The sequence below is a fragment of the Mesorhizobium sp. WSM4829 genome (assembly GCF_055811475.1).
The window spans coordinates 356591-468856 of the sequence record NZ_JBVVQJ010000001.1 but is presented as its reverse complement, the minus strand read 5'-3'; the positions used below and the strand labels follow the sequence as shown (position 1 = coordinate 468856).

General features: G+C 63.2%; 110 protein-coding genes, 1 tRNA gene and 1 pseudogene (1 of these 112 running past the window's edge). 53 read left to right on the top strand and 59 right to left on the bottom strand.

Going from position 1 to position 112266, the window contains the following annotated elements; translation table 11 throughout:
• The 7 genes from AC0L17_RS02140 to infC form a co-directional block, all read right to left on the bottom strand.
• Window positions 1-108: the 5' end (the start) of a GFA family protein gene (locus AC0L17_RS02140; RefSeq protein ID WP_473514564.1), read on the bottom strand. 315 nt of this gene lie to the left of the window's left edge; the window shows 108 of its 423 coding nt (coding positions 1-108); it begins with the start codon at window positions 106-108; the stop codon falls past the left edge of the window.
• A complete protein-coding gene (gene pheS, locus AC0L17_RS02135) occupies window positions 105-1190 on the bottom strand; it encodes a phenylalanine--tRNA ligase subunit alpha (RefSeq protein ID WP_473514563.1) in 1086 nt (361 codons plus the stop codon). Before pheS ends, AC0L17_RS02140 begins: the two co-directional genes overlap by 4 nt.
• Window positions 1191-1285: 95 nt before the next feature.
• Window positions 1286-1687, bottom strand: coding sequence for a 50S ribosomal protein L20 (gene rplT / locus AC0L17_RS02130; RefSeq protein ID WP_023796882.1), 402 nt, complete (start codon window positions 1685-1687; stop codon window positions 1286-1288).
• Window positions 1688-1724: 37 nt separating this feature from the next.
• Window positions 1725-1928, bottom strand: a complete 204-nt coding sequence (rpmI, locus tag AC0L17_RS02125) for a 50S ribosomal protein L35 (RefSeq protein WP_006201248.1) — start codon at window positions 1926-1928, stop codon at window positions 1725-1727.
• Window positions 1929-2099: 171 nt separating this feature from the next.
• Window positions 2100-2756: a methyltransferase family protein gene (locus tag AC0L17_RS02120; RefSeq protein WP_128244572.1), complete on the bottom strand. Its 657-nt coding sequence runs from the start codon at window positions 2754-2756 to the stop codon at window positions 2100-2102.
• A gap of 51 nt (window positions 2757-2807) precedes the next feature.
• Window positions 2808-3452, bottom strand: a complete 645-nt coding sequence (locus tag AC0L17_RS02115; RefSeq protein ID WP_023796884.1) for a methyltransferase family protein — start codon at window positions 3450-3452, stop codon at window positions 2808-2810.
• 139 nt (window positions 3453-3591) lie between these two features.
• A complete protein-coding gene (infC, locus tag AC0L17_RS02110; RefSeq protein WP_077374810.1) occupies window positions 3592-4128 on the bottom strand; it encodes a translation initiation factor IF-3 in 537 nt (178 codons plus the stop codon).
• 211 nt (window positions 4129-4339) lie between these two features.
• On the opposite strand from infC, the gene AC0L17_RS02105 reads away from it, so the two are divergent.
• From AC0L17_RS02105 to AC0L17_RS02090, 4 genes are all read left to right on the top strand, one after another.
• Entirely contained in the window at window positions 4340-5116 is a 777-nt protein-coding gene (locus tag AC0L17_RS02105) for an alpha/beta hydrolase (protein WP_287220518.1), read from the top strand.
• Window positions 5117-5119: 3 nt separating this feature from the next.
• Window positions 5120-6262 (top strand): benzoate/H(+) symporter BenE family transporter, encoded by a 1143-nt coding sequence (locus AC0L17_RS02100; RefSeq protein WP_473514562.1) that lies wholly within the window; start codon window positions 5120-5122, stop codon window positions 6260-6262.
• A 117-nt stretch (window positions 6263-6379) separates the two neighbouring features.
• Window positions 6380-6850: a DUF2852 domain-containing protein gene (locus AC0L17_RS02095; protein ID WP_473514561.1), complete on the top strand. Its 471-nt coding sequence runs from the start codon at window positions 6380-6382 to the stop codon at window positions 6848-6850.
• A 104-nt stretch (window positions 6851-6954) separates the two neighbouring features.
• Window positions 6955-7713 (top strand): M48 family metallopeptidase, encoded by a 759-nt coding sequence (locus AC0L17_RS02090; RefSeq protein WP_027152023.1) that lies wholly within the window; start codon window positions 6955-6957, stop codon window positions 7711-7713.
• Between the two features lie 172 nt (window positions 7714-7885).
• On the opposite strand, the gene AC0L17_RS02085 is transcribed toward AC0L17_RS02090, so the two are convergent.
• Window positions 7886-8104, bottom strand: a complete 219-nt coding sequence (locus tag AC0L17_RS02085) for a hypothetical protein (RefSeq protein WP_023796889.1) — start codon at window positions 8102-8104, stop codon at window positions 7886-7888.
• A 140-nt stretch (window positions 8105-8244) separates the two neighbouring features.
• Between AC0L17_RS02085 and AC0L17_RS02080 the strand changes: the two genes are divergently transcribed.
• The 6 genes from AC0L17_RS02080 to AC0L17_RS02055 all read left to right on the top strand — a co-directional run bounded on the left by AC0L17_RS02080 (window position 8245) and on the right by AC0L17_RS02055 (window position 14091).
• Window positions 8245-8904, top strand: a complete 660-nt coding sequence (locus tag AC0L17_RS02080; protein WP_473514611.1) for a phosphoribosylanthranilate isomerase — start codon at window positions 8245-8247, stop codon at window positions 8902-8904.
• Window positions 8905-8937: 33 nt separating this feature from the next.
• Complete coding sequence (gene trpB / locus AC0L17_RS02075) at window positions 8938-10188, top strand: tryptophan synthase subunit beta (RefSeq protein WP_473514560.1); 1251 nt, start codon at window positions 8938-8940, stop codon at window positions 10186-10188.
• A 2-nt stretch (window positions 10189-10190) separates the two neighbouring features.
• Entirely contained in the window at window positions 10191-11030 is an 840-nt protein-coding gene (trpA, locus tag AC0L17_RS02070) for a tryptophan synthase subunit alpha (RefSeq protein WP_128172852.1), read from the top strand.
• 95 nt (window positions 11031-11125) lie between these two features.
• Window positions 11126-12052, top strand: a complete 927-nt coding sequence (accD, locus tag AC0L17_RS02065) for an acetyl-CoA carboxylase, carboxyltransferase subunit beta (RefSeq protein ID WP_023796893.1) — start codon at window positions 11126-11128, stop codon at window positions 12050-12052.
• A 231-nt stretch (window positions 12053-12283) separates the two neighbouring features.
• Window positions 12284-13609: a bifunctional folylpolyglutamate synthase/dihydrofolate synthase gene (locus AC0L17_RS02060; RefSeq protein ID WP_473514559.1), complete on the top strand. Its 1326-nt coding sequence runs from the start codon at window positions 12284-12286 to the stop codon at window positions 13607-13609.
• A 62-nt stretch (window positions 13610-13671) separates the two neighbouring features.
• Complete coding sequence (locus AC0L17_RS02055) at window positions 13672-14091, top strand: VOC family protein (protein ID WP_128172849.1); 420 nt, start codon at window positions 13672-13674, stop codon at window positions 14089-14091.
• Window positions 14092-14162: 71 nt separating this feature from the next.
• On the opposite strand, the gene AC0L17_RS02050 is transcribed toward AC0L17_RS02055, so the two are convergent.
• The 15 genes from AC0L17_RS02050 to AC0L17_RS01980 all read right to left on the bottom strand — a co-directional run bounded on the left by AC0L17_RS02050 (window position 14163) and on the right by AC0L17_RS01980 (window position 33377).
• Window positions 14163-14657, bottom strand: coding sequence for an RES family NAD+ phosphorylase (locus tag AC0L17_RS02050; protein ID WP_473514558.1), 495 nt, complete (start codon window positions 14655-14657; stop codon window positions 14163-14165).
• Window positions 14658-14665: 8 nt separating this feature from the next.
• Window positions 14666-15016 (bottom strand): MbcA/ParS/Xre antitoxin family protein, encoded by a 351-nt coding sequence (locus tag AC0L17_RS02045; protein ID WP_473514557.1) that lies wholly within the window; start codon window positions 15014-15016, stop codon window positions 14666-14668.
• 124 nt (window positions 15017-15140) lie between these two features.
• On the bottom strand, window positions 15141-15422 hold the full coding sequence (locus AC0L17_RS02040) for a cupin domain-containing protein (RefSeq protein ID WP_473514556.1): 282 nt from the start codon (window positions 15420-15422) through the stop codon (window positions 15141-15143).
• A 216-nt stretch (window positions 15423-15638) separates the two neighbouring features.
• Window positions 15639-15962, bottom strand: coding sequence for a thioredoxin (gene trxA, locus AC0L17_RS02035; protein ID WP_091592579.1), 324 nt, complete (start codon window positions 15960-15962; stop codon window positions 15639-15641).
• A gap of 74 nt (window positions 15963-16036) precedes the next feature.
• Window positions 16037-19546, bottom strand: coding sequence for a double-strand break repair helicase AddA (gene addA / locus AC0L17_RS02030; RefSeq protein WP_473514555.1), 3510 nt, complete (start codon window positions 19544-19546; stop codon window positions 16037-16039).
• Window positions 19543-22671: a double-strand break repair protein AddB gene (gene addB, locus AC0L17_RS02025; protein ID WP_473514554.1), complete on the bottom strand. Its 3129-nt coding sequence runs from the start codon at window positions 22669-22671 to the stop codon at window positions 19543-19545. The genes addA and addB overlap by 4 nt, the downstream gene beginning before the upstream one ends.
• A complete protein-coding gene (locus tag AC0L17_RS02020; protein ID WP_473514553.1) occupies window positions 22668-23438 on the bottom strand; it encodes a nucleotidyltransferase family protein in 771 nt (256 codons plus the stop codon). The genes addB and AC0L17_RS02020 overlap by 4 nt, the downstream gene beginning before the upstream one ends.
• Entirely contained in the window at window positions 23435-24946 is a 1512-nt protein-coding gene (gene tsaE, locus AC0L17_RS02015) for a tRNA (adenosine(37)-N6)-threonylcarbamoyltransferase complex ATPase subunit type 1 TsaE (protein ID WP_473514552.1), read from the bottom strand. The genes AC0L17_RS02020 and tsaE overlap by 4 nt, the downstream gene beginning before the upstream one ends.
• 8 nt (window positions 24947-24954) lie before the next feature.
• The gene (locus tag AC0L17_RS02010; protein ID WP_473514551.1) at window positions 24955-27534 is read right to left on the bottom strand and encodes a sensor histidine kinase; all 2580 of its coding nucleotides are present in this window, start codon (window positions 27532-27534) and stop codon (window positions 24955-24957) included.
• Window positions 27535-27721: 187 nt separating this feature from the next.
• Window positions 27722-29122, bottom strand: a complete 1401-nt coding sequence (gene ahcY / locus AC0L17_RS02005) for an adenosylhomocysteinase (RefSeq protein WP_128168861.1) — start codon at window positions 29120-29122, stop codon at window positions 27722-27724.
• 191 nt (window positions 29123-29313) lie between these two features.
• Window positions 29314-29610 carry an HPr family phosphocarrier protein gene (locus tag AC0L17_RS02000; protein ID WP_473514550.1) on the bottom strand — a complete coding sequence of 99 codons (297 nt, stop codon included), beginning with the start codon at window positions 29608-29610 and terminating at the stop codon, window positions 29314-29316.
• On the bottom strand, window positions 29607-30008 hold the full coding sequence (locus AC0L17_RS01995; protein ID WP_027152037.1) for a PTS sugar transporter subunit IIA: 402 nt from the start codon (window positions 30006-30008) through the stop codon (window positions 29607-29609). Before AC0L17_RS01995 ends, AC0L17_RS02000 begins: the two co-directional genes overlap by 4 nt.
• Before the next feature lie 162 nt (window positions 30009-30170).
• Complete coding sequence (locus AC0L17_RS01990) at window positions 30171-30632, bottom strand: HPr kinase/phosphorylase (protein WP_473514549.1); 462 nt, start codon at window positions 30630-30632, stop codon at window positions 30171-30173.
• A 120-nt stretch (window positions 30633-30752) separates the two neighbouring features.
• The gene (locus AC0L17_RS01985) at window positions 30753-32534 is read right to left on the bottom strand and encodes a stimulus-sensing domain-containing protein (RefSeq protein ID WP_473514548.1); all 1782 of its coding nucleotides are present in this window, start codon (window positions 32532-32534) and stop codon (window positions 30753-30755) included.
• Window positions 32535-32675: 141 nt separating this feature from the next.
• A complete protein-coding gene (locus AC0L17_RS01980) occupies window positions 32676-33377 on the bottom strand; it encodes a response regulator transcription factor (protein WP_023796909.1) in 702 nt (233 codons plus the stop codon).
• Window positions 33378-33721: 344 nt separating this feature from the next.
• Here AC0L17_RS01980 and AC0L17_RS01975 point away from each other — a divergent pair, with 344 nt between their 5' ends.
• The 4 genes from AC0L17_RS01975 (at window position 33722) to AC0L17_RS01960 (ending at window position 37552) form a co-directional block, all read left to right on the top strand.
• Complete coding sequence (locus tag AC0L17_RS01975; protein WP_473514547.1) at window positions 33722-35332, top strand: phosphoenolpyruvate carboxykinase; 1611 nt, start codon at window positions 33722-33724, stop codon at window positions 35330-35332.
• Window positions 35333-35474: 142 nt separating this feature from the next.
• Window positions 35475-35912: an alternative ribosome rescue aminoacyl-tRNA hydrolase ArfB gene (arfB, locus tag AC0L17_RS01970; protein WP_023796911.1), complete on the top strand. Its 438-nt coding sequence runs from the start codon at window positions 35475-35477 to the stop codon at window positions 35910-35912.
• Window positions 35913-36092: 180 nt separating this feature from the next.
• Window positions 36093-36566, top strand: a complete 474-nt coding sequence (gene lysM, locus AC0L17_RS01965; RefSeq protein ID WP_236377976.1) for a peptidoglycan-binding protein LysM — start codon at window positions 36093-36095, stop codon at window positions 36564-36566.
• A gap of 368 nt (window positions 36567-36934) precedes the next feature.
• Entirely contained in the window at window positions 36935-37552 is a 618-nt protein-coding gene (locus tag AC0L17_RS01960; RefSeq protein ID WP_473514546.1) for an alpha-ketoglutarate-dependent dioxygenase AlkB family protein, read from the top strand.
• A gap of 238 nt (window positions 37553-37790) precedes the next feature.
• Here AC0L17_RS01960 and coaA read toward each other — a convergent pair whose 3' ends face one another.
• From coaA to hisB, 9 genes are all read right to left on the bottom strand, one after another.
• Window positions 37791-38750 (bottom strand): type I pantothenate kinase, encoded by a 960-nt coding sequence (gene coaA / locus AC0L17_RS01955; RefSeq protein ID WP_473514545.1) that lies wholly within the window; start codon window positions 38748-38750, stop codon window positions 37791-37793.
• A gap of 24 nt (window positions 38751-38774) precedes the next feature.
• The gene (locus tag AC0L17_RS01950) at window positions 38775-39101 is read right to left on the bottom strand and encodes a phosphoribosyl-ATP diphosphatase (RefSeq protein WP_023796915.1); all 327 of its coding nucleotides are present in this window, start codon (window positions 39099-39101) and stop codon (window positions 38775-38777) included.
• Window positions 39102-39192: 91 nt separating this feature from the next.
• A complete protein-coding gene (hisF, locus tag AC0L17_RS01945) occupies window positions 39193-39987 on the bottom strand; it encodes an imidazole glycerol phosphate synthase subunit HisF (RefSeq protein WP_473514610.1) in 795 nt (264 codons plus the stop codon).
• Window positions 39984-40820: an arginase family protein gene (locus tag AC0L17_RS01940; protein WP_473514544.1), complete on the bottom strand. Its 837-nt coding sequence runs from the start codon at window positions 40818-40820 to the stop codon at window positions 39984-39986. The genes hisF and AC0L17_RS01940 overlap by 4 nt, the downstream gene beginning before the upstream one ends.
• Window positions 40817-41566 (bottom strand): 1-(5-phosphoribosyl)-5-[(5-phosphoribosylamino)methylideneamino]imidazole-4-carboxamide isomerase, encoded by a 750-nt coding sequence (hisA, locus tag AC0L17_RS01935; protein ID WP_473514543.1) that lies wholly within the window; start codon window positions 41564-41566, stop codon window positions 40817-40819. The genes AC0L17_RS01940 and hisA overlap by 4 nt, the downstream gene beginning before the upstream one ends.
• Window positions 41567-41569: 3 nt before the next feature.
• The gene (locus AC0L17_RS01930) at window positions 41570-41860 is read right to left on the bottom strand and encodes a DUF1330 domain-containing protein (RefSeq protein WP_023796919.1); all 291 of its coding nucleotides are present in this window, start codon (window positions 41858-41860) and stop codon (window positions 41570-41572) included.
• A 4-nt stretch (window positions 41861-41864) separates the two neighbouring features.
• The gene (hisH, locus tag AC0L17_RS01925) at window positions 41865-42515 is read right to left on the bottom strand and encodes an imidazole glycerol phosphate synthase subunit HisH (RefSeq protein ID WP_287319187.1); all 651 of its coding nucleotides are present in this window, start codon (window positions 42513-42515) and stop codon (window positions 41865-41867) included.
• A gap of 1 nt (window position 42516) precedes the next feature.
• A complete protein-coding gene (locus tag AC0L17_RS01920) occupies window positions 42517-42993 on the bottom strand; it encodes a DUF2628 domain-containing protein (protein WP_287213982.1) in 477 nt (158 codons plus the stop codon).
• Window positions 42994-42996: 3 nt separating this feature from the next.
• Window positions 42997-43596: an imidazoleglycerol-phosphate dehydratase HisB gene (gene hisB / locus AC0L17_RS01915; RefSeq protein WP_091592962.1), complete on the bottom strand. Its 600-nt coding sequence runs from the start codon at window positions 43594-43596 to the stop codon at window positions 42997-42999.
• 235 nt (window positions 43597-43831) lie between these two features.
• On the opposite strand from hisB, the gene hslV reads away from it, so the two are divergent.
• From hslV to AC0L17_RS01890, 5 genes are all read left to right on the top strand, one after another.
• Window positions 43832-44383 carry an ATP-dependent protease subunit HslV gene (gene hslV, locus AC0L17_RS01910; protein WP_123146230.1) on the top strand — a complete coding sequence of 184 codons (552 nt, stop codon included), beginning with the start codon at window positions 43832-43834 and terminating at the stop codon, window positions 44381-44383.
• A 73-nt stretch (window positions 44384-44456) separates the two neighbouring features.
• Complete coding sequence (locus tag AC0L17_RS01905) at window positions 44457-45002, top strand: GNAT family N-acetyltransferase (protein WP_473514609.1); 546 nt, start codon at window positions 44457-44459, stop codon at window positions 45000-45002.
• 40 nt (window positions 45003-45042) lie between these two features.
• Window positions 45043-45642: a DUF2585 domain-containing protein gene (locus AC0L17_RS01900; RefSeq protein ID WP_473514542.1), complete on the top strand. Its 600-nt coding sequence runs from the start codon at window positions 45043-45045 to the stop codon at window positions 45640-45642.
• A 4-nt stretch (window positions 45643-45646) separates the two neighbouring features.
• Complete coding sequence (gene hslU, locus AC0L17_RS01895; protein WP_473514541.1) at window positions 45647-46960, top strand: ATP-dependent protease ATPase subunit HslU; 1314 nt, start codon at window positions 45647-45649, stop codon at window positions 46958-46960.
• A 245-nt stretch (window positions 46961-47205) separates the two neighbouring features.
• Window positions 47206-48165, top strand: coding sequence for a DUF1402 family protein (locus AC0L17_RS01890; RefSeq protein ID WP_473514540.1), 960 nt, complete (start codon window positions 47206-47208; stop codon window positions 48163-48165).
• A 100-nt stretch (window positions 48166-48265) separates the two neighbouring features.
• On the opposite strand, the gene AC0L17_RS01885 is transcribed toward AC0L17_RS01890, so the two are convergent.
• The 3 genes from AC0L17_RS01885 to AC0L17_RS01875 are packed head-to-tail and all read right to left on the bottom strand — an operon-like array spanning window position 48266 to window position 50980.
• Window positions 48266-49495 (bottom strand): NAD(P)/FAD-dependent oxidoreductase, encoded by a 1230-nt coding sequence (locus AC0L17_RS01885; RefSeq protein ID WP_473514539.1) that lies wholly within the window; start codon window positions 49493-49495, stop codon window positions 48266-48268.
• A gap of 5 nt (window positions 49496-49500) precedes the next feature.
• Window positions 49501-49815 carry a Rieske (2Fe-2S) protein gene (locus AC0L17_RS01880; RefSeq protein WP_128244598.1) on the bottom strand — a complete coding sequence of 105 codons (315 nt, stop codon included), beginning with the start codon at window positions 49813-49815 and terminating at the stop codon, window positions 49501-49503.
• Window positions 49816-49870: 55 nt separating this feature from the next.
• A complete protein-coding gene (locus AC0L17_RS01875; RefSeq protein WP_473514538.1) occupies window positions 49871-50980 on the bottom strand; it encodes a fatty acid desaturase family protein in 1110 nt (369 codons plus the stop codon).
• 165 nt (window positions 50981-51145) lie between these two features.
• Between AC0L17_RS01875 and AC0L17_RS01870 the strand changes: the two genes are divergently transcribed.
• The 10 genes from AC0L17_RS01870 to AC0L17_RS01825 all read left to right on the top strand — a co-directional run bounded on the left by AC0L17_RS01870 (window position 51146) and on the right by AC0L17_RS01825 (window position 59744).
• Window positions 51146-52177 (top strand): LacI family DNA-binding transcriptional regulator, encoded by a 1032-nt coding sequence (locus AC0L17_RS01870; RefSeq protein ID WP_023796930.1) that lies wholly within the window; start codon window positions 51146-51148, stop codon window positions 52175-52177.
• 371 nt (window positions 52178-52548) lie between these two features.
• On the top strand, window positions 52549-53490 hold the full coding sequence (locus tag AC0L17_RS01865; protein ID WP_077374705.1) for a sugar ABC transporter substrate-binding protein: 942 nt from the start codon (window positions 52549-52551) through the stop codon (window positions 53488-53490).
• Window positions 53491-53753: 263 nt separating this feature from the next.
• Window positions 53754-54830, top strand: a complete 1077-nt coding sequence (locus tag AC0L17_RS01860) for an ABC transporter permease (protein ID WP_473514537.1) — start codon at window positions 53754-53756, stop codon at window positions 54828-54830.
• A 2-nt stretch (window positions 54831-54832) separates the two neighbouring features.
• Window positions 54833-55600, top strand: a complete 768-nt coding sequence (locus tag AC0L17_RS01855; protein WP_128182594.1) for an ATP-binding cassette domain-containing protein — start codon at window positions 54833-54835, stop codon at window positions 55598-55600.
• A gap of 129 nt (window positions 55601-55729) precedes the next feature.
• Window positions 55730-56731 carry an inositol 2-dehydrogenase gene (gene iolG / locus AC0L17_RS01850; protein ID WP_473514536.1) on the top strand — a complete coding sequence of 334 codons (1002 nt, stop codon included), beginning with the start codon at window positions 55730-55732 and terminating at the stop codon, window positions 56729-56731.
• Between the two features lie 23 nt (window positions 56732-56754).
• Entirely contained in the window at window positions 56755-57549 is a 795-nt protein-coding gene (locus AC0L17_RS01845; RefSeq protein ID WP_473514535.1) for an SDR family oxidoreductase, read from the top strand.
• Between the two features lie 119 nt (window positions 57550-57668).
• Window positions 57669-57935, top strand: a complete 267-nt coding sequence (locus AC0L17_RS01840; RefSeq protein WP_473514534.1) for a type II toxin-antitoxin system prevent-host-death family antitoxin — start codon at window positions 57669-57671, stop codon at window positions 57933-57935.
• Window positions 57932-58354: a PIN domain-containing protein gene (locus tag AC0L17_RS01835; RefSeq protein WP_473514533.1), complete on the top strand. Its 423-nt coding sequence runs from the start codon at window positions 57932-57934 to the stop codon at window positions 58352-58354. Before AC0L17_RS01840 ends, AC0L17_RS01835 begins: the two co-directional genes overlap by 4 nt.
• Before the next feature lie 18 nt (window positions 58355-58372).
• Complete coding sequence (locus tag AC0L17_RS01830; RefSeq protein WP_473514532.1) at window positions 58373-58564, top strand: hypothetical protein; 192 nt, start codon at window positions 58373-58375, stop codon at window positions 58562-58564.
• An 88-nt stretch (window positions 58565-58652) separates the two neighbouring features.
• Window positions 58653-59744 (top strand): 3-deoxy-7-phosphoheptulonate synthase, encoded by a 1092-nt coding sequence (locus AC0L17_RS01825; RefSeq protein WP_473514531.1) that lies wholly within the window; start codon window positions 58653-58655, stop codon window positions 59742-59744.
• A gap of 215 nt (window positions 59745-59959) precedes the next feature.
• Here the strand turns inward: AC0L17_RS01825 and AC0L17_RS01820 are convergent, their stop codons facing one another.
• Window positions 59960-61069: a Gfo/Idh/MocA family protein gene (locus AC0L17_RS01820; protein ID WP_473514530.1), complete on the bottom strand. Its 1110-nt coding sequence runs from the start codon at window positions 61067-61069 to the stop codon at window positions 59960-59962.
• A 154-nt stretch (window positions 61070-61223) separates the two neighbouring features.
• On the opposite strand from AC0L17_RS01820, the gene AC0L17_RS01815 reads away from it, so the two are divergent.
• From AC0L17_RS01815 to phnN, 9 genes are all read left to right on the top strand, one after another.
• Window positions 61224-62069: a MurR/RpiR family transcriptional regulator gene (locus AC0L17_RS01815; protein ID WP_473514608.1), complete on the top strand. Its 846-nt coding sequence runs from the start codon at window positions 61224-61226 to the stop codon at window positions 62067-62069.
• 130 nt (window positions 62070-62199) lie between these two features.
• Window positions 62200-64134: a bifunctional 5-dehydro-2-deoxygluconokinase/5-dehydro-2-deoxyphosphogluconate aldolase gene (locus tag AC0L17_RS01810; protein WP_473514529.1), complete on the top strand. Its 1935-nt coding sequence runs from the start codon at window positions 62200-62202 to the stop codon at window positions 64132-64134.
• 35 nt (window positions 64135-64169) lie between these two features.
• Entirely contained in the window at window positions 64170-66020 is a 1851-nt protein-coding gene (gene iolD, locus AC0L17_RS01805; RefSeq protein WP_473514528.1) for a 3D-(3,5/4)-trihydroxycyclohexane-1,2-dione acylhydrolase (decyclizing), read from the top strand.
• A 44-nt stretch (window positions 66021-66064) separates the two neighbouring features.
• Window positions 66065-66982 (top strand): myo-inosose-2 dehydratase, encoded by a 918-nt coding sequence (iolE, locus tag AC0L17_RS01800; protein WP_473514527.1) that lies wholly within the window; start codon window positions 66065-66067, stop codon window positions 66980-66982.
• Between the two features lie 48 nt (window positions 66983-67030).
• Window positions 67031-67249, top strand: coding sequence for a DUF3329 domain-containing protein (locus tag AC0L17_RS01795; RefSeq protein WP_077374676.1), 219 nt, complete (start codon window positions 67031-67033; stop codon window positions 67247-67249).
• Window positions 67250-67255: 6 nt separating this feature from the next.
• A complete protein-coding gene (gene iolB, locus AC0L17_RS01790; protein WP_473514526.1) occupies window positions 67256-68068 on the top strand; it encodes a 5-deoxy-glucuronate isomerase in 813 nt (270 codons plus the stop codon).
• Between the two features lie 153 nt (window positions 68069-68221).
• Complete coding sequence (locus AC0L17_RS01785; RefSeq protein ID WP_473514525.1) at window positions 68222-68929, top strand: DUF1045 domain-containing protein; 708 nt, start codon at window positions 68222-68224, stop codon at window positions 68927-68929.
• An 89-nt stretch (window positions 68930-69018) separates the two neighbouring features.
• Window positions 69019-70158, top strand: coding sequence for an alpha-D-ribose 1-methylphosphonate 5-triphosphate diphosphatase (locus AC0L17_RS01780; RefSeq protein WP_473514524.1), 1140 nt, complete (start codon window positions 69019-69021; stop codon window positions 70156-70158).
• Window positions 70155-70847 (top strand): phosphonate metabolism protein/1,5-bisphosphokinase (PRPP-forming) PhnN, encoded by a 693-nt coding sequence (phnN, locus tag AC0L17_RS01775; RefSeq protein ID WP_473514523.1) that lies wholly within the window; start codon window positions 70155-70157, stop codon window positions 70845-70847. The genes AC0L17_RS01780 and phnN overlap by 4 nt, the downstream gene beginning before the upstream one ends.
• Window positions 70848-70932: 85 nt before the next feature.
• Here phnN and AC0L17_RS01770 read toward each other — a convergent pair whose 3' ends face one another.
• From AC0L17_RS01770 to AC0L17_RS01760, 3 genes are all read right to left on the bottom strand, one after another.
• Window positions 70933-71928, bottom strand: coding sequence for an ABC transporter permease (locus tag AC0L17_RS01770; protein WP_077374661.1), 996 nt, complete (start codon window positions 71926-71928; stop codon window positions 70933-70935).
• Window positions 71929-72010: 82 nt separating this feature from the next.
• Complete coding sequence (locus AC0L17_RS01765) at window positions 72011-73555, bottom strand: sugar ABC transporter ATP-binding protein (RefSeq protein ID WP_287051666.1); 1545 nt, start codon at window positions 73553-73555, stop codon at window positions 72011-72013.
• Window positions 73556-73774: 219 nt separating this feature from the next.
• Entirely contained in the window at window positions 73775-74737 is a 963-nt protein-coding gene (locus AC0L17_RS01760; protein WP_023796948.1) for a sugar-binding protein, read from the bottom strand.
• Between the two features lie 591 nt (window positions 74738-75328).
• Here AC0L17_RS01760 and AC0L17_RS01755 point away from each other — a divergent pair.
• Window positions 75329-76468 (top strand): LacI family DNA-binding transcriptional regulator, encoded by a 1140-nt coding sequence (locus AC0L17_RS01755; RefSeq protein WP_023796950.1) that lies wholly within the window; start codon window positions 75329-75331, stop codon window positions 76466-76468.
• A gap of 260 nt (window positions 76469-76728) precedes the next feature.
• Here the strand turns inward: AC0L17_RS01755 and AC0L17_RS01750 are convergent, their stop codons facing one another.
• Window positions 76729-76938: a winged helix-turn-helix transcriptional regulator gene (locus AC0L17_RS01750; RefSeq protein ID WP_473514522.1), complete on the bottom strand. Its 210-nt coding sequence runs from the start codon at window positions 76936-76938 to the stop codon at window positions 76729-76731.
• Window positions 76939-77189: 251 nt separating this feature from the next.
• Here AC0L17_RS01750 and AC0L17_RS01745 point away from each other — a divergent pair, with 251 nt between their 5' ends.
• On the top strand, window positions 77190-78122 hold the full coding sequence (locus AC0L17_RS01745) for an NAD(P)-dependent oxidoreductase (RefSeq protein ID WP_473514521.1): 933 nt from the start codon (window positions 77190-77192) through the stop codon (window positions 78120-78122).
• A 428-nt stretch (window positions 78123-78550) separates the two neighbouring features.
• Here the strand turns inward: AC0L17_RS01745 and AC0L17_RS01740 are convergent, their stop codons facing one another.
• Window positions 78551-78697 carry a hypothetical protein gene (locus AC0L17_RS01740; protein WP_473514520.1) on the bottom strand — a complete coding sequence of 49 codons (147 nt, stop codon included), beginning with the start codon at window positions 78695-78697 and terminating at the stop codon, window positions 78551-78553.
• On the opposite strand from AC0L17_RS01740, the gene AC0L17_RS01735 reads away from it, so the two are divergent.
• The 3 genes from AC0L17_RS01735 to AC0L17_RS01725 all read left to right on the top strand — a co-directional run bounded on the left by AC0L17_RS01735 (window position 78692) and on the right by AC0L17_RS01725 (window position 83418).
• Window positions 78692-79078, top strand: coding sequence for an SRPBCC domain-containing protein (locus AC0L17_RS01735; protein ID WP_473514607.1), 387 nt, complete (start codon window positions 78692-78694; stop codon window positions 79076-79078). The two genes, AC0L17_RS01740 and AC0L17_RS01735, sit on opposite strands and share 6 nt — an antisense overlap.
• 627 nt (window positions 79079-79705) lie before the next feature.
• Window positions 79706-82261 (top strand): protein translocase subunit SecDF, encoded by a 2556-nt coding sequence (gene secDF, locus AC0L17_RS01730; protein WP_473514519.1) that lies wholly within the window; start codon window positions 79706-79708, stop codon window positions 82259-82261.
• A gap of 188 nt (window positions 82262-82449) precedes the next feature.
• Complete coding sequence (locus AC0L17_RS01725) at window positions 82450-83418, top strand: LysR family transcriptional regulator (protein ID WP_473514518.1); 969 nt, start codon at window positions 82450-82452, stop codon at window positions 83416-83418.
• Window positions 83419-83592: 174 nt separating this feature from the next.
• On the opposite strand, the gene AC0L17_RS01720 is transcribed toward AC0L17_RS01725, so the two are convergent.
• Window positions 83593-84195 carry an ArsR/SmtB family transcription factor gene (locus AC0L17_RS01720; protein WP_473514517.1) on the bottom strand — a complete coding sequence of 201 codons (603 nt, stop codon included), beginning with the start codon at window positions 84193-84195 and terminating at the stop codon, window positions 83593-83595.
• Between the two features lie 235 nt (window positions 84196-84430).
• Here AC0L17_RS01720 and AC0L17_RS01715 point away from each other — a divergent pair, with 235 nt between their 5' ends.
• On the top strand, window positions 84431-84823 hold the full coding sequence (locus AC0L17_RS01715; protein WP_123146189.1) for a GFA family protein: 393 nt from the start codon (window positions 84431-84433) through the stop codon (window positions 84821-84823).
• Window positions 84824-84868: 45 nt separating this feature from the next.
• Here AC0L17_RS01715 and AC0L17_RS01710 read toward each other — a convergent pair whose 3' ends face one another.
• Entirely contained in the window at window positions 84869-86374 is a 1506-nt protein-coding gene (locus AC0L17_RS01710; RefSeq protein ID WP_473514516.1) for a winged helix-turn-helix domain-containing tetratricopeptide repeat protein, read from the bottom strand.
• Between the two features lie 134 nt (window positions 86375-86508).
• Between AC0L17_RS01710 and AC0L17_RS01705 the strand changes: the two genes are divergently transcribed.
• On the top strand, window positions 86509-86748 hold the full coding sequence (locus AC0L17_RS01705; protein ID WP_473514515.1) for a DUF1127 domain-containing protein: 240 nt from the start codon (window positions 86509-86511) through the stop codon (window positions 86746-86748).
• A 240-nt stretch (window positions 86749-86988) separates the two neighbouring features.
• Here the strand turns inward: AC0L17_RS01705 and AC0L17_RS01700 are convergent, their stop codons facing one another.
• From AC0L17_RS01700 to AC0L17_RS01690, 3 genes are all read right to left on the bottom strand, one after another.
• Window positions 86989-87261: a hypothetical protein gene (locus AC0L17_RS01700; RefSeq protein WP_473514514.1), complete on the bottom strand. Its 273-nt coding sequence runs from the start codon at window positions 87259-87261 to the stop codon at window positions 86989-86991.
• 333 nt (window positions 87262-87594) lie between these two features.
• Entirely contained in the window at window positions 87595-88485 is an 891-nt protein-coding gene (locus tag AC0L17_RS01695) for an ankyrin repeat domain-containing protein (RefSeq protein WP_473514513.1), read from the bottom strand.
• 151 nt (window positions 88486-88636) lie between these two features.
• The gene (locus AC0L17_RS01690) at window positions 88637-88960 is read right to left on the bottom strand and encodes a winged helix-turn-helix transcriptional regulator (protein WP_473514512.1); all 324 of its coding nucleotides are present in this window, start codon (window positions 88958-88960) and stop codon (window positions 88637-88639) included.
• A 410-nt stretch (window positions 88961-89370) separates the two neighbouring features.
• Here AC0L17_RS01690 and AC0L17_RS01685 point away from each other — a divergent pair, with 410 nt between their 5' ends.
• The 3 genes from AC0L17_RS01685 (at window position 89371) to AC0L17_RS01675 (ending at window position 92746) form a co-directional block, all read left to right on the top strand.
• Window positions 89371-90342, top strand: a complete 972-nt coding sequence (locus tag AC0L17_RS01685; protein WP_473514511.1) for a quinone oxidoreductase family protein — start codon at window positions 89371-89373, stop codon at window positions 90340-90342.
• Complete coding sequence (locus AC0L17_RS01680) at window positions 90339-90524, top strand: hypothetical protein (RefSeq protein ID WP_473514510.1); 186 nt, start codon at window positions 90339-90341, stop codon at window positions 90522-90524. Before AC0L17_RS01685 ends, AC0L17_RS01680 begins: the two co-directional genes overlap by 4 nt.
• A 389-nt stretch (window positions 90525-90913) precedes the next feature.
• Complete coding sequence (locus AC0L17_RS01675) at window positions 90914-92746, top strand: adenylate/guanylate cyclase domain-containing protein (protein WP_473514509.1); 1833 nt, start codon at window positions 90914-90916, stop codon at window positions 92744-92746.
• Between the two features lie 396 nt (window positions 92747-93142).
• Here AC0L17_RS01675 and AC0L17_RS01670 read toward each other — a convergent pair whose 3' ends face one another.
• The 6 genes from AC0L17_RS01670 to AC0L17_RS01645 form a co-directional block, all read right to left on the bottom strand.
• A complete protein-coding gene (locus AC0L17_RS01670) occupies window positions 93143-94153 on the bottom strand; it encodes an S-adenosylmethionine:tRNA ribosyltransferase-isomerase (RefSeq protein ID WP_473514508.1) in 1011 nt (336 codons plus the stop codon).
• Window positions 94150-94938, bottom strand: a complete 789-nt coding sequence (locus AC0L17_RS01665) for an SDR family NAD(P)-dependent oxidoreductase (RefSeq protein ID WP_473514507.1) — start codon at window positions 94936-94938, stop codon at window positions 94150-94152. Before AC0L17_RS01665 ends, AC0L17_RS01670 begins: the two co-directional genes overlap by 4 nt.
• A 298-nt stretch (window positions 94939-95236) precedes the next feature.
• Entirely contained in the window at window positions 95237-95632 is a 396-nt protein-coding gene (locus AC0L17_RS01660; protein WP_473514506.1) for a (R)-mandelonitrile lyase, read from the bottom strand.
• A 137-nt stretch (window positions 95633-95769) separates the two neighbouring features.
• A complete protein-coding gene (locus AC0L17_RS01655; protein ID WP_473514505.1) occupies window positions 95770-97887 on the bottom strand; it encodes a xanthine dehydrogenase family protein molybdopterin-binding subunit in 2118 nt (705 codons plus the stop codon).
• Entirely contained in the window at window positions 97884-98882 is a 999-nt protein-coding gene (locus AC0L17_RS01650) for an FAD binding domain-containing protein (protein ID WP_473514504.1), read from the bottom strand. Before AC0L17_RS01650 ends, AC0L17_RS01655 begins: the two co-directional genes overlap by 4 nt.
• A 3-nt stretch (window positions 98883-98885) precedes the next feature.
• Window positions 98886-99524, bottom strand: a complete 639-nt coding sequence (locus AC0L17_RS01645; RefSeq protein WP_473514503.1) for a (2Fe-2S)-binding protein — start codon at window positions 99522-99524, stop codon at window positions 98886-98888.
• 342 nt (window positions 99525-99866) lie between these two features.
• Between AC0L17_RS01645 and AC0L17_RS01640 the strand changes: the two genes are divergently transcribed.
• Window positions 99867-100760 (top strand): LysR family transcriptional regulator, encoded by an 894-nt coding sequence (locus AC0L17_RS01640; protein ID WP_473514502.1) that lies wholly within the window; start codon window positions 99867-99869, stop codon window positions 100758-100760.
• A gap of 500 nt (window positions 100761-101260) precedes the next feature.
• Here AC0L17_RS01640 and AC0L17_RS01635 read toward each other — a convergent pair whose 3' ends face one another.
• The gene (locus AC0L17_RS01635; RefSeq protein WP_473514501.1) at window positions 101261-101911 is read right to left on the bottom strand and encodes a hydrolase; all 651 of its coding nucleotides are present in this window, start codon (window positions 101909-101911) and stop codon (window positions 101261-101263) included.
• A 154-nt stretch (window positions 101912-102065) separates the two neighbouring features.
• Between AC0L17_RS01635 and AC0L17_RS01630 the strand changes: the two genes are divergently transcribed.
• The 3 genes and pseudogenes from AC0L17_RS01630 (at window position 102066) to AC0L17_RS01620 (ending at window position 104794) form a co-directional block, all read left to right on the top strand.
• Window positions 102066-102959 carry a LysR family transcriptional regulator gene (locus tag AC0L17_RS01630; RefSeq protein ID WP_473514500.1) on the top strand — a complete coding sequence of 298 codons (894 nt, stop codon included), beginning with the start codon at window positions 102066-102068 and terminating at the stop codon, window positions 102957-102959.
• A gap of 300 nt (window positions 102960-103259) precedes the next feature.
• Window positions 103260-103436: pseudogene (locus AC0L17_RS01625) on the top strand (pirin-like C-terminal cupin domain-containing protein); the annotation flags it as partial.
• Between the two features lie 104 nt (window positions 103437-103540).
• Window positions 103541-104794 (top strand): DUF5996 family protein, encoded by a 1254-nt coding sequence (locus tag AC0L17_RS01620; RefSeq protein WP_473514499.1) that lies wholly within the window; start codon window positions 103541-103543, stop codon window positions 104792-104794.
• Window positions 104795-104985: 191 nt separating this feature from the next.
• On the opposite strand, the gene AC0L17_RS01615 is transcribed toward AC0L17_RS01620, so the two are convergent.
• The 4 genes from AC0L17_RS01615 to AC0L17_RS01600 all read right to left on the bottom strand — a co-directional run bounded on the left by AC0L17_RS01615 (window position 104986) and on the right by AC0L17_RS01600 (window position 108784).
• Window positions 104986-106857, bottom strand: a complete 1872-nt coding sequence (locus AC0L17_RS01615) for an adenylate/guanylate cyclase domain-containing protein (RefSeq protein ID WP_473514498.1) — start codon at window positions 106855-106857, stop codon at window positions 104986-104988.
• A 364-nt stretch (window positions 106858-107221) separates the two neighbouring features.
• Window positions 107222-107707 (bottom strand): SRPBCC family protein, encoded by a 486-nt coding sequence (locus AC0L17_RS01610; protein ID WP_473514497.1) that lies wholly within the window; start codon window positions 107705-107707, stop codon window positions 107222-107224.
• Between the two features lie 3 nt (window positions 107708-107710).
• The gene (locus AC0L17_RS01605; RefSeq protein ID WP_473514496.1) at window positions 107711-108022 is read right to left on the bottom strand and encodes an ArsR/SmtB family transcription factor; all 312 of its coding nucleotides are present in this window, start codon (window positions 108020-108022) and stop codon (window positions 107711-107713) included.
• Window positions 108023-108124: 102 nt separating this feature from the next.
• Window positions 108125-108784, bottom strand: coding sequence for an ArsR/SmtB family transcription factor (locus tag AC0L17_RS01600; RefSeq protein WP_473514495.1), 660 nt, complete (start codon window positions 108782-108784; stop codon window positions 108125-108127).
• A 193-nt stretch (window positions 108785-108977) separates the two neighbouring features.
• Here AC0L17_RS01600 and AC0L17_RS01595 point away from each other — a divergent pair, with 193 nt between their 5' ends.
• Window positions 108978-110225, top strand: coding sequence for an MFS transporter (locus AC0L17_RS01595; protein ID WP_473514494.1), 1248 nt, complete (start codon window positions 108978-108980; stop codon window positions 110223-110225).
• A gap of 151 nt (window positions 110226-110376) precedes the next feature.
• Here AC0L17_RS01595 and AC0L17_RS01590 read toward each other — a convergent pair.
• Window positions 110377-110453 (bottom strand) — tRNA-Arg (locus AC0L17_RS01590).
• A 151-nt stretch (window positions 110454-110604) separates the two neighbouring features.
• Window positions 110605-112092 carry an ATP-binding protein gene (locus tag AC0L17_RS01585; protein WP_091596434.1) on the bottom strand — a complete coding sequence of 496 codons (1488 nt, stop codon included), beginning with the start codon at window positions 112090-112092 and terminating at the stop codon, window positions 110605-110607.
• Between the last annotated feature and the right edge of the window lie 174 nt (window positions 112093-112266).

Genomic DNA, 112266 nt, shown 5'->3' with positions numbered 1-112266 from the left:
GGCCCGCCGGCAATCGCCGCAATGGCAATAGCTGACATGGTGCGGTTCGGCCGAAGCCTCGAACCGCACGGCGCCGCAGCGGCAGCCGCCGGTGTGGGCCGCTGTCATGTGCTCAAGCCTGCGAACAGCGTCGGCATGTCGAGCGGCCGGAAGCCGTAATGCGACAGCCAGCGCACATCGGCGTCGAAGAAGGCGCGCAGGTCCGGCATGCCGTATTTCAGCATGGCGATGCGATCGATGCCCATGCCCCAGGCAAAGCCCTGATATTCGTCGGGATCGAGCCCGCCATATCTCAGCACATTGGGGTGGACCATGCCGCAGCCGAGGATCTCCATCCAGTCGGAGCCTTCGCCAAAGCGCACCTCGCCCGGCCGCGAACGGTCGCACTGGATGTCGACCTCCATGCTGGGTTCGGTGAACGGGAAGAAGCTCGGCCGGAAGCGCATCTTGACCTGGCGTACCTCAAAGAATGCCTTGCAGAACTCCTCCAGCACCCATTTCATGTTGGCGACGTTGGCTGATCTGTCGATCACCAGCCCTTCGACCTGATGGAACATCGGCGAGTGCGTGGCATCGGAATCCTGGCGGTAGGTTTTTCCGGGAATGACGATGCGGATCGGCGGCTTCTGCATCTCCATGGTGCGGATCTGCACCGGCGAGGTGTGGGTGCGCAAAAGCTTGCGCTCGCCCTTCTCGTCCGGCTGGAAAAAGAAGGTGTCATGCATCTCGCGCGCCGGATGGCCTTCCGGGAAGTTCAGCGCGGTGAAATTGTAGTAATCGGTCTCGATATCGGGACCTTCGGCGATGGCAAAGCCGAGGTCGCCGAAGATCGCGGCAATCTCGTCGCTGACCTGGCTGATCGGATGGATGCGGCCGCGCTCGGCCGGCGATTGCCGCACCGGCAGTGTGACGTCGACCTTTTCCGCCGCGAGCCGTGCCGCGATCGCTGCGTCCTTGAGTTCGGCGCGGCGCGCGGTAAGCGCCTCGGTGACGCGGTTCTTGAGACCGTTGATCGCCGGGCCTTTTATCTGGCGCTCTTCTGCGCTCATCGAGCCGAGCGTCTTCAGCATTTCGGAGACCGAGCCCTTTTTGCCGAGCGCTGAAACACGCACGGCTTCGATCGCCTGCTCGTCGGCGGCCGACGAAATGTCGCTCATCAGGGAATTTTCGAGAGTTTCCATGTCACTCATGTTTCAGACTCGATTGAAGGCAAAGAAAAACCCGCGCCAGCCCTGCCAGCGCGGGTTTCCCAAATCAAGTGTCGATGTGCTTGGGAAGGCGCTGGTTAGGCTACAGCGCTTTCAAAAGCGTTCGGCGTGGTGTTCTTGAGGTACTCGAGCGCGACCTTGGCCTTGGCCACAAGGGCGGCAAATGCCTGCGGCTCGTGGATGGCCATGTCCGACAGGACCTTGCGATCGATCTCGATACCGGCCTTGTTGAGACCGTCGATGAACCGGCCATAGGTCAGGCCATGCTCGTGGGTCGCGGCATTGATGCGCTGGATCCACAGAGCGCGGAACGAACGCTTACGGTTCTTGCGGTCGCGGTAGGCATACTGCAGCGACTTTTCCACCGCCTGCTTGGCGATGCGAATGGTGTTCTTGCGGCGGCCGTAGAAACCCTTGGCGGCTTTCAGGACCTTTTTGTGTTTGGCGTGCGAGGTGACGCCTCTTTTTACGCGTGCCATGTCATGATCTCCTTAAAACTTGTCCAGACCGAATGCCTTAGAGGCCGTTCGGCAGAAAATTCTTGATGACCTTCTTGCCATCCGGTTCAGCCAGAACCATCGTGCCGCGGGCATTTCGAATGAACTTGTTGGAACGCTTGATCATGCCGTGACGCTTGCCGGCCGCAGCCGACAGGACTTTACCCGTACCTGTGATCTTGAACCGCTTCTTGGCGGCTGACTTGGTCTTCATCTTGGGCATTTTGCTACTCCGTTTATGTGCGCATCATCGCGCTTTTTGTTCGCTTCAGGCCGACCAAAGCCCGAAAAGCAAATGAAACCGCCACGGCATGCCCTGCCGGGCGGTTTTTGGGAACGGCGGTGCTATACGTCAAAGCGGGCCGGCGTGCAACACCTTGTGCCGCACCTTGGCCTAAGGAAAACGGAACAGCACCGGCAGTATGCCCGATTGCTGGGCGGCGTCGATCGATTCGAAAAACGGCATGGCAACGAGGAACACCAGTCCGTCCAGCAGCGTCGTCCGCAGCAGGCGCGGCTTGAAGCCGCCGGTGTCGCCTTCCTGATACAGCGAAAGCTTCGGGAAAAAGCGCGGCACTCGCGCCATATAGGCCTGGAATGGCGTTCCGAAGGCCTCCTTCAGGAACGTCTCTTCGCGCAGGATGACGACATGAAAGGCGGCGGCGCAAATCACCGCGAAACCGATCGCCGCAGTGATCGAGCCCATCTGTGCGCCGACGCCGGCGGCAGCTATCGAGGAGAAGACATAGAGCGGATTGCGGGTGATCGAATAGGGTCCGCCGGTAACCACCTCGGAGGATTTGCGTCCGCCGATATAGAGCGTCGACCACAAGCGCCCGACAATGCCAAGAAAGATCAGCAGGACGCCGACCATTTCGATCGTTTCGTGCGGCACGCTTTCGGGAGGAAAAGCAGACTGGCCAAACAGCAGCGCTGCGAACATGACGACCACGAGGGCGGCAAGCACCATCCTGCGCGCGTGCTGATACCTGCCCAGCGCACGCCTGGCCTGCGCTTGTTCGGCCTGCGCCGATTTAACTTCATTGAGCATGTAGGGAATCCAATCGTCGAGGAACTTGCCGGCGATCGCGGCATCCGCAGTTCAATACAGCCAGAAGAGGACGGGAATTACACCGCTTTCCTGTCCGGACTCGATGAGTTCGAAAAACGGTACGGAAGCCACGAACATCAAGCCGTCGCGCAGCGTGTGATTGAAAATGCGCGGTGTAAAGGTGACCTCGGCCTGATCGCGATAAAGCCGGGGATTGGGAAAAAACCGCGGCACCCGTGCGATGTAGTCCTTGTACGGCGCCCCGAGCACGGTCGTCAAATGCCGTTCCTCGCGCAGCGTGACGATGTAGAACGCGGCCGCGCACAAAACCGCCGACGCCACCGAGACGATCACGCTGCCGGTCTGGGCGCCGATGCCGGCGGCCCCTATGGTGGAGAAAAAATACAGCGGGTTGCGCATCACCGAATAGGGGCCGGTAGCAACCAGTTCGGCCGACTTGCGGCCGCCGATATAGAGGATCGACCAGAGCCGGCCGCCAATCCCGATCAGTATCAGGGCGATGCCGTACTGCCCCTCTATGCGTTCGTGGCCTAGTTCATCGTGGGTGGAGCCGCCGAAGATCAGCAAAGCGCAAAAAGCACCGATCAGCAGCGCCAGCAGGACGCGCCGGCGCCGCTGATAGCGACCCATTTCGTCGAACGATCTTTCAATCGGAGAACGTGCCGCAGCGGCCATGGACAATCCTTTCGCCGCGAGGACCGGCAACCGGAATCCTTGTCGATGCAACTTGCGGAGAAATCATGGCGAAGACAAAAACAAACAAAAGGCCGCCGAAGCGGCCTTTGCCTTGACGGGACCGCTTTAGCGGAATCGCTTAGCGGGGCGCCAGCACCATCATCATCTGGCGGCCTTCGAGCTTCGGTTCGGCTTCGACTTTGGCGATGGGTGCAACTTCCTCGCGAACCTTGTTCAAAAGCTGCATGCCGAGTTCCATATGCGCCATCTCGCGGCCGCGAAAGCGCAATGTCAGCTTGACCTTGTCACCTTCCTCGAAAAACCGCCGGACCGCTTTCATCTTGGTCTCGTAGTCATGGCTGTCGATGTTCGGGCGCATCTTGATCTCTTTGATCTCGATGACCTTCTGGTTCTTGCGCGCCTCGGCCGCCTTCTTCTGGTTGGCGTATTTCAGCTTGCCGAGATCGAGAATTTTTACGACGGGCGGCACTGCGTTGGGCGATATCTCGACCAGATCGAGCCCAGCCTCTTCGGCGAGCAGCAATGCGTCGTTGATGGAGACATCGCCATGGTTGTGGCCTTCGGCGTCGATAAGCTGGACCCGGGGAACCCGGATGTCACGGTTGGAGCGCGGGCCCTCCTTGGTGGGCGCCGTTGCTTTGAAAGGTCTGCGAATGGTCGTGGTCTCCTTGAGCCGTTTCGTTCGGGGTTTTCAATTCAGAATTGCGAACGCGCCAATGTGGTGAGCGCGCGGCCGGAGTCAATAGCACAGCGCTCACAGGAAATCACCTGTTCCCTGACTTCTGCCTGCACCAAACGAAGAAAGTTGCCGAGCACTTTTCGTTGAACCGTCCGCTGTGTCAAAAGACCTGCGTGAGGAGTGAGCCATGACCGCACCGGTTTTTCTCGACGTCGACGGAACCAGCATCGCTGTCAGGCGCGCTGCGGGTGCCGAGCCAGGCATTGTCTGGCTCGGCGGCTACAAGTCGGACATGCTGGGCACCAAGGCCGAGAAGCTGGCGGAATGGGCGAGCGGGCAAGGCCGGGCTTTCCTGCGCCACGACTATTCCGGTCACGGCGAATCGGGCGGCGCCTTTGCCGACGGCACCGTCTCGAACTGGCTTTCGCAAAGTCTCGCCGTCTTCAATCATTTCACGCAAGGCAGGCAAATCCTGGTCGGCTCCTCGATGGGCGCATGGATCGCGCTGCGCATGGTCCAGGAATTGCGCCAGGAATTGCACACGCCAGGCGAGAACCGCATCGCCGGTCTGGTGCTTCTAGCGCCGGCGCCGGATTTCACCGCCGAGTTGGTCGAGCCGGCGCTGACCAAAGCGCAGAAGCGCGATCTTGCCAAAAAAGGTTTTTTCGAGGAGCCGTCGGACTATTCGGCCGAGCCTTACATCTACACCCGAGCGCTGATCGAGGACGGCCGCAACAACCGGGTGCTGACCGGGCCGATCGACACCCACTGCCCCGTCCACATATTGCAAGGGCTGGCCGATGCCGACGTGCCGCCGAGCCATGCGCTGAAACTGGTCGGCCTGCTGCCGGCCGACGACGTCACGCTGTCGCTGATCCCCGACGGCGACCATCGCCTGTCGCGGCCTCAGGATCTCGACATGCTGGTGCGGGCGGTCGATGCCATCGTGCGGCAGGCAGGCTAGGACATGCGCATTTCCATTCCGGTATCCGCCTTCGTTGCAGCGATTGTCGGCTTCGGCGGCACGTTGGCCATCGTCATTGCCGCCGCCAAGGCAGTCGGCGCGACGCAAGTCGAAACCGCGAGCTGGGTGACGGCGATCTGCCTCGCGATGGCGATCGAGAGCCTGTGGCTGTCGTGGCGCACCAGGATGCCGGTCATCGCCGCATGGTCGACGCCGGGGGTGGCGCTGATCGCGGCATCGAGCGGCTTTTCGATCAACGAGGCCGTCGGCGCCTTCATCGTCACCGGGATTTTGCTGATTGCCACCGGCCTGTTCAGGCCGTTGACCAAGCTGATCGCCAGGATACCGGCCTCGGTCGCGTCGGGGATGCTCGCCGGCATCGTCGTCACCTTCGCCATCAATGCGGTGAAGGCGATTCCCGTCGACCCGTGGCTGATCCTGCCGCTGATCGCCGCCTTCTTTGTCATCCGCCTGTTCAATCCGGCGCTCTCGGTGCTGACGGTGCTGATCGGCGGCGGCGCTGCCGCGTTCCTCACCGGCCGGGTCGGTGGTCTGCCGACCCCGGAACTTTCGACATTGACGCTGATTGCGCCGCAGTTCACCGTCACGGCGATCATCGGCCTGGCGCTGCCGCTTTATCTCGTCACCATGGCCTCGCAGAACCTGTCCGGCCTCGCCGTGCTGAGGGCGGCGGGCTACCACCCGGAACCCGGCCCGCTGATCGGCGTCACCGGCCTGCTTTCGCTGCTGTCGGCACCATTCGGGGCCTCGACCACCAACCTGGCGGCGATCTCGGCGGCGATCTGCACCGGCCCCGACGTGCATCCCGATCCGGGCGAGCGCTGGAAGACCGGTCCCTTCTACGCGCTTGCCTACCTCGTCTTCGCCATTTTCGGCGCCTCGCTGGTGGCGATCTTCGCCGTGCTGCCGCAGAGCCTGATCGTGCTTGTCGCCGGACTGGCGCTGATGGCGCCGCTCGCCAACGCGCTGTCGATCGCCTTGAAGGAAGACGGCGAACGCATGGCCGCTACCGTCACCTTTGCCGTCACCGCCTCGGGGCTGACGCTGTTCGGCGTCGGTGCGGCGTTCTGGGGCCTGATTGCGGGCCTGGTCGTCCTTTTCCTTGAAACGCTCAAAAAGCGATAATCATTTCAAACGCTTGTCCGGTTTTGGCCGACACTGTCTTGAATCGCCGTTTTTCTCATCCCATTTCGATTCCACGCAGCCGGGATTGGCTGTCTCCAACTGAAGGATTGGGAGAAAATGAACACATCTGCATTGATCCGTCCGGCCTGGACGCCGGCGACCATCGCTCTGATGGTGATCGGTTTTATGGTGTTCTGGCCGCTCGGCCTCGCCATGCTCGCCTACATCATCTGGGGCGACCGGCTTGACGGCTTCAAGCGCGACGTCAACCGCGCGACCGACGGCATCTTCGCCGGCTGCCGCCGCGGTTCCGACAAAGCGGCGCGCTGGGGCCACGGCTCCGCCCGCACCGGCAACGTCGCTTTCGACGACTGGCGCGAAAAAGAACTCGAGCGGCTCAATGAAGAGCGCCGCAAGCTCGACGAGATGCTGAGCGAGTTCGACGAATACGCCAGGGAATTGCGTCGCGCCAAGGACCAGGAAGAGTTCGACCGCTTCATGGCAAACCGCAACAAGTCGACGTCGCCCACAACCAGCGGCCCCACAACCGGAGGTGGCAAGTCCACGCCAGGCCTGCTTGACGAGTAAGTCACTTGCCTCGACATAAATAATAATCAAAAACGGCGTCGCGTCAGCGGCGCCGTTTCTTTTTTGTTCTATTCGTTTTCCTCGAATCGCGTATCGTCCCGGCCATGTCATTCGGCTTCTTCCGCAACCTGACCAAACCCAGGCCCGCCCCCGTCGTGGAGCGGGAGCATTGTGTTGCCGGCCGCACACTGCCGCTCAAGATCGTCGAGAGCGACCGGGCGCGGCGATTGACGCTGCGCATCGATTCCGGTGGCCGGGGCCTGCGCATCACCGTGCCACCGGGCCTGCGGCGAGGCGAGGTGGAAAAATTCCTTGACCGCCATCAGGACTGGCTGGAGCAGCGGCTGGCCAAGGTGCCCAACCGGCCGCAGGTGCGGCCCGGTATCAAAATACCGGTGCGCGGCGTGCCGCATCGCATCGTTCATGAGCCCTCGAAACGCGGTACCGTCACGCTGTCGTGCGACGAACGCGGTCCGCTGATGATCGTGCATGGCGAGCGCGTGCACCTGCCGCGCCGCATCGCCGATTTCCTCAAGCGCGAGGCCAAGCGCGAGATCGAGCGGTTGGTGGTCAGGCACACCGGGACGATCGGCAAGCGCGCCAAGGCAATCCGCTTCAAGGACACGTCGAGCCGCTGGGGGTCATGCACGTCGGACGGCAACCTGTCGTTCTCCTGGCGGATCATGATGGCGCCGCGACCGGTCATAAACTACCTCGTCGCGCATGAGGTGGCGCATCTCAAGGAGATGAACCACGGCCCGAAATTCTGGAAATTGTGCGAGCAGCTCTGCCCCGACACCGAGCGCTGCAAGGACTGGCTCAAGCGCAATGGTGGCGCGCTGCAAGCGATCATGTTCGAGTAGGATGCCGAATAAAACTGTAGCGATCCATCGCCCCGCCCCCGTCTGTGAGTAGTGATTGGTGAATAGTGAATGGTGAATGGTAGTGAGTAGTGAGTAGTGAGTAGTGAGTAGTGATAGCCTCCTTCACTATTCACTATTCACTATTCACTATTCACTATTCCTGCACTGCCGCTCAGTCGTCATTCGCCGCGTTCAACTCCTCTGGGCGCAGCCCCTCGTCGGTATGGCGCGGCCATGGCAGGAAGTCCTTCTTGAAGGCGTTGCTGCCGAAATAGTCGAGCGCGCGGTGGGCCTCGGCGCCGTTGAAGGCGGCCTTGTCCATCAGATGAGCGATGACCTCGCGAGCCTGGGCGACTTTTTGCCTGAGTTGGGCGACGGTATCGTCTGCCATGCTTGTTTGCTCCCGCCTGTATTATCTGAAGTAAGTAGCCCGTTCCGCTCTCTTGTCTTAGGAAGGTAGCGCGTTCCGCGCCGGTGGCAAACATGCGCTTTTTCTCGACTCTTTTGCCGTTTCGTGCCAATCCCCGCGTCATGGCGCTCGACATCAAGATATGCGGACTGAAGACCGACAGGGCATTGGCCGCGGCATTGGCCGGCGGCGCCAGCCATGTCGGCTTTATTTTCTTTGCCAAAAGCCCGCGCTATGTCGAGCCGGCGGAAGCCGGCCGCTTGCGCGAAGCGGCAATCGGCAAGGCCAGGGCGGTTGCCGTGACAGTCGACGCCGGCGATGCGTTTCTGGATGAAATCGTCGAAAAAATGCAGCCCGACATGCTGCAGCTGCATGGCTCGGAAACGCCGGAGCGGGTGGCCGAGATCAAGGCCCGCTATGGCCTGCCGGTGATGAAGGCGCTGCCGGTCAGCGAGGCTGCCGACCTGGAGCGGACAAGACCCTTCGTCGGCATTGCCGACCGTTTCCTGTTCGACGCCAAGCCGCCGAAGGGTTCGCAACTGCCGGGCGGCAACGGCATTGCTTTCGACTGGCGCATTCTGGCCGGCCTTGACGCAGGCGTCGATTACATGCTTTCCGGTGGGCTCAACGCCGCCAACATCGGCGATGCCTTTCGGCTTGCCAACCCGCCCGGACTAGACGTTTCCTCAGGCGTGGAAAGCGCGCCGGGCGTCAAGGATCCGGCGCTGATCGAACAGTTTTTCCGGGCCCTCAAGGCAGCACGCGACAGCCGCGCCGCCTGACCGTGCTTCAAACCACAAGCTAGGAGATCGGCGATGAATAAGCCGGCGATACCCAATTCCTTCCGCACCGGACCCGACGAGCAGGGCATGTTCGGCATCTTCGGCGGTCGTTTCGTTGCCGAAACATTGATGCCGCTGATCCTCGACCTCGAGCGGCACTGGAACGAGGTCAAGGACGATGCGGATTTCAAGGCCGAACTGACTGACCTTTCGACCCACTATGCCGGGCGGCCGTCGAAGCTTTATTTCGCCGAAGGCCTGACCAGGCATCTTCGCGAAATTTCCGCGGCTAAGGGCCTCGGGGGCGGCGCAAAGGTCTATTTCAAGCGCGAGGATCTGAACCACACCGGCTCGCACAAGATCAACAACTGCCTCGGCCAGATCCTGCTGGCCAAGCGCATGGGCAAGAAACGCATCATCGCCGAGACCGGCGCCGGCCAGCACGGCGTGGCGTCGGCCACCGTGGCGGCGCGTTTCGGCTTTCCGTGCGTCGTCTATATGGGCGCCACCGACGTCGCCCGGCAAAGCCCGAACGTCTTCCGCATGAAGCTGCTCGGCGCCGAGGTGCGGCCGGTGACTGCCGGCCACGGCACGTTGAAGGACGCCATGAACGAAGCTCTTCGAGATTGGGTAACCAATGTCGAGGATACCTACTACCTGATCGGCACCGCCGCCGGCCCGCACCCCTATCCGGAGCTGGTGCGCGACTTCCAGTCGGTGATCGGCATCGAGGCGCGCGCCCAGATCCTCGAGCAGGAAGGCCGGCTGCCGGACACCATCATCGCCGCCGTCGGCGGCGGCTCCAACGCCATCGGCCTTTTTCACCCGTTCCTCGACGACCGCAGCGTAAAGATCATCGGCATCGAGGCCGGTGGCCGCGGCCTCGACGGCATCGAGCATTGCGCCTCAATGAACGCCGGCGCGCCCGGCGTGCTGCACGGCAACCGCACCTATCTCCTGCAGAACGCCGACGGGCAGATCATGGACGGGCATTCGATTTCGGCCGGCCTCGACTATCCCGGCGTCGGGCCGGAGCATTCCTGGCTGCGCGACAGTGGCCGCGTCGACTATGTGCCTGTTCTCGACGACGAGGCGCTGGAGGCGTTTCAGTTGACGACACGCGTCGAAGGCATCATTCCGGCGCTCGAATCCGCCCATGCCATCGCGCATGCGGTGAAGATCGTGCCCGCCATGGACAAGGACCAGATCGTCATCGTCAACCTGTCCGGCCGCGGCGACAAGGACGTGCATACGGTGGCCAATATGCTGGGCATGGAGATCTGATCATGACCACCCGCATCGACCGCCGTATGGCCAAGCTGAAGGCCGAAGGGCGCCCGGCACTCGTCACCTATTTCATGGGCGGCGACCCCGACTACGACACCTCGCTGTCGATCATGAAGGCATTGCCCGGCGCCGGCAGCGACATCATCGAGCTCGGCATGCCGTTTTCCGATCCGATGGCCGACGGCCCGGCGATCCAGGCGGCCGGCCTGCGCGCGCTGAAAGGCGGGCAGACGCTGGTCAAGACGCTGAAGATGGCGTCGGAATTCCGTGCCGCCGACAATGAAACGCCGATCGTTTTGATGGGCTACTACAATCCGATCTACATCCACGGCGTCGACCGCTTCCTCGGCGATGCGCTGGCCAGCGGCATAGACGGGCTGATTGTCGTCGACCTGCCGCCGGAAATGGATGAGGAGCTGTGCATTCCGGCGCTGAAGGCCGGCATCAATTTCATCCGGCTGGCGACGCCGACCACCGACGACAAGCGCCTGCCCAAGGTGCTGCAGAACACCTCCGGCTTCGTCTATTACGTGTCGATGACCGGCATCACCGGCTCGGCGCTTGCCGACACCGGCAAGGTGGCGGCGGCGGTTGGGCGCATCAAGGGCCATACCGACCTGCCGGTCTGCGTCGGCTTCGGCGTCAAGACCGCCGAGCAGGCACGCATCATCGGGGCGTCGGCCGACGGCGTCGTCGTCGGCACTGCGATCGTCAATGCGGTCGCCAATGTTCTGGGGCCGAAGGGCGAAAAGACCGCCGACCCGGCCGAGGCGGTCGCCACGCTGGTCAGCGGGCTTTCGCAAGGCGTGCGCGCGGCCCGCCTTGCTGCCGCCGAATAGTCTTGATCTTCTGGTTGACCATGATCTCCACCGAAAACCGGTTTCCACTTTTCGGGATCATGGTCTAACTCTTCGTCAGGACAGGAGCCGAAGCGATGAACTGGATCACCAACTACGTTCGACCGAAGATCAATTCGATGCTCGGCCGGCGCACCGACATGCCTGAAAACCTCTGGATCAAGGATCCGGAGACCGGCGAGATGGTCTTCCACAAGGATCTGGAGCAGAACCAGTTCGTCATCCCGTCCTCCGGCCATCACATGAAGATCTCGGCCAGGGAGCGGCTGAGATTCTTCATGGACGACGGCAAGTACGAGATGCTCGAAAACCCCAAGGTGGTGCAGGATCCGCTGAAATTCCGCGACGAGAAGCGCTACACCGACCGGCTGAAGGACGCCAAGGCCAAGACCGGGCTGGAGGACGCGATCATCAATGCGCTGGGCACCGTCGAAGGCCTGCCGGTGGTGGTGACCGTGCAGGACTTCGCATTCATGGGCGGCTCGCTCGGCATGGCCGCCGGCGACGCCATCGTTCGTGGCTTCGAGGTTGCAGTGCAACGCAAGCGGCCGCTGATCCTGTTCGCGGCCTCCGGCGGCGCCCGCATGCAGGAGGGCATCCTGTCGCTCATGCAATTGCCGAGAACCACGATCGGCGTCGATCGGCTGAAGGAAGCCGGTCTTCCCTATATCGTCGTTCTGACCAATCCGACTACCGGCGGCGTCACTGCCTCCTACGCCATGCTGGGCGACGTGCACATCGCCGAGCCCGGCGCGCTGATCGGCTTTGCCGGGCCGCGCGTCATCGAGCAGACGATCAGGGAAAAGCTGCCCGACGGCTTCCAGCGCTCCGAGTATCTGATGGAGCACGGCATGGTCGACATGGTGGTGTCGCGGCTGGAGATGCGCCAGACGATCGCACGGCTCCTGAAAATGCTGCTCAAGCTGCCGGAAGAAGAAAAGCCGCTGGAACCGGAAATCCTGCCGCCGGTGGCGGTCCCGGCGGAAGCACGCCCGCAAGCCTGACGCGACATCCGTCGTCGCGAACCGCGATTGCGCGCCATCTGTGGCGCTGTAGCATCTTGATTTCACGCATGATTCCTTTCCGAAAATCGATTTCGATTTTTCGGGGTCATGCACCTAAAGCGCGTAGTATTTGAACGGATTCATGCAACGCGCTTTAGGTTCTTGTTTTTACGCATGTCGTTGTCGCAAAACCGCTGCGCACTTTTGCGCGACATGCATTAGGATTCTCCCATGAGCACGCTTGCCGCCGACCGCGAAATCGAAAGCCTGATGTCGCTTCATCCGAAGGGCTTCGATCTTTCGCTCGACCGCATTTCGCGGCTGCTGGAGCGGCTTGGCAATCCGCAGGACCATCTGCCGCCGGTCATCCACATCGCCGGCACCAACGGCAAGGGCTCCTGCGCCGCGTTTTCGCGGGCGCTACTCGAAGCCGCCGGCCACCGCGTCCATGTCCACACATCGCCACATCTGGTGAACTGGCATGAGCGCTATCGGCTGGCCGCCGATGGCGGCGGCAGGCTGGTCGAGGACGAGGTCTTCGCCGATGCCATCGCCCGCGTCGCCAAGGCCAATGAAGGCCAGAAGATCACCGTCTTCGAGATCCTCACCGCCGTCACCTTCCTGCTGTTTTCCGAACATCCGGCAGATGCCGTCATCATCGAGGTCGGCCTTGGCGGCCGCTTTGATGCCACCAATGTCGTCACCGAGCCGGCGGTGTCGGTGATCATGCCGGTCTCGCTCGACCACGAATCCTTTCTTGGCGACCGTGTCGAACTGATCGCAGCCGAAAAGGCCGGCATCATCAAGAGCGGTTGCCCGGTGGTCATCGGCGCGCAGGAAAGCGAAACGGCGCTTCAGGTGCTTATCGAAACCGCCGAGCGGCTCGACTGTCCCGCCTTCGTCTATGGCCAGGATTTCCTCGCCTTCGAGGAAAACGGCCGGATGGTCTATCAGGACGAAGACGGGCTGATGGACCTGTCGCCACCGCGCCTGCCAGGGCGCCACCAGTTCGCCAATGCGGCGGCGGCGATTGCGGCGGTCAAGGCGGCAGGCTTCGAGATCAGCCATCGCGTCGCCGACAAGGCGATGGCCAATGTCACCTGGCCGGGGCGGATGCAGAAATTGCCGCAAGGCAGGCTGACGGAACTGGCGCCAAAGGGCGCCGACATCTGGCTCGACGGCGGCCACAATCCCGGCGCCGGCGTGGTCGTCGCCGAGGCATTGGCCGAGCAGGAGGAAAAAAACCCGCGGCCGCTGTTCTTGATTTGCGGCATGATCAACACCAAGGACCAGAGCGGCTATTTCCGCGCCTTCAAGGGCCTGGTGCGGCATGTCTACACGGTGCCGGTGAGCCTCAGCGAGGCCAGTGTGCCGAATGACGAACTGGCGATCCGCGCCGTCGAAGCCGGCCTGTCGGCCGAACCGGTGAGCTCCGTCGCCAATGCGCTGATGCTGCTGCGCGACACGTGGGACGGACCGCCGCCGCGCATCCTGATCAGCGGCTCGCTCTATCTGGCCGGCGCGGTGCTGGCCGAAAACGGCACGCCGCCGGTTTGAGGCGCGTGTTCACCAGGGCACGATGACGCAGGACTTCGTCAGATCATCGCGAGGAGCCAGTCATGATCAAGGTAAAACAGCTCGCTCACGTTTGCATCTTCGCAGATGATCTCGAAGTGACGCGAAGCTTCTATCGGGACGTCCTCGGCATGGACACCCAGTTCAACTTCCTGCGCGACGGCAAGATTTTCGGTTTTTACCTCAATTGCGGCAGCCGCAGCCACGTCGAGGTGTTCCAGAAAGACGGGGCCAGCTATAGCGACTTGAATCAGATCAACCACTTCTGCCTTGAAGTGGAAAACCTTGACGCCGCGATCGCCCACGCAAGAGCGAAAGGCGTTGAAGTCACGTCAAAGAAACACGCATGCGATGATACCTACCAGGCGTGGATTCGCGATCCTAACAACGTGAAGATAGAACTGTTTGAGTACACAGAGAAAAGTGCGCAGTTCGTCGGAGGCGATCGTATCGCGGATTGGTGATCGCCTCACGCCTATGGCGGGCCTGAGTCGCTTTAGGTTTAGAACGCGGGAGCGATTGTCAAGTCCGCTTCTCACGACAGCCTGCCTTCGTCATCGATCAACGCGAGCCGCCAGCGAGGATCGTTGCCCCATTTCCATAGAACCAGGTTGAGATCCGTCTCGACAGCGCCGGCCGCAAAGCTGCGAACAAGCATGGCTGGATAGCCCTTCGCGATCAATCGGCGCGCCAAAGCTTGCGTTCTTGATTCTCCGCTTGCCTGCATCTGATCCCGCCATGCGCTGTCAGCAAGAGCTGTTGCATCCAACCCTTCTTCCTTGAGCGCGGCCTCGTCCCGGCTGTCGAAAACCCTTGCGATGTCGGCGTCATAGGAAACGAGCGTCGTCGGTTGGAGATTGCCGATCTGGTTGGCCTCGCGCAGAGCGGTTATGACGGTCAGCGACGTGTAGAGCGCCGGCGTGCCCTTCGGGTTGAACCGCCCGCCAAACAATGCGGCGCCGCGCCCAGAGAGCGGTTCACGTGCATAGATTGGGTTAATCGCCCGAAACAGTTTGCCGCGGTAGTGCATCAACTGTGTCAGGCGTGAACGCCGGCATCGATCGCATCGACATATTCAAGCACCTCAGCGGCCCGCCCGCCGCGCACAAGCTGCATAGCTGTCTGTCCCGAAAAGCCGGGAAGAGGCTCGGATCGGTACCAGGCATACGCCATCAGCGCGGAGCCAAAGCGCGGTTCGACCTTGTTGATGATTTCAACCATCTCGCGCAGGCGGCGTTGCGTCCTGTCGGAACGGATGCGTTCCTTGCGCTGAACGGCGTCGCGACCGAGCCCGGCAGTCCGGGCCACTTCCTCGCTGGTGGTGCGCAGCGCCTCGGCAATTTTTCGTGGGGCGAAGAACCCATCGTCCGCGTACTGGACCAGAGCCATATCAGCCTTCCTTAATTTTCACATTTTCTGACGTAATTTAGCGTCAATGTGAATGGCATTCAAGCGGACTCTTCCCAATACGGTCCTGCCTCAACCGGCGATGTCAGGCGGGTCTGCTCCCGCGTTACTTCAGTTCGATCTCGATGAAGGCATACTCGCCCTCGTTGGCATTGATGACGTCATGCTCAACGCCCTCCTTGCGGAAATAGGGCGCCCCCTTCTTCATTTCGACGAAGGATTCGCCGTCCTTGGTCAGGAGCTTGAGCTTGCCGTCCATCAGCGGCACGACGACATAATCATGGCCATGGCGGTGCCAGCCGGTATTGTCGCCCGGCGCGAAGCGGTATTCGGTGACGATGACGCGCTCATTGTCGATGAAGACGGTGGCCTTGGCGGATCCGGTCATGTCGTTCTCCTGCTTTAAGCCAGACAAGAACATGGGCCGGCAAGTGGCGAGTGCCACGGCGGACCAGCCGCATGACCCAGAAAATCCGAATTCGATCTTCGGTCAGATCAAGCGCTGCAACGTCCTTCGCGCGTCCAGAGGGGAGGCGCGGCACATTAGATGACGCAGCAAAAAGCCCGGCGCGAGGGCCGGGCTTGTCTGCGGATTTCCGCCGGATCAGGCGAGATTGCCGTTGATCCAGTGCGACAGCGCCGTCTTCGGCGCGGCGCCGACCTTCATGTCGGCCATTTCGCCGCCCTTGAAGATCATCAGCGTCGGGATCGAGCGCACGCCGAACTGCGCGGCCAGCTCGGGATTCTCGTCGATGTTGAGCTTGGCGATCTTGACCTTGCCGCCGAGTTCGATGGCGATGTCTTCCAGCGCCGGCGCGATCATCTTGCACGGGCCGCACCATTCCGCCCAGAAATCGACGACGACCGGTTCCTTGGCGTCAAGCACATCGGTCTGGAAATTGCTCTTGTCGACCTTGACGGTGGCCATGCGAAAATCCTTTCGAGAGTTATTGTCGCACCAAATGTGGTGGTGATCGCGCCCTTCTTCAAGCAGCTGTTGTGTCACGCTCCCGTGAGTCGGGCAAGGGCGTCGTCCATCGCCGCCGGCGGCAGCTCGATCAATCGCGGCGCTTCAGTGAACAGCAGCGCCGCCGAGACCTCATGCCCGGGATAAAGCGGCTGGAGCAGTGCGCGATAGAGCGCGAGCTGCAGGACATAGGCCGGTGGAACGTCCGCCAGCGCTGCAGGCGCCGGCCGGTTGGTCTTGTAGTCGACGATCGACACCTTGCCTGATGTGATCGCCAACCGGTCGATCTTGCCGGAGATCGAGCGCAGCTTGCCCTTGACCTCCAGGCTGCCCATGACCGCGACCTCAGCGCGTGAGTTCGGCGCAAACAGCTGATCGAAGCGGCTGTCGGCAAGGATCGCCGCCACTGAAGCCAAGGCCTTGTCGCGCTCGGTTTCAGGCCATTGCGCGCCAGCGCGCTTGAGGTAGCGCTCCGCGGCATCGCGGCGTTCGGTGTCGGCAATGCCGGGCAGCATCTGCAGCAATTTGTGCAGCGCCAGCCCCCGCATCACCGCAAAGCCAGGTTCTGCCTCGGTGTCCAGCACCGGCGAGCCGGTGTCGACTACGGCTTGCCTGGCCTCATCGATCAGCGCCGAGGCGCCGGACGGCGACAGCGGCCGCGGCAGATCCTCGAAGGGCGGCAAGGGCTGGAACAGGCTCTTCGGCAACGGCTCGAACTGTTGCGCCTGCCGCGCCGCTTCGGCGGCCGCCTGTGCGACCGGCGGCAATTTTGTCACGTGAAAGCGATGCACGGTCTCGCCGGTGGCGGGATGCTGCCGCTCGATGCTTTCGGGCGCGCCGACCAGCGCGCGGCTGACGATCGAGTGCCAGGTGCCGGCATTCGGCACCCGCTTGCCGTGATAGCCGCAGACGATCAGCCGGTCCTCGGCGCGGGTCATGCCGACATAGAGCAGCCGGCGGTATTCGTCGTCGGCCAGTCCGCGCGCGCGGACCGAAGCGGCCCGCGAAAAGCCATTGGCGACATCGCCGGCCGAACGCCAGAGATAGCCCTTGCCGTCCCAGTGTTGGCCCGAGCCATCGAACGGCATCAGTCGCGGCAGATGCTGATCGCTGAACGGCGCCGAGCCACCATCGACCAGGAACACGACAGGCGCCTCGAGGCCCTTGGCGGCATGAACGGTCATGACCCGAACCTCGTCGCGGGTCTGGTCCATTTCGCGCTTGATCTCGGGGCCGGCATTCTCCAGCGTCGCCAGGAAGGATTCCAGTCCCGGCAGGCCGGTCCGCTCCTCGGCCAGGCAGAAGCTCAGGAATTCGTCGAGGATGTCGCCGGCTTCCGGCCCGAGCCGCGCGATCATTTTCTTGCGCAAGCCGTCGCGGGCGAGAGCCCCGGCATAGAATTCGAACACCGGCCTGAATGCGGCTTCATCGGACCATGTGTCGAGCTGGGCAGCGATTGCGGCCAAGGCAGCGCTTTCGCCTGCCTGCTGCCTGAGCGATGCGATCAGCGAGAGGCCGGACGGCCGGACGCCGGCGAGCGCGAAAAGCATCTCTTCCGAAACGTCGAAAATCGGGCTGCGCAGCACGGCGGCGAGCGACAGATCGTCCTCGGGCTGGACAAGAAAGTGGCCGAGCGCGATCAGATCCTTGACCGCGATATGACCGGGCAGGCTGAGGCGGTCGGCGCCGGCGACCGGGATGTCGCGGCGCTTCAGTGCGCGCGTCAGCGCGTGGACGAAACGATCGCGCTTGCGCACCAGCACCAGCACGTCGCCGGGCCGAAGCTTCTTGCCGCGGCCCTCGATGATCTCGCCGGCGCCGATCCAGCCGGCAATGGTTGCCGCGACGTTTTCGGCAACACGCACCGCCGGTGCATGGGCGTGGTCGACGGCTTGCGTCCAGTCGTCGGGTTCGTCGACGACGTCGGCGCCGATCGACGGCCAGACCTCGACATAGCCCGGCGCATCGCTGCGGATCGCCTTGTGGGTCAGCGGGTCGGGATCGTGGCTGATGCCGCGCCGCACGAGCGGGTCGGCAAAGACACGGTCCACCGCCGCAAGCACGTCTTCGGTCGAGCGGAACGACCAGGTCAGCTTGAGATCGGCGAAGGCGGCTTTGGCGTCGCGCACTTTTGCGGAAAACAGCAGCCTTGAGTCGGCGAAGGAGTCGGGCGCCGCTCCTTGAAAGGAATAGATCGACTGTTTTTCGTCGCCGACGGCGAACACCGTGCGGTGGACATTGTCGCGTGCGCCGAGCCCGGCAAAGAATTCCTCGGCCAGTCGCTTCACCACCTCCCACTGGTCGGGACTAGTGTCCTGCGCCTCGTCGAGCAGGATATGGTCGATGCCCTGATCGAGCTTGTACTGCACCCAGGGGCCGGCGTCGGGCCGCGCCAGGAGATTGACCGTTCGGGTGATGAGGTCGTTGAAATCGAGGAAGCCGCGGGCGCGCTTCAGGTGCTCGTAGCGGGCGATCAGCCAGTCGGCGATGGTCAGCGCGGCACGTGTGCCCTCCAGCATCCTGAACAAGGCCAATCGGTCGGAGATTTCGAGAATGGCATCGACCGCTGACAGATAGCGCTCGGCAAGATCCGGCAACCGGTCGAGCAACGCCTTCTTGAACATTGCCGGCTCATAAGGCTCGCCATCGCCTCGCAGGAAGGCTTTTGCCAGCAGATGCAGCCGGCGAACCGGATCATCCTCGGCGAAGGCAAGGCGCGCATAGGGCAGAAGGTTGTTGAGTACGGTGCGGGCATCGGCGGCTTCAGCAGCACGGGCGAAGGTGATGAAATAGTCCGGCAGGAAGCGCGGCAGCGGCCAGACGGACGCCGCCAGGCCTTCGGCGGTCTGGCCGGCGCGAAACCTGAACTCGTCGAACAGCGCCTGAGAACCATCGCCGCCGGCCGCGCTGATGAAAGCGCGCAGACCGTCGCGCTTGCGCACGATCTCGGCCAGCAAGGCGTCAAGCCCATGTTCGCCGCCGCGTTCCAGAATGGTGGCGAAAGCCTCGGCCAGCTCCGCATCGCCGGCCGCCGTGCCCGAGATCATGTCGCGGCGGGCGGCGGCGAAGAGCGACGCCTCCATCTGCGGATCGAGCATTTCGAAATGGGCCGGTATGTTGGCTTCCAGCGGGAACTGGTGCAGCACCGATTCGCAGAAGGCGTGGATGGTCTGGATCTTCAGCCCGCCGGGCGTCTCCAGCGCCTCGGCGAACAGGCGGCGGGCGCGGCGCATGGCTTCGCGATCGGGCTGGCGACCGTCCAGCGCCTCTATCCTTGTCGCCAGTTCTGCGTCGCCAAGCGCCGTCCATTCCGACAATGTCGAAAACACCCGGTTCGACATGTTGGCGGCGGCGGCGCGGGTGTAGGTCAGGCACAGGATCTTCGACGGATCGGTGCCACGCAGCAGAAGACGAATGACACGCTGGGCCAGCACATGGGTCTTGCCCGATCCGGCATTGGCCGACACCCAGGCGGAATTTTGCGGGTCTGAGGCGCTTGCCTGGCTGACGGCGGTATCGGTCGGGATGGGATAGGCCTTCTTCATGCCTCCCCTCCCTCGTCGTCGGCGTCGCCGCCGGCAGACCATTCGAGTACGCGGGCGAGATGGTCGTAGTCGCCGTCGGTCTCGCCCTCGCGGAACGGCAACGCCCGCGACAGGTATCCGGTAGCGGGGTTGGCATAGTGGATCAGCAGTTTTTCGAGCCGCGCCCAGGCCTCCTCGGCGAGGTCTGCGGCGGTTCGCGACTTGCGGTTGTATTCGAGGATGGATTCCTCGAACACCTCGCCGTTCGGCTTCAGCCTGATGAAGGCCAACTGCGACGGCTCGCGCGCGCCTAGCCCCTTGAAGCCGCCTCGCCTGAGCAGCGCGCCCTCGAGCGCCAGTTGCGGCGAAAGCAGCGTATGGGCCTGCACCTTCGACGGCGAAGAGCCGGTCTTGTAATCCAGGATGTCGGCCATGCCGCCGGCCAGGAGATCGACACGATCGGCATAGCCGGACAGCGTCACGCCGGATTGGCCGACGCCGGTTTTCTCGGCGTGCTCCTCGGCATGCCGCATTGTCACGGCGAAGGCGCGGCCGCGCTCCCATTCGATGATGCCGGCGGCGAGCTTTTCGAAGCGCGGCCACCACACCGCCTCGACATCGGGGGGAAGGGCCGCCTCGGCAAAGCATGCGCGGCCGGCGGCAATGAGACCGTCCAGCGCCTCCGGCACAAGCGGATCGGCCACGGTCCGCGAAAAGAGATGCAGGATGGCGTGAAACAGCGTGCCGCGTTCGGCAGCACCCGGGTCGCGGATGACCGGGTCGAGCGGCATCAGGCGGAGGATCCTCCTGGCATAGATCGCGTAAGGGTCGCGGCGCAGCGTTTCGATCTCGGTGACCGAGAAATGTTGCGGCCGCACATCCAGCGGTGGCGTCGGCTGCGGCCGCGGCGCGAAGTCTCTTCGTTCGCCGGCATCGAGCGCACGGGCCCAGGACAGGAATTCATCACCACGCCGGCGAAGCACCGCCGCATGGTCCTTGCCTATGAAGGTCAGCAGGCGCTGCAGCCAGCGCGACGGCACCGCCGGTGCGTCGCCGGAGCGGGCGGAGCGCGCCAGCACCACTTTCTTCGCCCCCATCGCCATCTGGAAATCATGGGCGGCCAGGCCGATGCGCCGTTCGGGCGGCTCGAGGTCGATGCCGGTCTTCATCAGCCGGGACATGAAGCGGTCGCTTTCCGGCTTGCGCGGCCACACGCCTTCGTTGAGCCCGCCGACGACCAGCGTGTCGACGTTCTGCAACCGGGCTTCCAGCGCACCCCAGATGGCGATGTTCCTGTCGGTGCCTTGTGCCGGCTTGACCGTCTCGGGTGCGATCAGCGCCTCCATCACGTCGGGCCATTCGTCGGCTCCGAAGGAGAACGACGCTGAGGCAGCGACCAGCCCGCGCAAGAGCTCGGTGAGCTTTTCGCCGGCGTCGTCGGCATAGAGTTCGCTCAGACAGCCACCCGCGGAGCGGCCGAGACCTTCGAGCGCGACGACGCTGGCCCGCACAAGCGTGGCAAGATCGGCATTCTCCTCGTCGCGATAGGCAACCAGCGGCGCAAGCGCGGCGGTTAACCGGATCAGTAGGTCTCGGGCTTCTTCGATGCGCCTGACCGAAAGCCGCGATCGCCAGAAGGGCGGGCGGCGATTGCCGCGATCGTCGAATTCGAGGAGCCGGGCATCGAAGAGCTCCGGCAGCGAGGCGACGTCGGGGCGGCCGGTGCCGCCGCGCAGCGCCACCAGTTCGACGATCTCCACCGCGCGACGGACGCTTGTGCGTTCCAGACCGAGGCCAAGCAGCGGGTGCTTGAGCAGCGACAGCAGGGCCACGGGATCGCCGGGGCGGAACGCCGCCTGAAGCGCCAGTCTGAGCAGGCCGGCGGCTGGCGTGTTGATGAGCGGTGTGCCGCCCGAATCGTCGGCGACGACACCAAAGCGCAACAGCTCGACCGAGACGCGCCGCGCCAGGGCGCGGTCGCCGGTGACGAGCGCGGCGCGCTGGCCGGGCTGTTCGACGGCGCGTTTCAGCGCGACGGCGATCGCCACCGCTTCGTCGCGCTCGCCGGCGGCTTCGAGCAGCGTCACGTCGGCGAAGGCCTCGGTGATATCGCCGGCCGTAAAGCGGGCGCGCGTCTCGACCCACAGCTCGGTGGTCTCCGCCGGCCGCAGCGCCTCGCCGACAAGTGCGGCGCGCAGCGCGAGCGGCCTTTCGGCAACGGCGATCTCCTCGACATCGCCGCGCAGCACGCCGATCTTGCCGATCAGTTTTGCCAGGCCGTATTGCGGGTGGCCAAGCAAGGCCGGCCGCGCGCCGGGCACCGCAATTGCCTGGAATGACGGCTCATCCAGCATCAGGTCGAGGCCGGGCAGCACGACCGCGCCGCTGGGCAGGCCGGCGATCACCGCAAGCAATTCAGCGGTGGCGGGAATGGACCCGGTGGAGCCGGCGGCGATCACCGGCCCGGTCGGCGGATTGCGCTTCAGCCGCGCTGCTTCCAGCCTTATCAGCGCATTGCGATGCGCAGCCGGGTTGGAGCGATTGCGTTCTTCGAGGAGATTCGGCCAGTTTTCGGTGACGATGCTCAGGAAGTCGAGCGTCACTTGCCACCAGCCGGCGAGGTTGCCGGTCACCAGATCGGCGAGCCTGGTCCAGTCCGTGCCTTCCGTCTCGATCTCGTCCATCAGCCGGGCCAGGTCGCGCGCCAGCCAGATGGCATCGGCGGCCGACGCCGGCACAACGATCTCCTCGTCGAAAAGTGCCGCGACATGCGCCGGCAGGCGGCGTTTCCAGGCGCGCACCAGCGGCGCCAGCAGCAGCAGGCGCTCGATCGCGGCGATCGGCGGCGCGAGGTCGATGGCGGCCGATGCGTCGGCCTCGAACGCGGCCTCGTCCTCATCGAACTCGCCGAGCGGGCGGATGACCGGCAGTATCGCCGAGCGGCCACCCAGACAGTCGACGAAGACGCCGCGCAGCGCCCGCGCGGCGCGGCGCGTCGGCACGTAGATGGTGGCGTCGGCCAGCGCCAGCGGGTCGCCGTCGAAGCGGAAACCGGAAACGAGGCGCCCTGACAGCAGGGCCTCGGCCAGCGTCGGCAGAAACGGCGCTCCGGGCGGGATCGAGAAAACGCGGCGGGAGCCGCTCATTTCAGCTCGGTGAGAGCGCTGGTCAACTCGGTAAGAGTGCCGGGCGACTCAGCAAGAGCGGTGGCAACGACCGCTTCCGCAAGCGGAATGGCGTCGGGCGTGCCAACGGTGATCCAATGGCCGTGCATCACCATGCCGTACAGGCGGCCGGCTGCGATGGCCGCATCGAAATAGGCGTTGAGCGAGTGTGGGCCGGCCGGCGCATCCCTAAAAAGCCTGGGATGGACGATCGCCGCGCCGGCATAGATCAGGCCTGTCGGGTCGCCTTTCGAACGCCGCAAGGCGCCGTCCGGCGCCATCAGGAAATCGGTGCCGCCGCTGTGTCCGGTTGCTGACTGGGAATCCGCGAGCATCAGCAGAATATCCATTTTCGCCGCGTCCCATGCAAGGGCGAGGCGGGCAAGGTTGGGCACGCCGCTGTCGATCCAGAAGGTGTCGGCGTTGACGATGTAAAAGGGAGCCCCTCCCAGTTCCGGCAAAGCATGGACGATACCGCCGGCGGAATCGAGCAGTCTTTGGCTTTCGTCGGAAATGACGACGCGCGGCGCGCGGCGCGCGGCGACGTGGCCGACGATCTGCTCGGGAAAGTAATGGACGTTGACGATGGCCTTGTCGACGCCGGCACGGGTCAGGCTGTCCAGGCTCCAGTCGAGTAACGTCTTGCCTGATATCCTGACCAGCGGTTTCGGCATTGAGTCGGTGATTGGCCGCATGCGCTTTCCCAGCCCGGCGGCAAGCACCATTGCGGTTTTGGGGCGTGTCGTCACAGCGGCCGCTCCTCCAGCAGCCGGTGGGCGGTGTAGAAATCCCGCAGGCCGGCCAGTGCCGGATGCGCCAGCGCCCGCCGAAGATAATCGCGGATGCGCGGCAGGTGTTTCAGATAATAGGGCTTGCCGTCGCGCTTTTCGAGCCGGACGAAAATGCCGAGGATCTTCGAATTGCGCTGCGCCGCCATGATCGCATAGGCCTCGACGAATTCGTCTTCGTTAAAAGCGCCAGCCTTATGGCGCGCGGCGATATAGGCATCGACCGTCCGTCGCTCGATCTCAGGCGAGATCGTAACCCGGGCGTCCATGGCGAGCGAGGCGAGATCGTAGGCGGAAGGGCCGATCAGCGCGTCCTGGACATCGACGATGCCAAGGCGATCGTGACCGGTACGTTCGCCGCGCCAGATGATGTTCGGCGAATGAAAGTCGCGCAGCATGAGCGTGTATTCGCACCCCTCCAGCCGGTCGAGGGCCGCGTTCCATTGCTTGGTATAGCCGGCGCGCAAGGCATCGCTTGCCGGGCCGCCTGAAATCGCCGGCACATACCAGTCGAGCAGCAATTCGGCTTCGATCATCATGGCGTCGCGGTCGAAAGGCGGCACATCGTGAAAGACGCCGGGCGCGGCCTCGATGCGATCGGGCCACGTCTTGCCGTGCATCATGGCAAGCAGTTCGGCCGCCGCCGCGTAGCGCTCCGCCAGCGGCTGACCGTGCTGGCAGAGAAATTCCTCCGAGCCGAGATGCTCCATGAGAAGAAAGCCCTGGTCCAGGTCCTGCGCGTGGATTTCCGGGGCGCTGACGCCGCCGGTCCGCAATGCCCGATCGATGGCGACGAAGGCGGCGACGGATTGTGCGGTGTGGGCGATCACCGCATAGGGCTTGCCGTCGCGGACCGGCGGCCCGAGCACCAGCCGCGGCGAGTTCATCAACACGCGCGGCGGCAGGCCGGCCAGCGAGACGACCTCATAGGAGCGGGCCGAGGCGTCGCCGATAAAATAGCGTCTCTGCGCTTCACCCCAGCCGGCTCTTTCGAGAAAATTGCGCATGGCCAGCGAGCGCGCCGCGCGCTCGAAGGCAGCGCCTTGTCCCGACAATCTCGCCAGGCGCCCGTCGTCCTGATGGACGAGTTCGATCAGCACCGAAGTCTTTGGCAAATAGGCCTCTGCCCGCTCCGGCCATTCGACCAGGGCAGCGCCTTGCGCCAGCGCCTCGTCGAAACCCAGTTCGTCCAGTTCGGACGCCGCGGACAGGCGATAGAGGTCGAAATGATGGACGGGGACGCGCGCCTCATAGCTCTGGACGAGCGTGAAGGTCGGGCTCGGCACGTCGAGACCGGCATCGTCGGTCATTGCCCTGATCAACGCCCGCGCCAAACTCGACTTGCCGGCGCCGAGATCGCCTCTGAGAGCCAGCACGTCGCCGGGGCGCAGCGACATGGCCAGATCCTCGCCCAGCCTTGCGGTCGCAGCCTCGTCGGCGAGAAAACGCTCCAGCACCATGCCTGCCATCGAGCGCGCTACTCGGCCGCCGCGCGGATGCCGGACGGCGTGTCGGGAAAGGCACAAATGACGGTGGTGCCCATGTCCTTGCCGGTTTCGATGCGGACACTGCCGCCATGCAGTTCGACAAAGCTCTTGACGATCGACAGGCCGAGGCCGGGGCCGCGCCGGCGGCCGCCATTGGTGCGCGGTTCGAAACGGCGGAACACGGAATCGAGCAGGTCCGGCGGCATGCCGGGACCGTCGTCGTGAACGGAGAATTCCACGCCTTCGGCAAGCGAGCGGCAGGCGAGCGTGATGGTGCTCGCCTCCGGTGCGTAGTTCGCGGCATTGCTCAGCAGATTGTAGAGGATCTGGCGGATTCGGATTTCGTCGCCGTGGAACGTCTTTGGCGCAGTGGTCGCATCGATCTTGAGCCTGATCGCATGCTCCTCCAGCCGGTCGGCAACAAGCTCGGCAGCGGCAGCGATGGTCCGGTCGACGTGAACTTCGGAGATATCGAGCTCCATGATGCCGGCATCCACGGTCGCCAGATCGAGGATGTCGTTGACGATGGTGAGCAGGACCGAGGAAGACGAACTGACATGCTCGACATATTCGCTCTGCTTCTGGTTCAATGGCCCGGTCGAGGGCAGCGAAAGCAGCTCGGTGAAGCCGATGATGTTGGTCAGCGGCGAGCGCAGCTCGTAGGAGACGTGCTGCACAAACTCGTTCTTGAGCTGGTCGGATTTTTCCAGCGCCTCATTCTTGTCCTTCAGCGCCCGCTCGACATTGACGCTGTCGGTGACGTCGACGAAGGTCATCATCACCTGCCCGTTGGGCAGCGGGATCATCGCGTAGCGCAGCACGGTGCCGTTGTTCAGCTCGGTCTGGCCGTGGCGGTCGCGGCGCTCGTCGTCGAAACCGGTGACGGCGGCAACGAACCCGCGCCAGGGGCTGTCGGCGGCGCGCCGGTCGCACAGATCGCGGATCGTGGAGACGTGAACGTTGGACTTGGCGGCGTCGGCGTCGAGCCCCCAAAGTGCTGCGAATGCCGGGTTCGACAATCTGAGCCTGCCGTCGGGGCCGAACACGGCTACGCCTTCGGCAAGATTGTCGAGCGTTTCGCCCTGGACCCGCACCGCGGTCTGGTAGCGGCTTTCAAGGTCCATCTTCTCGGTCAGGTTCTCGAACACCCAGGTGACGCCACCTTTGGGCTGCGGATTGGCGACGACGCGGATGGTCTTGCCGTCCGGCAAATGCCACCAATGTTCCTGCGACTCGACCGCGCGATAGGCGCCAAGCAGGCTTTCCTTCCAGCGCCGCCATTCGGGCTGCTCGGCGATCTTGCCTTCGCTGCGCAGCCGGTCGAGCAACAAGGCGTTGTCCGGAGCGCTGTGCAGGAAGCCGGCGTCGAGACCCCATAGTTTCTGAAACGCCTGGTTGAAAAACTGCAGTTTTTCGTCGGTATCGAAAATCGCCACGGCGGTGTTGAGCTGGTCGAGCGTGTCGGCATGGCTGCGCACGGTCCGCTCATATTCGCTACGGATCGTTTCGATGGCGCTGGTGTCGCAGGCGAGACCCGCCGAGCCGTCCGCGCCGGCGAAGTCGGTCACGGCGAACATGCGGCGGTCGCCTTCGATCACGGTGGAAAGCGCCTGCTCGAAGACGGGATGCGACTTGTGCTGCGCAGCGATCGCATCGCGCGCCTGGCCGCCCAGGAACTCCTTCGCGTCGCGAACCGCAGCTTCGGCGTTTTCCGCCTCGACCGCCCTGGCATAGGCGCGGTTGACCCATTTCAGCCGCCCGTCCGCCGAGCGCAGCCAGGCTGGCATGCTGAGTGCGTTGAAAAGACCGAGCATGGTGTCATAGTCGGCGGCAAGGCGCTGGTTCTCAATTCTTAGCCTGGCCTCGCTTCGCTGCGTTTCAGAAAGCGAGACGAAGCGGACGAGCATGTGTGCTGCGCTCTTGCGGCCGTGCACTTCGAGCGGCGCCCCGGCCTGCGATTCGATGACGAGATCGAACGGCTTCGCCTTTTCCCGCAGTCCCGCCACGGCATTCTCGAGCGCCGCCGCCGAGCGCGGCATCAGCCAACGGCCAAAGGCGAGGAAGGCGGCACGGTCTTCCGGAGCCCCGCTTTCAACCGGCAATGTCCCGACGAGCTCGGGCTTTTTGTTTTCCGATGCCCACACGACGACACGCTGGCCGCGCAGGTTGAGCAGCGCCTCGGAGCGCTGCAGCGCAGCGTTGACGTCGGCCAGGCGGGCTCTGAGTTCGCCATTCTGGGCCGAGGTGCGCGCCCGTTCGCGGATCAGGAAAATGGCCGAGACAAGTGCCGCGCCCATGACGCCGACAAACATGGCGAGTTGCATGACCTCGACCGTGCTGACCGACAGCCCGGTTTTGGGCCCAGCCGCGTGGGATGCAGCAGCCGGTCCAGCGTGTGCCGAAAGGCCAAGCAGCGGGCCGGCGAGCGCGGAACAAGCAAGCAATTTTCCGACGCGGGCGCCAGCGCGCCATAAGAGGCTTCCGCCTCTGGCAGCGGAACCCGTGGTCGCCATATCGTTGTGGCCGCCGGAAACGGCCTGTCCCGCGCAAGGCGGGTAATCCCCCGGCATGTCCTGGTCCTCTTCGCCGCCTGAATGCAAGACCGCCCTGATGCGGGCCTCGGCCCTCGTCCCCGGGCCCGCGAATCAGCACCATAGCGCTTGCGCGAATCGGCGTGAAGAATCAATCCGCGCAAAAATAAAGCCGGGCGAAAGTCAATCGCCCGGCCTCAATATCTAGTGGTAATTTCCGCTGTGGTTAATAGCGGTAGTGTTCCGGCTTGAACGGTCCCTGCGGGGTCACGCCGATATAGGCGGCCTGTTCGCCGGACAGTTCGGTAAGCCGGGCGCCGAGCTTGTCGAGATGCAGGCGCGCGACCTTTTCATCGAGATGCTTCGGCAGGACATAGACCTGGTTCTGATACTGGCCGGGCTTGCTGTACAGCTCGATCTGGGCCAGCACCTGGTTGGTGAAGGACGCCGACATGACGAAGCTCGGGTGGCCGGTGGCGTTGCCGAGATTGAGCAGGCGGCCTTCCGACAAAAGGATCATCCGCTTGCCGTCCGGGAAGGTGATCATGTCGACCTGCGGCTTGATGTTGGTCCACTTCAGATTGCGCAGCGACGCCACCTGGATCTCGTTGTCGAAGTGGCCGATATTGCCGACGATCACCATGTCCTTCATCGCCCGCATATGGTCGATGGTGACGACATCCTTGTTGCCGGTGGTGGTGATGATGATGTCGGCGGTCGGGGCGGCATCTTCGAGGGTGACGACTTCGAAGCCGTCCATTGCCGCCTGCAATGCGCAGATCGGATCGACCTCGGTGACCTTGACGCGGGCGCCGGCGCCCTTGAGCGACGCCGAAGAGCCCTTGCCGACGTCGCCATAGCCGCAGACGACCGCAACCTTGCCGGCCATCATCGTGTCGGTGCCGCGGCGAATGCCGTCGACCAGCGATTCCTTGCAGCCATATTTATTGTCGAATTTCGACTTGGTCACGCTGTCGTTGACGTTGATCGCCGGGAACGGCAGCAGGCCCTTCTTCTGCAACTGATAGAGCCGGTTGACGCCGGTCGTCGTCTCTTCGGTGACGCCGCGGATCGCCTCCTTCTGCTTGGCGAAGAAGCCGGGCGATGCCGCCATCCGCTTCTTGATCTGGGCAAACAGGATTTCTTCCTCCTCGCTGCCTGGATTGGAGAGCACATCCTCGCCGGCTTCGGCACGCGCGCCGATCAGGATGTACATGGTGGCATCGCCGCCATCGTCGAGGATCATGTTGGAGGTGCCGCCATCGGCCCACTGGAATATCTTGTCGGTGTAGACCCAGTAGTCCTCGAGCGACTCGCCCTTGACCGCGAAGACCGGAATGCCGGCCTCGGCGATGGCCGCGGCCGCATGGTCCTGGGTCGAGAAGATGTTGCAGGAGGCCCAGCGGATCTCGGCGCCGAGCGCCTTCAGCGTTTCGATCAGCACCGCCGTCTGGATGGTCATGTGCAGCGAGCCGGTGATGCGCGCGCCCTTGAGCGGCTGCGCCTTGCCAAATTCTTCGCGGCAGGCCATCAGGCCCGGCATTTCGGTTTCGGCGATCTCGATCTCCTTGCGGCCCCAGCCGGCAAGCGAGATGTCGGCGACCACATAGTCATTGCTACCCGTCATGGCAGTGCTCCGATCAAGAATTGTCTTCGGGATGCGCCCGCGCCGGAAGGCGTGTCGAAGGGCGCGAGTTGCCGGCCTGACTAGCAGATCGTCGGTCGGACGACAATGGGATATAAAGAAATCTTTATCCGTGCATGTCCTCAGAGGCGCGCCGGCGCGAAATCGGGTTCAGCCGCGACGCGCTCCAGGCGTCAGGACTCTTCGCCGAAGCGGGAGGCGACCAGTTGCTCCAGCGCGTCGATCACCTGCTCGGCCTCCGGGCCGCTGGCGGAGACGCGGATCGAATAGCCGGGGCTTGCCGCCAGCATCATGAGGCCCATGATCGAGGTGCCACCAACCGTGACGCCGTCCTTCTCGACCTGGACGGAGGCGTCGAAGCCGCTGGCAACCTGAACGAATTTTGCCGAGGCGCGGGCATGCAGGCCACGCTGGTTGACGATTGGAAATTCCCGGACGATGTCACCCTTGTTGGCCGACAGCGCGCTCATTTGCTGCTCAGAAGCTGGCTGGCGACATTGATGTATTTGCGGCCTGCCGCCTGCGCCTCGTCCAGCGCTGCGCTCATATTGTCGCCCTTGCGAATGCTGGACAGCTTGATCAGCATCGGCAGGTTCATGCCGGCAATGACCTCGGTACGACCGGATTCCATCACCGAAATTGCAAGATTGGAAGGCGTGCCGCCGAACATGTCTGTCAAGACGATGACGCCCGCTCCCGTGTCGACACGGGCAACGGCATCGATGATGTCGCTGCGGCGCTGCTCCATATCGTCATCGGCGCCGATCGCGACGGTCTCGAAACTGTCTTGTGGCCCGACGACATGTTCCACGGCATGGCGGAATTCGGCGGCCAGTTGACCGTGCGTTACAAGCACGAGTCCGATCATTCTTTGGTGGCTCCCGTCATCGCCGATTCACAGGCGTTTCATGCTCGCCGGCCTTTTCAGGCGGCGGGAGCGCTATCTTGTCGACGCGAGGCGCGTTGACAAGCCCAAAATTGCACAGGCGCAGGCCATTTTGACGCATTGCAGCAACAATTCGAAATCGCATCATACGAAAGGCGTAATTGGCAGCCGCGCCATCACGGCCGGCAGGGCCGCCGGAACATTGCGTTCGGCAAGATCAATACGCGGCACCGGACAGCCCGCGATGAACTCGCTGGCATCTTCCTGGAAGCGGTCCATTTCGCTTGTCGGGACCAGCCGGACGCAAAGGTCGATGACGCCGCCGGGCTCGAACGACAATGGCCGCGGGCCGAATCCGGGCACCTCGGCGAGGCCGGCGATGGGAGCGGGCACCCGGCAGACCAGCCGCCCCGCGTGATCGGCCGCGAGGAGCCTGTCGTCACCGATCAGCCGCGAAAACAATCCACGTTGGCGGCAATGATCGATGAGGGCGAACGCCAGCGTCGTCTTGCCCGACCCGGACGGTCCCGTGATGAGGACACCACGCTCGCCGATCAGGATCGCCGTGCCGTGAATGTTCTCAGCCTTCACAGTCGGCTCAGGCATGATTCTTGTCCGGAAACCGGTCGCCACTTTTCGGGATCATGCTTTTTGGTTCACGCATGATCTTGTCCGAAAACCGGTTCCCACTTTTCGCTGCGCGGACCTTCGGTTCGGGATCATGCGTCAGCCTTCCGCCGGCAGTGTCACGACGAAACGCGCGCCCTTGATCTCGCCGGGTTTGGTGCCCGGGATGTTCTCGGCGGTCAGCGTGCCGCCATGGGCTTCGACGATCTGCCTGCTGATCGACAGGCCAAGACCCGAGTTCTGGCCGAACGCCTCGCCGGCCGGCCGGTCGGTGTAGAAGCGCTCGAAGATGCGGTCGATGTTGTCGGCCCTTATACCGGGACCATTGTCGTCGACGGTGATGATGTTGACCTTGCCGGCGCGCGCCAGCGATATGGCGATGTGGCCGCGCTCCTCAGGAACGAAGGAGCGGGCATTCTCGATCAGGTTGGTGATGACTTGGCCGATCCTCAGATCATGGCCGGCGACGAAATAGCCTTTGACGCCCTGCGGCAGTTTGGCGACCTTGAACTCGATGTCGACCGTCTTCTTGTTGCGCGTGGCCGTGCGCGAAACGTCGACCAGATCGGTGATGAATTTCTTGAGATCCACGGTTCCTGCGTCTTCGCGCGCGAGCTCGGCGTCAAGACGGGAGGCATCGGAAATGTCGGTGATGAGACGGTCCAGCCGCCGGACGTCGTGCTGGATGACCTCCATCAGCCGGGCGCGCGACGCCTCGTTCTTGGCCAGAGGCAGGGTCTCTACCGCGCTGCGCAGCGAGGTCAGCGGGTTCTTCAATTCGTGCGATACGTCGGCCGCGAAACTTTCGATCGCCTCGATGCGGGCGTAGAGCGCATTGGTCATGTCGCGCACGGCGATCGACAGATTGCCGATCTCGTCCTGCCGATCGGAGAAGTCCGGGATTTCCTCGCGATTCTTGACGCCGCGCCGCACCCTGACCGCCGCCGCCGACAGCCGGCGCAGCGGGTTGGCGATGGTCGAAGCAAGCAGCATCGACAGGATGGCGGTGACAAGGGCGGCGATGCCGAAGACGCGCAGGATCGCCTTGCGCTCGGCCGCGACGATCTTGTCGATGTCGCCGCCTTCCGTCGACAGCATCAGCACGCCGAGGACGGCGCGGAAGCGCTGGATTGGCACGGCGACCGAAACAATCTGCTCGCCCTGTTCGGAGATCCGCACGATGGTCGACGGGCTGCCGGTAAGCGCTTTGACCACCTCCGGAAATGCAGCGCCGTTGCCGCCCGGCTGCTCATGGTAGACCGGCAGCGCGGTGTTGCGGAAAAAGTCGAAGACGAATTTCTGGATTCGCTCGAGAAGATCGGGCTCTTCCTTGTCGGTCGGCGGCAGATCGTAGCGAAGGATCTGGCCGCGCGAATAGAGGTGGCGCGAATCGAGCAGCAGATTGGCGTCGCGGTCATAGATCCGGGCGCGCGTCCGCGTCGGCGAAATCAAGCGCCTGAGCACCGGCGCGACGCGCTCCGGATTGATCGGAAAGTCCAGATTGTCGAGTTGATCGGAGCCGGGGCCCAGGCTTTCGCCGGCCTGCAGTTCAAGCAGCTTTTCCGGATCGATGCTGATCGAATCGGTCTCGACCGTCGCCGATGCGGCGATCGCGCCGGCGATGATCTCGCCCTGGGTCATCAGGCTCTCGACGCGGGCATCGATCAGCCCGTCGCGAAACGTGTTGAGGTAGAGAATGCCGGTGACCAGGACGGCCAGGCCGGCGAGGTTGAGGAAGAGAATGCGCCGCGTCAGGCTGGAAAAGATATGGTGGCCGAGGAAGCGGCGCATCGGCACCGTGATCCTCGACAGGAATGCGGGCAGAATCCGCGACGGGCGCCGGGCGCCCGTCCGTCTCACTCGCTCTACGTCCACTGCCATCGAATAGCAGCCCCCGCTTAGTAATTAGTGAGTAGGCAGTAGGGAATAGAGAAATGGTTGGCTGAGGTCGCGGCGATGCTGAGTGGCCGTTCGCACCATTCAAAACTGACTACCGACTATTCCCTACTGCCTATTGCCTATTTACGCTTCGCGAAACCGATATCCGACTCCGTAAAGGGTTTCGATCATCTCGAAGTCATCATCGACGGCCTTGAACTTCTTGCGAAGGCGCTTGATGTGACTGTCGATGGTGCGGTCATCGACATAGACCTGCTCATCATAGGCCGAATCCATCAGCGCATCACGGCTTTTTACCACACCGGGGCGTTGGGCCAGAGAATGCAGGATCAGGAATTCGGTGACGGTAAGCGTCACCGGCTCGCCTTTCCAGGTGCAGGTGTGGCGCTCCTGGTCCATGACAAGCTGGCCGCGCTCAAGCGAACGGGCCTGCTGGTTGGGCGTCTTGGCCGACGCCTCGCGGGCGCTGGCACGGCGCAGCACGGCGCGAACCCGCTCGACCAGAAGACGCTGCGAGAAGGGTTTGCGGATAAAGTCGTCGGCGCCCATCTTGAGGCCGAAAAGCTCATCGATCTCGTCGTCCTTGGAGGTCAGGAAGATCACCGGCAGGTCGGATTTCTGGCGCATCCGGCGCAGAAGCTCCATGCCGTCCATGCGCGGCATCTTGATGTCGAGGATGGCGAGATTCGGCGGGCGCGCCGCCAGACCTTCCAGCGCCGACGCCCCATCCGTATAGGTTTCGACGCGATACCCCTCCGATTCGAGGGCGATCGACACCGAAGTCAGAATGTTGCGGTCGTCGTCGACAAGCGCGATTGTTGCCATTTCAAGTGGCTCCCTCATGAGCTGTCCCTTCTTTGGTCGAGAAGGGGCTTTTGCAGGACAAATTAGGTACAAAATGTGGCACAGGCTTCGTCCGCTGTCACGAGCGGCATGCCGGCGGCCACAATTTAACCTCAACATGGATTGGACCGATACAGACCGCCAATCCTTTGGGCACCCGCCTGATTTTTCGCACATATAAACGATTTAAACAACTTTCAAAATATTTAAATCGATTAAATATTTGATATCATTTGGCTTTTCTGGTTCTGACCGTTACAGTCTCCATCGTTGGGGGCTCCGGAAGTTCGCCGGCCATGATGCTGCAATCGAAGAAGGAACCCCTCATGTCGGAAGCCGGCAAACGCAATCCCGCATGGGCGATCGACCGGATCGGCCTGAAAACCACCGGCGTGGTGCGCTATAATTTCGGCGAGGCCGTCCTTTACGAGGAGGCGATCCGCCGCGGCGAGGCCCGGCTTACCGCGCATGGCGCACTGGTCGCCGAGACCGGGCAGCACACCGGCCGCTCGCCCAAGGACAAATTCGTCGTGCGCGACGAGACCACCGGGCCGCATGTCTGGTGGGACAACAACAAGTCGATTTCGCCGGCCCAGTTCGACACGCTGCTCGCCGATTTTCGCGCCCACGCGGCGGGCAAGGATCTTTATGTGCAGGATTTGGTCGGCGGCGCCGATGAGGACTTGAAGCTGACGACCCGGGTCGTCACCGAGTTTGCCTGGCACTCCTTGTTCATCCGCAATCTGCTCATTCGCCCGGAAGCCGCCGAGCTCGAGCATTTTGTGCCCGAGTTGACGATCATCGACCTGCCGTCGTTCCGTGCCGATCCCGTCCGCCACGGCACCCGAACCGGAACGGTGATCGCCGTCGACCTCTCGCGCATGATCGTGCTGATCGGCGGCACCTCCTATGCCGGCGAAATGAAAAAATCGGTGTTCACCGTGCTCAACTATCTGTTGCCGGCGAAGGGCGTGATGCCGATGCATTGCTCGGCCAATGAAGGCGCCGGCGGAGACGCGGCCATCTTCTTCGGCCTCTCGGGAACCGGCAAGACGACGCTGTCGGCCGATCCGTCGCGCACGCTGGTCGGCGACGACGAGCACGGCTGGGGTCCGCATGGCATCTTCAACTTCGAAGGCGGCTGCTATGCCAAGACGATTAAGCTTTCGGCCGAAGCCGAGCCGGAGATCTTCGCCACCACCCAGCGCTTCGGCACTGTGCTGGAGAATGTGGTGCTCGACGCCGGCCGCGTGCCGGATTTCAACGACGGCAATCTCACTGAAAACACGCGCTGCGCCTATCCGCTCCACTTCATCCCCAACGCCAGCAAGACAGGCCGCGCCGGTCACCCGAAAAACATCATCATGCTGACCGCCGACGCATTCGGCGTGATGCCGCCGATCGCCCGGCTGACCCCGGCGCAGGCGATTTATCATTTCCTCTCCGGCTACACCGCCAAGGTGGCAGGGACCGAAAAGGGCGTCACCGAACCCGAAGCGACGTTTTCGACCTGTTTCGGCGCACCGTTCATGCCGCGCCATCCGTCGGAATACGGCAATCTGCTGCGCGAGCTGATCGCCCATCACGGTGTCGATTGCTGGCTGGTCAACACCGGCTGGACCGGCGGCGCCTACGGCACCGGCAAGCGGATGCCGATCAAGGCGACGCGGGCGCTGCTCGCCGCGGCGCTCGACGGCTCGCTGAAAGGGGCCGATTACCGGACCGACGCCAATTTTGGTTTCGAGGTGCCGGTGGCGGTCGCGGGCGTCGACCGTGCCATTCTCGATCCAAGATCGACATGGGCCGATACCTCAGCCTATGACCTGCAGGCGGCAAGGCTGGTCGGCATGTTCGCCGTCAATTTCGAGAAATTCGAACCGCATGTCGACGCCATCGTGCTCGGCGCCGCGCCGCGCATGCGCGAAGCCGCGGAATAGTCGCCAGCCGGCTACCAGGCCCGGGCCGGGATCGGGATCGGGCAAGGGCCCGACCCGGGGATCGGGTACGCCCGGGCCGGGATCGGGAAGCCCCGACCCGGGGGGCCTTTTCTTTTTTCGTTCGCCGCGCCATGACTGCGGCATGAACGCCGACGACAAGATCATCATTGCCGACGATGCGGTGATCCATCCGGATGACCTGCACGAGGACTTCATCCGCTCGTCCGGCCCCGGCGGCCAGAACGTCAACAAGGTGGCGACGGCGGTGCAATTGCGCTTCGATGCGGCGAATGCGCCGGGCCTGTCGGAGCGCGTCCGCGAGCGAACCATAAGGCTGGCCGGCCAGCGCGCCACCAAGGACGGCGTTATCGTCATCGAGGCCGGACGCTTCCGCACGCAAGAGCAGAACCGGGCGGACGCCCGGGCGCGGCTTGCCGAACTGGTTGCCAAGGCCGCCGAACCGCCGCCGCCGCCGCGCAAGAAGACGAGGCCGTCGAAAGGCGCGGTCGAAAGGCGGCTGAAGACCAAGGCTGGGCGCGGCACGATCAAGAAGCTGCGCGGTCGGGTTGACGACGATTGACGCGCGTCCACCCGGACGCAAAGGGTGCGCGCTCGGGCAGCCACGCATGGTGCTTTTCCAAAAATCGATTCCGAGTTCTGGGCCGATGCGGCAGGCGCGACATCGATCGCGGTCGAGACCGCTTCCAATTCGAGGTTGCAGGTGGCAAGTTCGGTATTCGTCACAGCAAGGAGACCGCAGATGGGCATGTTTGATTTCGTCAAGGGCGTCGGCAAGAAGCTCGGCTTCGGCGACGATGAGCCGGAGCCAACCGCCGATACGCTGAAGAAGGAACTCGATTCGCACGCGCTCGGCACCGACAATGTGGAAGTCGACGTCAAGGGCGATACGGCTGTGCTGAAAGGCGTAGTCAAGGATCAGTCGATCTTCGAAAAAGCCATCATCGCCGTCGGCAACACGCTCGGTGTGTCCAAGGTGCAGGCGGATGAATTGCAGGTCGCCGCACCCGAGGCCGGCACGCCCGCAGCCCCGGCCAAGCAACCGACCTTCTACACAGTCAAGAAAGGCGACAATCTCTGGAAGATCGCCGAAAAGAGCTATGGCAAGGGCAAGGGTGCGAAGAACACGATCATTTTCGAGGCCAACAAGCCGATGCTGACCGACCCGGACAAGATCTATCCAGGGCAGGTTCTGCGCATCCCGGATCTCGACTAAGGTATGTTGATATTCAGGTGATGCCGGCCTGCAAACGGCGGTTTCCTGCGCTTACTACAGCGCCGCGCGCCTTGTTGGGCGCGCAAAGGACGCTGTAGAACTTTGGTTTTGCGCATGACCTGAAATCGATCTCGATTTCGGGGTCATGCGCGGGCTCACGTACTTAAGTACGCTCCGCTCCGGTTCTCGGAAACCACCTGTTTGGTCGCTTCGCGCCCGTCTTCGACTCCGGCTCGGCCTGACCTGAATCTCACCACACCTTAAGCTGGCGATTGCCATCCAAGGACAAGAACGGCGGCTTTCGGGTCGCCGTTCTCGTTTGTTGGTGGCATTGTCCGCCAGATGAACCCGATGAAGCGACCAAGCTGATGCTCGTTCTGCCCAAAGGCGTCCGCCACATGCCCCTCTATCTGTCCCGCGCCGTGCAGGAAGCGCTGGTCGAGGATGTGAGGCAGGTCGTGCAGGAAGCGCCGCTGTTCGTGCCGGCGATGCCGCGCACCGGCAAGGAGATGAGCGTGCGCATGACCAATTGCGGTTCGCTTGGCTGGGTCACCGACAAGCAGCACGGCTATCGCTACCAGCCGACGCACCCGGTGACCGGGACGCCCTGGCCGCCAATCCCGGACGTGATGCTGGAGCTGTGGCGCGAGGTGTCTGCCTATCCCCATCCACCGGAGGCCTGCCTGGTCAATTTCTATTCGCCCGACGCGAAGATGGGCCTTCATCAGGACCGCGACGAGATCGATTTCTCCGCGCCGGTCGTCTCCGTTTCACTGGGCGACGATTGCCTGTTCAGGGTCGGCCAGAGCACGCGCGAAGGCAGCACCAAATCGTTCAGGTTGAAAAGCGGCGACGTCGTCGTGCTCGGCGGCGAAGGCCGCCTCTGTTTCCACGGCGTCGACCGTATCTATCCGTCGACCTCGGCACTGCTCAGGAATGGCGGCCGGATCAACCTGACGCTGCGGCGGGTGACCTATCCTGGCTAATGCTGTCGCGCAAAAGCGCGGACTTTCAAGTCGAGCCGTATCGCCGCATCACTTTTTTCAGGCATCGGATTTTCCCAAAACCGGCACCCGCTTCGTGTCACGGCCGAGGCCCGCGGCTGAGCGACCGGAAAAGATCCAGCGTTCGAGAACGACGAAGTTGACCACGGGAAGGAGAATACAGGTGAGCAGGATCGGAATCGCGACCGGCAGGCCGAGCTGCCCGCCGTTAACCGCTTCGTTACAGCTTCCTGAGCGCCACTTCCTCGACCAGATGATTGGCGCCCTTGCGCAGGATGAGATCGGCGCGGGCTCGCGTCGGCAGGATGTTCTCGCGCAGATTCTTCAGGTTGATGTTGGCCCACAGGCCTTCGGCGATGGCGCGGGCCGCTGCGTGCGAAAGTTGCGAATAGCGGTGGAAGAAGGAGTCCGGATCACGGAAGGCGGTCTCGCGCAGCCGCATGAAGCGGGCGATGTACCATTGATGGATCAGCTCCTCTTCGGCATCGATATAGATGGCGAAGTCGAAGAAATCCGACAGGAAAGGCACGATCTTGCCGTCCTTTGGCAGCTTGCCCGGCTGCAGGACGTTGATGCCTTCGAAGATCAATATGTCCGGCCGGTCGATGGTCTGGAACGCGCCGGGAACGACGTCGTAGGTCAGGTGCGAATAGACTGGCGCGCGGACATTGCGCTGCCCCGATTTGATGCCCGACAGGAAACGCAGCAGGGCGCCGACATCGTAGCTGTCGGGAAAGCCCTTGCGCTCCATCAAATTGTTGCGGCGCAGGATTTCGTTGGGAAGCAGGAAGCCGTCGGTGGTGATCAGATCGACCTTGGGGCTCGACGGCCAGCGCGCCAGCAATTCCTTGAGGACGCGCGCCGTGGTCGATTTGCCGACCGCGACGGAGCCGGCAATGCCGATGATGAAGGGCGTCTTGACGACATCCACCGCGTTGAAGAAGGCCTGGCGCTGCCTGAACAGCAGTTGGCTGGCCTCGACATGGGCCGACAACAGCCGAGATAGCGAAAGATAGATGCGCTTGACCTCTTCGAGGTCGACCGGGTCGTTGAGCGAACGCAGGCGACGGATCTCGTCCTCGCCGAGCGTCATCGGCGTGTCGGCGCGGAACTGCGACCATTCTTCCGCCGAGAAAAAACGGAAGGGCGAATATTTCTCGGTGGGGGCGAGCTGGTCCATCGAGTTTCCTGCCCTCCGCAGCGATCAGCCCCGGTCCTGCCGAGACGCCTTTTCGGCGATGCCCGAACGACCGGTGCGGCGCTCGAGTTCGGTCAGGACATCGGCAAGCGGAACGCCGGCGACGCCCAGAACGACGAGCCAATGATAGATGAGATCGGCGCTTTCCGAAACGAGGGCTTGTCTGTCACCGCCAACGGCCGCGATCACCGTTTCGACCGCCTCTTCGCCGAGCTTCTGCGCCGCCTTGTCGATGCCGCGCGCGAACAGCTTTGCCGTCCACGAATCCGGATCGCCGGAATGCGCGCGTTCCCTGATGATTGTCTCCAGATCGGAGAGCGAAAACTCAGCCATGGCGCCATCTATCTGCTTGTTTAAGCATGATCTTTTCCGAAACCGGTTCCCCCTTTTTGGCTGGCGCGGACCTTCGGTTCGGGATCATGCTTTAGAGCCGATCCCCTGACGAGTCCAGTCGCATCGGCAGGCCGGCTCGGGCCATGTGCGACTTGGCTTCAGCAATGCTGTACGTGCCGAAATGGAAAATCGATGCCGCCAGCACCGCGCCGGCATGGCCGTCGCGAATGCCCTCGACCAGGTGATCGAGCGTGCCGACGCCGCCGGAGGCGATGACCGGCGCACGCACCGCGTCGGCGACCGCGCGGGTGAGCGCGATGTCGTAGCCGGCCTTGGTGCCGTCGCGGTCCATCGACGTCAGCAGGATCTCGCCGGCGCCGCGATCGACCATCTGCCGAGCGAATTCGACCGCGTCGATGCCGGTCTTCTCGCGGCCGCCATGCGTGAAAATCTCCCAGCGGTCGGCCTCGCCTTCGCCTGACACTATCTTGGCATCGATGGCGACGACGATGCACTGGTTGCCGAACTTGTCGGCCGCCTCGGCGATGAAATCGGAATTCCTCACCGCCGCCGTGTTGATCGACACTTTGTCGGCGCCGGCCAAAAGCAGCTTTCTTATGTCGGCGACCTGGCGCACGCCGCCGCCGACGGTCAGCGGCATGAAGCATTGCTCGGCGGTGCGGGCGACGATGTCGAAGATGGTCTCGCGATTTTCGGACGAGGCGGTGATGTCGAGGAAGCAGAGCTCGTCGGCGCCGGCGGCATCATAGGCCTTGGCCGCTTCGACCGGATCGCCGGCATCGATCAGGTCGACGAAATTGACGCCTTTGACGACGCGGCCGTTCTTGACGTCGAGACAGGGGATGACGCGGGCTTTCAGCATCAGATCCTCGCATGCGCGGCAAGAAAATCGCCAAGCAATTGCCCAACGACAGGCGGAACCTCGCCTTTGGCGTCAAAGGCAGGATCGTAGGCGGACAGGGTGATGCCGACGATCGGGATCGACTTGGCCAGCCGGCAAACCAGTTGCCGCAGCTGCTCCGGATTTGGACCTCCCGGCAGCGCATAGCGGTTCACTTGCAGCACATCCGGATCGTGAACATCCAGATCAAGATGCAAATGCGCTTGGGCCGCGCCGGCCGCCTTGAGCTTTCCGACATTGTCGAGTGCATCGGTCCACTGGGCGCGAATGATCGGCAATGTCTCGAGAAGCCGCCTTTCATCTGGATCGAGGTCGCGCGCGTCGACCAGCATGCAGCGCGACGGGTCGATCGCCTGGAAGCCGGGAATCGCTGACGTCATCGGCCGCCAGCAGAGCCCCAGCGTCGTCGCCAGCGCCATGCCGTCGAGAAAGCCGTAGGCCGACGTCTCGGGCGTGTTGAGATCGCCATGCTGATCGATCCAGATGATCGAATCAGCGGCGTCGCCAGCCACCGCACCGGCGGCGGTCAGGCAATTTCCGGCGAGCACGATGGGAAAACGCTCATCGTCGCGCGCCATATCGACCTTGGTGGCGACTGCCCGACAAACCGCGAAACCTGTCGCGATTTCGCGTCTCTGGGCATCGCCGACCTCGCCGATGTCCTCGACGATGACATCATGGCCGCGCAAGGTAAGTTCATCGACAAGGCCGCCGGCAATTATGGCGTCGGGGCCCTGGCCAAAGCCGGCATGGTAAAGGCCACTGTCATAGGGTGCGAGGATGATCGAGAGTTTCATCGCGCCCTCGCCTTCTCCGGTCCGGCCGCCAGGATCGCCAATGCCTCGGCCGGATCGATACGTCCGTCATAAAGTGCACGCCCTGAGATGGCGCCTTCGAGCTTTTGCGCATCGGGCATCGTCATGCGCACGATGTCGGCGATCGAGGCGAGCCCGCCGGAGCCGATGACCGGGATGGACACGGCGTCGGCAAGATCGATGGTGGCGTCCCAGTTGATGCCGGTCAGCACACCGTCGCGGTCGATGTCGGTGTAGATGATGGCGGCAACGCCGGCGCCCTCGAACTTCTTCGCCAGTTCGATGACGCCGAGACTAGAGGCCTCGGCCCAGCCCTCGACCGCCACCTTGCCGCCCTTGGCGTCGATGCCGACGGCGATCTTGCCGGGGAATGCCTTGCAGGCCTGCCTGACCAGATCCGGATCGCGCACCGCCACCGTGCCGAGAATGATGCGGGCCAGCCCGCGATCGAGCCAGTCCTCGACCTGCGCCAGGGTGCGGATGCCGCCGCCGAGCTGCACCGGGTTTTTCGATGCCTTGAGAATGGCGCCGACCGCCGCGCCGTTGACGCTCTGGCCTTTGAAGGCGCCGTTGAGGTCGACGACATGCAGCCATTCAAAGCCCTGTTGCTCGAAAGCCCTGGCCTGCGCGGCCGGGTCGTCATTGTAAATCGTCGCGGTCGCCATATCGCCGTGCTTCAGGCGGACGCACTTGCCGTCCTTGAGGTCGATGGCTGGGAACAGGATCACCGTTCAGGCGCCTTCAACAATGACGAAGTGACCGGTCGAGGCGGCAAGCCTGTACTTCAATGCCTCCCGGTATTCAGGCGATTCGTAGCATTCTATCGCCTTGTCGTAGGACTCGAACTCGACCAGGACGTGGCGGTTGCCTGTCGGCCCTTCCGGGTTCGCATAACGCCCCGCCCGCACGGGAAACTTCGCGCCATATTTCGCAAAAGCCGCCGCGTTCGCCTCGATATACTGCTTGTAGCCCTCGGGATCGCGGACATCGACCATCGCCATCCAATAGCCTTTCTTGCTCATTTTCTTAGGGCCTCCAGCGCAGGAAATTGGTGATCAGCGCCAGGCCAAGCGCCTGGCTCTTTTCGGGATGAAACTGCGTGCCGGCGAGATTGTCGCTGATAACAGCAGCTGTAACCGGACCACCATAGTCGGCAATCGCCAGCACCTCGTCCGGCTTCTGCGCGTCGAGATGGTAGGAATGAACGAAATAGGCGTGCAGCCCCTTGCTGCCGGTCGGAATGCCGGAAAACAGCGGATGCTTGCGCGTGAGCTCGATCGTGTTCCAGCCGATCTGCGGGATTTTTAGCGCAGGATCGGCCGGAGTGATCTCCTTGACGTCGCCGGCGATCCAGCCAAAGCCTGTCGTGACAGTCTTTTCCAGGCCCCGCTCCGACATCAGCTGCATGCCGACGCAGATGCCGAGGAACGGCCGCCGCTTGACGATCGCGACCTCCTCGACCGCTTCCCACATGCCGGCCACGGCGCGCAGCCCGGCCGCGCAATCGGCATAGGCGCCGACGCCGGGCAGGACGATGCGGTCGGCGGTTCTGACACGCTCGGCATCGGCGGTCAGGTCGATGGCGGCGGCGATGCCGGCCTCGTGCGCGGCGCGCTCGAAGGCCTTGGTGGCCGAGCGCAGGTTGCCCGAGCCGTAATCGATGATCGCGACCCGCATGTCAGGGTCTTCCCGGCGTGTGCGTCAGTCCGAGCACCATTCCCGTCTGTGCCGGCCGGGCATGGGCAGCGTCCGGAACGATGCGCGGCACTGGCGCTGGCTCATCCGCATGCGCTTCGGCTTCCAGCACATAGCGCGTATCGGCATCGTCGAGCCTGTCGGCCTCGACGACGCCCCATTCGTGCCAGCCACGACGGCGCAGTGCGGCGATCCGCAAGGCCTGCCCTTCCAGCCCGACATAGAGCGATACCAGCAGCGACAGCAGCGGGCCGGCCAGCCCAAGGCTCAGCCCTTCGGCAAGCATCGAAAGCAGAGCCATGGCGACAAACGCCAGTGCTGCCTCGATCCACAACCGGTGCCAGAGCAGCCATAGCGGCGGCACGAGGAAGCCAAGCCAGGAAAACCCATCACGGACAAAGGCCGTTGTGTCAGGCTTTTCGCCGCGGCCCGGCGGTTCCATCACGACATAGACGGCCATGGCCTATCCCTTCAGAGATCCCTTGGTGGAAGGAACCGCGTCAGGCTGGCGCGGGTCGCTTTCAAGAGCGAAACGCAGCGCACGCGCCACCGCCTTGAAGCAGGTCTCGGCGATGTGGTGATTGTTGGCGCCGTAGTGGTTGGTGACATGCAGCGTGATGCCGGCATTTTGCGCCAGGGCCTGGAAGAATTCGCGCACCAGTTCAGTGTCGAACGTGCCGATCTTCGGCGACGAGAACACAACGTTCCAGACAAGGAAAGGACGGCCGGAAACGTCGATCGCCGCGCGCGTCAGCGTCTCGTCCATGGCGAGATCGATCGAGGCATAGCGCATGATGCCGCGCCGCTCGCCCAGTGCCTTGGCCAGCGCCTGACCGAGCGCGATGCCGGTGTCCTCGACCGTGTGGTGATCGTCTATGTGGAGGTCGCCCTTGGCCTTGACCGTCATGTCGATCAGCGAATGGCGCGACAGCTGGTCCAGCATGTGGTCGAAGAAGCCGACGCCCGTCGAAATATCGGATTTTCCGGAGCCGTCGACCTGGACCGATACGGAGATGTCGGTTTCCCTGGTCTTGCGGCTTGCGTTGGCGGAACGGGGCGGCATGTTCATCCTTGTCCAGAGTTCAGGCGTTCCAAGCGTCCACATGCTTGAAAACGAGAGCCTTCTAGCAGCATGATCCGGTGATTGCCAGTTGCCGTGCCAAGCAGTATCGAGCCTGGCCGATGACCGGTTGGCAATCGTCGGACCTATGCATACATAGGGTCCATCAAGTCACTCGTAATGCGCCAATCGCCCGTAATGAATCGCCTTGTCGGGACCGGTGCTGATCGGAGCAGAGATGTCGAACGAACTGACCATGCACGCCACGACGATCCTGACCGTGCGCAGGGGCGGCAAGGTGGTGATCGCCGGTGATGGCCAGGTCAGCCTTGGCCAGACAATCATGAAAGGCAACGCCAAGAAGGTGCGCCGAATCGGCAAAAGCGGCAATGTCATTGCCGGTTTCGCCGGCGCCACCGCTGACGCCTTCACGCTTCTGGAGCGGCTGGAGGCCAAGCTCGAACAATATCCGGAGCAATTGACGCGGGCCTGCGTCGAACTCGCCAAGGACTGGCGCACCGACCGCTATCTGCGCCGGCTGGAAGCGATGATGCTGGTTGCCGACAAGTCGGTCTCGCTGGCGCTGACCGGCACCGGCGACGTGCTCGAACCCGAACATGGCGTCATGGCGATCGGCTCGGGCGGCAATTATGCGCTGGCCGCGGCGCGCGCGCTGATGGACACCGACAAGGATGCCGAAGAAATCGCCCGCAAGGCGATGCAGATCGCATCCGACATTTGCGTCTACACCAACAACAATTTTGTCATCGAAACGCTCGATGCCGGCTGAGCCGGCCGCTGGCCATGATCCCGAAAAGTGGAAACCGGTTTTTGCTTCGCTGACCTTCGGTTCGCATGAGATCATGGCCAAACCAGAAAATAGATATGATTTTCGACCGGTGACGGAGGCGGACCTGCCGATGATCGCGGCATGGCTGGCCGAGCCGCATGTCGCGGAATGGTGGGACGATCCCGAGACGGAGATCGCCCAGATCCGCGAGCATATCGACAGCATTTCCGTCGAGCCGCTGATCATCGAGCTCGACGGCGAGCCGATCGGCTACATGCAGAGCTACGATCCGCATCTGGAGGACGGCCACCCCTACAGCGACCAGCCTTTCGGCACGCTCGGCATCGATCTGTCGATCGGCAGGCCCGAGCTTGTCGGACGCGGCCACGGCTCGGCAATTGTCCGGCAGTTCGTGGAACAGCTGTTCGAGGAAGGGGCACCGCGTGTCATCATCGACCCGGATCCATCCAACGGACGAGCGATCCGTGCCTATCAAAAGGCCGGGTTCAGAGCTATCGATCGCAGGCAATCGGAATATGGCGACGCCGTGCTGATGGCAATTGACGCCGAAGCGGGCGACGCGGAAGAGGGCGGCGCCCAAGAGGGCAATATCGAATAGGGTGACGCCGAACAAGGCGCCGAAGAGGGGCAGTAACAGCATGAGTACAAGCGGCGCCGACAAGACCGTCTCGGCCTATGAAGACAGCTGGCGGATGGGACTTCTGCTCGTCCTCGGCCTGATTATATTCCAGGCTGGAGCCCTTTACGGCATGGGCCGAACGCCGATCTGCGGATGCGGCTATGTCAAGCTGTGGCACGGCATCGTGCAGAGCTCGGAGAATTCCCAGCATATTTCCGACTGGTACACATTCTCGCACCTCATCCACGGCTTCCTGTTCTACGCGCTGGCGTGGGCTCTGTTCCCGCGCTCGCCGATCGGGCTCAGGCTGGCATTTGCGGTCGTCATCGAGGGCGGCTGGGAGCTTCTCGAGAACAGCCCGTTGATCATCGAGCGCTACCGCGCCGGCACGATCTCGCTCGACTATTACGGCGACAGCATCATCAATTCGGTGGCGGACACGCTTGCGATGGTGCTGGGATTTGTGATGGCGCGCAGGCTTCCTATATGGGTGATCGTGACCCTCGCTCTCATCTTCGAATTCGGTGTCGGCTACATTATCAGGGACAATCTGACACTCAACGTGATCATGCTGCTGCATCCGTTCGAGTCCATCCGGCAGTGGCAAAGTGGAATTTAGCGATATGACCACATTCTCGCCCCGCGAAATCGTTTCGGAACTCGATCGCTTCATCATCGGCCAGAAGGACGCCAAGCGCGCCGTGGCCATCGCCTTGCGCAACCGCTGGCGCCGCCAGCAGCTCGAAGGCCAGATGCGTGAAGAGGTGATGCCGAAGAACATCCTGATGATCGGCCCAACCGGCGTCGGCAAGACCGAGATATCGCGCCGCCTGGCGCGCCTTGCCGGTGCGCCGTTCGTCAAGGTCGAGGCGACCAAGTTCACCGAGGTCGGCTATGTCGGCCGCGACGTCGAGCAGATCATCCGCGACCTGGTCGAGATCGCCATCGGCCTGGTGCGCGAGAAGATGCGCGAGGACGTCAAGGCGCGCGCCCATATCAATGCCGAGGAACGCGTGCTGGAAGCGCTCGTCGGCAAGACGGCGAGCCCGGCGACGCGCGACAGTTTCCGCAAGAAGCTGCGCGACGGCGAGCTCGACGACAAGGAGATCGAGATCGAAGTGAGCGATACCGGCACCGGCGGCATGCCCGGCTTCGAGATCCCCGGCATGCCGGGCGCCAATATCGGCGTGTTGAACATCAACGACATGCTGTCGAAAGCGATGGGCGGCCAGAAGACCAAGACCCGCAAGACGACAGTGAAGGAATCCTACGCGGTGCTGGTCGGCGACGAGTCCGACAAGCTGCTCGACCAGGACGAGGTGGTGCGCAGGGCGCTCGAATCGACCGAAAACGACGGCATCGTCTTCCTCGACGAGATCGACAAGATCGCCTCGCGCGAAGGCGGCATGGGCGCCGGTGTTTCCCGCGAAGGCGTGCAGCGCGACCTGCTGCCGCTTGTCGAAGGCACCACGGTCGCGACCAAATACGGACCGGTGAAGACGGATCACATCCTGTTCATCGCATCGGGCGCGTTCCACGTTGCCAAGCCATCCGACCTGCTGCCCGAACTGCAGGGCCGTCTGCCGATCCGCGTCGAGCTGCGTGCGCTGGAAAAGGACGATTTCGTCCGCATCCTGACCGAGACCGAGGCCAGCCTGATCAAGCAGTACATCGCGCTGATGAAGACCGAGGGCGTCGATCTCGTCTTCACCGACGACGCCATCAATTCACTGGCCGGGATCGCCGTCGATCTCAACGCCAGCGTCGAGAACATCGGCGCCAGGCGACTGCAGACGGTGATGGAGCGGGTGCTGGACGAGATCTCCTATGACGCGCCGGACCGCCACGGCACGTCGGTGACAGTCGACGCCGCCTATGTGGAGAAGCATGTCGGCGATCTGTCGAGAAACACGGATCTGTCGCGATTCATCCTGTAGCAGGCGATCCATCCGCAAGAGTCGGACCGGCGGAGCCGGCACGTGTGGCCAAATGGAAGCATCTGGCCAGCTTTTGTCTTGCCGGGCGACGGGGCTCTCGACTCCCGTTGCAGCTTTACCTAGTTTGCCGGCAACACCAGCGCCGCGCAGCTTTTTGGATGCGCAAAGGACGCTGTACAGTTGGTTCTGCGCATGACCCCCGAAAATCGGTTCCGAGGGTCATGCGTTGTTGCAGGCGGCGGCGCATGAAAAAAACGATCCTCGTCACTCTCGGGCTGACGCTGGCGACAGCCATGTTCGCCGCCGAAGCGGCGACGATGGTGCCGCCGGGCAACAGTCATGTCGAGCAGCCCAACATACCGGGCGCCTCAAGCCGGCGCACCCAGGCCACCAACACCACCTTCCAGTCGAAATACCGCAAGGTCTATGCGCTGCTGCAGCACGACGCCGGTCTTCGCGGCAAGATCGAGCAGGCAGCAGCGACCTATGGCATCGATCCCATGCATATCGTCGGCGCCATCGTCGGCGAGCACACCTACAATGTCGACGCCTACGACCGGCTGCAGACCTACTACGTCAAGGCGATCTCCTATCTGTCGAGCAAGCTGTCCTTCGCCTACGAAGGCGAGGACATCACCGATTTCGTGCAACGGCCGCAATTCCGGGAATGCGTCGGCAAATCGGATAGTTACGAGCTCTGGGAATGCCGCGAGCAGGTGTGGAACCTTTCCTTTCGCGGCAAGACCGTCGGCGGTGAGAGCTTCCCCGACGACCGCTTCGGCGCGACTTTCTTCCAGCCCTATTATGCCGGCCAGACCTTTGGCCTGGGCCAGCTCAATCCGCTGACCGCCTTGCAGATGAGCGATCTCGTGCACCAGGTGTCCGGCCTGCCGAAGCTCGACGTCGGCGATCCGAACGCGGTCTACAAGACCATCATGGATCCGGACCTGACCTTGGACTATGTCGCGGCGACGATCCGGAAATCGATCGATGCCTATCAGAGCATTGCCGGCTTCGACATATCGGGCAATCCCGGCATCACATCGACGCTCTACAATGTCGGCAATCCTGAGCAGCGCGCCCATGCGCTGAAGGCCGAAAACGACAGGCGCCGCGCCGCGGGCGAACCGGAGAAGCTGCCCGAGGAAAATTACTACGGCTGGCTGGTCAACGACAAACTGCCGGAGCTCAACGCGCTGTTTTAGTGGGTGTTGAGATCTGGACTTTGAGCTGAAACCGAAGTCGCCCCTTAGGCGTTTGCGCTGCCCCTCATCGCCTGCTTTCGACAATCGGCACGCACCGGGCTCACGCCGCCAGCAGCGACTTCAGCTTGATCGTTTGCGAACCGAGCGCCTCAGGCGCCGGCTTTGCCCTTTTCGCGATCAGCATCTCGGCCAGCCTGATGTCGCGGGCGACAGAATTGCCCGGACCGATGCCGCTCGCTGCGACCAGTCTGCCGTCCTGCGCCAGATGGAACAGGATGAAGGCGCCGTCGTCGAGGTCGCGGCGCACGACCTTGCTGCCCTCGTCCGACAGCCCAGATATCTGCAAGGTCAGGCCGTACTGATCCGACCAGAACCATGGCACAGCCGCGTGGGCCTCACCGGCGCCAAGCATGTTGCTGGCCGCAATCGCGCCCTGCTCCTGCGCGTTGCGCCAGGCCTCCAGCCGCACGCGCCGGCCGCCATAGACGGCAAGCGGAAACGAGCAGCAATCGCCGGCGGCAAAGATATCCGGATCGCTGGTGCGAAGCTCGGCATCGACGGCTATGCCGTTGTCGATCGTCAGGCCCGCTTCTGCGGCAAGTCCGGTCACCGGCACAGCGCCGATGCCGATCACCGCCAGGTCGGCGACGATGTCCTGCCCGCCGGCAAGCGCGATGCTCACCTCGGCGCCGTCATCGGCAATCGCGGCGATTGCGTCGCCGCACAGGATTTTGACGCCTTCGGCTTCATGCGCCTGGTGGACGATCTTGGCGATCTCGGCCGGCACGCCGCGCATCAGGATGCGCGGCTGCGCCTCGATGACGGTGACAACTGCGCCCAGTCTGCGTGCTGCGGCGGCGAGCTCAAGACCGATGAAGCCGCCGCCAATGATGGCGATGCGGTTTCCGGCGCGGAGATGGGCTCGAATTGCCAGCGCGTCGTTGAAGGTCCGGAGATAGGCACACCGCGGCCCGAGGCCCGGCATTGGCAGTCTGCGCGGCAGGGAACCGGTCGCCAGCAGCAATCTGTCGTATGGCAGCGCCGAGCCGTCCGACAGGCGCACGACATGCGCAGCGCGGTCGATCGCCACCGCCTGAACCGAATGGATGTGCCTTATCGATCTCTCGGCCAGGATTTTGTCGCTGGCGATCGCCTTGATCACCGGCGCATCGCCGGCCATCGCGTCCTTCGACAGCGGCGGCCGCTCATAGGGCAGATGCGGCTCGTCGCCGACCAGCGTCACCGGGCCATCATAGCCGAGATCGCGCAGCGCCAGGGCAGCCCGCCCGCCGCATTCGCCGGCGCCGATGATGAGCATTCCTTTCGCCATCACCGTCACCCGATCTGAATGAGGATTTTGCCGGCGTCGAGTTTGACCGGATAGGTCCTGAGATTGACGCAGACCGGCGCGCCCCTGGCTGCACCGGTCTTGTAGTTGAAGCGGCCATTGTGCTTCGGGCATTCGATGATGTCGTCCATCACCAACCCGTCGGCCAGATGCACCTTCTCATGCGTGCAAAGGCCGTCCGTCGCGAAATATTCGTCGTCGGGACTGCGATAGATGGCGAAGGTGCGGCCGCCATGGTCGAACCGCATCACGTCCTCTTCGTCGATGTCATCGGCACCACAGGCCTCGACCCAGTCGCTCATTGGTCCTCCCGGCATAATTTTGCTTGGTCAACGTGCCCCGGCACAGGCGCGCATATCATTCGGCTGCTGCCGCGACAGCGTCGTTATCGTTGTGGAATTCCTCGCGATAAGGCTTGGCAGTCGGCGGCAGTTCGCGCTTGAGGAAATAGTCTTCATTGCGCAGCTGGCGCAGGAAGGCAGGCACCATCTCGCGATAGCCGGCCAGGATCGATGGCGTCGGCGCCGGCAGGTCGTGCTTGATCAGCTCATGCAGCCTCGGCAGCGCGTGATAGGGCACCATCGGGAACATGTGGTGCTCGACGTGGTAGTTCATGTTCCAATAGATGAAGCGGCTGATCGGGTTCATGTGGACCGTGCGGCTGTTGAGGCGGTGGTCGATGACATTTTCGGCGAGGCCGCCGTGCTGCAGCAGGCCGGTCATGACATGATGCCAGGCGCCGTAAAGCCTGGGCAGACCGACCAGCATCAAGGGCAGGAACGAGCCGCCATAAAGCGCCAGCGCGATTGTCGCGGCATAGATCGCGGTCCAGATGCGGGCAATGCGGATCGCCTTTGGCTGCTCCTGCTCGGGAATGAAGGTCTTTTCCGCCGGGCTGATGATGCCGGCCGCATTGCGCACCATGTCGCTCATGGCATGCCAGGCATCGACAATGCCGAAGAAATTGAGCACGACGCGCAACAGGTCCGGCGGGCGCATCACCGCGATCTCCGGATCGCGGCCGACGATGACCGTGTCAGTGTGATGCCGTGTATGGCTCCAGCGCCAGGTCACCGGGTTGCGCATGATCATGAAGCAGGCGATCTGATAGACCGCATCATTCATCCACTGCGTCCTGAAGGCGGTGCCGTGGCCGCATTCGTGCCAGCGTGAATCGGTGGAAGAGCCGTAGAGCACGCCATAGACGAAGAAGAACGGCACGCACCACAATGTGCCCCAGAACCAGGCGCCGCCGGCGCCGCTCACGACCAGGGCGGAGAGCCAGATGATGGTGTCGCGGATCGCCGGCCCATCGGAGCGCTGCATCAGCTCCTTCATCTGCTTGCGGGGCACGTCGGTATGATACCATTCGGCCGCCGCCAGCCCGGTCTCGACGGCGCGTTTCGCGTCGCGGCCGAGCAGGCTGTAGTCTCGCCGGGACGGCATTACGGATAGTGTCGCTTCCATTGAGGCTGCCTCCGTCGGCATCCGTCGGAACGGGTGCCTCTGCCACAGGTGCTTATGCCCTAAAATAACGCCAAGCCGTGATAGGCTCAACATCATGAAGATAGTTTCTATCATTTACCATCAGAATGATGTATAGCCTATGCCAGGCAATCAGGCAGGAAGCGTATGGCAAAGCGGCCGACCATCACCGATCTGGCGCGTATTTCGGGGGTCAGCGTCGCCACCGTCGATCGGGTGCTGAACAATCGCCTGCCGGTGCGCGAGGAAACCGCGCGCCGCGTCTATGAGGCCGCCACCAGCATCGGCTACCACGCCGCCGGGCTGATCAAGCAGCGGATGCGCCAGGAACTGCCGGAATACCGGCTCGGCTTTCTGCTGCTGAGGGGCAATGATGTTTTCTACAGCGATTTCGCCCGCGAGATCGAACTGGCTGTTTCGCAATCGCAGCGCTTCCGCGGCGTCGCAACCATCGATTTCGCCAGTTCGCTGGCCCCCGACGAGATCGCCGCGCAGATGCGCAAGCTGGCGGCGAAATCCAGGGCAGTCGCCCTTGTCGGTCCGGACCATCCGACGCTGACGGCAGCCGTCGAGACCCTGAAGGCGAGGGGGCAACCCGTCTTCTCCCTGCTATCCGACTTTGCAGCCGGCATCCGCGAGGGCTATGTCGGCCTCGACAACCGCAAGGTCGGTCGTACCGCCGCCTGGATGATCGCCAGAGCGGCGAGGAAGCCCGGCAAGGTCGCCCTTTTCGTCGGCAGCCATCGCTTCCATGGCCATGAGCTGCGCGAGATCGGCTTCAGATCGTTTTTCCGCGAGCATGCGCCGGAATTCACAGTGATGGAGACGCTGGTCAACCTGGAAGCCAACCAGGTGACCCATGATGCAATGATCGATCTTCTGGCGCGGTACCCGGATCTGGCCGGCTGCTATGTCGCTGGCGGCGGCATGGAAGGCGCGGTTTCCGCGCTACGGGCGGCCAGGCCGGCAAACATGCCAGTGGTCGTCTGCAACGAGATCAACGCCGAATCGCGCGCGGCGCTCGCCGACAACATCCTGACCATGGTGATTTCGACGCCGCTGGCAGCACTATGCCGCGAACTTGTCGGGCTGATGGTGCATGCCATCGAGGCAGGCGCCGCCAATGCGCCGGGCCAGACCTTCCTGCCCTTCGACATCTATCTGCCGGAAAACATCTAGGCTCGGGCAGAACATCTGGGCTCAGCCAAGGCATCCTGTTTAGATCGGGGCGTCGGCAGTGATGTGAACCATCAGCCTGATGGATTCTTGCAGAAGGTTTGCCGGCCCTCAGCCGCGTTGTCCGAAAAAACCGGCAGCCGCTTTCGGAATCTCCTTGACGCCCGCCAGTAGAATGGAATAAATATTTCACCAAATAGGTATTTTGGTTCTTTCGTTCCGGAACATCTGTTTCAACGGAGGGCTTGGCGTTTCCAGCCAACGCGGAAATCGCCATCGGAAACGGAGAAGCAATCGGGAGAGATTCCCTGGGAGATCGGGGATTCCGGGTAGATCGGTGCAGCCGGACACCAATTCTGTGGAGGAGAAATAGAATGAAAAAGCTGCTGTTGGGCGCCGCATTCCTGGCGCTGATGAGCTCGTCCGCCCTCGCTGCCAAAATCGGCGTGTCGATGGCGCTGTTCGACGACAATTTTCTCACCGTGCTGCGCAACGGCATGATTGAGCAGGCCAAAGGCATGGAAGGCGTCGAACTGCAGGTCGAGGACGCGCAGAACGACGTCGCCAAGCAACTCGACCAGATCAAGAACTTCGTCGCCTCGGGCGTCGACGCGATTGTCGTCAATCCAGTCGACACCTCGGCCACCCAGGCAATGTCGGATGCCGCCGCTGCGGCCAACGTTCCGCTCGTCTATGTCAACCGCGAGCCGGTCAATGTCGACACGCTGCCGGACAACCAGGCTTTCGTTGCTTCGAACGAGGTTGAGTCAGGCACTCTCGAGACCCAGGAAGTCTGCCGCCTGTTCAAGGAAGCCGGCAAGACCGAGGCCAATGTCTACGTGATCATGGGCGAACTGTCGAACCAGGCCGCGGTGCAGCGCACCAAGGACATTGACGATGTGATCGCCACTCCCGAATGCAGCTTCATCAAGATCATCGACAAGCAGACGTCGAACTGGAAACGCGAGGAAGCACAGAACCTGATGACCAACTGGCTGTCGACCGGCGCGCCGTTCGATGGCGTGATCGCCAACAATGACGAGAGCGCCATCGGCGCCATCCAGGCCATGAAGGCTGCCAACATCGACATGAAGTCGGTTGTCGTCGGCGGTGTGGACGCCACCCAGGACGCGCTTGCCGCGATGCAGGCGGGCGATCTCGACGTCACCGTGTTCCAGGACGCGGCCGGCCAAGGCGCCGGGGCGCTGGACGCGGCGCTCAAGCTTTCCAAGGGCGAGGCGGTTGAGCAGAAGGTCTACATCCCCTTCCAGCTGGTCACGCCGGCAAACATCGACAAGTTCCTGCAGAAGAACTGAGGCAGAGGAGCGTTCTCGATAGGAGCGGCGCGGCAGAGCATCGGACCGGTTTTTGCAAATCCGACGTTTTAAGAACAAAAAAGGCAGCGCCGCTCCCTCTTTTCCCTCATCGCCGAAACAAGCGGCGGGAGGGCGACTGCGATTAGAGCGACGTGCGTCCGTTTGGACGCACAAAAGTACGCTCTAAAACTTTGGGACTACGCATCGTGCTTTCCGAAAATCGATCCCGATTTTCGGGCCGATGCGGTTGGAGGAAGCAAGAGTTGACACAGACAACCCATGGCGTCGGCGGACTGAGCTATGATGCGAAAAAGCGGACATGGCCTGCCGAATTCAACGTTTTCCTGGCGCTCATCATCCTGGTCGGCGCCTTCGAGCTGATAGGCCGCGTCTTTCTTGGCGACAGCTTTCTGTTCAACACCCGCCCCAATGTCGATACGATCTTCAACGAGGCGCGCCTGCAGATCATCATCCTGCAGGTGTCGATCGTCGGCATCATCGCCATCGGCGTGACGCAGGTGATCATTTCCGGCGGCATCGACCTTTCCTCTGGTTCGATCGTCGGCGCCACGGCGATGATCGCCATGAGTTTCGCCCAGGTGGCGACGGTCAACGGCAACCCTAATCCCAAGGCGGTGTTCCTCGCGCAAGGCTGGACCGACCTGCCGGTGATCGTCCCGGTGCTGGTCGCGATCGGCTGCGGCCTGCTGGCGGGCCTGGTCAACGGCTCGTTGATCGCTTACACGCGCATTCCGCCGTTCATCGCCACGCTCGGCATGATGGTGACGGCGCGCGGCATCGCCAAATGGTGGTCCAAGGGGCAGCCGATCTCGTTTCCCACCGAGAGTTTCGCCGCGATCGGCAAGGGGCTGATGCCGGTCATCATCTTCATATCGCTGGCAATTCTGTTCCAGCTGATCCTGTCATACACCAGGTACGGCAAGCACTGTTATGCCATCGGCTCCAACGAGGACGCCGCGCGCATGTCCGGTATAAATGTCAAGAACCACAAGATCCTCGTCTTCGTCATTGCCGGTATCCTCGCCGCGCTGGCCGCCGTGGTGCTGAGCTCCAAGAACCTCACTGCTCAGGCCGGCATGGGCGTGATGTACGAACTGGACGCGATCGCCATGGCGGTCATCGGCGGCGTCTCGCTGTCGGGCGGCCGCGGCTCGATCATCGGCACGGTGATCGGTGCGCTGATCTTCGGCGTCATCATCTCCGGCTTCACCTTCCTGCGCCTCGACGCCTACTACCAGGAGATGGTCAAGGGCGTGATCATCATCGGCGCAGTCGTTCTCGATCAGTGGCGCCAGCGCCTGCGGGCAATGAGGGCTTGACCATGTCAGACATCGTCCTGAAGACCGAAAACCTGACCAAATACTATGGCGGCGTGCATGCGCTCGAAAGCGCGAATTTCGAACTGCGCAAGGGCGAGCATGTCGCCATCATGGGTGACAATGGCGCCGGCAAATCGACCTTCGTGCGCCAGATCACCGCCGTCGAGCAGCGCACCAGCGGCAAGATCTGGTTCGACGGCAAGGAAGTCAACTTCGCCGGCCCGATCGCGGCGCGCGAGGCGGGCATCGAGACGGTGTTCCAGAACCTGGCGCTTGCCGACGATCTCGACGTGCCGTCGAACCTGTTTCTCGGCCGCGAAAAGGTGCTGTTCAATCTCGGGCCTTTCTCGATCCTCGATCGCAAGTTCATGCGCAAGGCGACAGAGGCAGCGCTGATCCGCACGGCGGTGAAGATTCCCAATCTTTCCAACACCATCCGCCACATGTCAGGCGGCCAGCGCCAGTGCGTGGCAATCGCCAGAACCGCGACTTTCGCATCCAAGCTCATCATCATGGATGAGCCGACGGCAGCACTTGGTGTGCAGGAGACGATGCAGGTAGAAAACATCATCCGCACACTGAAGGCCAATGGCGAGCCGCTGATCCTGATCAGCCACAACATGCGCCAGGTGTTCGACCTCGTCGACCGCATCGTCGTGTTCAGGCGCGGCCGCATCGTCGCCAACCTGCGCAAGCAGGACACCGACGGCAACGACATCGTCTCATACATCACCGGCGCCAAGACCGGAGAGGCGGAACTTGCGGCTTAGGGCGGATGCCGGCGCGGCGGGTCATCGGCCCGTCGCCGATCAGCCGAAATAAGAAAATCTACTGCGCCTAGCCCTGAACGGTGCAGTAAAGACGCACTTCCATTTCGAACCATCCCAAAGGAAATTTCCATGTCTCTCCGCTTCGCTCTTCTCGGCGCCGGCCGCATCGGCAAGGTCCACGCCCGCGCCGTGGGTTCCAATCCGCAGGCCAGGCTGGTCGCAGTTGCCGATGCATTCGAGAAGGCGGCGACCGATCTGGCGTCGGCCTATGGCGCGGAAGTGCGCAGCATCGACGCCATCGAAAAAGCCGGGGATATCGATGCGGTCATCATCTGCACGCCGACCGACACCCATGCCGATCTGATCGAGCGGTTCGCCAAGGCCGGCAAGGCGATCTTCTGCGAGAAGCCGATCGACCTTGACGCCGGCCGAGTGGAAGAATGCCTGGCCGTGGTCGACAAGGCCGGCGCCACTTTGATGGTCGGCTTCAACCGCCGCTTCGATCCGCATTTCGCCGCCGTGCGCAAGGCGATCGACGACGGCGCCATCGGCACGGTCGAGATGGTGACCATCACGTCGCGCGATCCCGGCCCGCCGCCGCTCGACTATATCGGCCGCTCGGGCGGCATCTTCCGCGACATGACCATCCATGATTTCGATATGGCGCGCTTCCTGCTCGGCGAGGAGCCGGTGGCGGTCAGCGCCCATGCCTCGGTGCTGGTCGACAAGAAGATCGGCGAGGCCGGCGACTTCGACAGCGTCAGCGTCATCCTCGAAACCGCCTCCGGCAAGCAGTGCATCATCTCCAATTCGCGACGCGCCACTTATGGCTACGACCAGCGCATCGAGGTGCATGGCTCGAAAGGCATGGTGGCGGCCGAGAACCAGCGGCCGGTGTCGATCGAACTGGCCAATGAAAAGGGCTATACGCGCCCGCCGCTGCACGACTTCTTCATGACCCGCTACCTCGACGCCTATGCCAACGAGATCGCCGCCTTCATCGCGGCGGCGACGTCAGGCAACAAGGCGGCGCCAAGCGGTGCGGACGGGCTGGTTGCGCTGCGGCTGGCGGACGCGGCGCTGAAATCGGCGAGGGAAGGCAAGACCGTCCGCCTCGACAAGACAGTCTGACCATCAAGCACAGGAGCAAGGCGATGAACGGTTCCGCCGGTCGCAATTCACAAACACGCGCCATCGTCACCGGCGGCGCGCAAGGCATCGGCTTCGCCGTCGCCGAGGCGCTGGCCGACGAGGGCTGCCGCGCGCTGGCGCTGGTCGGCCGTTCCAGGGAGAAGGGCGACAAGGCGGTCGCCGCACTTGCGAAAGACGGCGTCGAGGCCATCTTCATCAGCGCCGACGTCTCGGTGGTGGCCGATTGCAAGCGGGTCGTGGAAACCGCGATCGCTCATTTCGGCACCGTCAATGCGCTGGTCAACGCCGCCGCCACCTCGGCCCGCGGCTCACTGGTCGAGACCTCCGAGGATCTTTTTGACCAGACCTTCCAGACCAATGTGCGCGGCCCCTTCTTCCTGATGCAGGGTGTGGTGGCGCATCTGCTCGACCGCAAGGCGCCTGGCTCGATCGTCAACGTGGTTTCGATGTCGGCGCATTGCGGCCAGTCGTTCCTGGCGCCCTACTCGTCGAGCAAGGGCGCACTGGCGACGCTGACCAAGAATGTCGCCAATGCCTATCGCAGCAATCGCATCCGCTGCAACGCCGTGCTGCCCGGCTGGATGGATACCGAGGGCGAGGCGATCGTGCAGAAGAAATGGCACGACGCGCCGGACGACTGGCTGGAAAAGGCCGAGGCAGCGCAGCCGATGGGCCAGTTGGTGAAGCCGGCGCAGCTTGCCCGGCTGATCAGCTATATGATCAGCCCGCAGTCCGGCGTCATGACCGGCTCGCTGGTCGACTACGACCAAACCATTGCAGGGTCTTCGCCGGAATGATCGGTTCCACCAAACTCACCAAGGCACCCGGGCTCTGAAAACCGCTCTCCTTCCCTGTTGCCGCCGTATCGCCATTCCCATATATAGTCAAGTTGGTCAAAGTGGTCACGGAGGTCGAAATGCTGTCTGAGCCCAAAGAGGATAGCAATTGGACCGTCGCTGGGGCAAAAGCCCGGCTCTCGGAGGTTATCGAGCGTGCGCAGTCTTCGCCGCAGACGATCACCAGAAACGGCAAACCAAGCGTGGTTGTGGTCTCGATCGAGGAATGGCAGCGAAAGACCGTACGCAAGGGTACGCTTGCGGAGTTCCTGCTGGAGTCGCCGCTGCGCGGCACCGATCTCAACCTTGAGCGTCAGCGCGACGAACCGCGTGATCTGCCGCTGTGAGGCTACTGCTCGATACGAATGTCCTGTCAGAGGTGACAAGGCCGGCGCCGAACGCACGCGTTCTGGACTGGCTGGACGGACTTGATGAGGACCGCTCATTCATCAGCGTCGTGTCGATCGCCGAGATCCGACGCGGCGTCGCCCTCATGGATGAGGGCCGGAAACGCGAGGCATTGGCCCAATGGCTCGCCCAAGACCTGCCGCAGCGTTTCGAACAGCGGGTTCTTCCTGTGGACGAACCGGTTGCCTTGGCCTGGGGAGACCTGATGGGCCTTGCGAAGCGCCGCGGTCGCGGTCTGTCGTCGATGGACGGCCTGATTGCAGCCACCGCGATCGCGCAGGAGCTCACCTTGGCAACGCGCAATACGAATGATTTCGAAGGCTTTGAAATCGCACTCTTCAATCCCTGGACTGCATGAACCGCTTGGCGCAGCATGTTGGGCCTCAAGCGACCCGAGGCAAGGAGGGGTGCGCTTCAGGACGGAGAAGACCTGTTCCCCAATCTCGCCTGGATGCGTGACAAGCGCCCCGGCTTCGGCTATAGGGCTGGAATGATCCACCTGACCGCCTCGTTCTGGTACTTTAGCTATGGCAGCTCGCTGGCGGCGGGAGGATTGCGCTCGATCTGAAGATTGCAGCAACAACATCCGAACAGCCGCCAGACCTGGCGGCTTTTTTGTTTCAGCCGGCAGGTCTCCCAACCAGGAGCAGAAAGCCGTGTTGACCACCACAGATGATCTTCGGGTCAAGGAAATCCGAGAGCTGAGTACGCCGGACGACGTGATGCGGGAGATACCGCGCACGCTGACGGCGACGCGCACCGTTGTCGCGTCACGCAACGCTATCCACGCCGTGCTGACCGGCGCCGACGATCGGCTGGTCGTCGTCGTCGGCCCCTGTTCGATCCACGACCCGGTCGCTGCCGTCGACTATGCCAGCCGGCTGGCGGCGCTGCGCGAGAGCCTGTCGGACCGGCTGGAAATCGTGATGCGCGTGTATTTCGAGAAGCCGCGCACGACGGTTGGCTGGAAGGGCCTGATCAACGATCCCGACCTGGACGGCAGCTTCGACATCGACAAGGGCCTGCGGATGGCCCGCAACGTGCTCTCTGCGGTCAACAATCTTGGCCTTCCGGCGGCGACCGAATTCCTCGACATGGCCACCCCGCAATACATTGCCGACCTCGTCGCCTGGGGCGCGATCGGCGCGCGCACGACAGAGAGCCAAATCCATCGCGAACTCGCATCCGGCCTGTCCTGCCCGGTCGGCTTCAAGAACGGCACCGACGGCAATTTGCGGATCGCCGCCGAGGCGGTGAAGTCCGCCGCCCAGCCGCACCATTTCATGGCGGTGACGAAGGGCGGGCGCAGCGCCATCGCGACGACCACCGGCAACGAGGACTGCCACGTCATCCTGCGCGGCGGCATCATGCCGAATTATGACGCAACGAGCATAGCTGCCGCCCGCGCGGAACTCGGCCGGATCGGCGTAGCACCACGGCTGATGATCGACGTCAGCCACGCCAACAGCAACAAGAAGCCGGAGAACCAGCCGACGGTGGCGGCCGACGTCGCGGGCCAGGTCGCGGCAGGCGACGAACGCATCATCGGCGTCATGATCGAGAGCAACCTCGTCGCCGGACGGCAGGAGGTCATGCCCGGCAAGCCGCTCGTCTATGGCCAGAGCATCACCGACGGCTGCATCGACTGGACAACCACCGAGACGGTGCTGCACGGCCTTGCCGACGCCGTCGAGCGGCGCCGATCAGCGCGACGCGCCCTGATGGAGAGCCGGCCGGGCGCCGCTTGAGCACTTCCCTTCTCCCCTTGTGGGAGAAGGTGGATCGGCGCGCAGCGCCGAGCCGGATGAGGGGTGCTGGAAGGAACGATGCGCTAAAATATTGAATGATATTAAGTGCTTAAAACTTCAAAGCAGCGATCCGGCCAACACCCCTCATCCGACCGAGCTTCGCTCGGCCACCTTCTCCCACAAGGGGAGAAGGGAGAACCAACGTCGGCGAACCACTACCTCACATCCATCCAGCGCTGTTCCTCGAACGAGCGCGCCATGGCATGCACCGTGCGCTCGATCTCAAGGCCTTCGTCGAAATCGATGATCCGCGCCGGCTTGCCGGCCAGCCGCGTCAAAAGCTCGCGGCATTCGATGATCTTGAGGTCGTTGAAACCGAGACCGTGGCCGGGTGCCGGCAGGAAGGCGTCGTAGGGCTTGTGGTGCGGCGCAACCAGGATGGTGCGATAGCCTTGCTCGGTCGGGCGGTCGGCTGTCAGGTAAAGCTGGAACTCGTTCATCTGCTCCTGGTCGTACAGGATCGAGCCCTTCGAGCCGAAGATCTGAATGGCGATCCGGCCCTTGCGGCCCCAGGCCGAACGGTTGACCAGCAGTGTGCCGGCAATGCCGTTTGCGAGATGCATCAGCACGCTGGCGATGTCGTAGGTCTCGACCGCCCGGCGCCCGCCTGATGCGACGCGGCGATCGGCATAGGGTTTTGCCATGTCGCACATGACGCGGGCGACGCGGCCGAACAGCACCGAGACCAGCGACAACGGATGCACGGCGAAATCGTCGAGCGCGCCGTAACCGGACGCGGCCTCGTGCTTCCAGAAGAACAGCGCCTCCGGGTCGGCCATGAAATCCTCGTCCATCTCGATGCGCAGATGGTTGACTTCACCGAGGATCTTCTCGTCGAGCAGCGCACCGATATGGCGGATCGCCGGATTCTGGATGTAGTTGTAGCCGAGCGCGGCCACCTTGCCGGATTTTTTGGCCGCCGCCGCCATGGCTTGCGCCTCGGCAAAGCTCGGCGCCATCGGTTTTTCGCACCACAGATGCTTGCCGGCTTCGAGGATGGCGATGGCCATCTCCGGGTGGAACTGGTTCGGCGTGGTCAGCGAGACGATATCGACGTCCGGGTCATCGACGACGGCGCGCCAGTCGCCGGAGCCCTTGGCGAAGCCGAACTCGGTCGCCCGGCGCTTGGCAAGGTCGTCATCGACCTCGCCGAGATGGACCAGCCTAGGCTTGGCCACATCCGGAAAGACGGTGCCGACCGCGTTCCAGGCGATGGCGTGGCACTTGCCCATGAACCCCGTGCCGATAAGACCGACTCCGACCATTTCCTTGTCTCCGCTGCCAGAAAGGTTGTGTGGATGAATTAGTCCATTTTTTCCAGAAATGGAACGCATGGCTCATTTTTTATGGCCTTCTTGCACAGGCTCGCTATGATGGGGCATCACACGGCATCGACTGATGGACCTGGGCGAAGCGACGATGGACGAACGGGTGCCCCGCGATTTCGAGACGCTGCGTACGACGATCCTGGAACGGCGCCAGAGCCTGCCCAAGCGCATCGCGCAGATCGCCGCCTATGCGCTCGACAATCCCGACGATATTGCCTTCGGCACCGCCGCCAGCATCGCCGCCTCCGCCGGCGTCCAGCCTTCGACCTTGATCCGCTTCGCCCAGCAGCTCGGCTTCGACGGCTTCACCAGCCTGCAACTGGTGTTTCGTGAGCGCCTGCGCGAGCGCAATTCGTCTTATGATGAAAGGCTGGCGGCATTGCGCGCCAAGGCCGAGGAAGGCGCCGGTCACCGGGCGATTTTCGACGGCTTCGTCGCCGCGGCGAGCACCTCGCTCAACGATATTTCAGGCAGGTTGAACGAAGACCATTTCGAAGCTGCCATCGCCTTGCTGGCGAAGGCGGAGACGATTTATGTGCTGGCCAAGCGCCGCTCCTATCCGGTCGCCTCCTACATCGCCTATGCGCTGGGCAAGCTCAAGATCCGCAACCAGCTGATCGAATCAGCCGCCGGCCTCAACGCCGAGATGATCAGCTTTGCCTCGCCCAGGGATGCCGTCATCGCCATCAGTTTCTCGCCTTATGCCCCGGCGACCATTGAGGAGGCGCGCGTCATCTCGGAGCAAGGCGTTCCGATCGTAGCGATCACCGACAGTTCCTTTTCCCCGCTCGCCCAGTTTGCCAGAGTCTGGTTCGAGGTCGCCGAGGCCGATTTCGCCGGCTTCCGCTCGCTGTCGGCGACGATGGCGCTGGCCATGGCGCTGACCGTTGCGGTCGGCGAAAAGCGGCGCGACTCCGGCGGGAAGCGCAAGGCCTGACGGGCTACTTTTCGGCAAAGGAACGCTCGTTCCATATTGACTATCGATTGGAATTATTATTTCATATTGCCGGCGCCACGCTGCCGCTCGCGCGTGTTACCCAAGACAACAAGGCTGATGGGAGGTTCGAATGAGCGAAGCCGTGGACGCGAAACATGCGCCGCTCGACGTCATCACCATCGGCCGCGCCTCGGTCGATCTTTATGGCCAGCAGATCGGCTCGCGCCTGGAGGACATCACCTCCTTTGCCAAGTCGGTCGGCGGCTGTCCGGCCAACATTTCGGTCGGCACGGCGAGGCTCGGCCTGCGCTCGGCGCTGCTCACCCGCGTCGGCGACGAGCAGATGGGCCGCTTCATCCGCGAGCAGTTGACGCGCGAAGGGGTTTCGGTTGACGGCCTCAGGACCGATCCGGACCGGCTGACCGCGCTGGTGCTGCTGTCGGTCGAGGACGAGGGCGTGTCGCCGATGATCTTCTATCGCACCGACTGCGCCGACATGGCGCTTTCGGAAGACGACATCGATGAGACGTTCATCGCTTCGGCACGCGCCATCGTCGTCACCGGCACGCATTTTTCGCGGCCCAACAGCGACGCCGCGCAGCGCAAGGCGATCCGTGCCATCAAGGCCACGGGCGGCAAAGTGGTGTTCGACATCGACTACCGCCCTAATCTGTGGGGCCTAGCCGGCCATGCCGAAGGCTTCGAGCGCTATGTGAAATCCGACCGGGTCTCCGCCCAGCTGAAGACAGTGCTGCCCGACTGCGACCTGATCGTCGGCACCGAAGAAGAGATCATGATCGCCTCCGGTGCCGATGATTGCCTGAGCGCGTTGAAGACGATCCGCTCGCTGTCCAAGGCCACGATCGTCTTGAAGCGCGGCGCCATGGGCTGCATCGTCTATGACGGGCCGATCAGCGACGACCTCGAGGACGGGATCGTTGGCAAGGGTTTTCCGATCGAGGTCTACAATGTGCTCGGCGCCGGCGATGCCTTCATGTCGGGTTTTTTGCGCGGCTGGCTCGGCGGCGAAAGCTTGGAGACGGCAGCGACCTGGGCCAACGCCTGCGGCGCCTTCGCCGTGTCGCGGCTGCTCTGTGCACCGGAATACCCGACCTTCGAGGAATTGCAGTTCTTCCTGAAGAACGGCAGCAGGCACCTGGCGCTGCGCAAGGACGAGGCGATCAACCATATCCATTGGGCGACGACGCGCCGACGCGACATTCCCTCGCTGATGGCGCTGGCCTGCGATCACCGCATCCAGCTTGACGACGTCGCCGCGAAGGCAGGCGCCGACCCGTCGCGCATCCATGATTTCAAGGTGCTGACGGTCAAGGCGGCGGCAAAGGTTGCCGCCGGCCGCGCCGGCTACGGCATGCTGCTCGACGAAAAATACGGCCGCGAGGCGATGTTCGAATTCGCCCGCCATCCTTTCGCCTGGCTCGGCCGGCCAGTCGAAATGCCCGGATCGCGGCCGCTTCGTTTCGAATTCTCGCAGGATATCGGCTCGCAACTGATCGAGTGGCCGGTCGACCATTGCATCAAGTGCCTGTGCTTCTACCACCCCGACGACCCGGAGGCGCTGAAGACCGAGCAGCAGCAGAAGCTCAAAAGCCTGTTCGGGGCCGCGCGGAAAGTAGGCAGAGAACTTCTCATCGAAATCATCGCCGGCAAGCACGGCGAGCTCGACGACACGACGATCCCGCGGGCGCTGGAGGAACTCTATTCGCTTGATATCAAGCCCGACTGGTGGAAGCTTGAACCGCAGGCCTCAGCCGGGGCCTGGGCGAAGATCGAAGCGGTGATCCTGAAGAACGATCCGTGGTGCCGCGGGGTTGTGCTGCTCGGCCTCGAAGCGCCGCAGGACGAGCTGGAAGCGGCCTTTGCCGCCACCGCCAAGGCGCCCATCGTCAAGGGCTTCGCCGTCGGTCGCACCATCTTCATCAACGCGGCCGAACAATGGCTTGCCGGCAAGATGACGGACGAGGAGGCGGTGGCCGACATGGCGTCGCGCTTCGAGGGGCTGACCGAGGCATGGCTTGCCGCGCGCGGCCGCAAAGCAGCATAAGAAGGCGCGGCACAAGGACTGCGGAGGAAAACAACATGACCAAGACAATCCGCCTGACGATGGCGCAGGCGCTGACCCGCTTTCTCGGCTGCCAGATGACCGAGATCGACGGCAGGAAAATGCCGATCTTCGGCGGCGTCTGGGCGATCTTCGGCCACGGCAATGTCGCCGGCATCGGCGAGGCGCTTTATCAGGTGCGCGACGAATTGCCGACTTTTCGCGCCCACAACGAACAGGCCATGGCGCATGCGGCGATCGCCTATGCCAAGGCCAATTTCCGCCGCCGGTTCATGGCGGCGACCAGTTCGATCGGCCCCGGCGCGCTCAACATGGTGACGGCGGCGGCACTTGCGCATGTAAACCGGTTGCCCGTCCTGTTTCTCCCCGGCGACGTCTTCGCCAATCGTATCCCCGATCCCGTCCTGCAGCAGGCAGAGGATTTTTCCGACGGAACGGCGACGGTCAATGACTGCTTCCGGCCGGTGTCGCGCTATTTCGACCGCATCACCCGGCCCGAGCAGATCATCCCGGCGCTCAACCGTGCGATGCAGGTGCTGACCGATCCGGCCGAATGCGGACCGGTGACCTTGGCGCTCTGCCAGGACGTGCAGGCCGAGGCCTTTGATTACCCCGAGAGCTTCTTTGCCGAACGGGTCTGGCATCAGCGCCGGCCGCGTCCGGACCGTGGGGAATTGGCGGCCGCCGTGGCGGCGCTGAAGGCGGCAACAAAGCCCTTGGTGATTGCCGGCGGCGGCGTGCTCTATTCGCAGGCTTCCGGCGAACTGGCGCAGCTGGCGCAAGGCGCCGGCATCCCGGTCTGCGAGACGCAGGGCGGCAAATCCTCGCTGCCGGACGATCATCCGCTCAACATGGCGGCGGTCGGCGTCACCGGCACTTTGGCGGCCAACCGGCTGGCTGAAGAAGCCGATGTCGTGCTCGCCGTCGGCACCAGGCTGCAGGATTTCACCACCGGCTCGTGGGCGCTGTTCAAGAATTCCGGCAAGACCATCATCGGGCTGAACGTCCAGCCTTTCGACGCGGGCAAGCACCAGGCGCTGCCGCTGGTCGCCGATGCGGCGGAAGGGCTGGCCGAACTCGGCGCGGCGCTGAACGGCTGGCAGGCGCCGGCAGCCTGGACCGATAATGCGGCCGGGGGGAAGAAAGAATGGCAGGCCGAAGCCGGCAAGGTGACGGCCTCGACCAATGCCGCCTACCCGTCGGATGCGCAGGTGATCGGCGCCGTGCAGCGTGCCATGGGCTCCGACGTGATATTGCTTCATGCCGCCGGCGGCCTGCCCGGCGAATTGCACAAGCTCTGGCAGGCGGGCGCGCCCGGCTCCTACCACGCCGAATACGGCTTCTCGACCATGGGCTACGAGATCGCTGGCGGGCTCGGCGTCAAGATGGCGAAGCCCGACGAAGAGGTCGTCGTCATGATCGGCGACGGCTCCTATCTGATGCTCAATTCCGAGATCGCAACCTCGGTCATGCTCGGCCTCAAGCTGACCATCGTGCTGCTCGACAACAGGGGCTACGGCTGCATCAACCGGCTGCAGATGGCAACCGGCGGCGCCAACTTCAACAATCTGCTGAAGGACGCCCGCCACGAGATTATGCCCGACATCGACTTCGCCGCGCATGCGGCAAGCCTCGGCGCCATCGCCGAGAAAGTTTCGTCGATCGCCGGGTTGGAAACGGCGCTGACAAAAGCAAAAGACAATAGCAAGACGACGGTACTGGTCATCGACACCGACCCACTGGTGTCGACCGATGTCGGCGGCCATTGGTGGGACGTCGCCGTGCCGGAAGTTTCTTCGCGGCCGCAGGTCAACGCCGCACGCAAAGCCTATGAAGAAAAGCGGCGGATGCAGAGTGTTGGTGATTGATGTCGGCGAATGAAAATTGAACGAACTGACATTGGAGTGCCGACTTGAAAGCCAAACTGGGCATGTCCCCCATTGCATGGTGGAACGACGATCTTGCGGAACTCAGCGATGACGTGTCGCTGGAGGAATGCTTGGCGCAGTCGCGCTCGGCGGGCTTCACCGGCATGGAAATGGGCCGCCGTTTTCCCAGTGATCCGAAAATCATGCTGCCGATCCTGAAGAAGGCCGACGTGACGCTCTGCGGCGGCTGGTTCTCCGGTACTCTGGTCGACGAAGACATGGCCAGGAACAAGAATCGCATCCAGCCGATGATCGATCTGTTCAAGGCGGTGGACGCGCCCTGCATCGTCTATGGCGAGGTCGGCCGCTCCATCCAGGGTGACCGCTCAAAGCCGCTCGCCACCAAGCCGAGGCTTTCGGAGGACGAGATGAAAGCCTATGCGAGGCGTCTCACGCAGTTCGGCGAATGGTGCGCCGAGCAGGGCATGCCGCTCTCCTACCACCATCATATGGCAGCGGTCGTCGAGACCGAGCCGGAGCTCGACGCCTTCATGCGCCATTCGGGAGAAGGCATTCCATTGCTGCTCGACGCCGGCCATCTGGCCTTTGCCGGCGGTGACGTGCTGCGCGCCATCGACAACCATCACCGGCGCATCAATCATGTCCATGTCAAGGACGTTCGCATGGAGGTGATCGAAAAGCTCGATCGCCAGAAGCAATCCTTCCTCGATGCCGTGGCGCTTGGCGCCTTCACGGTGCCGGGCGACGGGTCGCTGGATTTTGGTGCCATCGTGGAAAGGCTGGCGAACTACGGCTATGAAGGCTGGTTCGTGGTCGAGGCCGAGCAGGATCCCAAGAAGAATCCGCCGCTCAAGATGGCGCAAGTCGGCTACAAGGAATTGATGCGGGTGATGACGGACGCCGGCTACACGGTTGAAACGCAGGGCTTCCCCAATGCTTGAGCGAGTCTATTCCCGGCAACGGGGTGATCCGATGCGGGAGCTGATCCGATGAAGGACTCTGAACATCCGTTCTTCCGGCCGCTGTGGCGGCGCGTTGCCATCGTCGCCGTCTGCCTGGGCTGGGCCGTGGTCGAGTTTGCCACCGGCGCGCCGTTCTGGGGCACGATCGCGCTCGGCTTCGCCGGCTATGCCGTCTGGCAGTTCTTCTATCTCTACAAGCCGGCCGACGGCGGCAAGGATTCGGCCGACACCGAACCAAAGGAATGAGCCCGGATGTCGAAACTGCTCGTTAAAGCCGATAGGGGCCATGGCCGCGTCGCCCATGTGACGCCGCAAAACGCCGGCTGGACCTATGTCGGTTTCGATCTGCATCGATTGCGGCCCGGCGAGACCGTCTCCGGACAAACCGCGAGCCGTGAAGTCTGCCTGGTGTTCGTCACCGGCAAGGGCAAGGCCAAGGCCGGCGGCAAGGATCTCGGCCTGCTCGGCGAACGCATGTCGCCCTTCGAAGGCAAGCCGTGGTCGGTCTATGTGCCGCAGGGCTCTGACTGGTCGGTGACCGCCGACACCCGTCTCGAACTCGCGGTCTGCTCGGCGCCGGGGCTTGGCGGTGGCCTGCCGGTCCGCGTCATTGCGCCAAAAGATCTCGGCCAGGAGGTTCGCGGCAAGGGCACCAACACGCGCTATGTCACCAACATCCTGCCGGAAGGCAAGCCGGCCGATTCATTGCTGGTGGTCGAGGTCATCACGCCCGGCGGCCACACGTCGAGCTATCCGCCGCACAAGCATGACCAGGATAATCTGCCGGCCGAGTCCTATCTCGAGGAGACCTATTACCACCGCCTCAATCCGCCGCAGGGCTTTGCCTTCCAGCGCGTCTACACCGATGCCGACCGGAACGGCGCTCGTTCGATCGACGAGGCGATGGCGATCGAGGACGGCGACGTTGTGCTGGTGCCCAAGGGCTATCACCCTTGCGCCGCCTGCCATGGCTACGACCTCTACTACCTCAACGTCATGGCCGGGCCGAAGCGGACGTGGAAATTCCACAACGCGCCCGAGCACGAATGGCTGATGAAGGCCTGAGGCGCTGCCCGTCCGGGTCGGCAACTGGCCCAAGGCGAAAAAAATCGTCGGCTAATGACCCGCGGGAACAAGTTTGTTATCAGGAGCGACCATCAGCTTCGTCATTTCGTCATGCAAATCGCCTATGGCAGCGGGAGTTGACGAGGACTTTCGATGCGCTACGCTATCTATTTCACCCCCCGGCAGGACGAACCGCTGGCGCGGATCGCCGCCAATTGGCTCGGCCGTGACCCGTTCGGCGCTGCCACGAGACCGGTCGAGGCCGTGGGCGAACTGTCGGCGGCGGAAGTCGCCTTCCATACCGCTTCGGCGCGCCGCTATGGCTTTCATGCGACGCTGAAGGCGCCCTTCCGGCTGGCTTCGAACGAAACGGAAGCCGCGCTTCGCGCGGCACTGGACGATTTCGCCGAAACGACGCCGGTGGTGACGATCCCACGGCTGGTCGTCAGCCAGATCGACGGCTTCTTCGCGCTGGTGCCGGAAGGTCCGCTGCCGGCGCTCAACCGCTTCGCCGACGACGTCGTGCGCGACTTCGACCGTTTTCGCGCACCGCTGAGCGAGGCTGAGATCGAACGGCGCAGCCCTGACTCGCTGAAGCCGGCTGAATTCCGCAATCTCTGCCAGTGGGGTTACCCCTATGTCTTCGAGACCTTCCGTTTTCATATGACGCTGTCCGGCCGCGCCTCGTCACAGGAAAGCCCTCGTCTTCGCGCAGCAATCGACAGCCTGTTTGCGGGAGTCCTGCAACCGCCGGTGCCGGTGGACGCGCTGACCCTGTTTGTCGAAACCGAACCTGGCGCGCCGTTCATGGTGCTTTCCCATCATGCGCTCGGGCGGCGCCCGGTGAGAAAAACTGCCTGAAAACTACTTGTTTCAACCGCTTTTGTGCGACGCCAACTCATCCCAATCGGTGATTCAATTGGCTGCAAATGCTCCAAGGACTGCCTGAAATGACCGTCGAGACCGTTCTCAACAATGCCCGCATCGTGCTTGCCGACGAGATCGTCGAAGGCTCGATCGTGCTGCGCGACGGCTTGATCGCCGGGATCGATGCCGGCGCCGGCCGGAACGGCGAGGACATGGGCGGCGATTTCATCATTCCCGGGCTGGTCGAGCTTCATACCGACCACCTGGAGGGTCACTACGCGCCGCGGCCGAAGGTGCGCTGGAACCCGATCGCCGCGGTTCTCGCCCACGACGCGCAGGTGGCGACCGCCGGCATCACCACCGTACTCGATGCCTTGCGCGTCGGCATGGACGACGATGCCGACATGAATTCGGCCGACATGCGCAAGCTGGCCGATGCGATCGAGGACAGCGTCCAGCAGGACCGGCTGCGGGCCGACCATTTCATCCATCTGCGCTGCGAGGTTTCGGCGCCGGATTGCCTCGCAGCCTTCGCGCATTTTGACGGCGATGACAGGATCAAGCTGGCGTCGCTGATGGACCATGCACCGGGACAGCGTCAGTTCGTCGATTTGGAAACCTATGCCTACTACTACCAGCGCAAGCTGAAGCTGACGGATCGCGAATTCCAGCAATTTTGTGAGAAGCGGATGGCGGAGTCGGCGACGAATTCTGGGGCGAACCGCGCCTTCATCGCTGCCGCCTGCCATCAGCGCGGCATCGTGCTGGCCAGCCATGACGACGCCACGACCGGCCATGTCGACGAGGCGATCGAACAAGGCGTCCGCGTCGCCGAATTCCCGACCACCAAAGAGGCCGCAAAAGCTTCGAAGGCGGCAGGGCTCGGGGTGCTGATGGGCGCCCCGAACGTCATGCGCGGCGCCTCGCATTCGGGCAATGTTTCGGCCCGGACACTCGCCGGCGAAGGCCTGCTCGACATATTGTCGTCCGACTACATCCCCTTCAGCCTGATCCAGTCGGCGTTTTTCCTCGGCGACGTTGTCGACGGCATCTCCCTGCCGCAGGCGGTGGCGATGGTTTCGAAGAACCCGGCCGAGGCAGTCGGCCTTGCCGACCGTGGTGTCATCGAGCAGGGCCGGCGCGCCGATCTGGTTCGCGTCCGTCTTGACGATCATGTCCCAGTTGTCCGCACGGTCTGGCGGCAGGGACGTCGGGTCGCGTGATGGTGTCGGCGTCGATCGAGCGTGAATTGTCCGCCGCGGCGTTTCCGATCCGCGACGGCGTGTTCGTCGCCGTCGTCGGGCCGAGCGGCGCCGGCAAGGACACGGTGATCGGCTATGCCCGGTCGCTGTTTGCCGACGAGACCCGGCTGGAGTTCGTGCGCCGGGTCATCACCCGGCCGAGCGACACGGCAAGCGAGGATCACGACACGCTGGCCGATGCGGCCTTCGTCGAGGCCGAGGCGGACGGCGCCTTCGCCATCGCCTGGGAGGCGCATGGCTTGCGCTATGGTATCCCGGCTGAAGTCGACCGGTCGGTGGCCAATGGCCGCGTCGCCATCGCCAATGTCTCCCGCGCCATCATCCCGGCGCTGCGCGATCGCTATGCCAATCTGGCTGTCGTCGAGATCACCGCATCGCCGCAGATCCTGGCCGAGCGACTGGCGATGCGCGGCCGCGAATCGCGCGGCGAAGTGCTGGCGCGGCTGGCGCGCAGCGCCAATGTGGCGTTGTCCGGGCCAGGCGTCACCCCGATCGACAATAGCGGCCAGCGCGAGGCGGCCGGCGAGCGTTTTGTCGAAGTGCTGCGCAAGGCAATGGCCTTCTCCGACGGGGCTGTACCTTCTCCCCTTGTGGGAGAAGGTGGATCGGCGCGCAGCGCCGAGACGGAAGAGGGGTGTTGGACGGAGTGAGACGTTGGTGTTCTCTGGAACACCCCTCATCCGGCCGCTCCGCGGCCACCTTCTCCCACAAGGGGAGAAGGAAGAGGCGGGGCGACTACTCCGCTGCCGCGCCGGCCGCGCCCTTGCGGGTTGCCTCCAGCATCAGCCGCCGCTCCCGGTACACGCCCCATTGCTGGTCGACCAGCACGCCGATCAAGATCACGCCGCCCATCACCGCGAAATTGAGCGAGGACGGGATGCCGAGCAGGTTGACGAGGTTTTGCAGTTCCTGCAGCAGGACCGTGCCTAGGATGACGCCGATCAGCGAGCCTTCGCCGCCGCGCAGCGAGAAGCCGCCGAGCACGGCTGCGGCAATGGCGTAGAGTTCGTAGAACTGGCCGTGGCTGGCCGGCGAGATCGAGCGCGTGTACATGGCGAAGTAGATCGCCGACAGCGCCGTCAGCACACCGCAAATGACATAGGCCGCCATGACGACGCGGCCGGTGCGGATGCCGGAATATTTTGCCGCCTCCTCGTTCTTGCCGATGGCATAGAGGTAGCGGCCGAACACCGAACGGTGCAGCACCACCCACATCACGATGGCGATGACGATCAGCGCGATAAAACTGTTCGGCACGCCATAGGATCGCCCGGCGGTCAGGAATTCGAGCTCCGGAAAGTTCTGCCCGAAGGCAAAGCCCGCCGTGCCGTCGGCCGTGTAGAACCGCGCCACGCCGCGATAGATCAACAGCCCGCACAGCGTCACCACGAAAGGCTGCAATTTGAGCCGCGTGATCAGCCAGCCATGTGCCAGCCCGATGATGCCGCCGAGCACCAGGATCAGCGGCAGCGCCACCGGCCATGCCATGCCGCGCGTGGCGATGAAATCGACGAACAGGACGCCGAGCAGCGCGACCACCGAGCCGACCGACAATTCGATGCCGCCGGTGATGATGACGAAGGCCTGGCCGATCGCCAGGATGCCGAACAGCCCAATCAGGTTCGATGTGTTGGCTAGGTTGATCGGCAGCAGGAAGCGCGGATTGATGATCGCCACCACCGCTCCGACCACGAGGATCAGGATCAGCAGGCCGAGATCTTTCTTGCTCATCGTCTTCTCCCCAATGCCTGCCTAAGCAGGTTCCGCAAAAGTGTTGCGCGGTTTTGCGACCGGAACCTGCGCCAAACAAAAGCTATTTCGGCTGCTTGCCGACGGCCAGCAGCAGCACGTTTTCCTGGCTGAACTGTTCCTTGTCGAGAATGCCTGAGATCTGGCCCTCATGCATGACGGCGATGCGGTCGGAGACGCCGATCACCTCCTCCATGTCGCTCGATATCATCAGCACGGCGACGCCGGCATCGGCCAGCGCCCGCATCAGCCCGTAGATCTCCGCCTTGGCGCCGATGTCGATGCCGCGCGTTGGCTCGTCGAGGATCATCACCTTGGGGCTCATGGCCAGCCACTTGGCCAGCACCACCTTTTGCTGGTTGCCGCCGGACAGCGTGCCAGTGCGCGTCGCCACCGAGGGCGCCTTGATGCCGAGATTGCGTTTCTGCTTCTCGGCGGTGACAGCTTCGGCGCGGGCAGAGACCAGGGATCGCCGGGCATGCGCCGGCAGATTGGGGAGTGAAATATTCTGGGCAATCGACAGGTCGAGCAGGATGCCGGTCAGCTTGCGATCCTCGGGGACGAGGAAGATCCCGTTGGCCACAGCGTCGGCCGCCGAACCAAGAACCAGATCTTTTCCATCAAGCTGGAGCGCGCCGCCAAGGCTCTTCTCGATGCCGAAAAGCACGCGCGCCAGCTCTGTGCGGCCCGAGCCGACAAGACCCGCCAGGCCAAGGATTTCGCCGCGCCTGACGCCGAGATCGACCGGTCGGTCTGGATAGGCGCTGGTGCGAACGGCCTTGGCCGACAGTGCGACGGCGCCGGGCGGGCGCGCCGATTCTGCGGCCTTCTCCCGCTCCTTCAGCATGCGGCCGATCATCAGTTTGACCATAGAGTCGTGGTTGATGGCGTTCTTCGGCAGCGTGCCGGCAAGCATGCCGTCCCTCAGCACGACGACGCGATCGGCAACCCGCTCGACCTCGTGAAGACGATGCGAGATGAAGATGACGCTGATGCCGTCGGCCTTCAGCGCCTTGATGACATCGAGCAGCTTGTCGGTTTCGGCAAGGGGCAGGCTCGACGTCGGCTCGTCGAGGATGACCAGCCGCGCCTCGATCGACAGCGCCTTGGCGATTTCGACCATCTGCTGCTGGGCAAGCGACAGCGCCGATACCGGGGTGTTTGCCGAGAAATTCGCGCCCACGCGTTTGAGCAGCGGCGCCGCCAGCGTGCGCAGCCTGGTGCGGTCGACAAGCCTGAGCGGACCGGCGCGCAACGGCTCGCGGCCGAAAAAGATGTTGGCGGCAACGTCGAGGTTTTCGAACAGGTTGAGTTCCTGGTGGACGAAGGCGATGCCGGAACCGATGCTGGCCTCGACCGTCAGCCCGTCATGGGCGACGCCGTCGACGGTGATCGTGCCGGTGTCGGGTGTGGTCACCCCGCCGAGGATCTTCATCAGCGTCGACTTGCCGGCGCCGTTTTCGCCGACGAGGCCGATAACCTCGCCAGGCCTGACCTCCAGCGAAAACCCGTCCAGCGCGACCACGCCGGGATAGGTCTTGCGCACGCCCTCGAGACTGAGGAACGGGGCAATCGTGGATGCGCCGATGGATGCGTCGGAATAGTTCATCATGCCTGACAGCAGTTGGCGGACCAGCCTCCCCGCAGATTGACGAGCCTGATCAGGCCCGTCAATAACAAGCGGAGCCAGTCACGCCAGCGTCGCGCTGCCTCCTCACCCCTAACCCTCTCCCCGTAAAAATCGGAGGATTCGCCAGCGTTGCAACCACTGCCCTTCTCCCCGTTCTGCACGGGAAGAAGGGGGATGAAGGGCCAGCGCCGACGACGCTCAGTTTCCGGACATCGCTTTCAGATTGGCGGCATAGGCGTCGACGTCGTCCTTGCCGATGATCTTGGTCGGGATGATGATCAGGCCGTTCTCCGGAATGCCCGACTTGTCGCCCTCGAGATAGGCCGCCATCAGCTTCATGCCCTGGTAGGCCCATTCGAACGGCTGCTGCACGACGGTGGCGGCAACGGTGCCTTCCTTGACGCCGCCGAGCGTGATCGGATCGTCGTCGAAGCCGACGACCGTGATCTGGCCGAGCTTGCCGGCGTCGCGCAGCGCTTCATAGATGCGCGGCGTGTTGTAGGAATAGAAGCCGACCATGCAGGTGACGTCTGGGCTGGCGACCAGCGCGTCCTCGACGTTCTTCTTGGCGCGGGCCTGGTCGATGTCGTCGCCACGCACGTCGATCAGCTCGATCTTGGTGCCGGCGAGCCCTTCCTTCATGCCTTCGATGCGCTCCTTGGCATTGTCGGCGCCGAGCAGGCCGACGAAGCCGAGACATTTGCCGCCGTCGGGCATCGCCTTCTTGGCGATCTCGGCCGCCTGCTTGCCGGCATCGATGTTGGACGAGCCGATATAGGCGATACGCTTGGTCTGCGGCGCGTCGCTGTCGGTGGTGAACAGCGCCGTCTCAGAGGCGATCTTGTTGAGCCCGTCGGTCGAGGTCTTGGGATCGACGGCCGAAACCATGATCGCCTTGACGCCGGCCGTCACCAGATCATCCATCAGCCGCTGCTGGATGGCGACCGACGACTGTTCCGGATATTTGAGCTCGAGATTGTAGTTGGGCAATTCGGCCTGGGCCTTCTTGACGCCGGCTTCGGCCGCCTTCCAGAAATCGGAAGCGCCGTTGACGACGAAGGCCAGCGTCGGTTTGTCCTGGGCACCGGCGATCGCCGTGAAGGACAGACCGAGAGCCAGGGCCGCTGCGGCGACGGACACATTTCGTATCGCAGATTTCATGTTCAACCTCCCATTTGATTCAGTCATTTTCGCTGATCTGAACTTTGTCGAATGCGGCTTGGACGCCCTCCTCCTCAAGGGTGCTGGCAGCGAAAGAACGGCGCCATCCCAGCCGCGATTTTGGACTTTAGAGACTCATTGGCAGTTCGTATAGTCGGATTTGTCTGACATTTCAGTAATTGCGTGGCGTTGCTTTGCCGGCCCAAGAGCCCGGATGCCGCGCCACACGCCTGCTTCCCGTCATGGCCCGTTCGGTCCCGAGCCGGGCATGACGAATTGAGAATAGAACGCTTACTGCTATTAGTAAATAGTATTAGTCTCTGGTTGGAAACCCGGTTGTCGCTGGCGAATGGCAGCCTGCCGTGCGGAAAGAAGGGAGGCCTGAAATTGGATCACGTTCCCAGCAATCGATCTTCCAGAACCGCGAATCGTTGTCTCCGCGCTGCTAGCCATTCGGCTGCCAGGATGGTAATAATGATTAATCGAGTGCCTGTTTCATAAATGCGAAGCGCCGTCGGCCGTCCTGCCGTCTTTAATGATGTCCCAGGACGACCGCTGGTTAGCCAAGCCGGGAATATGGAATACAATGCCATGAGCGAACCAACGGATCTGCGCGATCCTGCCCTCGAAGCCTCCCGGCGCCGAAAGCCATCGGCCAAGAATCCCAAGAGTCGCGTCACCATGACCGATATCGCCAGGGCCGCCGGCTGCTCGCAGGCAACGGTTTCGTTCGTCCTCAACAACACGCCGGGCATAAGGCTCTCGCAGCAGACCCGCGATCGGGTGATTGAGGCCGCGCGGGGTCTCGGCTATGCGCCACCAGCCTTCTCTGCTCTTCGCAGCCCTATCGCCTCGTTCGAAGGGCTGGACGGGGTGATCGGCTTCGCAGTCGATCAACTGGCGACCAGTCCCGAGGCAGTCGTCGCCATAGAAGGAGCGCGCCAAGCCTCGTGGAATGCCGGGAACGTCGTGCTGGTCGCTCAGACTTTGGGTGATTCCGTCATGGAGCCGCGCGCGATTGCGGCACTGACCAAGCGAGGCATTTCGGCGCTGATCTACATGACCATCTTCACGCGCGAGATCGCCGCGCCCGACTATCTCTACGACCTCGATATCCCGGTCATCCTGCTCAATTGCTATACCGCCGACTACGCCTTCCCCGCCGTGGTGCCGAGCGAAATCGCCGGCGGGCAGAGTTCCACCCGCCACCTGATCAGCCATGGCCACCGCCGCATCGCCACCATCACCGGCGAGCCGTGGATGCAGGCGGCGCAGGATCGGCTGAAGGGCTACCGCCGGGCGCTGGCGACGGCCGACATCCCGTTCGATGCGGAGCTGGTGGTCGAGGGCGACTGGTCAGCGAGCGCCGGCTACGCCGCGACCGTCAAGCTTCTGGCGCTCAAGGACCGCCCAACCGCAATCTTCTGCCAGAACGACCGAACCGCGATCGGCTGCTACGAAGCGCTGAAGGAAGCCGGCCTGCACATCCCTGGGGATATTTCCGTGATCGGCTATGACGACGAGGAAATCGCCCGGCATCTGTTCCCACCTTTGACGACGTCGATCCTGCCGCATATGGCGATGGGGCAATGGGCGATCGAGCAATTGGAAGTCCCTGCACCGCCCGGCCGCGGCCGCTACCCCATTACCAAGCTTGAATGCCCGCTGGTCGAGCGGGAATCGGTCAGTGCCGTGGCGCCTGGGCGCACACACGGACTGACAGCCAGCTGAGCACCTCCAGACTTCCGTCAATGCAAACGCCGTACTGATGCCGCTCCAAGCCAGACAAGCGCCCCGCAAAGGGCGGTGGCCCCGAAATTGTCGCCTGGCGTGGTGGATCGGCATCATTGTGTCCAGAGTTCTGCGGATTGACATACAGTTTCGCCGTCTTCATGCGCCGCAACGATATCGCCCGGTATTGGCTGTCGCTGTTTCCGGCCGAGGGCGAAGCGCCATGAGCCAACTTCCAACTCGCATGGCGAACGGCATCCTTAAGCATCGGTGCGGGAAGGGAATTGCTCACCCCAACGGCATAACGCCTCTGCTCCAGCATTGAGCGCCGCTCCGCTTTCTGTCAACGAATAGACGACCTTGGTCGGCGATCCCGGATAGACTTCTCGGTTCACAAGCCCGTCAGCCTCCAGTTCGCGTAATTGCTGCGTCAGCATCTTTTCACTGATCGCCGGAATGGACTTCCTCAATCGGCCGAACCTGCGAGACGCCGTTCCAAGCTCACAAAGACTATCCACTTCCACTTCCCTTCGATCGCCTTGATCGCCGTTGCGAAGCCGCAATTGCCCGTCGGCTCATTCATGATGCTCTCCTTACCGTTGGGTAACCACTTACCTCCAGGTGCGTATTGTGCGCCCCATTCACTCCGACATACCTCTGCCCTTGACGGCAAACATTGGCGCCGCTCGCCTATTGGCGTCTATTGGCATGGAGTGTTGCAATGAAGCTTTCAATCAGCGTTGTCGGGACGGGTCGTATGGGATCGGCGCTCGCCCGCGCCCTGCTCCGGTTGGGATATCGGACGACGGTCTGGAACAGGACGAAACAGAAGGCCGAACCGCTGGCCACGCTCGGCGCCACTGTCGCGGGGTCCGTCCTGGAAGCTGTCAATGCGGCTGAAATTGTCATTGTGAACGTAAGCGACTACCAGGCAACCGCTGCAGTTCTGCACGACGATGCTGTTGCTTCAGCTATTCGCGGCAAGCTGGTCGTGGAACTCACTTCGGGAACGCCGCATGGCGCACGTGAAGCCGCTGAATGGTTTGCCGAGCACGGAGCCAGCTATCTCGATGGCGCAATCATGGCCACGCCGGATTTCATCGGCACAGATGCCGGGACGATACTGATCTCGGGGCCAAGCCAGGCTTTCGACGCGAACGAGGAGATGTTTCGTGCCTTGGGCGGCAATGTCCAGCATATCGGGGAAGAGCCGGGACGTGCGAACGCACTTGATAGCGCGCTGCTTGCTCTCATGTGGGGCGCGCTGTTCGGCACGCTGCATGCGATCGCCGTGAGTCAGGCCGAAGAGATCGACCTCGGCGCGTTGGCTCGGCAGTGGGCCGCAACAGCGCCTGTTGTTGACGGGCTTGTCGCCGACCTGATCAAGCGAACGGATGCTGGCCGTTTTGCCAGCGACGATGAGACGCTCTCGTCGATCTCCCCGCATTACGGCGCATTCCGGCATCTTTTGGAGCTGATGGAGGCGCGCAAGATCGACCGCTCTGTGGCCGACGGTTACGACGCGATCTTCCAACGGGCGATTGCAGCTGGCCACTTACATGATGATTTCGCAGCGTTGTCGCAATTTCTGGGAAGTCCGGATAAGAGATCTCTCCGATCTGGAGTGCGAGGCGGATCCCTTCTGACTGGCTGAGCGGATTTGGTCTCCGGCCTTATTGAGGCGGACCACGCTTTGCCGTCAGCCAGCGGGATCGGGCTTTGTTGTCCGAGCATGGGCCGGTCAGACCAGTGACCTATCTGGGGGAATAGAATGCCTTTGACGCTTCTCATCGATTCGTATTGTGCTGCTTGGTCCGATCAGAACGCCGAGCAGCGGCTGGCATTGCTGTTACCGGTCTGGAGCGATGGCGCGACATACACAGACCCTACAGTCCATGCGACTGGCGCGGAAGAACTGCTCGCGCACATCGCAAGAGTTCTGGCCAAGCGTCCCGGTGCCCGCATCCTACGGACAAGTGACGTGGATGTTCATCATGGGATCGCACGCTTTGCGTGGAAGTTTGTGATGCCTGATCGATCGTCCTTCCCTGAGGGTTTGGACATAGCCTTCCTCGACCCTGGTCATAAGCGAATAACGCGTATCATCGGCTTTTTTGGGCCGTTGGCACGGGCAAGCTGATCGACCAGCGCGTGCCAGACCGTGCGCCACCAGCCGATCGATAATCTCGCAATAGCGACGCCGCTTGCCGCCATCACCTTGGAATACATGCTGATATCGGTGGCGAGGATGGGACGGAATGCGACTGGGGCGAAGTGCTGGCCTGGGAACCGCCAAACCGCATCGTCCTGGCATGGCGGATTCGCGCCGACTGGCAATATGATCCGTCGCTGCTGACCGAAGTCGAGGTCAAGTTCTCCGAGGCCGGCGAGAACGCGACTCGCGTCGAGCTCGAGCATCGTCAGCTTGAGAACATGGGCGCGGCCGGTGAAGCGGTGCGTGAGATCTTCGAATCCGATCGTGGCTGGAGCGGTATCCTGCAAAACTATGTCCGGTTGATCGAGAGCGGTAGGCTGCCAACCGATCGGCCAATTGACTTACCCTTTGAGTACGTGAAAGCTGCGCTTCAATTCGCAACGCAAGTGCTATAGTGAGACCAGGAAAGCGGCTCGCCGCTTACCGAGGCAACGAAAGCGAAAGCGTATTGGTCGCAGTGTATGCAAGCCGTAGCGATGGGATGAGACGAGGCGGCCGAGGACGGGACGGGCCTGGCGTCCTGCTTAGCCTGGGTGCCGGTCTGCGGCTGCTGGCTTCGCTGCTCTTTTTGCTCTGGACCATTCCTGCGGCAACAGCCGACCAGGTTGCGCATGACCTTGCCGAAGGCCAAATCGGCGCGACCGAACCGGTCACACACCCGACTGTCCTTGCCCGCAGTATTGCGCGCCACGTCGGTGCTGAGACTTCCCGTGTCAAGACACCTGTCATTGCGAGAGATGGCAAACCGTTTTGCGTTATCGCGGATTTGCGGCTGCCGCTCGAAACTGCGTCAGCCGCACCGTTTGGCATATGGTCTGACGGCCGGCCGGAACTATCGCCGATCCACGCCTTTGATGCGCGCGCGCCTCCGCTTCTCACGGCGTGAACCTGGCCGCGCGACCGCGGCTCTAGACTCGCAAAACTTCACATCGCGTTCCGTTCGTCGAGTTGCTCGCCGATCGGAACGCCAAAGCTCTTGTCGGAGGCGGTTTGCGCCCGATATGGGCTGAACGGACAAGAACATGCTGCATTTTTCGCGCTGGAAGACCATTCTCATCTGGCTGACGGTCCTGGCCGGTATTCTTTACGCAGCTCCCAATCTGGTTCCCGCCTCCACTCTGGCATCGCTGCCGAATTGGCTGCCCAAGCAGCAGTTGACGCTGGGGCTCGACCTGCAGGGCGGCTCGCACATCCTGCTCCAGATCGATCGGCAGGACCTTGCCAACGAACGTCTCGAAGCGGCACGCGACGAGGTCCGCACATCGCTGCGCGATGCCCAGATCGGCTATACCGGGCTTGCCGGCACCGCCAATTCCATCCAGGTCCGCATTCGCGACCAAGGCCAGATCGAAGCGGCGAAGAGCGCGCTCGAAAGGTTGGCGCAGCCGATCTCGACGGGCATGTTCATGAGCGGCTCGGTGACAGAGATGGAGATGACCGAGTCGGAACCGGGCCTGCTGCGCTTCACGCTGACCGAAGCCGGGATCGACTACCGGATCGCCGCGGCGCTGACCCAATCGATCGAGGTGGTGAGCCGGCGCGTCAACGAGCTCGGCACGACCGAGCCGATCATCCAGCGCCAGGGATCGGACCGCATCATGGTCCAGGTGCCGGGCCTGCAGGATCCGCAGCGGCTGAAGGATATCCTCGGACAGACGGCTAAGCTGACCTTCCAGATGGTCGACCAGTCGATGTCGGTCGAGGAGGCGATCTCCGGCCGTCCACCGGCGGGCTCGACGGTGTTGAATTCGACGGAAGAGCCGCGGGTCCCCTATCTGATCGAGAACCGGATCATCGTTTCCGGCGAAAACCTTGTCGATGCGCAGGCAACCTTCGACCAGCGCACCAACGAGCCGGTGGTTTCGTTTCGCTTCGACAGCCGCGGCGCCACCCGCTTCGGTCAGGCTACCCAGGCCAATGTCGGGCGCCTGTTCGCGATCATCCTCGACAACGAGGTGATCTCCGCGCCGCAGATCCGCGAACCGATCCTGGGCGGCACCGGGCAGATATCCGGCAGTTTCACGGTGGAGAGCGCGAACGATCTTGCGGTCCTGCTACGCGCCGGTGCACTGCCTGCCGACCTCACCATCGTCGAGGAGCGCACCGTCGGTCCGAGCCTCGGCAGCGATTCGATCGAGGCGGGCCAGTTCGCGGCAATCATCGCCGGGGTCCTCGTCGTCGGCTTCATGCTGTTCGCCTATGGGCGACTGGGGCTGATCGCGAATATCGCACTCCTCGCGAACGTCGCACTGATCATCGCCGTCCTGTCCGTGCTCGGGGCGACGCTGACGCTGCCTGGCATCGCCGGCATCGTGCTGACGATGGGCATGGCGGTCGACTCCAACGTCATCATCTTCGAGCGCGTCCGCGAAGAGAGCCGCCAAGGGCGCTCGATCGTGCAGTCGATGGATTCCGGGTTCAAACAGGCGCTGGCGACTGTCGTCGACGCCAATGTGACGACGCTGATCGCCGCCGTCATCCTGTTCTTCCTCGGCTCGGGGCCGATCAAGGGGTTTGCCGTCACACTCGCCATCGGTATCGTCACCACCGTGTTCACGGCGTTCACGCTGACGCGTTGGCTGGTCGCGTTCTGGCTTCGCCGGCAGCGGCCGAAAACCATGCCCGCCGGTGTCATGCGGCTGGTGCCCGACGACACGCGCGTGCCGTTCATGGCCTTCAGAAAATACGCCTTCACGCTGTCCGTGCTGTTGTCGATCGCTTCGGCGGTGCTGTTCTTCACTGTCGGCATGAACTACGGCATCGACTTCCGCGGTGGTTCGAGCATCGAGGTGCAGGCAAAGGGCCAGCAGGCCGACATCGGCGACATCCGTGAGCGGCTGACGGGTCTCGAACTGGGCGAGGTGCAGGTGCAGGAGTTCGGCTCGGCCCGGGATGTGCTGATCCGCATCGGCACCCAGGGGGGCGGCGACGTTGCCGAACAGTCCGCCGTCGAGAAGGTAAGAAGCGCGCTCGAAACCGACTACGAGTTCCGCCGCATCGAGGTTGTCGGTCCGACAGTGTCGTCCGAACTCGCGTTCAACGGCACAATGGGCGTGCTCGCCTCGCTGCTGGCGATGCTCGTCTACATCTGGATCAGGTTCGAGTGGCAGTTCGGGCTCGGCGCCATCATTTCGACGTTCCACGACGTGATCCTGATGGTCGGCTTCTACGTCGTCGCCGGCATAGAGTTCAATTTGACCTCGATTGCCGCGATCCTGACTATTGTCGGCTATTCCATCAACGATACGGTTGTAGTCTATGACCGGGTCCGCGAGAATCTGCGCCGCTATAAAAGGATGCCGATTGCCGAGCTACTCGACCTGTCGATGAACCAGACGCTGGCGCGAACGGTCCTGACCGGCGTGACCACGCTGTTTGCGCTGGCGGCGCTTTCGATCTGGGGCGGCGAGGTGATCCAGTCCTTCACGGTCGCAATGATCTTCGGCATCCTCGCCGGGACCTATTCCTCCATCTTCGTCGCCGGGCCGCTGCTGATCCTGTTCAAGCTCCGGCCGGGCGCCCTCAGCCAGGAGGAAGCCGCAGTGGCGAAAGAGCCGCCGGCGCAACAGGCCTTGTAATGGGCGGTGCCATCTCTTTGGGTCCGCTGTAGCTCCAGCGCGGCCGCCTGCTCCAGGCTGACACCCAGGACGAGCGGGTCCGCGTGACGGTGCTCGAGCCGCCATTCGCGTTCGTCCGAGCGATGCACCGCTCAGCCGGCAGAATTGCATGTTGATCTTGATGAAGCCGATGATATGATTTCAGGAATATGCTGAATGAAACTGATCTTTCGCGCACCGATCTCAATCTCCTCGTCCTCTTCGAGGCCGTGCTCGGAGAGGGCCACGTGGGCCGGGCGGCGGACCGGCTTAACCTGACGCCATCGGCAGTCAGTCACGGACTCGGCCGGCTGCGCCGGCTCCTCAACGATCCGCTGTTCCTGAGAACGCCCAAGGGCGTGGTGCCGACCGCGCGTGCAACGGAACTGGCCGCGCCGATCGCCGACGTTCTGGCGCGCGTGCGCAGCGTGATGGCGACTGCCGCGCCCTTCGATCCCGCCACGGCCATGCGCCGGTTCGCAATCGGCGCACCGGACGGTGTCTCAGCCGTGATCCTGCGCCCGCTCCTCGCCGAACTCAGCCGGATTGCGCCACGCATCGACGTTGGCGTGCGTCAGATCTTGCCCTCGCCAGCCCGCGTCTGGCGGAGCGCGATTGTCGATCTCGAGGCGCACGCCATCGATATCGCGATCATTCCGTCCGATGACATCCCGCCTCGCTTCGAAAAGCGCTGCATCTACGAAGAGGACTTTGTCATTGCCATGCGTCCTGGACATCCGTTCGCGCGTGATCCGAGCCTGGAGCGATACTGCAGCATGCAGCATCTGGTCGTCTCGGACAGCGGCGATCCTTACGGCTTCGTCGATGAACATCTGGCCAAGCAAGGCCGGGCGCGACGGGTTGCGTTGACGGTTCCGAACTTCATGTTTGCGCTCGCCGTCATCGCCGAGACCGACCTCATCTCGGCCCTGCCGCGGCGGTTCGTTGCCATGCATGCGGCGCGTTTCGGCGTGCTGAGCCTCGATGCCCCGTTGCCGTTGCCCGGCTTCCGGCTCAACGCCGTCGCTCCCAAGGTCGCGATGATGGATGCGGGCGTGGCATGGCTCTTCGATCTGCTTGCGGAGCAGACTGCGCAGAAGCACCCCAGCGGCTTGCCCGCACGAAGTTGGCAAGCATAACTCGGAAAGCTTCGTCGGCGCCGCCAGCGTGGATGAACCTGACAATTGCGTTTCTCCTGCAGCGCTACTCCGCGGGAGTTGGGAAGTGCTTTCCAAGCCGGGCTCGCCATTTTGGCTCCTCCCGTTTTGCGATGCTTGCTGCATCGACCGATGCGATCGCCGGCAGCATCTTTTTTACTGAATCTCCTTTCCTTGCGGTTTGGCTGGTGACGGATGCGCCGTCACGACAAGGCGATGCGACCGTCCCTGCGGCGCAGTTTCGTCGTGATAGCGTGCCGCCAGCGTGGTGATGGCCTCAGTCAATTCACGCGTGAACGAGGCGCGGTCGGCGGCGGAGCGGAAGCGGATTTCGGTGTCGATCGCCAAGGTCGCCAAGCGCTTGCCGGCATCGGTGGCGGCGCGCTGGAGAACTCCGATCTCCCGCACCAGCCGGGCGCCGAGCGCGATCAGGTAGCTTGCCGACAGGCGGTCCGGGGTGCTGTCCGGATCGGCGCCGACCGGACCCAGTGCGCTCGTCGAGACGACATAGCTTGTGGCGCTCGCCACCATGAGCCGCTCCGTCAGGCCACCCCACTTGCGCGTGTCTGCAACTTGGACAAGCCCGTGCTCCTCAAGAGCATGCAGGTGGTAATTGATCTTCTGCCGCTTGAGGCCGAGCCGTGTGGCGAGGGTAGCGGCCGAGGCCGGCTCCCGCAGTTCCGAGAGGAGTTGACTTCGAACGGGCTCCAACGCGGCGGCGGCCGCGCTCGGCCGATCTATGACTTCGATTTCGAGCATGCAGCCCTCACATTGACAATCTTTCCTGTCAATGTGCGTTGACGAGTGTAATTGTCAAGAGCGAAAGGGCCGCTTCGTCCGAACTGTCCAGCTGGCTGCGGCTGCAGCAAGCGAGCCAGCTATCGCCCACTGCGGAAGTCGATGCGTCCCGCAGACGGCCCTGCACGGGGCAATTGCAATGACGGTGCCGTTCGTTGTAGCCATTGCGACCGCTTGATTTTGGAGGAGACGCAGCATGGACCGATTCACTGGCGGCTGCCTGTGCGGCAACGTCCGGATTGTGGCGTCGGGACTCCCATACCGGGTCGGCATTTGTCATTGTCTCGACTGCCGCAAGCATCATGGCGCCCTTTTTCACGCTTCCGCGGTGTTCCCCCAGGATGCGGTGACGATCGAAGGTGAGACGCGCGACTACGCCGGGCGGTTTTTCTGCCCCCGCTGCGGTTCGACAATTTTCGGACGCACCGCAGACGAAATCGAAGTGAATCTGGGATCCCTGGATGCCCCTGACCAACTGATGCCAACCTACGAAAGCTGGATAATCCGTCGCGAGTCCTGGTTGCCGCCGTTTCCGCTCACGAGGCGGTACGAGCGCGATCGTGACGCCACGAGTCGCTTTGAGGAATAGTCGCACGAACGCTGCGAAAGCGTTTTGGGAGGTCACGCCGGCACGTCACTCCGGAAGACCGGCCTTGCGGAAGCCATCGACGAAATGCTCGAGCGTCACAGCGTCGCGGAATGGCTCCGTCGCGGCCCAGTGGCGGGTGGTGAAATGCGGGTTGCCGACGAGGAACAGTTCGGCCTCTGCGCGCGCCTCGTCGAGGCGGCCCAGTTGGGCAAGGCTTGCCGCCAGGAAGCGGCGCGAGCTTGTACGATAAGTCTCGTCCCTGCGCAGTGTTTCGACAGCCGCTTCGTATTGGCCGGCGGCATATTGCGCCTGGCCAAGCGTCAGATAGTACCAACTTGCCGGAAACGGGTTCAACCGGAATGCCTTGCGAATGTGCTCAAGGCCTTCCTTGACCCGTCCGGCCAGGACCGCGATGTCGGACAATGCCGCCCAGGCATCGGCCTCGTTCGGATCGAGCTCGATCGCCCTGGCGAATTCCGCATCCGCCTCGGCGAAGCTGCGCTCATAGGCAAGCAGGTAAGCCAGAACCCAGCGGCAGCCGGCATCGTTCGGATCGATCGCCACGGCTTTGCGCGCCAGTTCCAACGCAACGCTACGGGACGTTTCGGTAGGTCCGCCGGAATGCACCCATCCCATCCAGTGGTTCATGGCAAGCCAGCGATAGGCCTCGGCATATTCCGGATCGAGCGAAACCGCGCGGGTGAGCATCAGATGCGCTTCGCGCGCCGTCTGCGGCGTGTCATCCATCAGCTTGCGCGCCCGCACGCAGAGGTCGTAGGCCTCAAGACTTTTGGGCCGGTTGCGCGGCGGCGGTGCGCGCAGCCTGCCGAACAACGCCTCGACGATCTTGCCGGTGACCTCGTCCTGAACGGCAAAAATGTCTTCCAGGCTGCGATCGAAGCGCTCCGCCCATAGATGGTCGCCGCTCACTGCGTCGACCAGTTGGGCGTTGATGCGCACGCGCCCCGCAGCACGTCGTGCGCTCCCCTCCAGCAGGTAGCGCACGCCGAGATCCTGCGCGATATCGCGCACGTCCATCGCCTTTCCCTTGTAGGCGAAGGCCGAGTTGCGTGCGATGACGAACAGCCCGGAGATCCTGGACAGGTCGGTGGTCAGGTCTTCGGTCAAGCCATCCGCGAAGGATTCCTGCTCGGGATCGTTGCTGACATTGACGAAGGGCAGCACCGCTATCGATGGCTTGCCGGGCAGCGGCAAAGGTTTTCGCTTCGCGCCGAGCTGTTCGACGGCCCCCGTGAAGCGGTAGCCGACGCGCGGAACCGTGGCGATCCATTCGCCGCCATCTGCAGCCGGGCCAAGCAGCTTTCGCAGCACCGCGATCTGTACGGTGAGGTTGCCTTCCTCGACGGCCGTGCCCGGCCACGCCGCGTCCATCAACTCGGCCTTCTCAAGGATTTCGCCGGCTCGTCCAACGAGCGCCGCAAGCAGCTTTAACCCGCGGTAGCCTACGGCAATGGGGACATCGTTGCGAAGCAGCGTTCCCGCACCGGAATCAGGCACGAACGGACCAAAGGCAAAGCGCGATCCCTGCATGCGGCGTATCTATAGCCCGTTTGGAAGTTTTGAGAACTATTTGGCAGAGCTTAATTACGACGCTGTTCGTATCCTGCAGAATTCAGCCTCTTTCAGGTCAAAGGTCCCTGGACCTCAAACCTATGGAGGTTGCTATGAACGATACTCTTGCATCGGCCCCGCATCAGGCAGGGGCAACGCCCGTCGAGCCGGCGGGAATATTGCGTCGGCACCTGACGACCCTGCGAAGCATCATCGCGGCCTGGGACGAGCGGAAACGCTTTCGCTGGGAGCTTGAGCAGATGGCGAAGGACAATCCCCATTTGATCGACGACATCGGGCTGACGAGACGGCAGGTCGAGGCAGAGATCGCCAAGCCCTTCTGGCGGCGATAATCCTTGTCGCCGCAAGGTCGCGAACCGTCATCCTCGTCCTGGGTGGGCCAAAAATTTCGGAACGATGCGAGAAGCTGGGCCGCCGATCCGGTCCCAAAATCGAGCGTTCGCGTGCGTCAGCGGGGCGGCCTTTTTCCTAAAGCGTGTCGCGTTTGCCCGGCCTCATGCGACGCGCTTTAGGTTGTTGTTTTTATGCATGTCGTTATCGCAAAACCGCTACGCACTTTTGCGCGACATGCATTAGTCGTCGTCATCATCATCGGTGTAGCGGTCGCGATAGCGGCGACGATCATAGTCCTGGTAACGATGGGAGGATCGGTCCTCCTGGTAAACCCTGCGCTTGACGTAGGTCTCGCAATAGTCATCTTCACAGTAGGTCTCGACAATCCGCTCACGCACAACGCCGTTGTTCGACGAGCTATTCGGGCTGGTGTTCGAGGACTGGCTGCCGGCGTGGGCAACGACTGTCGCCATCATCGTCGCTGATGTCACCAGTAGGAACTTCATACGCATGGCTGCCTCCATTTTTGGCTGGATAGCGCAACTCAAAGCCAAGTCGAGGTGAACTCAACGGCTGGGCATGCGGAGCGTGCACTGCAGTCTAGCCCAAAGTGTGGCTTGGCGCGCCGGACAGGATGAAACTGGGGTCTCGTACATTGTTGCTGCGCCTTTCTGAGATCACCGCTCGGAGCGGTCCGACTTGCGCCCCATAAACTGCCCTCGCCGCCCCGCCAAGATCGGACCAACCGGTCATTGGTCAAGGGGAAGCGAAGTGACCTCCATGCAGAATTCGAGCGCTCATCGGCTTCGGCGCAACCCGGCCGCGCCACTCCTGGGCGCGAGGGCTCAGGGTAGCGGGATTGGCTTGTCACTGAGTGTGCGCAAGTAGGCAATTATGTTTGTTCTTTCAGTCTCGTCCGGAGCACCCGGCACTTCCATGTAAACGCCCGGCGTCGTGAGCATGGGCTCAAGCAGAAATTTGTTCAGGTCCTCATATGTCCAGACACCCTGCCATGCCAGCAAGGCGTCGGAGTAACGCCTCTTGGCCACAGATGCTTTGTCGCGACCGACGACGTTCCACAAAGTCGGTCCCTGATTGCCCCCTTCGTCCGGCACGGCATTGTGGCAGTAGGCACAGAGGCGGGAGAAGGAGGCTCGGCCTTTCTCCACGTCGGCGGCAGCCAACTTCTTCGCGATCGGGGCTGGCGTTGGCAAGATGACGCCGTGCGCGATGAGATAATCAGCCACTTCGCGTTGCCCCTTGAATTTCGCCAGATGGAGAGGTGTCTTGCCGTCCTTTGTCTTCGCATTCACATCTGCGCCGGCCTCAACCAGTGCCTTCACGCAATCGAGGCAACCGGATCTGGCGGCGATGTGAAGGGCGTTTTCGCGGTTGCGCTGCGAGTTTGGATTTGCGCCCCTCTCCAGCAACAGATTGATCAAATCGATCCGGCGTTTTGCCAGAGCCGGCATGAGGGCAGGACCCAAACCCGGCGTCGGGGCGGCGTTGACATCAGCACCGCGTTCGATGAGCAGTTTTGCCGCCGCAAAATGCCCGCCCCTGACCGCAAGATAGAGTGGTGTGGCTTGCCCATCGCTCTCATCGACATCGGCGCCTGCGTCGAGCGCTGCCGCAATCGCCGCGACATCGCCCGTTTTCGCGGCGTCGTGGATGGCGGCGGCATGCGATGCAATCGGTGCAAGCACCAACAGAATGAACAGCAAAACCCCGCGCATCCGGCACCCCACTGTCAAACTGGAGGATGGCCAACAAGGCGCTGGTTCGACAGTTCGTCGACGATATCCTCGTCATCGGCCGTTGGAAAGTCTCGTCGGGTATATCGTCAGCGACGTGAAAGTGCGAACCGCAGTCGCTTCATCGCGGCGATCATTCCGGCTGACCCGAGCAATGGACCTGTTCACCCCAGCGGCATAAGCCCTCTGCCCCAGCACAGAGCGTCGATCCGCTTTCCGTCAACGAATAGACGACCTTCGCCGGAGAACCCGGATGGACTTTTCGGTTCACAAGCCCATCTGCCTCAAGTTCTCGCAGCTGCTGCGTCAGCATCTTTTCGCTGATCGCCGGAATTGACTGCCGCAGCCGGCCGAACCTGCGTGGTGTCGCGCCGAGTTCGCAGATGATGTCCAGCTTCCACTTGCCGGAGACCATCTTTATCGCGGTTGCAAAACCATTCTCGGTGGGTTTGTTCACCTTGCCCTCCTTACCGGCAGGTAACCACTTACGCATCCGTGCGTATTGGTGTCGCGCTTCCCAAATCATAGCTCTTCCTCGGAACGACAAGCGAGCCGAGCGTTGCGCCAATCAAAATATGGGATGTCGGAATGATGCCTGCAATCGGTGCCCCAGACACTGGACGTATGGGATCGGCGCTCGCCCGCGCGCTGCTTGAAGCGGAATATCGCACGACCGTCCGGGACAGGACAGCAAAAGGGACAGGAAGGCGATCGAAGCCTTCATCATCAACCAATCATGGGACGCCTCCGAAAAGCGAACTCCTGCTTCGCCGGCGCGAAACAACAAATCACGTCGGCGAGGCTCGATTGACGACCGCTGGAAGCGGTGGCCGTTTCATGACCAACAGTATTTTTAGGAGAAAAAGCATGAGGAATGCAAAACCGGATACAATGCAGGCCGCCGCCATCGACCGGTTCGGTGGAGCCGAGTTGGTTACGGTGCGAGCCGTGCCAGTGCCCGAGGTCGGGCCGCGCGATGTCCTAATCCGCGTCGAAGTGGCGGGCGTGGCCTCGTGGGACGCGCTCGAGCGTGAGGGTCTCTACGACGGGGCTTTCGGAATGCGGTCGACATTCCCCTATGTGCTCGGCTGGGACTGCGCGGGCGCAGTCGTCGCCGTTGGCGGCCAGGTTAGCCGCTTTAGGGAAGGCGACCGGGTGTACGCTGCATCCATGCCACTTCCCAAGGGTGGAACCTATGCCACCTACGCAGTGACGGATGCGGACAACGTGTCGCTCATCCCCGCCAAGCTCACGATCGAGCAAGCCGGCGTCATGGGCTGGGATGCGTTGACCGCGCTCAGCGGCCTGGAAGAGGTCGGCCTAAAGCAGGGTGATACAATAATAATTTTTGGCGCCAGCGGCGGTATCGGTCACATGGCCATCCAACTCGCAAAACGATTGGGCGCCCGCGTATTGGCGGTGGCTTCGGGCGATGACGGCGTGGCACTATCGCAGCGGCTGGGCGCCGACGCCGTCGTCAACGGGCGCAAGGACGACGTGGTGGCGGCCGCTCGTGAGTTCGCCGCCGGCGGCCTCGACGCTGCCCTTGTCACCGTAGGCGGTGAGGCGGCCGACCGCGCGCTGACGTCAGTGCGCGACGGCGGTCGGGTCGCCTGCCCGCACGGCGCGATGCCCGACCCAAAAGTCCGGCCCGGCGTGGAGCTCATTCGCTACAATGGCGCCCGCAGCCAGGACGCGACCGACAAGCTTAACCGCCTGATCGACTCTGGCCCGTTCGACGTCCATGTCGCCCGTACATTCCCGTTCGACAGGGTTGTCGATGCGCACCGAGCGCTTGCCACCCACTACGTCGGCAAGCTCGCTTTGCGGGTGAGATGAGCAAAGGGTGGATCCATCAGACATCACCAGGCGTTGCGACGGCGGAACAGGATTATGACAGCCATGGAAATGTGCTGGCGCTTTCCCATCCGCAGATCGCCGCTGATCTGCCAGAAACAAAAAATGCGTTGCCGTTTGCGGTCACCGACTATCGGCTGCAAATGGCGCGTCGGAGAGGATGAAACTGGGCACCGCTATGTCATTGCTGCGCCCATTGATTTCTAAGATCACTTCTCGGAGCGGAGGATCGGCTTTGCGCCACTTGCCGACCTCAGCACCTCTAAGCGCGAACGTCTGGTGTGATGCGGGCGTTCGTAGGGCATCTCGCTGTTACATCGCGGTGACAAAGCACCCGCCACGGTGGCGTCAACCGGTTACACAGAGCAGGAAATATTTCCGGCCTTCTGGGAGTGGTCAGCGTCCCCGGAGACTGCGTGGGCGGGTCGTCGGTTGGCTGTTAGCGCGGCGACTGGAACGCTCCACGCCTCGCAAGCGGGATAGCGAAGTCTCGTGAAGGCAAGGTCAGCTGCATCCTCCGTTCTGTATCGGCGACGGGCGGCGACTGGGAGAGATGGATACCATGCACACAGGGCGTCCGGAAGTTAGCAGGACATGGACGCGGGGCGGCCCGCGTGCAGGCGCTTGGCTGAGCGGTGCAATAACCACGCAGCGCCGCCTCGCAGCGATCCTGGCTTGCGACGTGGTCGGCTATTCGCGCCTGACGGAGCGCGACGAGCGCGGCACGCTCGAGCGGCTGAAGATCTACCGCAAGGACCTCCTCGAACCGCTGGTCTCCGAGCACCAGGGTCGGATCGTCAAGCTCACCGGCGACGGCATGCTGTGCGAGTTCGCGAGCGTCGTTTACGCGGTGACCTCGGCGATGGCGATCCAGCAGGCCCTGGCAGAACACGAGGCGGAGACGCCCGAGGAAAAGCGGATTCGCTTCCGCATCGGCGTCAATCTCGGCGACGTGGTCTGCGAGGAGGACGGCGACCTCTACGGCGACGGGGTCAACATCGCCGCCCGCCTCGAAAGCATCGCCGATCCAGGCACCGTGGTCGTCTCGGGCACCGCCTACGACCACCTTCAGGGCAAGCTCGACTGCGGCTTCACGCCGCTCGGCGACCTGCGTCTCAAGAACATCGAGCGGCCTGTGCGCGCCTACCGCGTCGAGACCGACGCCAGCGCCTCGGTGGCTGCACTGCCTCCCCTGCCCGAGAAACCCTCGATCGCGGTTCTGCCTTTCACCAACATGAGCGGCGACCCCGACCAGGAATACTTCGCCGACGGGCTGGTGGAGGACATCATCACGGGATTGAGCCGGGTGAACTCCTTCTTCGTGATCGCCCGCAATTCGTCCTTCACCTACAAGGGCCGGGCGGTGGACCTGCGCCAGGTCGGACGCGAGCTGGGCGTCCGCTACGTGCTCGAAGGCAGCATCCGCAGAGCAGGATCGCGGGTGCGCATCAGTGGGCAGTTGGTGGACGCGATCAGCGGACACCATGTCTGGGCCGACCGCTTCGAGGGCGACGTGAGCGACATCTTCGACCTGCAGGACAAGGTGACCGAGAGCGTCGTCGGCGCCGTCGAGCCGAGCATCCGGCTGCAGGAGATCAAGCAGGCGCGCATGAAGCCTACCGACTACATCAGCGCCTACGACCTCTACCTTCGCGCGCTGCCGCGCTTCTACAGCATGACGCGCGAAGGCTTTGCCGACGTGCGCCGGCTCACCAACGAGGCGCTCAGCATCGACCCCAGCTTCAACTTGGCGAAGGCACTCGGCGCCTATATCCGCAGCCTATCCGTGAGCCAGTGCTGGCACGAGCCCGACGATACCCGGGTCGCCGCGCGCATGGCGCGCGAGGTACTGGCGGAAGCGCGCGACGACCCCACGAGCCTACGCTTCGCCGCGCAGGTGATCGCCTACAGCGCGAAGGACTACGAGATGGCGCTGGGCACGATCGAACGATCCCTGCTGCTCAACCCCAATTCGGCGCAAGGCCATACGGGGAGCGGCTGGGTGAACGCACATTCCAGCCGCCCGCTCGTGGCGATCGAGCACTTTCACAGGGCAATGCGGCTGAGCCCGGTCGACCCCGAGAAGGGCATCGCGCTCTCCGGCATCGGGATGAGCTACCTGATGCTCGAGCGCTACGAAGAAGCGCTGGCATGGGGAGAACGCGCGCTGCACGAGATGCCGAACTACGGCTCCTCGCACCGGGTGGTGATCATGGCGCTGGTCAAACTCAACCGGCTGGACGAGGCGCAGGCGGCGGCGCGGCGGCTGATGGAGGCGTTCCCGACCTACACGCTCACCCTGCAGAGACAGATCAACCCGTGGCGGGACAAGGTGTTCGCCGAGAGTTACGTCGAGGCGCTGGGCATCTCCGGCGTGCCGGAGTGATCGTCGCGGTTGCAAAGATGCCCTCTCCTGCGCGTCACGTCCGGCCAGGCGACGTCCCTTGATCCCGCGTCGCTTCTGGAAGGACAGTTCTCTGGCCGGCTTGTCCGAGGACTGAGCGTAGAGCAGCAGTGAACAGCAGCTCTCTGTTAGGTTCGCGCCGTACTCCGGTTTCCACCCTGACGAGACCCACCGACGGGTCCAGACAAAAGTCGCCGTTGGGTCAGAACTGGACGTCGCGACACGATTTTGGAATGTACTGCCGATTGGCGCGTCCGAAGAGATGCGAACTCCTGACCCTCGATTCGTAGCTACTAAGGTCAAAATAGTTATTCTAAATCAAGTACCTGTTAAAACATGGTTTTCCGGAAGCCCTGGAAAACCAAGATCTCGGATCGCCTATAGAGTAGAGGCTGCGTCTCGCGCACGGTTCGGTTCGTTCGATCGATCCAGCAGTTGCCGATTGAGCAGCATGGAATCGCCGAATTCATGCGCGCGGTATCGGTAAGCGGCGAAGGCTGCCGAGGCCTTGGCGAGCAGGGCATCGTCGGCAAAGGCGCGCAAGAGCTCGAAATGGCTTTCGCCCGGCTGGTGGACGCCTGTGAGAATCGCATCGACCACGCGAAGCGGCGTCTTCCGCGCGACGCGGCCGGTCGCAATGCCATTGCCTGCACGCACGCTGCCATCGGGATTGGCCGCCGCCTCAAGCGCACGCACTACGCTCGTGCCGACCGCGACGATGCGGCTGCCGCGCAGCTTTGCCCGCGCGACCTTTGCCGCGCTGTGCTCGGGGATGCGGTATGGCTCGTCGAAGGGAAGGCGCGAGTCGAGCGCGTGATCCCCGGTGGAGGAAATGCCCGCGGCATGCGTGAGTGTTGCGAAGCCGACATCATGCCGCCGCCAGCTTTGAAGCCTGCGCCAGTCGAGCGCAAAGCCTGCCGATGGCGCCTCGAACGCGATCGGCCGGGCGGCAATCTTCGTCCAAACATCCCAAAGTGCCAACGGCTCGGGAACATGCGCGTATTGGATCGGCCGGCCGTGCTGCGCCAGTCCTGCAAGCACAGCTGCGCGGTTGCCCAAGAAGCGCAGCTCGAGAAGGCGGGGATGGTCGAGAAGGCGCTCCACAACGGCTTCAAGCGGGCCGAGCCGGAGGCGATTGCCTGGTGACAGTGGAGGCGCAGGCAGCCGATCTTCGGTGCGCGTGCGGTGATCGCCCGCGCCGAAGGCAATCGCCACGAAACGCGTTGGATCGGCAAGTGACAGCCAGCCCGCCAGGCGGATCTCGATCGCTTCACTGCTGGGGGCATGCGTGCCGTGCAAGCTGGCAGGCAAGGTCGCGGCGTCATTGGCGACGACCAGGTCGCCGGGCTCGAACAGCTTCGCGAGGTCAGCGCGCGGCAGGTCGGTCATCGCGCCGTCCGCCTTGACGACCAACAGCCTGGCGGAGCGCCGATCCGGATGGTCGGCGGCAAACATCCACGTGCCCCGGCGCGAAGTGCTGCGCCAGCCGGCAAGGCGTCAAGCATCGTTTCGATGATCTCGGCAGCTGCCAGATCGGGGTGCTTCAAGGTGGCCGGATCGGCGTCAGGAAGCGCCAGCGCGTGCAGCGGGGTGTCCATATCGCCGGGGTCGAGCGCGAGGAACCTTATGCCCTCGTCTTTCGCCTCCTCGTCCCAGATCGCCGTCAGATGGGCAAGAGCGGCCTTGCTCGCACCATATGCGCCCCAGCCAGGATAGGCGTTCACCGCCGCGTCGCTGGAGATGTTGATCACCAGCGCGCCACGGCCCTCGCGCGCCGACGTGGCAAGCGCACCGAACAGCGCTTTGGTCAGCCGAAACGCGCCGACGAGATTGACCGCAAGCGCTTTTTCCAGATCCTCGCACTCGGTGTCGGCGAGCAGCGCAAGAGGCACCGGCCCGAGGCTCGATGCATTGTTGATCAGGACGTCGAGCCCGCCGAGGCTGGCGGTGACCTGCAACGCGATCGGGTAGATGTCGTGCTTCTTGCCGAGGTCGCCGACAACGCCGTGCGCGCCCGTCTCGTCAGCAATGCGCTCGACGTTTGCGGCAGTGCGTGCGACGAAGGCGACGCACGCACCGTGCGCGGCGAGCTGCCGCACAAGCGCCAGCCCGAGGCCGGACGTGCCACCCGTGACCGCGACGCGAAGTCCGTGGAAATCCATGTTCGCCAGCATTGCCGATGCTCCTTCGATCCGTGCAAGCCAATGCTACAAGCTCAAGTTAACTTGAGGTCAAGCACTCATTGCGTGGATCGATCTTTCCTTCTCCCCTTGTGGGGCCCGAAGGGCGGGCGAGGCCAGTGACTCGCCCCGGGCGGTGGATTGGCGCGTAGCGCCAAGACGGATGAGGGGTGCTGGACGGAGTGCGGCGGTGCCAAGCTGGAACACCCCTCATCCGACCGAGCTTCGCTCGGCCACCTTCTCCCACAAGGGGAGAAGGGAGAGAGGTGCTGACGCCGGGTGCCGCTGACGTTCAGCTGCGGTATTGTTCGTCGCTGACTTTCTCCAGCCATTCGACCGGCTTGCCATCAAGCGATTCCTGGATAGCGAGATGCGTCATCGCCGTGGTCGCAGACGCGCCGTGCCAATGCTTCACGCCAGGCGGAATCCGGACGACGTCACCTGGCCGGATTTCTTCGACTGGCGCGCCTTCGCGCTGGACCCGGCCGAAACCGGCCGTGATGATCAGCGTCTGGCCGAGTGGGTGCGTGTGCCAGGCGGTGCGGGCGCCAGGCTCGAACGTGACGCTGGCGCCACCGACGCGCGCCGGCTCGGGCGCCTGGAAGAGCGCATCGATGCGCACGGTCCCGGTAAAGTAGTCGGCCGGCCCGGGGCCGGACGGCTGTGATCCAACTCGGGTGATCTTCATTGTCTCATTCCTTCCTTGGACAGAAGCTGCGCCAACCTGGCCTGCTGAAGCCACGGCAGCGAAAGCACTCGTCGCGGCAAGGACGTCTCTGCGGGTGATGATCATGTCTCAAGCCCCTTCGTTTTCGACGAGGTGGATCAGAGCAGCTTGTCCGGCGTGATGGGCAGTTCGCGGATGCGCTTTCCGGTAGCGTGGAAAATGGCATTGGCGATCGCTGGCGCGACGCCGACCAGCGCGATCTCGCCGAGGCCTTTCACGCCGAGCGGGTTCACGTGCGGGTCGTGCTCGTCGACGAAGATCACGTCCATGACCGGCGGCGCGTCAGCGTGCACCGGCACGGCGTATTCGGCGAGATTGGCATTGGTGACGCGCCCGTTGCGGGGGTCGACAACCGAGTGCTCCATGAGGGCCATGCCGATGCCGCCGATCATGCCGCCGATGCACTGGCTGCGCGCGATCTTCGGGTTGACGACGCGGCCGGCGCCATAGGCGCCGACCATGCGCCGCACGCGCGTCTCGCCGAGATCGGGATCGACGGCCACCTCCACGAACACGGCGCCAAAGGCGTGCATGGAAAACCGCTTCGTCTCATCTCCGGGAGCGACGTCGGCGGTTGCCTCGATGACTTGGCCGAGACGCTCCATGGCCTCTTCAAGATCGTTGGCGCCAGCGCGTGCCAGCGCGTCGTCGCGCGCCTTGCGGCAAGCCGCCTGCACCGCACTGCCGACGCTCGCCATGGTCATGGAACCGCCGTGGATAGGGGCGCGCGGCAGGCGGGTGTCGCCAAGCGTGAACTTGACCCGCTCGATCGGCAGGCCCAGCATGTCCGCCGCGACCTGCGTCATCGATGTCCATGTGCCGGGTCCCATGTCGCTCGCTGCGCTCATCACTTCGGCAGTGCCGTCCGGCAAGAGCCGGGCCATGGCCGAGGCGGGTGCATAGTTCATCGGATAGGTGGCGCTGGCCATGCCCCAGCCAATCAGCGAGCGCCCGTCGCGCATGGAGCGCGGCGCGGCGTTCCTTTGTGCCCACCCGAAACGCTCGGCGGCGGCCCGGTAGCATTCCCTGGTCGAACGGCTCGAGAACGGGAGATCCCTAAATTCGTCCCGGTCCGGCTCGTTGCGCAACCGCAGTTCGACGGGATCCATGTTCAGCGCGACCGCCAACTCGTCCATGGCCGATTCGAGGGCATACATGCCGCTCGCCTCACCGGGCGCGCGCATGTAGGTCGGCGTGTGGACGTTCATCGGCGCGATGCGATGGCGCGTGTGGACGTTCGGGCAGGAGTGCAGGAACCGGGTCGCGCTGAGCAGCGCCTCGGTGAACTCCTCGTAGGTCGAGGTCTCCTGGTGGCCCTCGTGCCGGATGGCCTGGAGCTGGCCGTCACGGGAGGCGCCAAGCGCGGCCCGCTGCACCGTGTGAGGACGGTAGCCGACGCCGTAATACATTTCGCGCCGCGACAGCACCAGCTTGACTGGCCGTCCGGCGACACGGGCGCCCAGCGCGGCGAGCGTGACATGCGGCCAGCAGCGCAGCGCCGAACCAAACGCGCCGCCGACGAAGGGCGAGATGACACGCACGTTTTCGGCAGCGATGCCGAACACGGCGGCGATCTCCTCGGCGACGTTGTGCACCCATTGTGTCTTGTCCCACAGGGTCAGGCTGTCGCCCTGCCATGAGGCAGTGGTGGCGAACATCTCTATCGGATTGTGGTTCTCGCGCGGGATCACATAGGTCTGGTCGACCCGGAATTCCGCTTGTTCGAAGGCGCTGTCGGGTTCGCCTCGCCGTATCTCCCACTCCGCCGGTTTCCCGGTAGGCAGAACTGGATCGACGCTTTCCATGTCGGTGGCCGCCGCTTCGTGCCGGTAGGTAACCCGCACGACCTCCGCCGCGTAAACCGCCTGTTCAAGGGTCTCGGCGACCACCAGCGCGATCGGCTGGCCCTGGTGAGTCACCCGGTCGTCCTGCAGCACATGCAGGCGCTCGCCAACGGCTGCGTCGGGGAGGCCCTTATGCGGCTGGTAGGCGAGCCTGGGCGCGTTGCTGTGCGTCACAACCGCGATTACGCCGGGCGCCCGTTCGGCCTCCGCCGTGTCGATGGATGCAATGCGGCCGTTCGCGACAATGCTGCTGACGACGGCGGCATGGGCGAGGTTCGGCACCTCGAACTCGGCAGCATAGGTCGCGGCGCCGGTAACTTTCAGGCGGCCATCGACGCGGCTGACGGATTTCCCGATCAAGGCAGCAGTCATGCGCGTGCTCCCGCGATTTCGACCGCACGCACGATGGCGCGCTGCATGAGTTCGATCTTGAAACTGTTGTCGCCGCGACCCCGTGTGCCGTCTGCTGCGAGCGCCGCCGCCTGGCGGAGCACCGCTGGCTCGAAGTCGGCGCCGGCGAGAGCGGTCTCGACGTTCGACAGGCGCCAGGGTTTCGTTCCAACGCCGCCGAGCGCCACGCGGGCCTGCCGGATGCGAGCGCCGTCCGTCTCGATTGCGACCGCGGCCGAGACCACGGCGAACTCGAAGGAGGCGCGATCGCGTACCTTGAGATAGTGAGACCGCAGTCCTGCAGCATTGGCCGGGACCGTGATCGCGGCGATCACTTCGCCCGGTTCCAAAACGGTTTCGAGGTGCGGCGTATCGCGGGGAAGGCGATGGAGATCGGAGAGCGGCACGGAACGGTCACCGCCAGTTCCTCGGAGCTCGACCGACGCATCGAGCGCCACCAGGGCAACCGCGAGGTCCGACGGGTGAACGGCGATACAGTTGTCGCTCGTGCCGAGCACTGCGTGCCAGCGGTTCTCGCCGTCCAGGGCGGCGCAGCCGGAGCCAGGCACGCGCTTGTTGCATGCCTCGTAGCCGACATCGCGAAAGTAGGGACAGCGCGTGCGCTGAAGCAGATTGCCGCCCATGGTCGCCTGGTTGCGGACCTGCGGGCTCGCCGAATTCAGCAGCGCCTGGGATATCAGAGGGAACTGCTCGACCACAGCTTGATGGGCGGCCACCTCCGCCATCGTGGCGGCGGCGCCAAGCCTCAGGCCTTGCGGACCGATCTCGATGCCGTCGTCGAGAACTCCCGCGAGGCTCACAAGCCGATCCGGTCGGCGGACATTCTCCTGCAGAAGCTGCACCATGTCGGTGCCGCCGGCGATGTATTCGACCGGCGCATCATTGCGGCCGGCCTGGGCGCCGAGGGCGAGGACAGCGGAAAGGTCGCGCGGACGTTCGAGCACAAAGGGATGCATGGCTCAGCCCTCCTGCGTCGAGTTGGACACGGCAGCCGCGTCCTGGATCGCCGCGACGATATGGTCGTAGGCGCCGCAACGGCACAGATTGCCGCTCATCCATTCGCGGATCTCCTGTGGCGACCCGGCATGGCCTTCGCTGATGCAGGCGACGCCGGCTATGATCTGCCCCGACGTGCAATAGCCGCACTGGAAGGCATCGCGCTCGATGAAGGACGCCTGCAACGGGTGGAGCTCATCGCCCTGCGCCAATCCTTCGATGGTTTTGATGTCGCGGCCCTGAGCGAGCGCCGCGAGCGAGAGGCACGCCTTCACGCGCATGCCATCCATCAACACCGTGCAGGCGCCGCATTGGCCGAGGCCGCAGCCCTTCTTCGAGCCCGTCAGATGCAGGTGCTCGCGCAGCGCATCCAGCAGCGTCGTGCGCGGGTCGAGCGAAAGCCGGTGCTCCGTCCCGTTGATGCGCAGCGACACATCGAGCGGCGCCGTCGCGGCGCCGGCAGCCTGTGCCAGTGCCGGAGATATAGCTCCGGGCACGAATTGTTCTCCTAAAAGAGCACCGCCAGTCACAGCAGCCGCTTGCATGAGCTCCCGGCGCGTTATGTCCGAACTGGCTGTCGAAGTTCTTTGGCTATCAGACATGTCGATTGTCGCTTTCGTGATGATCCGCCAATTCGCGGCCCAAGATATGGATGGCCCCCGGCCCGAAGACACGCTGGGTGCGTGTGCGACGCTAAAAGCTTAGGACGCTTGAGGCGCCTTGATTAGCGCCCGCTCTCCGATAGGACCTATCGGTCGGGGCCATGAATGGCAGCGACGCGAATGAACTGCCGCCGGTTCTTCCTTGATCGTCATTGCTCAGCCGGGTTCGCGCCACCGTTTCGGGAAATTTACGGTGCTCTCGGCAATCACGATCGATTGAGTGTGTGCAGTTCGCTCGATTAGTCCGTATAATCCGCACAAACTTATGCGGTGGAGCCATAAATGCAGCGCGGACGAACCGATATGCTTCTGGCCTTTCTGGCGGTTGCGCGGGAGGGCAGCTTCACGCGCGCCGCTGCGCAGCTCGGAATTTCGCAGTCCACGCTCAGCCACACGGTCCGCGATCTGGAAGAGCGCCTGGGCATTCGGCTGCTGACGAGAACGACCCGCAGCGTTTCGCCTACAGAGGCCGGCGAGCGGCTGCTGCGCAATATCGGCCCGCGCTTTGAGGAGATCGAGGCCGAGGTCGAGGCGTTGAGCGAATTGCGGGAGAAGCCCGCCGGCACCATTCGGCTCACGGCAAGCGATCACGCGTTCAACGCCGTCATCTGGCCGAAGCTGGCGAAGCTCCTGCCGGACTATCCCGACGTCACCGTCGAGGTCTTCCTCGACAACGCACTGACGGATATTGCTGCCGAACGGTTCGACGCGGGCGTGCGAATGGGAGAGCGTATTGCAAAAGACATGATCGCGGTGCGCGTCGGACCGGACATCCGCTTCGCCGTTGTCGGGACGCAGTCGTATTTCGCCAGGCGGCCGCCGCCAACGACGCCGCAGGAGCTGACCGACCACGTTTGCATCAACCAGCGCTTTTCCATCAATGGCGGGCTTTGGGCCTGGGATTTCGAGCGCGATGGTCGCGAGCTGAAGGTGCGGGTGGACGGCCAGATTGTCCTCAATGGCACCCTCGAGATTCTCGAGGCGGCGCTGGCTGGTTTCGGCCTCGCCTATGTGCCGGAGGACGTCGCAGAGCGTCATCTGGAAAGCGGCCGCCTGATGCGGGTGCTGGATGAGTGGTCCCCGCCCTGGCCGGGATATCACCTCTACTATCCCAGCCGCCGTCAAGCGTCGCCGGCTTTCGCCCTGCTCGTCGATGCGCTCCGCTTCTCGGGTTGAGGCCATAAAAGCGCCCTGTAGCGATCCTTCGCGCCCCCTCTGTCCTGCCCTCTTTGCCCAAGACTCGGCATCTCCCCCACAAGTAGGGAGATTGGCAGCTTCGCGGACAGCGTCCTTTTTGCAAGGTTGGTGGTTGGCGAAATCATTGATGAAGGCCAATCTCCCCCCAAGTGGGGGAGATGTCCGGCAGGACAGAGGGGGGCGCTGTCCCTCGGCGATCAAAGGTTCTGCACCGCAGCAACGCTCCGAGGTAACGATCGGCCGAGCGGAACCCGGTCCATGCCCGGTCGAACCAGGCCGACGTCCCCGCCTATTGCCACAACGGAGAGGCAGGCGTGGCCAACGATGATTTCGGGCCAGCCGGGGCAAGCGGGTGCGGCATTTGCGTGCATCGGAAACTGTTCGCGATATTGCAGGGGCTTCTCTGCAGGACGAGGATGGCGAGGGCCGGCAAGGGAATCGATCCCGACGCTCACCGAAAGCTCGCCATCCCGGCCGCATCAGCCTTCGCTCGGCACGGGCGTGTTGAGCAGCTGCTGCTCCCACAGGTGCGCCATGCCGCTGCCGGCCATGTGATCCTTGAGGAACTCGATCAATGCAGGCAGGGTCTCGGCCCTCGTGTAGTCGCGCTGCCATTCGCACGCGAGCGCCATCCACGTCATCATGTTGCAGCCGGCCGCGATCATGCGCTGGATCGCCACCTCATGGGCTTCAACCGACACGCCGCCGCAGGCGTCCGTGATGACCGTGACGTCCCATCCTTCGCCGGCAGCCTGGATCGCCGGCATCGCGACGCAGATCTCCGTGAACAGACCGGCGATGATCAACTGCTTGCGGCCGGTCTTCTTGACCGCGTCGACGACCTTCTGGTCTTCCCAGGTGTTGATAAGCATCCGGTCGATCACCTCCTGGCCAGGGAAGACGTCGGTGATCTGCGGAAAGATGAGCCCGCCTCGGTCAGCGAGCACGCTCGTGAGGATGGTCGGTACGCTAAATGCCTTGGCGGCCTTCGCCAGACCCGTAGCATTGTTGACCGCCATATGCGGGTCGTGGCTGTTCAGGTTCGTGAGCTGGTAAGGCTGGTGGTCGATCAGAACGAGTACCGAGTCTTCGGGACGAAGAAGCGAATCAAGGCCGTTACGGGGGGTCATCAAGAGTTCCTTTCTCTGCCGTTGTGGACGGCAATGGGTTCACGCGGAGACATGCGCCGGTGGGCGACGTTGCCTTGCCGCAATTTGCTGTTCCTTTGGGTGATGCGGTAGTGCCATAGTCAGGCAAGCTGTGTCGCGAAACGAGGAACGTCGAATGGACATCGAAGATCTACAGACATTCGTCGCAGTGGCCGATGCAAGGGGCGTATCGGCCGCAGCGCGCCGGCTCGGCGTCTCCAAATCGATCGTCAGTCGGCGACTTTTCCGGATAGAAGCAGAGCTTGGCGTCCAGTTGCTTGCCCGAACGACCCGCGGCGCCGCGCTCACCGAAGCGGGAACCACTTTCAGGGATCATGCGGCCCGGGCCAGCGCCGAGATCGACACGGCCAGGGAAACGATTCTCCCGACCGGCGAGCTTCGCGGCCGCCTCAGGGTTGCCATGCCGCTTACTTTCGGCGCGACCCACTTCGCCCCCGTGCTTGCGGAAATGGCACGCCAGCACCCGCAGCTTCACATCCATACTTCCTACAGCGATCGCTTTGTCGATCTCATCGCAGAGGGTTTCGATTGCGCGATCCGGGGCGCCTACCTTCAGGACTCCAACCTGGTCGCGAAGCGCGTCGGGCCGATCCATGGAAAGCTTGTCGCGAGCCCCGATTACATCAAGGCGCACGGGTCACCCGAGTTTCCGGACGAACTCGTCACCCATCAGGCCCTCATGCAGGGAACGGAAGCCTGGCAGTTCATGGATGGCGACAAGATTGTTACGGTCCAGCCGCAGGGCAGGTTCAAGGCTGATAGCGCCACGGCGCTCGCCGCCGCCGCAGTGGCAGGTCTCGGCATCGCCTGGCTCCCCGATTGCATCACGCATGAATATGTGGCCTCCGGCGCGCTGGTCCCGATCATGACACGCTATCCGGTACCTCCGGGGGCCGCATATGTCGTCCGCCCGCCGGGTCAGCATCCCACGCGGAAAGTGCGGGTGCTCACCGAGTTGCTGATCGAGTATTTCAAACAGAACCCGGATCTTTGGGGAGTTGATCGTTAGAACGCGAACGGTTCAAAGCATTGTCAAGGAACCGTGTTCGACGGTCGCTCTACTGCGAGCCGCTGAGCTCGGCGACATCGCCCGCACGTTCCACTTGCTGCGACACAGCTAGACGTATCACAGGACTAGTTGGGCAGACGGTCGCTCGCCAGTTTAGGCATTTGTCGGGCCGAAAGCGCTCTTCCCGCTCGCGGTTCGGATTAGTCGAAATCGGGCATTCGTATCGGCAAGGGCGAGGCTGTCTGGACGGCCTAAGTGAGGATGACGCGCATGAGTTGGAACCCAGCAATCGAATCGGGCGGCGGCGCAACGCTCAGCGGACCGCGCTATATCTGGTGGAACTTCGTCGCCGCCTCGAAGGACCGCATCGAAGAAGCGAAGGCCGAATGGCCCGCCGAGGACTGGGGCAAGGGACGTTTCGATCTCCCGATCGATGACCGAGATGAGCACATTCCGTACCGGACTGACCGGCGCTAAGACTGACCGGCGCTAGAACGAGGTCGCCTGGGTGCACGGACCCGGGCGGTTCAGACGAGATGACGCGTCGCGTGCCGGGTATGTTTCTGAATGGAGAAAGCACAATGAGCAACAAGTGGCCCCACCTGGACTACCTCGGCTGGCGCGAGACGTGTTCGGCCCTGCATCTCTATTTGCAGATCGCCGGGAAATATCGCCTTGCTCATACCCCGTGGCTCAACCATTCCTGGAATGCGACCTTCTATGTCACGCCGCTCGGCCTGACCTCCTCGCCTATCCCCGACGGCCCGGGCATCGAGATCCTCTTCGACCTTCGGAACCATATGGTTGTTGGCACATGCGGCAATGGCCGCAAGGCATCGTTTGCGCTCGGGCCATCCACAGTCGCGGCGTTCCACGCCAATTTCGTGCAGTTGATTTCCGAACTTGGTGGCACGCCGACCTTTAACGGCAATCCGAACGAGGTGCCCAATCCCGTGCCGTTCACCGAAGATCATCGCGACCGGCCCTATGATCGGGTAGCCGTTCAGCGCTTCCATCACGCATCGGTGGCGGTCGACAGGGTATTCAATCGGTTCCGGACCTCCTTTCTTGGCAAGTCCAGTCCCGTTCACCTGTTCTGGGGCAGTTTTGACCTGGCCGTCACCCGCTTTTCAGGGCGGCGCGCGCCTCTCCATCCCGGCGGCATTCCTTCATTGCCCAACGATGTGGCCCAGGAAGCCTACGACCGCGAGGTCTCCTCAGCAGGTTTCTGGCCCGGCGGTGGCGGCATCGATTACCCCGCGTTCTATGCCTACGCCTATCCGGCGCCGAGTGGCTTCCGGGGCGCTTCGGTCCGGCCCGAGGGCGCGTTCTGGCATGAGGGCCTATCGGAATTCATCCTGCCGTACGATACCGTTCAGTCGGCTGCAAATCCCGACGCGGCGCTTATGGAGTTTCTCGTCTCGACCTACGACGCTGCGGCCGATCTCGGAAGATGGGACCGCGACCTGCTCGACTGCATGCCGGGGCGGCGGGGTCAGGCGCGGCCGCATGACGCCGAGCAGCCGGGCCCTGCCTCTCCCTTGACCGTCGAAAAGGTCGAGCGGGAGGATACCGCATCGAAGGGACGCTACCGGATGCTCGTCGACGGCGTCGAAGCTGAGATGACCTATAGCCGGGCCGGCGAAGGGTTGATCATCATCGACCATACCGAAGTTCCAGCGGCGTTGCGCGGCCGCAAGGTCGGCGAGCGACTGGTACGCCAGGCGGTCGAGGATGCCCGGCGCGAAGGAGTCGCCATCATTCCGCTTTGTCCGTTCGCAAAAGCGCAGATCGACCGTCATCCCGAATGGCAGGACGTGCTGCGTCGGTCATAGGCTGCGCGTAACTCCCTCCACCCGCCAAACGGACCGGCTCCGACCGACTCCTAACCCGTAAGCGGCGGACGTAGTTCGGGCGGCGATTGGCGGCAATTTTCGGTGTTGGCGTCGTGGAATGGCAAAATTGGCGCGCCGGAGAGGATGAAACTGGGCACCGCTATATGATTGAAGTCGCTCTGTAAGAACTGTCAGGCGGACTCAGGAGCCTTGGCCTTCGCGAGGTCCTGCAGGAACTCTTCCATCAGCGGCCTGTCACCGAAACGGCGGTAAGCGCGCTCTGCTTCCAGCGAGAATGCCGGATGCGCCTCGACCAGCCTTGCCATCGTCTGCTGGGCTGCCTCGACCTCGCCGCCCGCGCTCTGCAAAGCGGCCTGAATCAGAAGGCAGTTTGCATCGCGCGGCGCCCGGATCAGGCATTCTTCTATGACGGCGGAAGCCTCATCGCGGCGGTCAGCCGCGTAGAGCGCCTGCCCGTGCACATAGGCGTAGTACTCGGGCGCCATCGGATGAAGGCGGCGGGCCCGCTCTGCGTTGGCGACGGCATCATCATATTCCCCGAAGCGAACCTGCGCCTTTGCAAGCGCCATCATGCTGTCGGGATCGTTGGGGTTGAGCTCCACAGCGCGCCGTGCGGCCTGCAAGCCGCCTGAATAGTCGCCCTGCAGGGCAAGCCCGAAGCTGATGACCTGATAGCCAAGGCCAAGATTGGGGTCGAGACGGACCGCCTGCCGCGCCTCGCTAAGCCCAAGATGGAGTTCCGGCGCGTTTTCCCGGCCGTCACCGCTCTGCGCCACGCTGGCGATAAAGGTCAGCGCGAGGCCTGCGCGGGCGGCCGCATAGGACGGGTCCATTTCAAGGGCGCGCTGGTAGAGGCCCCGCGCCTCCAGAATGTCCTGCGAGTCATCGCCGCCGTGCCGGTAGCGGTTGCGGGCCTGTAGCACGAGGTCATAGGCCTGCAGATTGTCGGTCGGGCGTTCCGCTGCCGCCGCCGCCTCGCTCCTGCCGATATAGGGCGCGATCTGCGCAACGATTTCAGTGGTCAGCTCGCTCTGGACGGTGAACACGTCGGCGACCTGACGGTCAAAACTGCGCGACCACAGATGCGTGCCTGTCTTTACATCGATCAGCTGCGCCGACACGCGAAGCTGGTCGCCTTCACGGCGGGCGCTGCCTTCAACCACATAATCGACGCCGAGCTTTGCCCCGAGCTTGCGCACGTCTCTATCCTGCCCGTGCACGGCGTAGGTGGAATCGCGCGCGATTACCTGCAGCTCTGAATTGCGGGCAAGGGCTGTCGTCACATCCTCGGCCAGTCCGTCCGCGAAGTACGATTGCTCGCCGCTGCCGCTCATCGCGGCAAAAGGCATGACCGCCACTGACGGCCGGGGATCGGCGCTGCTCTGGTCCATCGACAAGACCCCCGGGATGCGGCTGACCATGGCTGCCAGGGGGAGCGGCTGGATTTGGGTGCCGATGAGGATGAGGGCTATGGCGGCTATGCCATAAGACCAGCGGGCGGCGGTGCTGCGCAGCACCTGCGGCACGTGCCGCCATGGCGACCACGCAGAGCCCGCGCGCCTTACGCGGTAGACGTTGAGAAGTTCGGGAATGTTCTTGGCCCGCCTGCGGCCGATGCGGACGAACCTGTCCGCGCTGTTGCGGTCGGCCGCCATCACCACGGCGCCGCTGACGAATATCTGCCCCGGATCGCACATCGCCTCAAGACGGGCGGCCACATTGACGCCGTCGCCGTATACGTCGCCGTCATCTTCGATGACATCGCCAAGATTGATGCCGATGCGCAGCTCGAACGGGCCCTTGTCGAAGCCCTCCTGTATGGCCAGCGCCGCATCGACCGCTTCGTTGACGCTTGGAAACATGGCGAGAAAGCCGTCTCCCGCCGTCTTGACGATGCGCCCGCCATGGCGGGCAGTGGTCGGGTCGATGAGCTCGTCAAAAACAGCGCGCAGCTTCGTGTAGGTGGAAGCCTCGTTTTCAGCCATCAGCAGGCTGTAGCCGACGATATCGGCGGCCATGATTGCCGCGAGCTTGCGTTCCATCAGCATTATTCCTGAGCGGCGGCCCTGCAGGGACTATTACTAGTGACACGTAAGACGACGCACGCTTCAAGATTAGACCCATAATCCCGAATAGGCTTATCATACAGCTCACAAATGCGTGACCATTGTGGCCTATACCGTTCTGACCTTCGTCGGCCATCATCCGCTTCGCGCGGAGCCGTCCCAGCATCCGAAGCGGCGTTGGGCATGCTGGTCGGTGTGATTGTTGCGCCTACGCTTGTCGGGCTCCGGGTAGGGAAGGGACGCGCTATTCGCGGCAGTGTCGCCACCGCGAATAACTCCTGCGCTTACGGGATTGCAGGCCGCGAGGCCGGATTCGGTCTGATGCTTGCGGATGTGGCCGTCAGGCCCGACGCCCGAACAGGTCGGCGTATCGCTGCAGGTAGAGCGGCCAGCCTTGATCGGCGGCGACACCATCGCGCACGCTTTCCCAGCCGGCGCCGTGGCGCTCCAGTTTGCGATGCTCGAGATCCAGGCGGGTCCGATTAGCCGTCTCGGCAGTGAAGCGGACTTCCCACTCGCTGGCCTTGTTCGGATCAGTCTCCAACCGCCATTGCGGGCTGATGTCCCAACTGAGCAGCACACGGTGCGGCGGCTCATAAGCCAGCACGCGCGCCCAGCGGCACTCGCTGCCGTCGGCGCCGCGATCATAAATATGGCCGCCGACGCGCGGCTCGAACACGGTCTCGGCGATCGGCACGGCGAGCAGATTGTGCTCCCTGGGTTTGAACTTGCCAAAATCCTCCGTGAAGACCTCGAAGGCGCGCTCGATCGGCGCCTCGACCACGATCGAGTGCCTTATCAAGGTGTCTGCTGCTTGCGTGTTCATTTTTCACTCCTTTCGCGGTTGTTCGACAGCTTGCTTGAAGGCAGCGAGCGTCTTCATCCAGAACCGGTCGAGCTCTGTGCGAAGCGCCGCCAGCCCGTCGGGTTCGACGCGGTAGATGCGGTGCTTGCCGTCCGGCGTGGCAGCCACGAGCCCTGCCTCTTTCAACACCTTCAGATGCTGCGAGACCGCCGACCGGCTCACCGGCAGGGCACGCGCCAACTCGGTAACCGAACGCGGATGCTCGACCAAGAGTTCGAAGATCGTGCGCCTGGTGGGGTCGCCCAGGGCGGTCCAGCTGTTGTTCACGTTAGTCACCACTAACGCGTTAGCACGGACTAACGTGACGTGTCAACCTTGCTACGGCAAAAAGGACCCAGCGAATGAGGGGCGGGTGACTGACTTTGAAGTTGAAGTCGATCAAGCCTCGACAGCTAAGCCCGCGTCACGCCACTCGGGCAGGCCATCTTCCATGCGGCGTGCGCGGAAGCCGTGCTCACGCAGCAATGCGACCGCCTCGAATGACATCACGCACCACGGACCGCGGCAGTAGGCGACAATCTCGGGCTTCGCCGCGAGGTCGGACAACCGCTGCTGGAGTTGGCCGAGGGGGACGTTGATCGCGCCGGGCAGATGTCCGAGCGCAAACTCATCGGGCGGTCGGACGTCGATGACTGTAACGAGCCCGTCTTTCATTCGCGCGGCCAGATCTTCCCGTGACACGGGCTCCATATCGTCGCGCCGGTCGAAATAGCCCCTCACGATGCGTTCGACCTCGGCCGAATGCCGCTCGGCAACGACTCGAATGGAGGCGAAGGCGGCAAGTACGCTTTCATCCGCGAGCCGGTAGTTGACGAACTTGCCATCGCGCTCTGACGTCACCAGTCCGGCGCGGCGCATCGCCTGGAGATGCTGCGAGACATTCGCCACCGGACGCGCAAGCTTGGCGGCCAAGGCTTCCACGCTGCGCGGACCCTGCGCGAGTTGCTCGATCAGTTCCAGCCTCTGCGGATTGCCCAGAGCCTTCGCGACAACCGCGAACTGCTGGTAAAGTGCCTGCTTCGGATTGCGGATTGACATCAGGGTAGCAGCCACGCTAGTTCATTCAACATAATTATTGAATGATGCGTATCACACGGCCCCCGAGGAGACAAGTCCGTGGCCGAGAAGCCCCTTCAATCGCTTAGCAGCCTTGGCTCCGGCTCTGACGGCTCCCGAACGGGATTGATGTAGTGATGGCCGCACGCACCCGAGCCATCAATGCCGGTGCCGCATGACAACGATCGCGGCGCCAGCAGTGAGCCTCGGTCTCAAGGCCAACTGGCGGCAGTTCGCGCTGCTTGTGCTTATCAATGCATTCGTCGGCGGCATGGTCGGCATCGAACGCACCGTCGTGCCGTTGATCGGCTCAGAGGAATTCGGGCTCGCCTCGACCACGCTGGTCGTCTCCTTCATCGTCAGCTTCGGCGTCGTCAAGGCGCTGGCCAACCTTGTCTCCGGACAGCTCGCCGACAAATGGGGGCGCAAGCGCGTGCTGGTTCTCGGCTGGCTGGCCGGCCTGCCGGTACCCTTCATGATCATTTGGGCGCCAGACTGGAACTGGGTCATCGCCGCCAACGCGCTGCTTGGCATCAGCCAGGGCTTCGCCTGGTCGATGACCGTCATCATGAAGGTCGACCTTGTCGGCCCGAAGGGCCGTGGCCTCGCCGTAGGGCTCAACGAGTTTGCCGGTTACCTCGCAGTCGGGATCACCGCCTTTCTCACCGGCTATCTCGCCAGTCGCTACGGTCTGCGACCAATCCCGATCTATCTCGGCGTCGGCTACGCAGTGCTGGGCACGGTGCTCTCGATCCTGCTCGTGCGCGACACGCGCGATCATGTGCGTGCGGAACTGGCGAACCATCCCCGCGAGGCCTCACCCCTTTCCTTCCGCGAGGTCTTTGCGTTGACCTCCTTTCGGGATCGCAACCTCTTTGCCGCTTCGCAGGCCGGGCTGGTGAACAACCTCAATGACGGCATGAGCTGGGGCATCTTTCCGCTCTTCTTCGCAGCCGGCGGGCTCGGTGTGGAGCGCATCGGCATTCTGAAGGCCGTCTATCCCGTCACCTGGGGCGTGCTGCAGGTCGTGACGGGACCGCTCAGCGACCGATGGGGCCGCAAGGGCCTGATCGTCGCCGGCATGTGGGTGCAGGCGTCGGCGCTCTTTCTCACGGCGCTGACCTCGAATTTTGGCTGGTGGCTGGTGGCGAGCCTCCTGCTTGGTCTGGGCACGGCGATGGTCTATCCGAGCCTGATCGCCGCGGTGTCGGATGCGTCGCATCCTTCATGGCGCGCCCGCTCGCTCAGCGTCTACCGCTTCTGGCGCGATCTCGGCTACGCGATCGGTGCGCTGTCGGCGGGACTGACCGCCGACTTCTTCGGCCTGGCGTGGGCGATTGCCTCGATCGCCGCCCTCACTTTCCTGTCCGGTACCGTGGTCGCTTTCATGATGCGCGAAGGTCATGCCGGACGAAGCAGTTGAACGCCGCCTCGGATGCGTCCGCCTCCGCCGCGACAGCGTCGGGTTCCTGAAGTGCCACTCGCGCGAAATCACACAAAAAAGCAACCGGCCGTTCAAAATCGTTTCAAAAACCGATTTGAAACGGTGTCGCGCCGCAACTGATTGAGATTATTGGCGCGCCCGAAGAGATTCGAACTCCTGACCCCCAGATTCGTAGTCTGGTGCTCTATCCAGCTGAGCTACGGGCGCGCAACAGGCCATGCTTTGCATGGCCCCGCGATCCGATCCCTGACGACCGGCCGCGATGTGAGGTGTTCCCTAGCGACTGCATTTCCGAAAAGCAAGTCGATCGGCAAAAGTTTTGTTCTTCGTGCCTTGGAGAGGATCGGGCGGGCGAGGATCAGGCGGGACGGCGCAGGCCGTTGCGGGCCTGGTCGAGCCGGACCGGCTGGTCGGGAATGGTGACCGCGAATGTGGTGCGGCCGCCTCTGCTTTCGACAAGCTCCACCGTGCCGCCATGGGCGCGGATCAGTTCATAGGCGATTGCCAGGCCAAGGCCGGTGCCACCGCTGCGGGCCGAGCCGCGGAACGCCGCAAACAAATTCTCGCGCGCCTTCGGCGGCAGGCCGGGACCGGTGTCGGTGACGGTGATGCGGCTGACGCTGCCGACGCGCTCGGCCGACACCGACAACCGACGCACCACCGCGCTTTCCGCGTCCGCCGCCATCGCCTGGACGGCGTTGCGGCAAAGATTGGTGAGCACGCGAAAAAGCTGATCGGAATCGGCATCGACCTCGAAAGCCAGATCGACGGCATTGACGAATTCGATGCCGCCTTCGGTGTCGAGCAGGCCGTGGACGTCATCGACCAGCTGGCGCAGCCTGAGCCTGCGGCGCGAGGGCGGCGGCTCCTGGGTGCGGCCATAAGCAAGCACACCTTCCGAATAGGATACGGCACGATCGAGCGCGCGCAGCAGTTTTGGCGCGAAGGCCTGCACGGTCGGGTCCTTGACCTGGCGCAGACGGTCCGACATCAGCTGCGCCGACGCCAGGATATTGCGCATGTCATGGTTGATCTTCGACACGGCGAGGCCAAGGTCGGCGAGATGCTTCTGCTCGGAGAGCATCTTTTGCAGCCGCTCCTGCATCTGCGAGAGCTCGCGCTCGGCAACGCCAATTTCGTCGGCGCGAGCAGCAGGGCGGATGATCCGCCCGGGGTCGTCGGGAGCCTCGGAGAAGGCCAGCATCGAGCGCGTCATCGTCCGTATCGGGCCGATCATGATCAGGTCTATGGCGGCATAGACCAGCATGGCGGTGAACAGCGAGATCAGCAGCGAGACGAAGGCGACGTTGCGCGAATAGATGAGCATGGCATTGCGCAGGCTGTAGTCGGGCATGATCAGCTCGAATTCCTTGTCGCTGTCGCCGACCGGCCCGAAAACGCGCAGCATCCGCTCGCCGCCGAACAACAGCGTGTCCAAGGCGCCGGTCATGCCCTCGATCAGGCCGACATTGGCAATATCGATATGCTCGTCGACATGCGGCGGCATCTCAGCCACCACCAGAAGCCGCGAGACACCGCCGTCGCGCACGGCGATCGCCTTGGCGCCGATCGCCATCAGCACATCATTCTGGGCAGCGCGTGACAGCGAGGCGGGCTCTCCCTGCACCAGCACGATCGAGACGGCCGCGGCGGTGCTCAGCCTCTCTTTCAGCCAGCTCAGCCGGTAGCTGGCGATCCAGGGCAGAAAGATGAGGACCTCGGCCAGGAGCACGAAGACGATGGTGAGCAGCAGGAGCTTTGTCGACAATCCACGCGACAACGGCACCCTGCGGGCGGCTGCGGTCGCCCGATCGGTGCTTTCGTCCGCGGATGGGATTTCACTCATGCTGCTTTTTCACGATCACTTGATCAGCCAAGATTAGGCCATTGCGGCTTTTTTGCCAATTTCATCCTTCGTCCCAATCAGGGATAAGACCGCCCAGACCTCGGCCACACGCCAGCCGTTGGCCCGAGGCGCCGGAATGTCGAGGCCGGATTGACTTCCAAAACCCTTCTTTCT

What these genes read in the sequence shown, in the direction of transcription:
- AC0L17_RS01930 (WP_023796919.1), bottom strand. Translation starts at nt 41,860, where the DNA reads ATGAGCAAGAAAGGCTATTGGATGGCGATGGTCGATGTCCGCGATCCC.
- AC0L17_RS01865 (WP_077374705.1), top strand. Translation starts at nt 52,549, where the DNA reads ATGAAAAAGCTGCTGTTGGGCGCCGCATTCCTGGCGCTGATGAGCTCG.
- AC0L17_RS01840 (WP_473514534.1), top strand. Translation starts at nt 57,669, where the DNA reads ATGCTGTCTGAGCCCAAAGAGGATAGCAATTGGACCGTCGCTGGGGCA.
- AC0L17_RS01715 (WP_123146189.1), top strand. Translation starts at nt 84,431, where the DNA reads ATGGACCGATTCACTGGCGGCTGCCTGTGCGGCAACGTCCGGATTGTG.
- AC0L17_RS01820 (WP_473514530.1), bottom strand. Translation starts at nt 61,069, where the DNA reads ATGGTCGGAGTCGGTCTTATCGGCACGGGGTTCATGGGCAAGTGCCAC.
- AC0L17_RS01695 (WP_473514513.1), bottom strand. Translation starts at nt 88,485, where the DNA reads ATGCGCGGGGTTTTGCTGTTCATTCTGTTGGTGCTTGCACCGATTGCA.
- lysM (WP_236377976.1), top strand. Translation starts at nt 36,093, where the DNA reads ATGGGCATGTTTGATTTCGTCAAGGGCGTCGGCAAGAAGCTCGGCTTC.
- AC0L17_RS02055 (WP_128172849.1), top strand. Translation starts at nt 13,672, where the DNA reads ATGATCAAGGTAAAACAGCTCGCTCACGTTTGCATCTTCGCAGATGAT.
- AC0L17_RS01610 (WP_473514497.1), bottom strand. Translation starts at nt 107,707, where the DNA reads ATGAACACGCAAGCAGCAGACACCTTGATAAGGCACTCGATCGTGGTC.
- AC0L17_RS01905 (WP_473514609.1), top strand. Translation starts at nt 44,457, where the DNA reads ATGGCCAAACCAGAAAATAGATATGATTTTCGACCGGTGACGGAGGCG.
- AC0L17_RS01760 (WP_023796948.1), bottom strand. Translation starts at nt 74,737, where the DNA reads ATGAAATCTGCGATACGAAATGTGTCCGTCGCCGCAGCGGCCCTGGCT.
- AC0L17_RS01920 (WP_287213982.1), bottom strand. Translation starts at nt 42,993, where the DNA reads ATGGCCGTCTATGTCGTGATGGAACCGCCGGGCCGCGGCGAAAAGCCT.
- AC0L17_RS02040 (WP_473514556.1), bottom strand. Translation starts at nt 15,422, where the DNA reads ATGACCGGATCCGCCAAGGCCACCGTCTTCATCGACAATGAGCGCGTC.
- AC0L17_RS01700 (WP_473514514.1), bottom strand. Translation starts at nt 87,261, where the DNA reads ATGCGTATGAAGTTCCTACTGGTGACATCAGCGACGATGATGGCGACA.
- addA (WP_473514555.1), bottom strand. Translation starts at nt 19,546, where the DNA reads ATGAAGAAGGCCTATCCCATCCCGACCGATACCGCCGTCAGCCAGGCA.
- hisB (WP_091592962.1), bottom strand. Translation starts at nt 43,596, where the DNA reads ATGCCGCCCCGTTCCGCCAACGCAAGCCGCAAGACCAGGGAAACCGAC.
- rplT (WP_023796882.1), bottom strand. Translation starts at nt 1,687, where the DNA reads ATGGCACGCGTAAAAAGAGGCGTCACCTCGCACGCCAAACACAAAAAG.
- AC0L17_RS02090 (WP_027152023.1), top strand. Translation starts at nt 6,955, where the DNA reads ATGTCATTCGGCTTCTTCCGCAACCTGACCAAACCCAGGCCCGCCCCC.
- AC0L17_RS01755 (WP_023796950.1), top strand. Translation starts at nt 75,329, where the DNA reads ATGAGCGAACCAACGGATCTGCGCGATCCTGCCCTCGAAGCCTCCCGG.
- addB (WP_473514554.1), bottom strand. Translation starts at nt 22,671, where the DNA reads ATGAGCGGCTCCCGCCGCGTTTTCTCGATCCCGCCCGGAGCGCCGTTT.
- AC0L17_RS02000 (WP_473514550.1), bottom strand. Translation starts at nt 29,610, where the DNA reads ATGAGCGCGCTGTCGGCCAACAAGGGTGACATCGTCCGGGAATTTCCA.
- AC0L17_RS01595 (WP_473514494.1), top strand. Translation starts at nt 108,978, where the DNA reads ATGACAACGATCGCGGCGCCAGCAGTGAGCCTCGGTCTCAAGGCCAAC.
- AC0L17_RS01950 (WP_023796915.1), bottom strand. Translation starts at nt 39,101, where the DNA reads ATGGCTGAGTTTTCGCTCTCCGATCTGGAGACAATCATCAGGGAACGC.
- AC0L17_RS01660 (WP_473514506.1), bottom strand. Translation starts at nt 95,632, where the DNA reads ATGAAGATCACCCGAGTTGGATCACAGCCGTCCGGCCCCGGGCCGGCC.
- AC0L17_RS01770 (WP_077374661.1), bottom strand. Translation starts at nt 71,928, where the DNA reads ATGAGCAAGAAAGATCTCGGCCTGCTGATCCTGATCCTCGTGGTCGGA.
- AC0L17_RS02100 (WP_473514562.1), top strand. Translation starts at nt 5,120, where the DNA reads ATGCGCATTTCCATTCCGGTATCCGCCTTCGTTGCAGCGATTGTCGGC.
- AC0L17_RS02050 (WP_473514558.1), bottom strand. Translation starts at nt 14,657, where the DNA reads ATGCACTACCGCGGCAAACTGTTTCGGGCGATTAACCCAATCTATGCA.
- AC0L17_RS01900 (WP_473514542.1), top strand. Translation starts at nt 45,043, where the DNA reads ATGAGTACAAGCGGCGCCGACAAGACCGTCTCGGCCTATGAAGACAGC.
- hslU (WP_473514541.1), top strand. Translation starts at nt 45,647, where the DNA reads ATGACCACATTCTCGCCCCGCGAAATCGTTTCGGAACTCGATCGCTTC.
- AC0L17_RS01990 (WP_473514549.1), bottom strand. Translation starts at nt 30,632, where the DNA reads ATGCCTGAGCCGACTGTGAAGGCTGAGAACATTCACGGCACGGCGATC.
- AC0L17_RS01810 (WP_473514529.1), top strand. Translation starts at nt 62,200, where the DNA reads ATGAGCGAAGCCGTGGACGCGAAACATGCGCCGCTCGACGTCATCACC.
- pheS (WP_473514563.1), bottom strand. Translation starts at nt 1,190, where the DNA reads ATGAGTGACATGGAAACTCTCGAAAATTCCCTGATGAGCGACATTTCG.
- AC0L17_RS01985 (WP_473514548.1), bottom strand. Translation starts at nt 32,534, where the DNA reads ATGGCAGTGGACGTAGAGCGAGTGAGACGGACGGGCGCCCGGCGCCCG.
- trpA (WP_128172852.1), top strand. Translation starts at nt 10,191, where the DNA reads ATGACCACCCGCATCGACCGCCGTATGGCCAAGCTGAAGGCCGAAGGG.
- AC0L17_RS01650 (WP_473514504.1), bottom strand. Translation starts at nt 98,882, where the DNA reads ATGCATCCCTTTGTGCTCGAACGTCCGCGCGACCTTTCCGCTGTCCTC.
- AC0L17_RS01640 (WP_473514502.1), top strand. Translation starts at nt 99,867, where the DNA reads ATGCAGCGCGGACGAACCGATATGCTTCTGGCCTTTCTGGCGGTTGCG.
- ahcY (WP_128168861.1), bottom strand. Translation starts at nt 29,122, where the DNA reads ATGACGGGTAGCAATGACTATGTGGTCGCCGACATCTCGCTTGCCGGC.
- AC0L17_RS01745 (WP_473514521.1), top strand. Translation starts at nt 77,190, where the DNA reads ATGAAGCTTTCAATCAGCGTTGTCGGGACGGGTCGTATGGGATCGGCG.
- AC0L17_RS01960 (WP_473514546.1), top strand. Translation starts at nt 36,935, where the DNA reads ATGCTCGTTCTGCCCAAAGGCGTCCGCCACATGCCCCTCTATCTGTCC.
- AC0L17_RS01600 (WP_473514495.1), bottom strand. Translation starts at nt 108,784, where the DNA reads ATGTCAATCCGCAATCCGAAGCAGGCACTTTACCAGCAGTTCGCGGTT.
- AC0L17_RS01680 (WP_473514510.1), top strand. Translation starts at nt 90,339, where the DNA reads ATGAGCAAAGGGTGGATCCATCAGACATCACCAGGCGTTGCGACGGCG.
- coaA (WP_473514545.1), bottom strand. Translation starts at nt 38,750, where the DNA reads ATGGACCAGCTCGCCCCCACCGAGAAATATTCGCCCTTCCGTTTTTTC.
- AC0L17_RS01620 (WP_473514499.1), top strand. Translation starts at nt 103,541, where the DNA reads ATGAGCAACAAGTGGCCCCACCTGGACTACCTCGGCTGGCGCGAGACG.
- AC0L17_RS01980 (WP_023796909.1), bottom strand. Translation starts at nt 33,377, where the DNA reads ATGGCAACAATCGCGCTTGTCGACGACGACCGCAACATTCTGACTTCG.
- AC0L17_RS01670 (WP_473514508.1), bottom strand. Translation starts at nt 94,153, where the DNA reads ATGACCGACCTGCCGCGCGCTGACCTCGCGAAGCTGTTCGAGCCCGGC.
- secDF (WP_473514519.1), top strand. Translation starts at nt 79,706, where the DNA reads ATGCTGCATTTTTCGCGCTGGAAGACCATTCTCATCTGGCTGACGGTC.
- AC0L17_RS02105 (WP_287220518.1), top strand. Translation starts at nt 4,340, where the DNA reads ATGACCGCACCGGTTTTTCTCGACGTCGACGGAACCAGCATCGCTGTC.
- AC0L17_RS01815 (WP_473514608.1), top strand. Translation starts at nt 61,224, where the DNA reads ATGGACGAACGGGTGCCCCGCGATTTCGAGACGCTGCGTACGACGATC.
- AC0L17_RS02095 (WP_473514561.1), top strand. Translation starts at nt 6,380, where the DNA reads ATGAACACATCTGCATTGATCCGTCCGGCCTGGACGCCGGCGACCATC.
- AC0L17_RS01655 (WP_473514505.1), bottom strand. Translation starts at nt 97,887, where the DNA reads ATGACTGCTGCCTTGATCGGGAAATCCGTCAGCCGCGTCGATGGCCGC.
- AC0L17_RS01635 (WP_473514501.1), bottom strand. Translation starts at nt 101,911, where the DNA reads ATGACCCCCCGTAACGGCCTTGATTCGCTTCTTCGTCCCGAAGACTCG.
- AC0L17_RS02115 (WP_023796884.1), bottom strand. Translation starts at nt 3,452, where the DNA reads ATGGCCGCTGCGGCACGTTCTCCGATTGAAAGATCGTTCGACGAAATG.
- AC0L17_RS01675 (WP_473514509.1), top strand. Translation starts at nt 90,914, where the DNA reads ATGGATACCATGCACACAGGGCGTCCGGAAGTTAGCAGGACATGGACG.
- AC0L17_RS02085 (WP_023796889.1), bottom strand. Translation starts at nt 8,104, where the DNA reads ATGGCAGACGATACCGTCGCCCAACTCAGGCAAAAAGTCGCCCAGGCT.
- AC0L17_RS01975 (WP_473514547.1), top strand. Translation starts at nt 33,722, where the DNA reads ATGTCGGAAGCCGGCAAACGCAATCCCGCATGGGCGATCGACCGGATC.
- AC0L17_RS01630 (WP_473514500.1), top strand. Translation starts at nt 102,066, where the DNA reads ATGGACATCGAAGATCTACAGACATTCGTCGCAGTGGCCGATGCAAGG.
- AC0L17_RS02080 (WP_473514611.1), top strand. Translation starts at nt 8,245, where the DNA reads ATGGCGCTCGACATCAAGATATGCGGACTGAAGACCGACAGGGCATTG.
- AC0L17_RS01885 (WP_473514539.1), bottom strand. Translation starts at nt 49,495, where the DNA reads ATGGCGAAAGGAATGCTCATCATCGGCGCCGGCGAATGCGGCGGGCGG.
- AC0L17_RS01845 (WP_473514535.1), top strand. Translation starts at nt 56,755, where the DNA reads ATGAACGGTTCCGCCGGTCGCAATTCACAAACACGCGCCATCGTCACC.
- AC0L17_RS02010 (WP_473514551.1), bottom strand. Translation starts at nt 27,534, where the DNA reads ATGCCGGGGGATTACCCGCCTTGCGCGGGACAGGCCGTTTCCGGCGGC.
- iolG (WP_473514536.1), top strand. Translation starts at nt 55,730, where the DNA reads ATGTCTCTCCGCTTCGCTCTTCTCGGCGCCGGCCGCATCGGCAAGGTC.
- AC0L17_RS02045 (WP_473514557.1), bottom strand. Translation starts at nt 15,016, where the DNA reads ATGGCTCTGGTCCAGTACGCGGACGATGGGTTCTTCGCCCCACGAAAA.
- hisH (WP_287319187.1), bottom strand. Translation starts at nt 42,515, where the DNA reads ATGCGGGTCGCGATCATCGATTACGGCTCGGGCAACCTGCGCTCGGCC.
- tsaE (WP_473514552.1), bottom strand. Translation starts at nt 24,946, where the DNA reads ATGGCAGGCATGGTGCTGGAGCGTTTTCTCGCCGACGAGGCTGCGACC.
- AC0L17_RS02120 (WP_128244572.1), bottom strand. Translation starts at nt 2,756, where the DNA reads ATGCTCAATGAAGTTAAATCGGCGCAGGCCGAACAAGCGCAGGCCAGG.
- trxA (WP_091592579.1), bottom strand. Translation starts at nt 15,962, where the DNA reads ATGGCCACCGTCAAGGTCGACAAGAGCAATTTCCAGACCGATGTGCTT.
- AC0L17_RS02060 (WP_473514559.1), top strand. Translation starts at nt 12,284, where the DNA reads ATGAGCACGCTTGCCGCCGACCGCGAAATCGAAAGCCTGATGTCGCTT.
- iolD (WP_473514528.1), top strand. Translation starts at nt 64,170, where the DNA reads ATGACCAAGACAATCCGCCTGACGATGGCGCAGGCGCTGACCCGCTTT.
- AC0L17_RS01795 (WP_077374676.1), top strand. Translation starts at nt 67,031, where the DNA reads ATGAAGGACTCTGAACATCCGTTCTTCCGGCCGCTGTGGCGGCGCGTT.
- AC0L17_RS01940 (WP_473514544.1), bottom strand. Translation starts at nt 40,820, where the DNA reads ATGAAACTCTCGATCATCCTCGCACCCTATGACAGTGGCCTTTACCAT.
- iolB (WP_473514526.1), top strand. Translation starts at nt 67,256, where the DNA reads ATGTCGAAACTGCTCGTTAAAGCCGATAGGGGCCATGGCCGCGTCGCC.
- AC0L17_RS01720 (WP_473514517.1), bottom strand. Translation starts at nt 84,195, where the DNA reads ATGCTCGAAATCGAAGTCATAGATCGGCCGAGCGCGGCCGCCGCCGCG.
- hslV (WP_123146230.1), top strand. Translation starts at nt 43,832, where the DNA reads ATGTCGAACGAACTGACCATGCACGCCACGACGATCCTGACCGTGCGC.
- AC0L17_RS01880 (WP_128244598.1), bottom strand. Translation starts at nt 49,815, where the DNA reads ATGAGCGACTGGGTCGAGGCCTGTGGTGCCGATGACATCGACGAAGAG.
- AC0L17_RS01995 (WP_027152037.1), bottom strand. Translation starts at nt 30,008, where the DNA reads ATGATCGGACTCGTGCTTGTAACGCACGGTCAACTGGCCGCCGAATTC.
- AC0L17_RS01785 (WP_473514525.1), top strand. Translation starts at nt 68,222, where the DNA reads ATGCGCTACGCTATCTATTTCACCCCCCGGCAGGACGAACCGCTGGCG.
- AC0L17_RS01615 (WP_473514498.1), bottom strand. Translation starts at nt 106,857, where the DNA reads ATGGAACGCAAGCTCGCGGCAATCATGGCCGCCGATATCGTCGGCTAC.
- rpmI (WP_006201248.1), bottom strand. Translation starts at nt 1,928, where the DNA reads ATGCCCAAGATGAAGACCAAGTCAGCCGCCAAGAAGCGGTTCAAGATC.
- AC0L17_RS01890 (WP_473514540.1), top strand. Translation starts at nt 47,206, where the DNA reads ATGAAAAAAACGATCCTCGTCACTCTCGGGCTGACGCTGGCGACAGCC.
- AC0L17_RS01645 (WP_473514503.1), bottom strand. Translation starts at nt 99,524, where the DNA reads ATGTCTGATAGCCAAAGAACTTCGACAGCCAGTTCGGACATAACGCGC.
- arfB (WP_023796911.1), top strand. Translation starts at nt 35,475, where the DNA reads ATGAACGCCGACGACAAGATCATCATTGCCGACGATGCGGTGATCCAT.
- AC0L17_RS01855 (WP_128182594.1), top strand. Translation starts at nt 54,833, where the DNA reads ATGTCAGACATCGTCCTGAAGACCGAAAACCTGACCAAATACTATGGC.
- accD (WP_023796893.1), top strand. Translation starts at nt 11,126, where the DNA reads ATGAACTGGATCACCAACTACGTTCGACCGAAGATCAATTCGATGCTC.
- AC0L17_RS01705 (WP_473514515.1), top strand. Translation starts at nt 86,509, where the DNA reads ATGAACGATACTCTTGCATCGGCCCCGCATCAGGCAGGGGCAACGCCC.
- AC0L17_RS01725 (WP_473514518.1), top strand. Translation starts at nt 82,450, where the DNA reads ATGCTGAATGAAACTGATCTTTCGCGCACCGATCTCAATCTCCTCGTC.
- AC0L17_RS01685 (WP_473514511.1), top strand. Translation starts at nt 89,371, where the DNA reads ATGAGGAATGCAAAACCGGATACAATGCAGGCCGCCGCCATCGACCGG.
- AC0L17_RS01710 (WP_473514516.1), bottom strand. Translation starts at nt 86,374, where the DNA reads ATGCAGGGATCGCGCTTTGCCTTTGGTCCGTTCGTGCCTGATTCCGGT.
- AC0L17_RS01870 (WP_023796930.1), top strand. Translation starts at nt 51,146, where the DNA reads ATGGCAAAGCGGCCGACCATCACCGATCTGGCGCGTATTTCGGGGGTC.
- AC0L17_RS01585 (WP_091596434.1), bottom strand. Translation starts at nt 112,092, where the DNA reads ATGAGTGAAATCCCATCCGCGGACGAAAGCACCGATCGGGCGACCGCA.
- AC0L17_RS01780 (WP_473514524.1), top strand. Translation starts at nt 69,019, where the DNA reads ATGACCGTCGAGACCGTTCTCAACAATGCCCGCATCGTGCTTGCCGAC.
- AC0L17_RS01740 (WP_473514520.1), bottom strand. Translation starts at nt 78,697, where the DNA reads ATGTATTCCAAGGTGATGGCGGCAAGCGGCGTCGCTATTGCGAGATTA.
- AC0L17_RS01875 (WP_473514538.1), bottom strand. Translation starts at nt 50,980, where the DNA reads ATGGAAGCGACACTATCCGTAATGCCGTCCCGGCGAGACTACAGCCTG.
- AC0L17_RS01765 (WP_287051666.1), bottom strand. Translation starts at nt 73,555, where the DNA reads ATGAACTATTCCGACGCATCCATCGGCGCATCCACGATTGCCCCGTTC.
- trpB (WP_473514560.1), top strand. Translation starts at nt 8,938, where the DNA reads ATGAATAAGCCGGCGATACCCAATTCCTTCCGCACCGGACCCGACGAG.
- AC0L17_RS01665 (WP_473514507.1), bottom strand. Translation starts at nt 94,938, where the DNA reads ATGCTGGCGAACATGGATTTCCACGGACTTCGCGTCGCGGTCACGGGT.